This window comes from Streptomyces sp. NPDC038280 (genome assembly GCF_055600045.1).
The window spans coordinates 1-102423 of record NZ_JBVJYZ010000022.1; the positions used below are offsets into that span (position 1 = coordinate 1).

The following is a 102423-nucleotide window of genomic DNA, read 5'->3' on the forward strand; positions in this document are numbered from 1 at the left end:
GGCATTTATCCCGGCCCTACCCTTCACGTCGACGACCCCGTCTTCTCGGGCTTTTCACCCTTCGGGGACTCGGGTTCGACATAGAGGATCTTTGCGTTCATGTACGCGCGTGCCTGTGCGGCGACCCACACGATGGTCACCGCGAGGCAGGTGAAGGCAAAGGCCTTGAAGTCGAACCACGTCGTGTTCTTGAGCAGGGCCATCAAAAGGAAGAGCAGCAGCAGTTGGGCCGTGTAGAGCATCAGCCCCATGGCCTGGAACAGCTGCGGAAGTGACTTCGCGGTCCGCTGGAGCACCACGAGCCCGACCCCCATGAAGAGGATCACCACCAGAGCCCCTACGACCGCGCCGAGCGCTCCCTCGCCACCGGCGACCAGACCACTGACCAGGACGGCGATGGCGCCGACGGCAGCAGCGGGTACGGCGGTGTGCAGCAGGGTGCGGGCGTCGTTGGACGGCATGGCGGTGTCTCCGCTTGCTGGTGGGGGCAGTGGTGTCGTCATGGACGAGCGTAAGCCCGGTCCGAGGTGAGTCTCGGGGCCAACGGACCGTCGCACTACGGTCCTTCGGCTCTGTCGCCGGGTCTCGTGAACGGTATCACAAACTATTTGATGAGGTCTTTACTCACCTGGTGTGCTGACTGTCACACATGAGAGGTACCCCGCGCGTGTGTGCAGGACGCAAGGGTGTTGTGTCTGGTAATGGGCCCCTGTGCCGCTTTCGTCAACTGGGCGTTCCGGCCTTCCGCCGGTCCGTGAAGCGAGAACGGTGACCGATGGCGGTCGCGCCGTTGACCCCCGCCGGAACGGCGACCCGCTCGTGCTCCGCCTCCCGCGCGGCCGTGGGGACCGGTTCGGCGTCGGCCGCGGCCCCGGCCCGTACGGCGCCCCGCCGGCGGTAGCGCGGCGGAACGAACGACTCCGCCCAGCGCGGCGCGCGGGGCTCGAACCGCGGCAGCAGCAGGAGCACCAGACCGATCGCGCTCAGGCCCACGATCATCAGCACGATCCACATCGACGCCGAGTGCACCGAGTAGGCGAGGGTGCCGAAGGCGATCAGCGCCGACCAGAAGTACATGATCAGCACGGCCCGACTGTGCGAATGTCCGATCTCCAGCAGACGGTGGTGGAGATGGCCGCGGTCGGCCGCGAACGGCGACTGGCCGTGCCAGGTGCGGCGGACGATCGCGAGGACCAGGTCCGCGACCGGGATCGCGATGATCGTCAGCGGCAGCAGCAGGGGAATGAAGACGGGCAGCGCCGCGTGGGTGGCCTGGCGGGTCGATCCCTCGAAGATCTTCAGCGCGTCCGGGTCGACCTGACCGGTGATCGAGATGGCGGAGGCGGCGAGGATCAGCCCGATCAGCATCGAGCCCGAGTCGCCCATGAAGATCCGCGCCGGATGCATGTTGTGCGGCAGGAAGCCCAGGCACATGCCCATGAGGATGGCCGCGAACAGCGTCGCCGGAGCGGCGGCCTCGATCGTGTAGCCGAACCAGATCCGGTACGCGTACAGGAAGAAGGCCGCGGCCGCGATGCACGTCATGCCGGCGGCCAGACCGTCGAGGCCGTCGACGAAGTTCACCGCGTTGATGGTGATGACGACCAGGGCGACGGTCAGCAGCGTGCCCTGCCACTGGGTCAGGGCCACCGTGCCGATACCGGGGATGGGTAGCCACAGGATCGTCAGACCCTGCATCACCATCACACCGGCCGCGATCATCTGCGCGCCCAGCTTGATCAGGGCGTCGATCTCGAACTTGTCGTCCAGGACGCCGATCAGCCAGATCAGCGCGGCGCCGGAGAGCAGCGCGCGGGGCTCGTTGGAGAGCTCGAACACGCTGCTGAGGTTCTGCAGATGGGACGCGACGAGCAGGCCCGCGCACAGCCCGAAGAACATGGCGATGCCACCGAGCCGCGGTGTCGGTTCTCGGTGCACGTCTCGGGCGCGGATCTCCGGCATCGCTCCGGTCGCGATGGCGAACTTCCGCACCGGACCGGTCAGCAGGTAGGTCACCGCAGCCGTGACACAGAGCGTCAGCAGGTAATCACGCACGGGCTGCCCCACAGGAATCGCTGGCCATCTCAGCCCCACACACTAGCTGTGCTGTCCATGTGCTGGAGGACATCCGGGGGGCCCGGATGGTTGCGCCGCCGGTTCCGGAGGGTGTCCGGAGGCCTAACGGCGGGGGCCGTACGGAGGAAATCGCCGCGCGAGATCGCGTACTTCCTCGCGTACGCGCGCCGACTCCTCGGCGTCGTCGCGCAGGGCCGCGGTGAACAGCGCGGCCACCCGCGTCATCTCCCGCGCGCCCATCCCCTGGGTGGTCACGGCGGCCGTTCCGAGCCTGATCCCGCGCCCGTCGCCGTAGGGCAGGGCGCAGGTGTCGAGCACGACGCCGGCGGCCGCGAGGCGCATCCGCGCGAGGCGGCCGTCGATGCCGAGGGGGGACGGGTCCGCGGTGATCAGATGGGTGTCGGTACCGCCGGTGGTGACCGCGAATCCCTCGTCGGCCAGCGCCTCCGCGAGCGTGCGGGCGTGATCGACCACCTGATGGGCGTACTTCGCGAAGGCCGGTGTTGCCGCCTCGCCGAACGCGACGGCCTTGGCGGCGATCGAGTGCATCTGCGCGCCGCCCTGGGTGAAGGGGAAGACGGCCCGGTCGATCCGCTCGGCGAACTCCTCGCCGCACAGGATCATCCCGCCGCGCGGACCGCGCAGCACCTTGTGCGTGGTCGCGCAGACCACGTCCGCGTACGGGACGGGGCTGGGCGCGGCTCCTCCGGCGATCAGCCCCATGGGGTGCGCCGCGTCGGCGATCAGATAGGCACCGACCTCGTCGGCGATGTCGCGGAAGAGGGCGTAGTCGATGTGCCGGGGGTATGAAATCGAGCCACAGACGATCGCCTTGGGCTTGTGCGTACGGGCGAGGGTGCGGACCTGGCTGTAGTCGATCAGGCCGCTCCCGGCGTCGACGCCGTACGGGACGAAGTCGAACCAGCGGCCGGAGAAGTTCGCCGGTGAGCCGTGCGTGAGGTGCCCGCCGTACGACAGCCCCATGGCGAGGACGGTGTCGCCGGGGCGCAGCAGCGCCGCGTAGGCGGCGAGGACGGCGGACGAGCCGGAGTGCGGCTGCACGTTGGCGTGCTCGGCGCCGAAGAGGGCGGTGGCGCGGTCGGTCGCGATCCGCTCGGCGGCGTCGACGAGCTCGCAGCCACCGTGGTGGCGGGCGCCGGGATAGCCCTCGGCGTACTTGTTGGACAGCGGCGATCCGAGTGCGGCGAGGACGGCGGGCGAGGTGAAGTTCTCGGCGGCGATGAGCTGCAGGCCGTCGGCCTGCCGCCGTACTTCCGCCAGCATCACGTCGGCGATCTCGGGATCCTGTCGGCGCAGGACGTCGAAATCCGGTCCGTGCGCGGTGGCGCGCACATCGTCGGAGTCGGGAGCGGGAGCAACGGTGACCGGCATCTTGGCTCCAGGCGTGGGCTGGGCTTCAGATCCAATGTAGGCGCGCGGGGGCCGCTGTGCGCGGCTGTCGGGCGATCCGGGTGTACCGATTATTTTCGGCCAGCCGCGCGGAGGCCCGTGACGGGGTACGCGACCGGCCGGCGGTTCAGGTGCGCGTGGGCACACCCGTCAGCGCCGTGACCACGGGGTCGAGCGCCTGGTTGATCTCGTCTCCGATCGAGCGGAAGAACGTGATGGGCGCGCCGTAGGGGTCGTTGACCTCGTCGGCGTCGGCGTTCGGCGCCAGCAGCCAGCCCCGCAGGGCCGCCGCGGCCCGGACCAGGGCGCGGGCCCGTTCGACCATGCCGTCGCTCGACGGGTCCGGCAGCGTCGCCGGGTCTATGGCCCGGACGAGGCGGGTGAACTCCTTCAGGGTGAAGGTGCGCAGGCCCGCCGAGTGGCCCATGGAGATGACCTGCGCCCGGTGGTCGCGCGTGGCCGTCAGCACCAGGTCCGCGCGGATCACGTGCTCGTCGAGCAGTTCGCGGCCCACGAACCCGGTCGCGTCCGCGCCGAAGTCCGCGAGGACGATCTCGGCGTTGGCCTCCATCGGGGCGCCCTCGTGGCCCCAGGTGCCGGCGCTCTCCACGATCAGGCCGCCCGCCAGCGGGTCGCCGCCGAGGCGGTCGCTGAGGGCATGGCGGGTCAGCCGCTCGGTGATCGGCGAGCGGCAGACGTTGCCGGTACTGACGTGGAGGATGCGGAAGGAACTGCCGTACCCCGCTATGCCACGCCCCTCAGGGGCGGTCAATTGGCCACCTCGAGGTCGGGTACCACCTTGCGGAGCTCGTCCGCGTCGAGGGCACCCGCGCGCAGCAGCACCGGGACCTTGCCGGTGACGTCGACGATCGACGACGGGACGATGCCCGGCGTCGGGCCGCCGTCCAGGTAGACGGAGACGGAGTCACCGAGCATCTGCTGCGCGGCGTCGCAGTCCTCGGGAGACGGGTGGCCCGTCAGGTTCGCGGAGGACACCGCCATGGGGCCGACCTCGGTGAGCAGCTCGATCGCGACGGGGTGCAGCGGCATCCGGATCGCGACCGTGCCACGGGTGTCGCCGAGGTCCCACTGGAGCGACGGCTGGTGCTTGGCGACCAGGGTCAGCGCGCCGGGCCAGAAGGCGTCGACGAGCTCCCAGGCCTGCTCGGAGAAGTCCGTGACCAGACCGTGCAGGGTGTTCGGCGAGCCGATGAGGACAGGGGTGGGCATATTGCGGCCGCGCCCCTTCGCGTCGAGCAGATCGGCGACCGCCTCCGAGGAGAAGGCGTCCGCACCGATGCCGTACACGGTGTCGGTGGGCAGCACGACGAGCTCGCCGCGGCGGACGGCCGACGCGGCCTCACGCAGGCCGGTCGTGCGGTCGGTCGCGTCGTTGCAGTCGTATCGCCGAGCCATTAGCGGGCCTCCCTGTACGTCATGGTGTCGCCTTGCGCGCCGTCGCGAAGCGCGGGCGGTTGTTCAGGTCCGGGTGGTCGGCCGCGTCCGTCCAGCCGGCCTCCTCGTTGAAGATCCACGGCACCTGGCCGCCCTGGGTGTCGGCGTGCTCGATGACGACGAGGCCGCCGGGGCGCAGGAGCCGGTGTGCGGTGCGCTCGATGCCGCGGATGGTGTCGAGGCCGTCCTCGCCGGAGAAGAGGGCCATCTCCGGGTCGTGGTCACGGGCCTCGGGAGCGACGTACTCCCACTCGGTGAGCGGGATGTACGGCGGGTTCGAGATGACCAGGTCGACCTGGCCGTCGAACTCGGGCAGTGCGCTCAGGGCGTCGCCCTGGTGGACGGTGACCCGGGAACCGTCGGCGTTCTTCCGGGTCCACCTCAGCGCGTCGTCGGAGAGCTCCACCGCGTGCACGCGCGAGCGCGGGACCTCCTGCGCCATGGCGAGCGCGATCGCGCCGGAGCCCGTACAGAGGTCGACGATGAGCGGCTCGACCACGTCCATGGCGCGTACGGCGTCTATGGCCCAGCCGACGACCGACTCGGTCTCGGGGCGGGGCACGAAGACACCCGGCCCGACCTGGAGCTCCAGATACCGGAAGAAGGCACGGCCGGTGATGTGCTGGAGCGGTTCGCGGGCCTCGCGCCGGGCGATGGTCTCCCAGTAGCGCGCGTCGAAGTCCGCGTCCTTGACGGTGTGCAGCTCCCCGCGCTTGACGCCGTGCACGAACGCGGCGAGCTCCTCCGCGTCATTGCGCGGCGAGGGCACGCCGGCGTCGGCCAGCCGCTGGGTGGCCTGGGCCACTTCCGCGAGCAGCAGGTTCACGCTGGTCCTCCGTACGGGGTGGGCTTACGCGGCGGCGAGCTTCGCCGCGGAGTCGGCGTCGACGCAGGCCTGGATCATGGAGTCCAGGTCACCGTCGAGCACCTGGTCCAAGTTGTACGCCTTGAAACCGACGCGGTGGTCCGAGATGCGGTTTTCGGGGAAGTTGTACGTACGGATCTTCTCGGAGCGGTCGACCGTACGAACCTGGCTGCGACGGGCGTCGGCGGCCTTGCTCTCGGCCTCCTCCTGGGCCGCGGCGAGCAGCCTGGACCGGAGGATACGCATGGCCTGCTCCTTGTTCTGGAGCTGGCTCTTCTCGTTCTGGCAGGAGGCGACGATGCCGGTCGGCAGGTGCGTGATGCGGACCGCGGAGTCGGTGGTGTTGACGGACTGGCCGCCGGGGCCCGACGAGCGGTAGACGTCGATCCGCAGGTCGTTGGCGTGGACCTCGACCTCGATCTCCTCGGCCTCGGGGGTCACGAGGACACCGGCGGCGGAGGTGTGGATGCGGCCCTGCGACTCGGTGGCGGGCACGCGCTGGACGCGGTGCACCCCGCCCTCGTACTTCAGCCGCGCCCAGACGCCCTGGCCGGGCTCGGTGGCACCCTGGCCGCCCTTGGTCTTCACCGCGACCTGGACGTCCTTGTAGCCGCCCAGCTCGGACTCGGTGGCGTCGATGATCTCGGTCTTCCAGCCGACGCGCTCGGCGTAGCGCAGATACATCCGCAGCAGGTCGCCGGCGAACAGCGCCGACTCGTCGCCGCCCGCGCCCGCCTTGATCTCCAGGATGACGTCCTTGTCGTCGCTGGGGTCGCGCGGGACCAGGAGCAGCCGCAGCTTCTCCGTGAGCTCCTCGCGGTGCTTCTCCAGCTCCTTCACCTCGGCGGCGAAGTCGGGGTCGTCGTGCGCCAGTTCGCGGGCGGTCTCGATGTCGTCACCGGCCTGCTTCCAGGAGCGGTACGTGCCGACGATCGGGGTCAGCTCGGCGTAGCGCTTGTTGAGCTTGCGCGCGTTCGCCTGGTCGGCGTGGACCGAAGGGTCGGCGAGCTTCTTCTCGAGATCGGCGTGTTCGCCGATCAGTTCCTCGACCGCCTCGAACATTCGGGGGCTCCTGGTTTTCTACGCGTCCGGTGACGCGGCATGGCTGCGCGGGAAGTGGCTGCGGGACGGCAAACGCCGGTCCCAGCCGCCCCCGCGGGGGCGGCCGAAGACCGGCGCAGTGGCTCGCTACTTCGAGGCGGAGCCGGCAGCCTTGCCGAAGCGGGCCTCGAAGCGGGCCACGCGGCCGCCGGTGTCGAGGATCTTCTGCTTGCCCGTGTAGAACGGGTGGCACTCGGAGCAGACCTCGGCACGGATGGTGCCCTCGGTGAGGGTGCTACGGGTGGTGAACGACGCGCCACAGGTGCAGCTGACCTGGGTCTCGACGTACTCGGGGTGGATCTCGCGCTTCAAGGTGTCTCCTAGTTTCGGGAGGGCGCCGGGTCGTACGCGCGGATTGCTCGTACGTGAACCGGGGCCGACGTACCAGTCTGCCAGGACCGGCCGTATCTCCCAAAACCGGGGGGCGGCCGGATCTATTCCGGCGCTACCGGACCACGCCGTCGGCCTGGCCGGTGGCGGCGTCCTTGGTCGCGGAGGCCGGGATCGGGCGGTCCGTCTTGAGGGCGGTCCACACCTGCTGGGCCTGGGTCTCCATCGGGATCACCCGGTTCGGGTCCCGGACGTCGTAGGCCACCGGCATCGTGATCATGTGGACGTCGTCGGCGCCGAGCCCCTTGAGGCCCTGGGCGAAGCTCATCAGCTCATTGACCGAGTCGAGCTCCGAGTCGGGCTTGATCGCCTTGGTGGCGGAGTCGGCGAGGTCCAGCAGCTTCTTGGGGCTGGTGAAGACGCCGACGTCCTTGACCTGGTTGATGAAGGCCTTCATGAAGGCCTGCTGGAGCTGGATGCGGCCGAGGTCGCTGCCGTCGCCGACGCTCTTGCGGGTGCGGACCAGGCCGAGGGACTGCTCCCCGTCGAGGGTGTGCGTGCCCGGGGCGAGGTCGAAGTGGCTCTTGCCGTCCTTGATCGGCTCGGTGGTGGTGATCTTCACCCCGCCGAGTTCGTCGATCAGCTTCTTGAAGCCGGTGAAGTCGACCTCGATGAAGTGGTCCATGCGGATGCCGGACATCGACTCGACCGTCTTCACCGCGCAGGCCGGCCCGCCGACCTCGTACGCCGTGTTGAACATGGCGCGCCGCTCGGAGGCGACGGCCTTGCCCTCGCCGTCCGTGCACTCCGGGCGGTCGATGAGGGTGTCGCGGGGCACGGAGACGACAGAGGCCTTCTTGTGGCCCTCGTAGACGTGGACGATCATCGCGGTGTCGGAGCGCGCCGCGCCCTCGTCCCGGCCGTAGGCGGAGTTGTCGCCGGAGCGCGAGTCGGAGCCGAGGACCAGGATGTCCATGGAGCCGTTGTCGACATCGGCGGGGCGGTCGTCGCCGAGCTGCGCGTTGATGTCGACGCTCTGGATGTTCCCGTTGAGGGTGAAGTAGACGTATCCGAGCCCCGAGCCGCCGGCCACCACGGCTGCCGCCATCGCCCAGAGGGCGACGGTCGTCGCCTTGCGGCGCTTGGTGGACGGCGCCCGACGGCGCCCGGTGGCGCGTATTCGGCCGCCCTTACTCTGCTCGGTCATCATCATCCTCGGGTCAGCGGTTCACCTTGTGTGACGGAGAAGCGCCCAAAAGGGTTGCATGGCCGCGTGTGGGGTTTCGGTGAGCAAGCGGTGGAAACGCACGGTGCCCACCGTGCGAGGCACGGTGGGCACTGTTGCTTTGCGCAGGTCACGGACGAGATGACGGCCCCGGGGCCGCCCGGCCGCCGTGTGGCGAAGCTCTCCCGAGGAATCAGGCCTAGCCGAAGAGGTTGTAGGACTTCCAGCCGGTACCGACCTTGATCCGCTGCGAGGTGATGAACGGGGTCGTCGCCGAGCCCGTTCCCTTGTACGCCCACATGTAGCCGGACGAGTCGCGGACCATGAAGTCGGCACGGCCGTCACCGGTGAAGTCGCCCGTCGTCGCGTACGCGGTGAAGTTCCAGCCGGAACCCACCTGCACGCGGCTCGAGAACGGCGAGATCCGGTTGCCGGTGCCCTTGTAGACCCACAGGCGTGCCTGCGCGTCCCGGGCCAGCAGGTCCGGCTTGCCGTCGCCGCTGTAGTCGCCCTTGCCGTACACCGCGTAGGTGGCCCAGCCGACGCCGATCTTCACCTTGGCGTTGACGGTGCCGTTGCCACGGCCCGACCACATCCACAGGGTGCCGCTGGAGTCGTTCGCGGTCACGTCGGCGAAGCCGTCGCCCGTCACATCACCGGTGATGGTGATGTTGCGGTAACTGCCCCAGCCCGTACCGATCTTGGTGTCCGCCCAGGTGCCGGCCGTGGTGTCGAAGTGCGTCCACCACAACTCACCGGAGAGCGTCCGCAGGACGTAGTCCTGGTAGTCGTCCCCGTTCAGGTCGGCCTGACGGATCAGGTTGAGACCGCCCCAGTCGCTGGAGATCTGGTCGCGGCCACCGCCCAGCGAGGAACCGGTGGAGTAGTACTGGAACACCGCGTTCGTCGACGCCCGGGCGATCAGGTCGGCCCTGTCGTCGGCGTTGAGGTTGGCGTCGTCCACGCGCGGGTTGACCTGCCCGACGTACGCGCTGGACTTGGTGAAGACGCTGTGCGCGCCCTCCTCGATGCAGTCGCTCACGCCGTAGGAGACGACGCCCGCTATCCGGCCGTTGACCACGAGCGGGCCGCCCGAGTCGCCGTTGCACGCGGTGACCGTCCCCGCGTCCTGGCCGGTGGCCGCGTCACCGACGCACACCATGTGGCCGACGGCGTAGCCCGTCCCGAAGTTGCTCGTGCAGGCCGCGTCGGAGGCGACCGGCACGGTGGCCTTCTGCAGCGTCGGGGAGATCGGCGAGCCGGGCTCGCCGCTGGTGCGGCCCCAGCCGTAGATGGCGCCGCGCGCCGTACCGGGCTGGTACGAGGCGGTGTCGGTCGACGACGTCAGCTGCAGCGTCCTGTACGGCAGCGGCTCGGCGAGCGTCAGCACCGCGATGTCGCCCTTGGAGGTGACCGCACCGGTGTAGGTGGGGCTCTTCCACTGGCGCCAGACCCCAACGGCCTTGCCGCCGTGCAGATCCGGCTCGCCGCCGTTCGGGTCAGCGGTCGGCAGCTGCGCCGATCCGGCCACCACGACGCCGTTGTCCTTCCAGTTCGCCCCGGCCACGCAGTGCGCGGCGGTGACGACCTTGCTGGGGCTGACGAGCGTGCCGCCGCAGAAGAAGGGCTCCTCCGTGGCGGAACCCCGGTAGTGGAGCTGCACCATCCACGGCGCCTCGGTGATCGTGGCGGCCGTACCACCGATGATCTTCGAGTCGGCCGTGCCCGACGGCTGGGGAGTGGCCGAACCGGCCGTCCCCTGGTCCTGCTTCCCCATGGCCTGGATCGACTTCTCGACCCGGGCGAGGAGTTCGGCGTCCGAGGCGGAGTCGCGCTCCACGCTCTTCGCCTCCGGAAGGGTGGGCCCTTCCGCTGCCTGAGCGGGCGCCGCGGCCAGAACCGCGCCTCCCACCAGGATCGCGGCCATCGCCGCAGGGAGGCCGGTACGCGTCCTCCACTGTCCAACGGTCACTCAGATCTCCTGTCGATGTGCCCGCAGGAGAGAGACAACCGCTGTACGACGGCGGCCCGAAGGCCCCGCACATGCACAGCGGGCACGCTGGACGCGTGTTCCCCCCCACCTTGGCATGCTGATCGTACAAACCAAAGGCCGCCCGCGTCACTTGCGTAACGGGGCGGCCTTGGTTATTTCTGAAATGACGTCAGTCGTTGTTGCCCGACGGCGTCGTCTTCGCGATCTGCATCAGGAACTCGGCGTTCGACTTCGTCTGCTTCATCTTGTCGAGAAGCAGCTCGATCGCCTGCTGCGAGTCGAGCGCGTGCAGCACCCGGCGCAGCTTCCACACGATGCTGAGCTCCTCCGCGTTGAGGAGGATCTCCTCCTTGCGCGTGCCCGACGGGTCGACGTCGACCGCCGGGAAGATGCGCTTGTCGGCGAGCTTCCGGTCGAGCTTGAGCTCCATGTTGCCGGTGCCCTTGAACTCCTCGAAGATCACCTCGTCCATGCGCGAGCCGGTGTCGACCAGCGCGGTGGCCAGGATGGTCAGCGAGCCGCCGTCCTCGATGTTGCGCGCCGCACCGAAGAAGCGCTTCGGCGGGTAGAGCGCGGTCGAGTCGACACCACCGGACAGGATGCGACCGGAGGCCGGCGCCGCGAGGTTGTACGCGCGGCCCAGGCGGGTGATCGAGTCCAGCAGGACGACCACGTCGTGACCCAGCTCGACGAGACGCTTGGCGCGCTCGATGGCCAGCTCGGCGACCGTGGTGTGGTCCTCGGCCGGGCGGTCGAAGGTCGAGGAGATGACCTCGCCCTTGACCGACCGCTGCATGTCGGTGACCTCTTCCGGACGCTCGTCGACCAGGACGACCATCAGGTGGCACTCGGGGTTGTTGTGGGTGATCGCGTTGGCGATCGCCTGCATGATCATGGTCTTGCCGGTCTTCGGCGGGGCCACGATCAGGCCTCGCTGGCCCTTACCGATCGGCGACACGAGGTCGATGATGCGGGTGGTCAGCACGCCCGGGTCGGTCTCCAGGCGGAGCCGGTCCTGCGGGTAGAGCGGGGTGAGCTTGTTGAACTCCGGGCGTCCGCGGCCGGATTCGGCCGCCATGCCGTTCGCCGAGTCGAGGCGGACCAGCGCGTTGAACTTCTCGCGGCGCTCGCCCTCCTTCGGCTGACGCACGGCGCCGGTGACGTGGTCACCCTTGCGCAGGCCGTTCTTGCGGACCTGGGCGAGCGAGACGTACACGTCGTTCGGACCGGGCAGGTAGCCCGAGGTCCGGATGAACGCGTAGTTGTCGAGGATGTCGAGGATGCCCGCGACGGGGATCAGGACGTCGTCCTCGTTGACCTGGACCTCGGTGCCGAAGTCGTCACGGCCACGACGGCCGCGGCGGTCGCGGTAGCGGCCACGACGGCCACGACGGCCGCCCTCGTCGTCGAAGTCGTCCTGCGGGCCGCTCGGCGGGCCCTGCTGGCCGCCCTGACGCTGCTGGCGCTGGCCGCCCTGGCCACCACCCTGCTGCTCGTCGCCCTTGCCGCGGTCGCGACGGTCGCGCTGACGCTCACGGCGGTCACCGCCGCGCTCGCCACCGCGGTCACCGCGGTCACCGCGCTCGCCGCGGTCACGACGGCCACGGCCCTCGGCGCCGTCCACGGCGGCCTCGGCCTTGGCGTCGGCCTGCCCGTCGGTCCTGACCTCGGTCTTCGCCTCCGTCTTGGGCTCGACCTTGACGTCTCCGTCGGGGCTGCCGGCCGGGGCGGTCGCCCGGCGTCGGCGGCGCTCGCCCACCGGCTGGTCGTCGCTCGCGGGCTGGCCCGGGATGTCGATCTGCTGCTGGGCGACGGCCTTCTCGGCCTTGTCGGTCTTCTCGACCGGGGCCGCGGCGCTGTCGTCGGCCGTACGGGCCTTGGAGGTGGCGCGGCGCTTCGGCTTGGTCTCGGCCGTGTCGGCGGACTTCGCGGGAGCGGCGGCGCCTCCCCCGGCCTGCGCCTCCTTGATGACCTCGATCAGCTGGCTCTTGCGCATCCGCGCGGTGCCCCTGATGCCGAGGCCGGACGCGACCTGCTGCAGCTCGGCCAGGACCATGCCCTCGAGGCCGGTGCCGGAGCGGCGGCGCCGTGAGGTGGTGCCAGTGGCAGCACCTGCGGCGGGCGCGGCGGTGTCGACGTTGTTGTCGGCAGTCACGCCCATCAGATCGGTGGTGTCGCTCACGAAGGGTCCTTCCCTGGAGCGGACGTCGGCCATCTGGCTCGGCGACCGGTTGTGCTGTCCGACCGCGATCCGTGATCTTGATCATGAATCGAAGTCGGGGCGGTGGTCCCGCCGGGTACGGCGGAAGAGAAAGGTGTGCTGTGGGTCCGGCCCGAGGCCCCCTGCGCTCGGCCCGCTCCTTGGGAAAAGCGAGGGGTGTCGTGCCGGTTCCGGAGCGTGCTCGAAACTGCTCAGGCAGGCTGCTCAGGCAGTTGGGGAGGCTCCCGGAAGAATGGCGGTCCCTGAGAGGGACACTCAGCACCGCGCCACAACGACGTCGAGTGCAGACTTGAGGTTAACACTACCGGCTCCATCAAACATTCCCCCTCTCACTCACCGGCAATCTCGTGTCATGCGCAGCTACGGGGCCAGCGGCAGAACACTCGCGCCCGAGCCGTCGAGAGCCAGCCGGTTGGCCGCCCAGCCCTCGCCCGCCAGTCGCGCGACCTTGTCGGCCGCGCCGCCCTCGACCAGCGCGAGCACGGTCGGGCCCGCGCCGGAGATGACCGCGGGGACGCCGTCCGCGCGCAGCCGGTTCACCAGCGCGATGCTCTGCGGCATCGCGGGTGCCCGGTATTCCTGGTGCAGACGGTCCTCGGTGGCGGCCAGAAGCAGCTCGGGGCGCCTGGTCAGCGCCTCCACGAGCAGGGCCGCGCGGCCGGCGTTGACGGCGGCGTCGACGTGCGGGACGGTGCGCGGCAGCAGGCCGCGCGCGGTCTCGGTGAGCACCGGATTCCCGGGGACGAAAACCACCGGAACGATGGAATCCGCGGGGTCCATCCTGATCGCCCGGGCGGCGCCGGACTCGGTCCAGGCGAGGGTGAAGCCGCCGAGCAGACAGGCGGCGACATTGTCGGGGTGGCCCTCGATCTCGGTCGCGAGCTCCAGGAGCGCCGCGTCGTCGAGCTTGGCGTCGCCGCCTATGGTCACGGCGCGGGCGGCGACGATCCCGGCGCAGATGGCGGCGGAGGAGGAACCGAGACCGCGCCCGTGCGGGATGCGGTTGGCGCAGACGACCTCGAGGCCGCGCGGCTGCCCGCCGAGCAGGTCGAAGGCCGTGCGCAGGGAGCGTACGAGCAGGTGGCTCTCGTCGCGAGGGAGCGTCTCGGCGCCCTCACCGGCGATGTCGATGTGCAGCCCGGAGTCGGCGACCCGGACGACGACGTCGTCGTACAGCCCCAGCGACAGGCCCAGGGCGTCGAAGCCCGGGCCGAGATTGGCGCTGGTGGCGGGAACGCGCACCCGTACGGCGGCGGCGCGGAACGCTGGACCGGCCATCGCTCGATGACTCTCCTTGGCTCTGACTACGGGGTTTGTTGAGGAGGTACGAAAACCCGGGGGCACTGTCGTCCCTAGGTGGCGACGACGGCAACGACACCGCGCATATGCGTCGGGGCGGGTTCAGTACAGCCTATCGAAGGAAGGTTCTGTGGCGACATAGGGCGCACAGGAGGCGCACGATGCGTGTCGCGAGCCGTCCTGTGCGCCTATGTACGATCCTGTTCGGGTTTCGGTGATTCCGGTTCCGCGGGTTTTCGGTTCCCGGTGGTTCCGGTTCCGGTCCTGCCCTGTCCGGGCTGCCGGGCCCGGCTCCCGGTCTCGCTGTTACGCGAGGCCGAGGCGCTCGGCGGCCGTGGCCGCGTCGACCGGGACGGTGACCGGCTGGGGCGCTCCGGCGACCGCCCAGTCCGGGTCCTTGAGGCCGTTGCCGGTGACCGTGCAGACGATCCGCTGGCCCGGGTCGACCTTGCCCTCCTCGGCGGCCTTCAGCAGGCCGGCCACCGAAGCGGCCGAGGCCGGCTCCACGAAGACGCCTTCCTGAGCGGCCAACAGCCGGTAGGCGGACAGGATCTGGCGGTCCGTCACCTCGTCGATGAAGCCGCCCGACTCGTCACGCGCGGCGAGCGCGTAGTCCCACGAAGCCGGGTTGCCGATCCGGATCGCGGTGGCGATGGTCGACGGGTCCTTGACGACCTCACCGCGGACGAGCGGCGCCGAGCCGGAGGCCTGGAAGCCCCACATGCGCGGGGTGTGCGTGGACATGGCGTCCGCCGCGTACTCCTTGTAGCCCTTCCAGTACGCCGTGATGTTGCCGGCGTTGCCGACGGGCAGCACATGGATGTCCGGGGCGTCGCCGAGCGCGTCGACGATCTCGAACGCGGCGGTCTTCTGGCCCTCGATCCGGACCGGGTTGACCGAATTGACCAGCGCCACCGGGTAGTTCTCGGAGAGCGCGCGGGCCAGCGTCAGGCAGTCGTCGAAATTGCCGTCCACCTGGAGGATCTTCGCGCCGTGGACGAGCGCCTGGCCCATCTTGCCCAGCGCGATCTTGCCCTGCGGGACGAGTACGGCGGAGACCATCCCGGCGCGCACGGCGTAGGCCGCCGCCGACGCCGAAGTGTTGCCGGTCGACGCGCAGATGACGGCCTGCGCGCCCTCTTCCTTGGCCCTGGTGATGGCCATGGTCATGCCGCGGTCCTTGAAGGAACCGGTGGGGTTGGCGCCCTCGACCTTGAGGTGCACCTCGCAGCCCGTGCGCTCGGAGAGGACCTGAGCGGGGACGAGCGGCGTACCACCCTCACGAAGGGTGACGACCGGCGTCGTGTCCGTGACCGGAAGACGGTCCCGGTACTCCTCGATGATGCCGCGCCACTGGTGGGTGCCCTTGCTGGTCATGGGTCCTTTACTCCCCTTCAACACGCATGATGCTGGCGACACCGCGCACGGTGTCGAGCTTGCGCAGCGCCTCGACGGTCCCGGAGAGGGCGGCGTCGGGCGCGCGGTGGGTGACGACGACGAGCGATGCCTCGCCGTCCTTTCCCTGCTGACGGACGGTGTCGATCGACACCCCGTGCTCGGCGAAGACCGTCGCCACCTGGGCGAGAACGCCCGGCTTGTCGGCCACGTCGAGGCTGATGTGGTACCGCGTCACCACGTCGCCCATGGGGCTCACGGGCAGCTGGGTGTACGCGGACTCGCCGGGGCCGGTGGCCTCGTTGAGCTTGTTGCGGCACACGGCGACCAGGTCGCCGAGTACGGCCGACGCGGTCGGCGAACCGCCGGCGCCGGGGCCGTAGAACATCAGCTGCCCGGCGGCCTCGGCTTCGACGAAGACCGCGTTGTACGCCTCGCGGACGGAGGCGAGCGGGTGGCTGAGCGGGATCATCGCGGGGTGGACGCGTGCGGTGACGGACCCGCCGTCGGCCGCGCGCTCGCAGATCGCGAGCAGCTTGATGGTGCAGCCCATGCGACGGGCGGAGGCGAAGTCCGCGGCGGTGACCTCGGTCATGCCCTCGCGGTAGACGTCGTCGAGACGTACGCGGGTGTGGAAGGCGATGCCGGCGAGGATGGCGGCCTTGGCGGCGGCGTCGAAGCCCTCGACGTCGGCGGTCGGGTCGGCCTCGGCGTACCCGAGGGCGGTGGCCTCGTCGAGCGCCTCGGAGTACCCGGCGCCGGAGCTGTCCATCTTGTCGAGGATGAAGTTCGTCGTGCCGTTGACGATGCCCATCACGCGGTTGATCTTGTCGCCGGCGAGCGACTCGCGCAGCGGCCTGATCAGCGGGATCGCCCCGGCGACGGCGGCTTCGAAGTAGAGGTCCCGGCCGTGCTCCTCGGCGGCGGCGTACAGCGTCGCGCCGTCCTCGGCGAGAAGCGCCTTGTTGGCCGAGACGACGGAGGCGCCGTGCTCGAAGGCGGTGGTGATGAGGGTGCGGGCGGGCTCGATGCCCCCGATGACCTCGACGACGACGTCGATGTCGCCCCGTTTGACCAGGGCGGTCGCGTCGGTGGTGACCAGCGCGGGGTCGATGCCCTCGCGCACCTTCGAGGGGCGGCGGACGGCGACACCGGCGAGCTCCACCGGAGCGCCGATGCGCGCCGTGAGGTCGTCGGCGTGCGTCGTCATGATGCGCGCCACCTCTGAGCCGACCACTCCACAGCCCAGCAGCGCCACCTTCAGCGGACGCGTACGCATCATCCGACCTCACTTCTCGTACTTCTACGGTATGGACCAGTCTCACTCACCGGACGGAGGTTTCTATCCCCCGTCCGGATCCTGAGACATCTATTTCATCAGCCGACATCGAGACGCAGGAGATCTTCCTCTGTCTCGCGTCGGACGATCACGCGCGCCTCGCCGTCCCGGACGGCGACGACGGGCGGACGCAGTGCGTGGTTGTAGTTGCTGGCCATGGAGCGGCAGTAGGCGCCGGTGGCCGGCACGGCGATCAGGTCGCCGGGTGCCAGATCGGACGGCAGGAAGGCGTCGCGTACGACGATGTCGCCGCTCTCGCAGTGCTTGCCGACGACGCGGCTCAGCATCGGCTCGGCGGTGGAGGTCCGCGAGACGAGGGCGACGCTGTACTCGGCGTCGTACAGCGCGGTGCGGATGTTGTCCGACATGCCGCCGTCGACACTGACGTACGTCCGCAGGCCCTCCAGGGCCTTGACCGTCCCGACCTCGTAGAGCGTGAAGGCGGTCGGGCCGACGATGGCGCGCCCGGGCTCGACGGAGATCCGGGGGGTGGCGAGACCGGCGGCCTCGCACTCCCTGGTGACGATGTCGCTGAGCGCCTTGGCGATCTCGTGCGGCTCGCGCGGGTCGTCGTCGGAGGTGTACGCGATGCCGAGACCGCCACCGAGGTCGATCTCGGGCAGCTCGACGCCGTGCTCGTCGCGGATCTGCTTGAGCAGCCCGATCACCCGGTGCGCGGCGACCTCGAACCCGGAGGTGTCGAAGATCTGCGACCCGATGTGCGAGTGGATCCCGATGAGCTCCAGTCCGTCCAGCTTGAGGGCCCGCCGGACGGCCTCGGCGGCCTGTCCGCCGGCAAGCGCCAGCCCGAACTTCTGGTCCTCGTGCGCGGTCGCGATGAACTCGTGCGTGTGCGCCTCGACGCCGACGGTCACCCGGATCTGGACCCGCTGGCGCCTGCCCAGGGCCTGGGCGATGTGCGCGACCCGGACGATCTCCTGGAAGGAGTCGAGGACGATCCGCCCGACGCCGGCCTCGACCGCGCGGTGGATCTCCTGCTCGCTCTTGTTGTTGCCGTGGAAGGCGATGCGCTCGGCGGGCATCCCGGCGTCGAGGGCGGTGGTGAGCTCGCCGCCGGAGCACACGTCGAGGTTGAGCCCCTCCTCCTTCAGCCAGCGGACGACGGCCCTGGAGAGGAAGGCCTTGCCGGCGTAGAAGACGTCGGCGTCCGGCCCGAAGGCGTCGGCCCAGGCGCGGCAGCGGGCCCGGAAGTCCGTCTCGTCGAGGAAGTACGCAGGGGTCCCGAACTCCTCGGCGAGCCGGGTGGCCGCGATGCCGCCGACGGTCAGGACACCGTCGGCGTTCCGGCTGACGGTGTGTGACCAGACCTTCGGGTCGAGGGAGTTGAGGTCGGCGGGCGGCGCCGAGTAGTGACCCTCGGGAAGGACGTCGGCGTGGCGGGGCCCTGCGGGGTGGGCGGAACGGCTCATGTTTCTCTCACAAGTAGTCAGGGGCGCTGATACCGAGCAGGGACAGGCCGCCGGCGAGCACCGTCCCGGCGGCTTCGGCGAGCGCGAGGCGGGAGCGGTGGGCGGCCGAGGGTTTCTCGTCACCGAGCGGCAGCACGCGGTGCTGGAAGCCGAGCAGGGCGTCGGCGGTGGCTTCGAGGTGCCGTGCGACCCGGTCGGGGGCGCGGAGGCGGGCGGCGGCTTCCAGTACGGCGGGGTGGTCGCCGACCGCGGTGAGGAGCGCGGGCGCGTCGACGCTCTCCTCGTAGACGCTGGGGATGTCCAGCTGGGCGGCGTTGCGCAGCAGGGCGCGTACGCGGGAGTGGGCGTACCGCACCCGGAAGAGCGGGTTGCTCTCGCCCTGCACGAGCAGCTCGTCGCCGAGGCGCGGGTGATCGTGGGCGGCCGGGCGCAGGAGCGCCCATCGGGTCGCGTCGGACCCGAGGCGCCGCAGCAGCTCGGCGGCGTCGGCCCCGGCGGGCACGACCCGTACCTCGTCGAGCGGCACGGGCGGGGTCCCCTCGGCGCCGACCGCGACACCGAGCCGTGCCCAGTACGGGTCGACCTTGTCGCAGCTGGTCCGTACGAGAGCGCCCTGCGCGAGGAGGAGCCGGCGCACGGTGTGGGCGGTGACGGCGGCCCGGACCTCGGGGCGGTGGTGGTACTGGAGGACCTGGCCGGCCATGGACCGGCCGCGCCCGTACTCCGCCCCCTCGGCGAGCACCCGCCGCACCAGCTCCGCGTCGCCGGCCCGGTCGAGGGTGATGTTGAGGAACCCGGGCCCGGTGATCTCCACGGCGGCGATCCCGGGCTCCCGCGCGATCCTCGCGGACAGCACCTCGGCGATCCGGAGCGGCGGCATCCCGGCCTCGCGGGCGAGCCGCAGCGCGGCGTTCGTCGCGTAGTCGCCGCTGCCGCCGGGGCGGGGCCTTTCCACCGCGATCCGCTGGGGCACCTCGGCCCGCAGCGCACCCTCGTCGACCGCGCGGCGCACGGCGTGCAGCACGGTGAGGGAGAGATCAGCGGGGGTCACGGGACAAGCGTATGGGAGGAGGGGGGTCACCATGCGAACCGGTTTCGCGATGCGGTCAGCCCCGCGCGCTCCCCGCGTGTCCGGCCCCGTGCCGCCCGTCGAGGGAGGGGGGCGCGTCCGGCCCGTCGCCGCGCTCTTCCTCCTGAGCACGCTCGCGCACTTCCCGGCGCATCAGCTGCCGGACGAGCCGCACGAGCTCGGAGGGCTCGAAGGGCTTGGCCAGAAACGCGTCGACACCGGCGGCGATCCCGCTCTCCACCTCGTACTGCGTGCAGGCACTGATGATCGCGAGGGGCACATGACTGGTCCGCGGGTCGGCCCGCAGCCGCGCGGCGGTACGGAGCCCGTCGAGACGGGGCATGACGACATCGAGCGTGACGACATCGGGACGCACCTGATGCACGACATCCAGACACTCGACACCATCGGCCGCGGTCACGACCTCGAAGCCCTCCAGCTCGAGATTGACCCTGATCAACTGCCGGATCACCCGGTTGTCATCGACAACGAGCACCCGCCCGGACGCGCCTGACACCCCTCGAGAGTAGGTCGGGGGGAGTGGCTGCGTCCGGGTTTTCCCCACTTCCACCCCGTGCGGGGGACGGGGGAGGGGCCGGGCGGGGGAAGGGGGGTGGCGGAGGGGGTGGGGGAAGGGCGGCGGGGGTGGCGCGGGGGCCCTCCTCGCGCCTCCCTCGCAGAGCAACCCAGCCGGGCAATCCCCACCTGCCGACGAGCGCTCGCGTCGCACGGAACCGCCCCAGAGGGAGGAGCCCCCGACCCGGCGCGGAACCGGCGTAAATACCTGTTCACGGCCACCCGGCGGGAGCTGGTAGGGTTCTACCCGTCGCCGCCGAAAGCGGCGGACGCCCCCGTAGCTCAGGGGATAGAGCAACGGCCTCCGGAGCCGTGTGCGCAGGTTCGAATCCTGCCGGGGGCACAGAAGCCGGACCAGCGTGATCAACCCGCTGACCTGCGGAAGTGCCAGACATTGAGAGCCGGACCCAGTCCCACAGGGTCCGGCTCTCTGTCGTTGTCTCCGGCGGGAGCGCGATCGGCCGAGCCTCCTGCCAGACCCGCCAGTAGCTGGATGTCCCGAGCACGGCGCCACGCTCACGCTCATTGGCGAGGAGTCGACAGAGGCAGCGAGCGATTCTGGAGCCACGTGCAGGCAGCCGCCAGCTCCTCTAGTTGGCAGGAGCCGACGACGGCTTCAGGCCGAGTGCAGGGGCGGCGAATGCCTTCTCCGAGTCGACCTCGTAACAGACGTTGATGGTCGAGTCTCCGAGAGTTTCGTCGGCGAAGCGCTGGACGTCCTCAACGGACTCTGTCTCCCAGAGGCACGTCACGGCGGATCCGTCGACGTGTGGGTAGAACTGCAACACCCGGCTGCCGTCGGGCGCCCCGATACCGTCGATAAGGGCCTGGCCGCGGGGAAAAGCTGTCTCCGGGTTCAAGATCTTGTGCTGGACCACGACGTACATGGTGGTCCTCCTCGTTTGGTGTCGTGCCGTTCAACGATTCGACGCTGGGCGTGGGGAGGTGGATTCCGCGTCGCACTTATTCACCAAATCCATTGTGGCCTGGGAAGGTCATTCCGCTCAATGACGCACTTCCTGATCATGCCTCCGGAGACGTGTGCGCAGGTTCGAATCCTGCCGGGGGCACAGAAGCCGGAACGGCCGAAACAGACAGCGGTTGAGCAAGAAAACGGGCCCTCCGGGCCGGGGCCTGCTCGGCGTGAGAGGGCCGGCGGGCCGTAGTGTCCAGAGGCGGGCAGTGGATGAGAGAGAGAAGCGGTGGGTGGCGTGGTGGGCAAGGGTGGGCGGTTGCTCTATGTGACCGACCTTGGGTACGAGGCCAAGGGGCGGCGCTACTGCGACGAGGACATCTGGCTGAGCGGGCGGTTGCGTGAGGAGTTCGATGTCGCGCTCTGTCATCCGCTCGACGCCGTCGCGCTCATGGAGGCCTTCGACGGGGTGGTCGTGCGCAACAGCGGGCCCGTCATCGCGTACCCGGAGGCGTATCAGGAGTTCAGGCAGGCGGCGCGGGCGGCGGGCGTGGCCGTGTTCAATCCGTTGGACGGAAAGGGGGACATGGCCGGGAAGGGATATCTGCCGGCCCTGTTCCGCCAGGGGTTCCCGGTGATTCCGACCGTGGAGCGGCGGGAGGATCTGGGGCTGCTTCCGGAGGTGGAGGAGTACGTCGTCAAGCCGGTGCTCGGGGCGGATTCCGTGGGGATGGAGTTGGTGGGGCGGGAGCGGATCGAGGCGGTGGAGTGGGAGGGGATGCTGGTGCAGCCGCGCGTGGACTTCGCGTACGAGGTGTCCTTCTACTTCGTCGGGCGGGACTTCCAGTACGCGCTGTACGCGCCGCGGCCCGAGGCGCGGTGGGAGTTGGAGCCGTATCGGGCGAGCGCCGAGGATGTGGCGTTCGCGCGCCGGTTCGTCGACTGGAACTGCCTCGAGTACGGGATCCAGCGGGTCGACGCCTGCCGGGCGCGGAGTGGGGAGTTGCTGCTCGTGGAGCTCGAGGACCTGAATCCGTATCTCTCGCTCGACCTGCTGCCGGAGAAGGAACGGGACGCGTTCGTGGTGGAGCTGAAGCGGTCGCTCCGTGAGTGGGTGGCGGGGTCCCGGGCGCGGTAGGCACCCCGGCCCGCGCCCCCCTTACGCCGAACGCTTTCTCGGCGCGGCCTTCTTCGCCGTCGTCTTCTTGGCCGGCTGCTTCTTCGCAGCCGCCGTGGACTTCGCAGTGGCCGTGGACTTCTTGGCCGCCGTCGTCTTCTTCGCCGCCGTCTTCTTCTCGGTCGTCTTCGCTGTCGACTTGCGGGCCGGCGCCGCCGTCTTCTTCGCGGCCGTCTTCGCCGTCGACTTCTTTCCGCCGCTCTCCTTGGGCACCGCCGCCGCGCTGCGCGAGCGTCCCGCCAGCTCGGTGACCTCCGCGACCCCTCCCGGCTCCTCACCCCTGGCTTCCTTCGCCGCGCGCACGCTGTTCTCGAGGGCCGCCATCAGGTCGATCACCTGGCCGCCGGGCGCCGCCGCCGTGGCGGGTGCCTCGACCTCGCCGCCCTCCGCCTTCGCGGCGATCATCGCCTCGACCGCGGTGCGGTAGTCGTCGTGCAGCGAGTCGATGTCGACCTGACCGAGGGTGTCCATCAGCGCGTCGGCGAGGTCCAGTTCGGCGTCCCGTACGGTCACGGCGGTCTCCGGGGCGACGCCTTCCGTCGACCGGATCTCGTCCGGCCAGAGCAGACCGTGCATGGCGATGACGTCGTCGACGACCCGCAGCATGCCGAGCCGCTCCCGCCCCCGCAGCGCGAACTTCGCGACGGCGACCTTCTCGCTGCGCTTGAGTGCCTCGCGGAGGAGGGTGTACGGCTTGGCAGCGGGCACGCCGTTCGCGGAGAGGTAGTACGCGGCGTCCATCTGGAGCGGGTCGATCTCGTTGGCCTGCACGAAGGCCACGATCTCGATGGTCTTGGCGGTCGGCAGGGGAAGCGACGCGAGGTCCTCGTCCGTGATCGGGATCATCGTCCCGTCGGCCTCCTCGTACGCCTTGCCGATCTCCGCGTTGGCGACCTCGTCGCCGTCCAGCTCGCAGACCTTGCGGTAGCGGATCCGGCCGCCGTCCTCGGTGTGGATCTGACGGAACGAGATGGACCGGTTCTCGGTCGCGTTGACCAGCTTGATCGGGATGCTGACCAGCCCGAACGAGATCGCGCCGTTCCAAATGGATCGCACGGTTCATCCCTTTCATCCGTTATAGGCGAGATGTATGGGATTCTCATCGTATGACGCCGATCACAGAGGTGGAGGGCCGGCGGCTGCCGCTCAGCAACCTGGACAAGGTCCTGCACCCCGCCACCGGCACCACCAAGGGCGAGATCCTGCACTACTACGCCGTCACGGGCGGCGCGATCCTGCCCCATCTGCACAACCGCCCCGTCTCTTTCCTGCGCTATCCGGACGGCCCCGACGGGCAGCTGTTCTTCACCAAGAACCCCCCGCCCGGCACCCCCGCGTGGGTGAAGATCGCGCCCGTTCCCCGGTCGGACGACCCTTCCGCCGCCCAGGTGATGATCCAGGACCTGGCCTCGCTGATGTGGGCGGCGAACCTGGTGGTGGAGTTCCACACGCCGCAGTGGCAGGCCGACGCCCCGGCACAGGCCGACCGACTGGTCTTCGACCTCGACCCGGGGCCGCCCGCGACCGTCGTCCACTGCTGCCGGGTGGCGCTGTGGCTGCGGGAGCGGCTCGCCGCCGACGGGCTCGACGCGTTCGCGAAGACGTCCGGCTCCAAGGGCCTGCATCTGCTCGTACCGCTCAAGCGGACGCCGTCCGAGCGGGTCTCCGCGTACGCGAAGCAGCTCGCCGTGGAGGCGGAGGCGGAGATGCCCGCCCTGGTCGTCCACCGGATGGCCCGCGCCCTGCGCCCCGGGAAGGTCTTCGTGGACCACAGTCAGAACGCGGCGGCGAAGACCACGGCCACTCCGTACACCCTGCGGGCCCGCCGGGAACCGGCCGTGTCGGCGCCGGTGACCTGGACGGAGGTCGAGGCCTGTGCGGATCCGGGACAGCTGGTGTTCCTCATGGGCGACATCGCGCCACGGCTCCAGCGGTTCGGGGATCTGCTCGAGCCGCTGACCGTCCCGGACGGGGGCGGGACCCTGCCATGAGCCCCGGGGACGCCTCGCGCGGGGGCGTACGGCCGCCGGTACGGGTCGCGCTCGCCGAGTCGGTGGGGACTCTGCCGCGCGGGCGGGGACTCGCGTACGAGCCGAAGTTCGACGGCCACCGGGTGGTGATCTTCCGGTACGGCGACGAGGTCGTCCTCCAGGCCCGCTCGGGCCGGATCATCACCGCCGCCTTCCCCGACCTGGTCGAGGCGGCGCGGAGACTGCCGGACGGTACGGTCCTCGACGGCGAGGTCGTCGTCTGGACCGACGGCAGGACCGACTTCGCCGCCGTCCAGGGACGGGCGGCGGCCACCCGGGCGCGCGCCGAGGTGCTGGCCGTGCGGCTGCCCGCTTCGTACGCCGCCTTCGACCTGCTGGCGGAGGAGGGCAAGGACCTGCGGCCCGTGCGGTACGAGCGGCGCCGCGAGCGGCTCGTCGCGGTGCTCGGGCCGCTGGGCCCGCCGCTCCAGCCCGTGCCGATGACGCCCGATCCGGAGCTGGCCGAGGTCTGGTACGAGACGCTGCCCGCGATCGGCGTCGAAGGGTTGGTCATCAAGCGGCTCGACCAGCCGTACCGGGGTGGCACGCGCGCGTGGCGCAAGCTCCGGCACACGGACACCCGGGACGCGCTGGTGGTCGGCCACACCGGCGGTCGTGACCGGCCCACCGCGCTGGCGCTCGTCCTGCCGGACGACGACCTTCCGATCATTTCCAGCCCGCTGGCGCCGGCCCTCCGGGTGCAGGCGGGCGAGGCGTTGGCGGCGCCGGGAGCGGTGGCGGTGGATGCCGGGCCGGGGGTGGGGGGCGCGGGTCCGGGTGCCGGTGCGGGCGCCGCGAGTTCCGAACCCGTTACCGGTCCCGTTTCGGGTTCCAGCGGTCCCTCCCCAGGCCTCCCGACCGCCATGGCCCCCGGCCTGGGCGAGGTCGCCTACCAGCCTGTACGGGCCGGGCTCATGGCGGAGGTCGCCCAGGGCACCACCCGGCACAGCCTGATCACGGTGCTGCGGCTGCGCGAGGACCCTCGCGCCGACGAAAGCGCCGCCGCCGGTGCCACCGGCACCGACCCCGACGACCCCGGCGCCGACGGTGACGACAACAGCGGGGACAGCGGCTCCGACGGCTGAGCCGTGGCGCAAGAGCGCCGCGCAACCGCGTCCGATTGCCGGGTCCTGCTTGTCGGCGCTGTGGTGCACACTTGCCCCCAAGTGCGGTGTTCAACGGGGAGGCGGGGCATGTTGACGGGGATCGAGGAGGTCGACTGGGCCTCGATGAGGCATGCCTACGGGCCCGCCGACGATGTGCCGGTCATGCTGCGCGGGCTGGCGTCCCACGACGCGGCGGAGCGCGAGATCGCGCTCGACGGGATGTACGGCGCGGTGCACCACCAGGGCGACGTCTACGACTGCACGCTCGCCTGCATCCCCTTTCTGCTGGAACTGGTCAGGGATCCGGAGGTCCAGGACCGGGGCGGCATCGTGGAGTTACTCACCAGCATCGGCGGTATCGATCTGAGCGGTGACGACGAGCTTGACGAACTCGACCCGGACGACGAGGAGTTCGAGGACGCGGCGAACTACGCGATGGCGGCGGCCGCCGTCGCCGCGGGCGCCGACGCGTTCCTCGCGCTGCTCGACGACCCGGACCCCGAGGTGCGGCTGGCCGCTCCGTGCGCGCTCGCGTCCCTGCACGGCGACCCCGCGCGCGTACTCGATCTGCTGCGCGAGCGGCTGACCGTGGAGACGGACACCCAGGTGCGTCTCTCCCTGGTGCAGGCCGTGGGCCGGATCGCCCTGCGGCACGAGTCGCTGCGCGAGGAGACGGTCGACTGGCTGGGCTGGCTCGCGGGCGCGGCGCAGGCCCCCGGCCTGCGGCTGGCCGCCCTCGCCCAGCTGGCCCGGTGCGCGCCGGCGCGGCTGCCCGGGGACGTCGTGGCGACGGTGGCCTGGCTGCTCGAGGAGGTACGGAACGAGCCACCGGCCGGCTCGGGCGCGGAGGCCGGTGGGCTCGAGGGTGGCGGCGGGGACGCCGGGCGGCCGGCCACGCCGACGCTCGTGGGCCAGTTGCGGGAGCTGCGCGAGGAGCAGTCGGCCGGTCGGCGCACCCCGTGGACGGACGAGCTGCTGCGTACGCTGCACGCCGCGCTGGGCGACCGTGTCGAGGACCGGATCGCGCTCGTCACCGCCCAGTTGCGCAGCCCCGACTGGGGTCAGCGGGCCGACGCGATCTGGATGTGCGGCGGCCTGGTCCAGGGCTGGCGCGGCGCCTACGAGGAGGTGGTGCGGCTGGTCGGCGAGCAGTTGGCGGATCCCGAGCCCCGGCTGCGGGAGGCCGCCGCGAGCCGGCTCGAGGGCCTCTTCGAACTGGCCGGGCCCGCCGCCGACGCGCTGGCGGCCAGGGTGGCGGCAGAGCCGAGGCCGTGGATCCAGGAGCGGCTCGACGGCCGGATCGCCCTGGGAAGCGCCCTGCTGGCGCTGGCCCGCTGCGGCGACGCCCGCGCGGTCCCGGCGCTCGGCGAGGCCCTGGAGTGCGGCGAGATACGGGACCAACTGACGTACGCGATCGGGCAGCTGGGGGCGGCCGCCGCGCCGCTCGGGCCGGTGCTGCGGCGCCGGCTCGCCGAGGTGGAGCTGGACGACCAGCTGTACGACCGGGCAGCGCCGCTGCTCTCCGGGCTGGCGTCGGCGCGGGCGACGGAGGCCATGCCGGAGGTGCTGCGGGTGCTGCGTGGCGCGCCGGCCTACCGCAGGGACTGGGTGCTCGAAGCGGCGCTGCGGACGCTGACCGCGTTCGGCCCCGCCGCGCGCCCGGCGGTCCCGGATCTGCGCCGGCTCCTCGGCAGCGACGCGGCGGCGGTCGCGACCGCCGCGGCCCGAGCGTTGTGGGAGGTCGAGGGCGACGCGGGGGCCGTGCTTCCCACGCTGGACGCCTGGCTGCGGGCGCGGAACACGAGCGAGCGGCGGTCGGCGGCCAAGGCGCTCGGCGCGATCGGTCCGGCCGCCGCGCAGGCCGCGCCCGCGCTGCGGGCCTGCCTGACCGCCCGGGACCCGTGGCTGCGGGTGGAGGCGGCGGCCGCGCTGTGGCGGGTCACCGGAGAGGCGGAGGAAGCCCTGCCGGTACTCATGGGGGCCTGGCGGGAGAACCGCTACGCGCGCGTGGAGATCGCCGAGTGCCTGGCGGACATGGGTCCGGCGGCCCGGGGCGCCGCTCCGGAGCTCCACGCGGAGCTGGCCCGGCGGTGTCGGCACAACGTGGTGGAGGGCGGTTCGGGCAGCCATGACATCCACCAGGACGAGAAGCTGCTGACACTGTGCCGTAGAGCACTGGAGCGGATGGGGAACCCGTGATCAGGCGCGAAGGGACGCGCTGCGGGCGCGGAGCCCGGGGTCCCACCCGGCGGTACGGACGGGCGGCCGGGCTGGTACACAGGGAGGGTGACGAAACCGACTTCCCTATGAATCTCTTTGATTCCGCACCAATCCCTTTGAAGAGCCATAAGTAGGGCCTATAGGGCGGATGTCGGACTGCCCGACCGACGAGACCCGCCCGACCGAGGAGAACCTTGAGCACCACCAGCCGCATCGTCCGCGCCGCGCTGCTGCTGGCCCTCGCCGTGCCCGTACTCGCCGGCTGCGGCGACCAGGGCGGACTGGAGAGCGCGGGCGCGACGCCCACGGCCACCGGGCCGGTGCGGCTCTGGCCCGATCTGCCGCCCGCCACCGACCCGCCGCTCGACTACGGCGAGAGCGACACCGAGCGCGTCCCCGGCATCAAGGCGCCGGGCGACGACGTCCATCGGGTGAACCCGGTGGCGGTCGTCCGGGCGGAGGTGAACGCGCACCCCGACACGTACACCGGCAGTGACGGCGTCTACGAGGAGACGGTCCAGCAACTGCGTGACTGCGGGAAGAAGCCGAAGGTCTGCCCGGTCCTGAAGCCGTACTACCGCGACCTCACCGGCAACGGCAGTGACGAGCTCATCGTCGGCATCCGCATGCCCGACCAGCAGGTCGGCGTGCGGGTCTATCTGGCCGAGGGCGGGGGCCTGACACGGATCATGTCCACCGTGGACCAGGTCATCAGCGTGGACCTGGCCGGGCGGGACCTGATTCTGCGGGTGAGCTCGGCCGGGATTCCCGGATACGAGTACCGCACGGCCTGGTCCTGGGACGACCAGCAGCGGACGATGCTGCCCACCCGGGACGAGATCGTCCGGGTCAAGCCGTCCCCGCCGTACCCCTCGCGGTCACCCGAGGCGCCGTCCAAAACCCCGAGCGCGGGCTCCCGATGAGACTCCCCCGACGATCCCGACCTGGTTCCGGGCCCCGGCTCCGCACCGACCCGCGCTCCGGAGCGCGCACCGGACCGCGACGACGGCCCGGGCGGCGGCTGCGGCTGCCCGCCTGGACCGCCACGCTCACCTGGAAGGCCGCCGTCTTCATCGCGGTCATGTGCTGTGCGCTCGCGGCGCTGCTCGGCGCCCTCGTCCATGTGTCGGTGACCCAGCAGACCGTCGACGCGGCCCGCGAGAAGGCACTGGGCCGCCTGGTCGAGGTGACCCGCGCCTACGAGTCGGGCGAGCCGTTGCCCCGCTTCGCCGGGGTGGACCCCGAGGGACTGCCTCCGTCGCTGCGCGCGCTCGCCCTGCGCGGGCAGCGCGGCACCCTGGTCGCCGACCACGACGGCCGGCCCACGATGTGGGCGGCGGGCCCCGCCGACGGCCGCGCGATCGCCGTCAGGGTCGACTACTCGCTGAGTGTGGGAACGATCACGGGCCTCGACCGGTCGATCCTCGGCTCCTCCGTGCTCGCGATCGGCGCGACGCTGCTCGTCGGCGCGTTCGCCGTGACCCGGGTGACGCGGCGGCTGCATCTCACCGCGACCGTGGCGCGCCGGATCAGCGCGGGCGATCTGGACGCGCGCGTCAACGATCCACGGACCAAGGACCCTTCACGCCCCGAGGACGAAGTGGCCACGGTCTCGGGGGCCCTGGACACGATGGCGTCGTCGTTGCAGCGCAAGCTGCTGAGCGAGCAGCGTTTCACCGCCGACGTGGCGCACGAGCTGCGCACCCCGCTGACCGGGCTCTCGGCGGCGGCCGAACTGCTTCCGCCCGGCCGCCCCTCGGAGCTCGTACAGGACCGGGTGCGGGCGATGCGGGCGCTCACCGAGGACCTGCTGGAGATCTCCCGTCTCGACGCCCGCAACGAGAAGGTCGATCTGGCCATGCACGCGCTGGGGCCGCTGGTCGAGGGCGTGGTGCGGCACTCCGGTACGCGGACCGAGGTGCGGGTCGTACGGGACGCGACCGTGGAGACCGACAGGCGGCGCCTCGAGCGGGTGCTCGGCAATCTCATCGCCAACGCGCACAAGCACGGCGCGCCTCCGGTGGTCCTGAGCGTGGACGGGCCGGTGGTCGTGGTGCGCGATCACGGCGCGGGCTATCCGCAGTACCTGCTGGACAGCGGGCCGCAGCGGTTCCGTACGGAGAGCGGCAGCAAGGGGCACGGCCTCGGGCTGACGATCGCGGCGGGCCAGACGTCGGTGATCGGCGCGGAGCTGCTCTTCACCAACGCGCCGGAGGGCGGGGCGGAGGCGCGGCTGACGCTGCCGGAGTACGTACGGTTCACGCCGCCCGAGAAGGACGACCCGCCCGCCGCGGAAGACCCCGGCGGCACGGACGGCCCCGACGCCCGCGCGCCGAGCCGCCGTTGAGCACCGGCCGACGGCACACCGTCACATAAAGGGACATAAGGCTAACCGCTTGCTACGTTGCGGTTCATGACCGCAACGACGGCGGAAGCTCCCCCGCCCGGCCTACGCCTCCCCAAGCGGCGGGGCGTGGAACTCTCGCTCCTCGTCTGCGCCGTCCTCATCTCCGTCTTCGGCTACACCACCGTCGGCCTCGCCAGGAACGGAGCCGTCCCCCCGGATGTCGCCCGGTACGGCGCCGGGCTCGGAATGCTCGCCCTCGTCGCGCATCTCGCCGTGCGGTTCCGCGCCGCGTACGCGGATCCGCTGCTCCTGCCGATCGCGGTCCTGCTCAACGGCCTCGGGCTCGTCCTGATCAACCGGCTCGACCTGGAGACCCCGCAGGACCGGGCGGCGTCCGCCCAGCTGATCTGGTCGACGCTCGGCGTGGCCCTGTTCATCGGAGTCGTCGTCGTCCTGCGCGACCACCGGGTGCTCCAGCGGTACGCGTACCTCTCGGTCGCCACCGCCCTGGTCCTGATGCTCGTGCCCATCTTCTTCCCCGCCGTGAACGGCGCCAAGATCTGGATCCGGATCGGCGGACTCTCCTTCCAGCCGGGCGAGTTCGCCAAGATCCTGCTGGCCGTCTTCTTCGCCGCGTACCTCTCGGCCAACCGCAACGCCCTGGCCTACACCGGCCGCAGGATCTGGCGCCTCCAACTCCCCACCGGCCGCGTCCTCGGTCCCATCGTCGCCATCTGGCTGCTCAGCGTCGGCGTCCTGATCCTGGAGCGGGACCTCGGCACCTCGCTGCTCTTCTTCGGACTGTTCGTGATCATGCTGTACGTGGCGACCGGGCGGACCGGATGGATCGCCGTCGGTCTGCTGCTCGCCGGCGTCGGCGCCTTCGCCGTCGGGTCCCTCGAACCTCATGTGCACAGCCGGGTCGAGGACTGGCTGAACCCCTTCGCGTCCATCGAGGCCGGTGAGGGCCCCGGCCAGCTCGCCCAGTCGCTGTTCGCCTTCGCCGCCGGCGGGATGCTCGGGGCGGGCCTCGGCGGCGGCCACTCCATCCTCATCGGCTTCGCCGCCAAGTCGGACTTCATCCTCGCCACCGCCGGGGAGGAGCTCGGACTGGTCGGCATGACCGGCCTGTTCCTGCTGTACGCGCTGCTGGTCGCCCGCGGCTACCGGACGGGCCTGGCCCTGCGCGATCCCTTCGGGCGGCTGCTCGCGATCGGTCTGGCGTCGATCCTGGCGCTCCAGGTCTTCGTGATCGCCGGTGGGGTGACGGGGCTGATCCCGCTGACCGGCATGGCGATGCCGTTCCTCGCCCAGGGGGGTTCCTCGGTCGTCACCAACTGGATCATCGTGGCGCTGCTGATCCGGCTCAGCGACTCGGCACGCGCGCCCCTGCCGGACACGGCGGAGACCGGTGTCATCGCCCAGGCCGAGGAGACCGGGTGATCCCGTACATCCGGCGCGCCGCGGCGCTGTGTCTGCTGCTGCTGGCGGCCCTGCTGGTGAACACCGCCAGGATCCAGGTCTTCGAGGCGGAGTCGCTGGACAAGAACCCGGCCAACCGCCGCCAGGCGATCGTCCGCTACGCACAGCCGCGCGGCGACATCGTCGTCGACGGGAAACCGGTCACCGGGTCGAGGGACAGCGGCCAGCAGCTGCGCTACGAGCGCACCTACACCGACGGCCCGCTGTACGCGCCGGTGACGGGCTACGCCTCCCAGACGTACGGCACGACCCTCCTCGAGAACGCCGAGGACGACGTCCTGTCCGGTACGGATCCGATGCTCGCCCCCCTCCCCTTCTGGAACGACATCACCCGCAGCCGGCAGCCCGGAGGCGATGTCGTCACCACCATCAGGGCGTCGGTGCAGCGCGCCGCGTACCGGGGGCTCGGCGGCAGACGGGGCGCGGTCGCCGCCGTCGAACCGTCGAGCGGCCGGATCCTCGCGCTCGTCAGCAGCCCCTCGTACGACCCCGGGGTGCTCTCCGGCACGGGAAAGCCGGTCACCGACGCCTGGGCGCGCCTGAACTCCGCCGCGGCCAGGCCGATGCTCAACCGGGCGCTCCGGCAGACGTATCCGCCCGGTTCCGCCTTCAAGGTCGTGACGGCGGCGGCCGCGCTGGACGCGGGGGTCGTCGACGACGTCGACGCGCCGACCGACACCCCCGACCCGTTCGTCCTGCCCGGTACGCGCACCGTGCTGCCCGACGCGGCACCGGGCTGCGGTGACGCCTCGCTGTCGTACGCGATCCGCTGGTCGTGCAACACCGTGATGGCGGGGCTCGGGGTGAAGGTCGGTCTGGACGGGATGGTGGACGCGGTGGAGAGGTTCGGCTTCAACGACAGCGGTCTGCGCATTCCGGCGGGGGTGGCGAAGTCGACCTTCGACAGGAGGATGACCGAGGACCAGCTGGCGCTCTCGTCCATCGGGCAGTTCGACACGGCGGCCACCCCGCTGCAGATGGCGATGGTCGCGGCGGCGGTCGCCAACAACGGCGAGATCGCGTATCCGCGGCTGGTGGACCGGACGACGACCTCCGACGGGGACACGGTCCACCAGAGCGGGCGGGAGACCTACCGTCAGGCGATGGAGGCGTCGACGGCCCTGCGGTTGCAGAAGATGATGGTGGACGCGGTGGAGGACGGCACCGGCACCAACGCGGCCATCGCGGGGGCGCGGGTGGGGGGCAAGACCGGCACCGCGCAGCACGGTGTCGGCAACACGGGCACTCCGTACGCCTGGTTCATCGCCTGGGCGCAGGCCGATGGTTCGCCGCAGCCGGCGGTGGCCGTGGCGGTGGTCGTCGAGGACGCGGCGGCGGACCGTACGGACATCAGCGGGGGTGGCAGCGCGGCGCCGATCGCACGGGCGGTCATGGAGGAGGCGCTGAAACCGGGGCGGTGACGAGATCGAGAGAAGCGGGACGGGACGGGCGGACGACCGGGGCCCGCTCGCGGCGGGGTCAGCCGATCGGCTTGCGCATCTCGGCACGGACCTTCGCCGTCGTCTCGGCGAGCTCGGAGAGGTCGACCTTCTCCGGGGCCATGGTGGCGCTCTCCGGGGTGACGACCGCCACGAACGACGCGGTGTTGTCATCACCCCAGGCGCACATCGGCAGCGTGCTCGTCCCGTCCGCGTCCGTGGACCGGGTCACCTGACAGGTGACGGTCACGTCCGAGCCCTCGGGCTTGAAGTCCTTGGGCCGTACGACCACCTTCATGCCCTTCTCGGACGCGGCGCCCTTGAGGATCATGTCGCGGGTGTAGTCGGGGTTCTTGAGCCGGCCGTGGAAGCCGGACACGACCAGGACCGCGCCGGGCTCGCCGGTGTACTGCGCGATGGCGGCCTTCGCGTCGCGGACGCTCGGGTCGTAGGTGTCCTCCACATCCTTGCCCTCGGTCCTGGACGCGTCGTTGAGAAGTTTGTACTCGCCCTCGAGCAGCGTCTTCGGAACCGTCAGCCGGTACTTCGCCTCGGGGAACGCGCGGGTGGCACCCGAGGCGTCGACCAGGGCCTTGGCGGCGTACCCGAGCCCCCCGATCACGACGAGCGAGCCGATGACGATGCCGACGATCAGTCCGGTACGGCTCTTCTTGGGCGGCGGCCCCATCGGAGGACCGCCCCAGGCGGCCGTGCCGGGGTACTGCTGCGGGAAGGGCTGCCCCGCGGGGCCGTACGGTCCGGGGCCGGCGTACGGCCCCCGAGGGCCCGGACCCTGGGGGCCCGGACCCTGGGGGTAGCCCTGCGGCTGCGGGGGACCGTACGGCTGGGGCTGGTGCGAGGGGTCGTGCGGCGGCTGCGGCGGCGTCGTCATCCCCGCACGCTACGACAGCCCCCTCCCCCACCACCCGGCCAGGGTGCGGGAGATCACGCCCGCGTCACGCCCAGGTCGCTCCGATGGGTTCCCGCCGCTGGAGCCAGACGTCCGGTACGTCCCCGACTCCGATGCCGGCCGCGACGATCCCTCCGGTGATCGCACAGGTGGTGTCGACGTCGCCGAACCCCTCGGCCGTGGCCCACAGCGCGGAAACGAGATCGTCCGTGTGCCGGGCGGCGGTCCACACCGCGAACGGGACCGTGTCGTCGGCCCGGATGCGCTGCCCGTTGCCGAGGATGTCGGCCGCCTTCCACGGCTCGGTGGCGAAGGGCAGTTCGGCGGCCCGGAACAGCCCGTCCCGTACGGCCCCTTCGGGAGTACGGGAGGCGACCTCGGCGAGGGAGAGCCCGCCCCGGACCGACAGGGCGGCCGCGACGGCGACGGCCACCGCCCCCGCCACGCCCTGCGGGTGCGCGTGGGTGACACGGGCGGACAGCTCCGCCTGCCGGGCGGCCTCGTCGAGGTCGTCGGCGAACCAGGCGCCGAGCGGCCCGACGCGCATGGCGGCGCCGTTGCCGAGGCTGCCACCGTCGAACAGCCGGGGAGCGAGGGTGCGCCACTCCTCGGGCGCGGTGAGCAGGCGCGGCAGCAGCATGTGCATCCCGTGGCCGTAGCCGCGCCCCTGGTCGGCGTCAAAGGTCAGCGCGAAGCAGGCCGCCAGCCGGTCCTGCTCGACGGTGCCGTGCTCGTCGAGGACGCGCAGCAGCGCGAGGGCCATGGCCGTGTCGTCGGTCCAGTGCCAGTCGGGCTCCTCGGGTATGCGGCGGTCCCTGATCTCCTCGAGCGCCTGGCGTCGCTCGCGGAACAGGGGGAACCAGCGCTCGCCGAAGGCGTCTCCGAGGGAGAGCCCCTGGATGCTGCGTCGGGCGGCTTCGCGGCGGGCGGTCGGCGCGGCGGGCATCGGTGGGTCGGGTATCGGTGCGTCAGGCACGGTCATGGACCCATGCTGCCGTCCACGCCGTAGTGTGACAATCGACAAACGCACCGTAGGGGCGGTGACGGGGGACGGGGAGCACGGCGTGGAACTGCAGGGCCTGCACGGGCACGTGGTCGACAGGATCGGCTGGTCGCTCCTGGCGGACGAGCTCCGCGCGGGCGACGTACTGCGCCTTGAGGACGTCCAGGCGCGCTACGCGGTCTCCCGGACGGTGGCCCGCGAGGCCGTGCGCGTCCTGGAGTCGAAGCGGGTGGTGACCTCGCGGCCGCGGGTCGGCATCACCGTGCGGCCGATGAACGAGTGGAATCTGTACGACCCGCATGTCATCCGCTGGCGCCTCTCCTCGCCGCACCGGCGCGGACAACTGCGCGAACTGGCCGAACTGCGGGCGGCCGTGGAGCCGTCCGCGGCCGCGCTCGCCGCGTCGCGGGCCGACGACGGGACCCGGCGCGCGCTGCGCGTCCACACCGAGGCGATGGCGGCCGCCGTCGGGTCCGGCGACGCGATGGCCTTCGTGGCGGCGGACGTGGCCTTCCACCGCGCCCTGTTGACGGCGTCGGGCAACGGGCTGTTCGCGCAGCTCGCCGATGTGACGGAGGAACTGCTGTACGCGCGGCGTGAGTTCCGCCTCATGCCGGACACCCTCGACATGGCGGCGGTGGACCGCCACCGGGCGGTCGCGACCGCCATCGCCGAGGGCCGCGCGGCGGACGCGTCGCACGCGGTGGCAACGCTGGTCGACGCGGCCCGCGGCGAGGTGGAGGAGCTTCTGACGCAGTGCGGCCCGGAGGAGAATCCGCCGACCTGACGGGCCCCGGCCCGTCCCGCGGCTCCCCGAGCGTCGGCCGGGGCCGTTGAGGGCGCCCGCCGCGCGATCGATGGGAGCCGGGCCAACCCCGGGTCAGCGCGGTCAGCGCGGTCAGCGCGGTCGCTGACGACCCCGCCCCCGCCCCTCAGTTCCCGTCCGCTCCCGCCGCGATCGCGTTCTCGACCTCCGTCACCCGCTCCGCCTCCTCCACCGCGAAGCGCTCCCGGTCCAGCTGTTCCGCGATCTCCTCGTCCTGGGTCATCAGCAGATCAAGGTTCGAGTCGCCCAGCTCGAAGACGCCCATGTCGACGTACGCCTTCTGGAGCCGCTCGCCCCACAGTCCGATGTCCTTCACGCACGGCACGATCCGGCTGAACAGGAGCTTCCGGAAGAGGTGCAGGAACTCCGACTGCTCCGAGAACTCCTCCGCCTCCTTCTTCGGGATGCCGAAGTTCTCCAGCACCTCGATCCCCCGCAGCCGGTCCCGCATCAAGTAGCAGCCCTCGATGACGAATTCCTCGCGCTCGCGCAATTCCGCGTCGCTCAGCTGCTTGTAGTAGTCGCGCAACGCCATCCGCCCGAAGGCCACGTGCCGGGCCTCGTCCTGCATCACATACGCCAGGATCTGCTTCGGCAGCGGTTTGTCGGTCGTGTCGCGGATCATGCCGAACGCGGCGAGCGCCAGGCCCTCGATCAGTACCTGCATGCCCAGGTACGGCATGTCCCAGCGGGAGTCGCGCAGCGTGTCGCCCAGCAGGCCCTGGAGGTTGTCGTTGATCGGATAGAGCATCCCGATCTTCTCGTGCAGGAAGCGGCCGTAGATCTCCGCGTGGCGCGCCTCGTCCATCGTCTGCGTGGCGGAGTAGAACTTGGCATCGAGGTCGGGCACGGACTCGACGATCCGCGCGGCGCAGATCATCGCGCCCTGCTCACCGTGCAGGAACTGGCTGAACTGCCAGGACGCGTAGTGCTTGCGCAGCTCGCCCTTGTCCTTCTCCGTCATCTTCGCCCAGTAGCGGGTTCCGTAGAGCGTGAGGACGTCGTCCGGGGTGCCCAGCGGGTCGTACGGATCGACCTCCAGCTCCCAGTCGATCCGGGTCGCGCCGTCCCACTGCTTGTCCTTGCCCTTCTGGTACAGCGCCAGAAGACGGTCACGGCCGTCGTCGTAATCCCAGCTGAAGCGGGCCGCGCCGGAGGCGGGCACCTGCCAGACCGGTTCTCCGGGGTCCTTCGTGTAGAGGTCGTGCGTCGACACTGACGGCTCCTTCTCCTCACGGACTTCCGCGTACGTTCGGCTCATTGGCAGGCTCACACGTTGGTAGACGACGGGTCAACAAGTCGCGCGCAAGGGATTGACGGCCTTACTGACAGGCAGTCTTATAAGACCTGACCCCCGGTAACTCGACCCGCGAAGGTGGGCGCCGCCAATGACGACCGTGACCAATCCCGACTTCAGCGTCCTGCGGGACGCCCTGGGGCCGCTCCGCGACCGCGAACAGGTCGCCGAGCGGCTTCTCGAGTCCTCCGCGAAGCACTCCTTCGACCCCGACAAGGAACTCGACTGGGAGGCCCCGGTCGAGGAGGGCAAGTGGTTCTGGCCGCCGGAGCTGGTCTCCCTCTACGACACCCCGCTGTGGCGCAAGATGTCCGAGGAACAGCGGATGGACCTCTCCCGCCACGAAGCCGCCTCCCTCGCGTCGCTGGGCATCTGGTTCGAGATCATCCTGATGCAGCTGCTGGTCCGGCACATCTACGACAAGTCCGTGACCAGCAACCACGTCCGGTACGCGCTCACCGAGATCGCCGACGAGTGCCGGCACTCGATGATGTTCGCCAAGATGATCCAGAAGGGTGGCGCGCCGGCGTATCCGGTGCCGCGGCTCTACCACAACCTGGCACGCGTCCTGAAGACGGTCTCCACGACGCCCGGCTCCTTCGCCGCGACGCTCCTCGGCGAGGAGATCCTGGACTGGATGCAGCGGCTGACCTTCCCGGACGAGCGCGTCCAGACGCTGGTGCGTGGCGTGACCCGTATCCACGTGGTCGAGGAGGCCCGCCATGTGCGGTACGCCCGGGAGGAGTTGCGGCGCCAGATGGTGACCGCGCCGCGCTGGGAGCAGGAGTTCACCCGGCTGAGCTGCGGCGAGGCCGCACGCGTCTTCTCCACCTGCTTCGTGAACCCCGCCGTGTACGAGAACGTCGGGCTCGACCGGCGTGAGGCGGTCGCCCAGGTGAAGGCGAGCGGCCACCGCAGGGAGGTCATGCAGTCGGGCGCGAAGCGGCTGACGGACTTCCTGGACGACATAGGCGTACTGCGGGGCGCGGGGCGCAGGCTCTGGAAGTCCTCCGGTCTCCTCGCCTGACGGACGGGCGACGGAGTTACGCTGCGAGGCATGACCACTCCCGCCACGCCCGCGTACCGCCGGCTCAGTGTCGAGGAGCGCCGCGCGCAGCTCCTCGGCGCGGCCCTGACGCTCTTCGCGCACCGGGCGCCGGAGGAGGTCTCCCTCGACGACGTCGCCGAGGTGGCCGGCGTGTCGCGGCCGCTCGTCTACCGCTACTTCCCCGGTGGGAAGCAGCAGCTGTACGAGGCCGCGCTGCGCTCGGCCGCCGACGAGCTGGAACTGTGCTTCGCCGAGCCGACCGACGGACCGCCGACCGAGCGGCTCGCCCGTGTCCTCGACCGCTATCTCCTCTTCGTCGACGGGCACGACGCCGGGTTCAGCGCGCTGCTGCGGGGCGGCAGCGTCGCCGAGACGTCCCGTACGACCGCGATCGTCGACGAGGTGCGGCGCGCCGCGGCCGAGCAGATCCTCGTCCACCTCGGGGCGGACCGGCCCGGGCCGCGCATGCGGATGATGGTGCGGACCTGGATCGCGGCGGTGGAGGCGGCGTCGCTGATCTGGCTGGACGAGGAGAAGCAGCCGCCCGCCCCCGAGCTGCGGGACTGGCTCGTCGACCATCTCGTCGCCCTGCTGACGGCGACGTCGGCGACCGACCCGGAGACGGCCGCCGCGATCAGTGACCTGCTGGCCCTGGAGACGGCGCGGGGCCCGGTGGGGACGCTCGCCCGGCGGGTGATCCCGGTGGTGAGCGAGGCGGCGCACCTGCTGGCGCCGGAGGACTGAGCCCGGGCGCGTCTCGGCCACACTGGTGGCGTGAGAAGCGAGAACACCCCCTTTTACGGCGGCCCGCTGGACGGGCGGGTCCTGCCCGTCCTCGTCGGGCCCACCGGGCATCCGCCCAAGTGGTACGAGGTGCCGGTGCCGGCCGCCGACGGCGGGCCGCCCACCGTGCACGCGTACCGGCGCGAGCCCGCCGGGCACACCAAGCGGCTGGGCCTCCAGCGCGGCTGGAAGTACGCGTACGCCCCCGACGGCCGCGAGCGCCCGGTGCGCAGGTGGCCCTGGTCGAAGCCGAACGGCGCGCCATAGGTTCGATCACCGTGCCGGCCGCCGCGAAGGGCCTGGCGGTCTTCCACTCGTACGACCGGGTCACCGGAAAGATCCAGTGGTCGGGGCCGTACGCGGGGGTGCTGCCGGGCGCGCCGGCCGTGGGGACGCGACGGGACGGCTGTTCGCGTCCGTCGGGAACGACCTCCAGGCGTTCCATCCGAGCAGCCGCGCCCTGCTGTGGCGCCAGCCCGCCCTGGGGCCGGGCGGTTTCGCGACGGGGCTGCCGCACGCCGACACGCTCTACGCGGCGACACGTTCGCAGACCGTGTACGCCTTGGACCCGGCGACGGCAAGCCGCGTTGGCAGCGGCCGACGGAGGCGACGGCGGTCGCCGTCACCGCTCACGCCCCGCAGGTCACGCTCAGCGGCAGCACCCTGCTGGTCGCGGACGGCACCCAGGTCACGGCGTTCGGCACGGTCGACGGCCGGCGGCTGTGGGAATTCCAGACCGCGGGCGCGCAGGACCCGCGGGGGCAAGAGATCACCGCGCCGCACCGCACCCTGGCGGCGGGCCGGACGGTGGTCGTGCGCCGCCACCGGGCCTTCTACGCACTGCCCGTGGCCTGAACTCCCGCAGGCGCGCGGACCGATTGTCGTACTCCGTCCTCACGGGTGACCGCGTTGGGCCGACCTGGCCACCCGTGAGGCGATCCCGCCGTCGGCCACTCATCATCGCCGTGGGCTCGGCCAGGGCCCGTTCCCACAAGCGGAGGTGATGACGTGTCAGGAAGGTTGCTGCGCTCCATCTGTACGGCGGCGATGGCGGCGGCGACGATCGTCGCGGCCGTTCCCGCCTGCCCTGCGGCGGCCTTTACCGTCGATCCCCCACCGGTGTCCGAGCCGTCGGACGGGTCGGCGGAAGCCGTCGCGGAGCCCGACCCGGAGCTCGAAGCCGAGACCGCCTCGGAGCTCGACCCCGGACTCGACCCGGGGCTCGAGGCCGACACCGGGGAAGGGGCCGAGGAACGGCCCGGCGCCCCGGGCGCCCCCGCCGGCTCCGTCCCCCAGCTCCTCGGCCGCCTGCAGAGGCTCTACCAGCAGGCCGAGGCCGCCACCGAGAGCTACAACGCCACCGCCGAGTCGCTCACCCAGCAGCTCGCCCGGACCAAGCAGCTCAACACCGGGCTCGCCGGCGCCCGCAACTCCCTCGCCCGCAGCCGCGACGAGCTCGGGCGGCTCGCCCGCGAGCAGTACCAGGGCCGCAGCGATTTCTCCTCGTACGCCCGGCTCCTCCTCGCCCCCGACCCCGAGCACGCCCTCGACCAGCGCCACCTCATGGCCCGCGCCGCCCGCGCGCGGGCGGCGACCGTCGCGCGGCTGGAGCGCGGCGAGAAGCGGGCGCACGCGCTGACGGTCGCGGCCCGCAAGGCGCTGGACCGGCAGCAGCAGCTGGCCGCGCGCCAGAAGAAGCAGCGCGACACGGTCCGGGCCCGGCTGAGGGAGGTGGAGGAGCTGCTCGCCTCGCTGTCACCCGAGCAGATCGCCGAGCTGACCGAGCGGGAGCGACTCACGACGGCCGGCGCGCAGAGCGAACTGGTCGGCTCGGGGGTGCTGGACGGCACGCGGACGCCGTCCGAGCAGGGCGGTGAGGCGCTGCGCTACGCGATGAGGCAGGTCGGCAAGCCGTACGTGTGGGGCGCCGAGGGCCCGGAGTCGTTCGACTGCTCCGGTCTGACGTCCCAGGCGTGGGCGAGCGCCGGCCGTACGATCCCGCGCACCAGCCAGGAGCAGTGGCGCACCCTGCCGAAGGTGCCCCTGGCCGAGCTGCGTCCCGGCGATCTGGTGATCTACTTCCCCGAGGCCACCCATGTGGCGATCTATCTCGGCGAGGGCATGGTGGTCCAGGCACCGCGCCCCGGCACCCGGGTCAAGGTCTCCCCGATCGCCGCGAACCCCCTGCTGGGGGCGGTCCGTCCGGACCCTGCGGCCGAGCCACTCCCCTCGTACACCCCGCCGACGCTGCCCGAGGGGGCGACGGACGGGGCGGACGAGGGGTTCGACGAGAAGCCCGTCACACAATGAGCGGGGTGAGCGGTCAGGCTCCGGAGACCGAGGCCAGGTACGCGTTCGTCTTCTCCGGGTCGTAGAAGAAGTTCTCGAAGTCGGCCGGGTCGTTGAACCCGTTCGCGAAGCGGTCGGCGACCGGCTGGAGCCCGCCCGCCGCGCCGAGCAGGTTGAGGACATGCTCCGGCGGGACGCCCAGCATGGCGTTGGTCCACTTGGTGACGTGCTGGGCGGTGTCCCAGTAGCGGTCGAACGTGGTCTGCATCCACTCCTCGTCGAAGGGCTTGTCACCGTGCTCGACGATCGAGGAGAGGTACGAAGCGGCGCACTTGGACGCCGAGTTGGAGCCCTGGCCGGTGATGGGGTCGTTGGCGACGACGACATCGGCGACACCGAGGACCAGGCCGCCGCCGGGGAGCCGGCCGATGGGGTTGCGGACCGTCGGCGCGTAGCGGCCCGCCAGGGTGGCGTTGGCGTCGGTGAGTTCGACCTTGGTGGCGCGCGCGTACTCCCAGGGCGTGAACTTCTCCATCAGCTCCAGCGTCAGCGCCAGGTGCTCGGAGGGATCCTTGACGCCCTGGAAGACGTCGAGGGGCCCGCCGGGGATGCCTTCCCAGAAGAGGATGTCGGCGCGGCCGCTGGTGGTCAGGGTCGGCATGACGAAGAGCTCGCCGACGCCCGGGACCACATTGCAGCGGACGGCGTCGTAGTCCGGGTGCTCCGGACGGGGGCCGAGGCCGTGGACATAGGCGACGGCGAGGGCGCGCTGCGGCTCGCTGTACGGGGAGCGGGAGGCGTCCCGGCCGAACATGGAGACCAGTTCGCCCTTGCCGGCGGAGACCATGACGAGGTCGTAGGTGCGGGAGAAGTAGTCCAGGTCCGACACGGCCGCGCCGTGGATGACCAGCTGCCCGCCGCGCTGGGCGAACGTCTCCATCCAGCCGGCCATCTTGACGCGCTGGTCGACGGACTGGGCGTAGCCGTCGAGCCTGCCGACCCAGTCGATGGGCCGGGACGCGTCGGGGGCTGCGACGGAGACGCCGAGGCCCTCGATGCGGGGGGCCTGCGTCTCCCAGAAGTTGATGCCCAGGTCGCGCTCGTGCTGGAGGGCGGTGTGGAACATGCACTGGGTGGACATGACCCGGCCGGACCGGATCTCGTCCGCCGTGCGGTTGGACATCAGGGTGACTTCGTACCCCTGCGACTGCAGCCCGAGGGCGAGCTGGAGACCGGACTGACCGGCTCCGACGATGAGTATCTTCGGCATCGAGGCTTCTCTTTCGGCTATCCGACTGTCCGGTTCTTCGACCGACCGGCTGTTCCGCAGACCGGCTCTTCGACCGACCGGTTTATTCGGGGGTGACTTCGAGGGCGTGGGCGACCATCGCGAGCAGGGACTCGATGACGGAGACCCGGTTGCGCGCGTCCATGATCACCACTGGTACGTGCGCGGGCACCGTCAGGGCCTCGCGGACGTCCTCGGCAGCGAACAGCTCGGTGCCCTCGAAGTGGTTGACGGCCACGATGTACGGCAGCCCGCAGCTCTCGAAGTAGTCGAGCGCCGGGAAGCAGTCGCCGAGCCGCCGGGTGTCGGCGAGCACGATCGCGCCGATCGCGCCGCGCACCAGGTCGTCCCACATGAACCAGAAACGCTGCTGGCCGGGCGTGCCGAAGACGTACAGCACCAGGTCGTCGTCGAGCGTGATCCGGCCGAAGTCCATGGCGACGGTCGTGGTCAGTTTGTCGGGCGTCGCGCTGAGGTCGTCGGTCTCCTCGCTCGCCTGCGTCATCAGCGCCTCGGTCTGCAGAGGCGTGATCTCGGAGACCGATCCGACGAAGGTCGTCTTGCCCACCCCGAAGCCGCCCGCGACGACCACCTTGGTGGCGACGGGGGCACGGGTGTGGTCGAGCTGCCAGGCCTGTTCGTCCTCGTCCTTCTCGACGGTGAGCAGGTCAGAGACGGCGGAGTCCACTCAGCACCCTTTCGAGCAGCGCGCGGTCGGGCTGGCCGATGCCGTGCCCCGTCCCGTACACGCGGATCTTTCCCTGGTCCGCCAGGTCGCTGAGCAGCACCCGGACGACCCCCAGCGGCATCCTCAGCAGCGCCGAGATCTCGGCGACGGTACGCATCCGGCGGCAGAGCTCGACGATGGCCCCCATCTCCGGCATGAGGCGGGAGACGAGACCTCCGTTGGACAGTTCCCTGCGCTCCTCGGACGCCTCCAGCGCGGCGACGAACGTCTCCACGAGCAGTACGTGCCCGAAGCGGGTGCGACCGCCGGTGAGCGAGTAGGGGCGGACCCGGGCGGGGCGTTTGCCCTCGCCCCGCACGGGGAGCCTGCGGAAGGGTTCGGCGGCGGACGTCACTGGGCGCTCTCCATCGATTTGCGCAGCTCGCTGCGGAGTTCGGGGGTGAGTACGTGTCCGGCACGGCCGACGAAGAGCGCCATGTGGTAGGCGACGACGCTCATGTCGCAGTCGGGCGTGGCGTGCACGCCGAGCAGGGAGCCGTCGCTGATCGACATCACGAGGACGCTGCACTGGTCCATCGCGACCATCGTCTGCTTGACTCCGCCGCCGTCCATCAGCTTGGCGGCGCCGAGGGTGAGGCTGCCGATGCCGGAGACGATGGTGGCCAGGTCGGCGCTGGAGCCCTTGGGGCCCTGGGGGCGGCCGGTGGGGGCCCGGCCGGTGTTCTGGGCGGGGTCGGAGGAGAGCAGCAGGAGCCCGTCGGACGAGACGACGGCGACGGAACGGACGCCGGGCACCTCCTCGACGAGGTTGCCCAGAAGCCAGTGAAGATTACGGGCTTCGCTGCTCAGCCCGAATGTGCCGGTCGCAGTCAACTGCGTGCCTCCTCGACTGTGTCCCCCGTCTTCTCGTCTGTGCGTACTGCTTCCATCCGCTGGGTGGACTCGGAGTCCTCCGCCAGGTCGGCGATCTCGGCCTCGACGTCACGGCGGCCGTTCTCGGCTCCCCGGTGGAAGCCACCCAGCCGGCGTCGCAGGGCCTCGGCGTCGACGCCGCTCCTGCGCTGCGGCCCGGGGGCCGACGCCGGGGTGACGATCTTCGGCGTGCGCTTGGGCAGACCCTTGTCGGTCAGGCGCTCGGCCGGGTCCTCGGCACGCTCGTGGGAGTCGGGGCCGATGGCGTACGGGTCGGGCGCCGGGGCGTCGTCGGCGGCCTCCGGCTCCTCGGTCCGCGTCTCGGCCTCCTTCAGCGGTTCGGAGGCGTCGGGGCGCGGCTCATCGGTCCCGGGCTCGCCGATCTCGGGCACGGCGGCGTCGGGCACGGTGGTCTCGTGCGCGACGGTCTCGGGCGCGGTGGCGGTCGCGAGCTCACCGGTGCCGGGCTCCTGGGCCGCCGAAGGATCCCCGGTGGCCTCGGTTCGCGGGTCGGGGATCCGTACCTGAAGCGTCGTCTCGGGGCCGGCTTCTTCGGCGGCGGGCTCCTCGGCGTCGCGGATCGCCTGTTCGGCGGCCGCCACCAGAGGGTCGACCGGCACCGCCGGTTCGGCCGGCTCCGTCCGCCCGGTCTCCCGGGCGCGGCTCGGCAGGGCGTTGGAGTTCGCCTCGGCGACCGAGCCGGGCAGGTTGAGCGTGGGCGCGGTCCCGGCGACCGACACGGCGGGCGGGACGGCGGTCGGCGGGGCCGCCGGCAGCAGCGCCTGCGGCAGGACGACCACGGCCGCGATCCCGCCCTGCTTCTGCTCGCGCAGCTGGACCCGGACGCCGTGACGGGCGGCCAGCAGCGCGGTGACCCGGATGCCGAGGCCCTCGCCTTCCATGTCGGCGGGGTCCGCCTCCAGGTCGCCGCCCGGACCGGCCAGACGCGCGTTGAGTTCGCCGAGACGGTTCTCGGTCATCCCTATGCCCTCGTCCTGGACGGAGAGCATGATCTCGCCGCTCTCCAGGAGCCAGCCGGACAGCTGGACCTGGGCGTCGGGCGGGGAGAACGAGGTGGCGTTCTCGAGCAGCTCGGCGATCAGGTGCGAGAGGTCGTCGGCGGCGAATCCGGCGATGTGGGAGTGCGGCGGCAGGGACTGGATGGTGACCCGCTCGTACCGCTCGATCTCGCTGACGGCGGCGCGCAGGACGTCGACCAGCGGGACGGGGCCGTGGTGGGCGTGGCCGTGCTCGGAGCCGGCGAGGATCAGCAGGTTCTCGCTGTGCCGGCGCATGACCGTGGCCATGTGGTCGAGCTTGAAGAGGGTGGCGAGCCGCTCCGGGTCCTGCTCGCGCTCCTCCAGCTTCTCGATGACGCCGAGCTGACGCTCGACCAGTCCGAGGCTGCGCAGGGCGAGATTGACGAAGGTGTGGTGGACCGTGTGGTTCAGCCGCTCCAGCTGGGCGGTGAGCCGCGCGGTCTGCTCCTGGAGCTCGGCGCGGCGCGCGGCGAGTTCGTCGGTGAGGGCCTCACGGGCGCCCATGAGGTCGGCCCGGTCGCCGTCGAGCTTCTCGACCCGTACGCCCAGGGTGCGCAGCTTGCCGTGCAGGGTGTTGAGGGAGCGGACGACCTGGGCGAACTCGTCGTTGCGCCCGGTGAAGCGGATGGGTTCCTCGGTGTCCGGCGCGGCGGCGAGCCGGGCGGCGCCGATGCGGAGCACGGCGAGCGGGCGGGTCAGCGTGCGGGCGACGGCGGTGGAGATGCCGACGGCGACCAGCAGACAGCCGCCGAGGAGCGCGACGCGCAGTTCGAGGGCGGTGACGTCGTCGTCCCTGACCTGGGCGAGCCGCTCGACCTGGGCGGCGGCGAGCGCGGACTCGACCCCGCGCATCTGCTCGATCCGGGCGGAGAGCGCGGACTCCAGGGCCTCGCGGTCGGTCTTGCGCTCGGTCTTGGAGAGTTCGGGCCGGTCGGTGAGGCGCGCGAGCTGGTTCTCGGCGCTCTTGACGTCGGGGCCGGTGACGGTGGCGGCGAGCGAGTCGCGGGCGGAGGAACCGGCCGCCTGGTCGAAGTCGGCGAGGGCGGCCAGTTCGCGGACGCGGGACTGCTGGGCGGCGGCGCTGAGCGCGTTGCGGGAGCGCGCGGCCTCTTCGGCGGGGTCGGCGCCCTCGGTGTTCCCCGTGTCCCTGGGGGTGGGGACGGAGAGAGCGGCGAGGAGCAGGGCCCGGGTGGCCGAGGCCTGTTCGACGGCGAGGCCGAGGGCGGCGGGGGCGCGGGTGGCCTCGGCGGCGCGGGCCGGGGTGCGCTCGGCGAGCTGGTCGGCGAGGGCCTGCAGCTTGGTGATGATGTCGGTGTACGCCTTGTACGCGTCCAGGGCGGTGCCCTTGCCCGTGAGGGCCGTACGCCGTACGGAGGGGACCCCGGCGAGGTCGCGCCGCAGTTCGGTGGGGGCGGCCTCGCGGATCTCGTCTATCTGGCGGTCGACCCTGGCGCTGCGGGTGGCGGAGATCTGCCGTTTGCCGCGGCCCTTGTCGCCCTCCGCGCCGGCCTGCTCGTCGCGTCCGGCGGCGACGTAGGCGGTGACCTCGTCGCGTTCGTCGGCGAGGGAGTGGGCGAGGGTGACGGCCTGCCGGTTGAGTTCGGCGAGGGTGACCAGTCGCTGGGAGTCGGTCAGTTCGCCGGAGGCGCTGAGGACGGCGGGGGCACCCGCCGCGACGACGGTGAGGCCGACGAGGGCGACACCGGCGACGAGCCGGCTGCGGACCCGTACGGGTCGGCGGCGCCCGGACTCGGGGGTCTCCGGAGACTCGAGGACCTGTGGGCTCTGCGCGGGCTGCGGGGACTCCGGGGTCTGCGGGCCACCGAGGGTCTCCTTGCGCGTGCCGCTGTTGCTCCGAGGCCGCTTCTTCTGCACCGGTGCTCGCATCCTTGACTCGTCCACCCATGAAGCAGAGGTGACAACCGGTCACACAAGAGAGCGCCCCCACCCCTGGTACGGCTTTCGACCATTCCAGCGCTTTTGGGAAGGGGACGCGCATCGGCCGCTCCGCCACCCGAACGAGTGAACAACACTCCTGAGTTGACAAACAAGCTGCCCGGACGGGCGCGGCGGAGGCCTCCGTACCGTCGGCTGGAACTTCCGCGCGGGCTTTGGCAGGATGCGCGCCCGCAGCTTCTCGGAGTCACCGATTCCGCCTCTGGTGCATGCCCTGACCTGCTGGTACAGGCCAATTCCGGCCATTCGGCGGCGATGTGAAGGAGTCATGCAGACTGGGCCCCATGCGCACCGCACTCACCACTGTCCCCGGCAGCCCCGAACGCCCCAACGAGGACTGGGCCGCCGTTGCCCTTCCCGCGTCGGGCCAGGGCGGAGTGCTGGTCCTGCTGGACGGGGTGACCCCACCCCGGGGAGATGACGGTTGTGTGCACACCGTCCCCTGGTTCACGGCCCGACTCGGTGGCGCGCTGACCGAACTGTCCGGTTCGAGGCGGGAGGTGCCCCTGGCCGAGATCCTGTCGTTGGCAATCCGGCGCACCGCGGACGCCCATCGCGACACCTGTGACCTTTCTCACGTACGCACGCCGCAGGCGACCGTGGTGATGGCCCGCTGGGACGACGCCTCCGTCGAACATCTGGTCCTGTCCGACTCGGCTCTGCTGCTCGCGTCACCCACCGGGGCGGTCCATGCGGTCCTCGACGACCGGCTCGACCGGATCCCGCCGGAGATCCTGCGCTCGCTGGAGGCCACGGACGCGCTGCGCAACGCCGAGGGCGGCTTCCACACCGCGGCGGCCGACCCGGCGGTGGCGGCACTCGCCGTGACCGGGGTGACGCCGCGCGCGGAGGTACGGGCACTGGCGGCGCTCACGGACGGCGCGTCGCGCTGGGTGGAGCTGTTCGAGGAGGGCAGCTGGACGGACTGCTTCCTGCTCATCGAGAAGGAGGGGCCGGACGGCCTGATCGACCGGGTGCGGACGAGGGAATCCCAGGACGCGCGGGCGGGTGGCTTCCGCCGCTGGAAGACGCACGACGACGCCACGGCCGTCCACGTGGAACTCTGAATCCCCACCTCCCCTGGTGCAATTGAGTGTGTTTGTCAGACTTCGGCGAACTTCACACGGAAACCGGGGAGGGAGGGAACATGACCCAAGCCGTGCCGCCCACCGCTCCGCCCTCGCCCGAGGTGCACTTCTGGGCCGTCCCCGATCTGACCGGTCTGAACTTCGACCCGCTGCTCGCCCGGCTGCTGCACGACGAGCCGGTGACCCGCATCCGTCTGCCGCACGGTGAGGGCCATGCCTGGCTCGTCACGCGGTACGAGGACGTCAAGTTCGTGACCGTGGATCCGCGGTTCAGCCGGCAGGCCGTGTTCGGGCGCTCCGTCACCCGGCTCGCCCCTCACTTCATCCCGACGGACGACGCGGTCGGGTTCGCCGATCCGCCCGACCACACCCGGATGCGGCGCGTGGTGGCGAAGGCGTTCAGCGCCCGCGCGCTCAAGGCCCTGCGGGAGCACGCCCAGGAGGCGATGGACGGTCTGCTGGACGCGCTGGAGGAGCACGGTCCGCCGGCCGACCTCATGGAGATGGTCAACCGTCCCTTCCCGCTGATCATGGCCACCGAGCTGATGGGCGTACCGGCCGAGGACCGGCATCTGATGGCCCACTGGTCCGACACCATCATCTCCGCCGCGGCCGGCCGGGAGGTCAGCGAGCGGGCCAAGGACGAGATGTCCGAGTACTTCCGTACGCTCATCGGCCGCAGCCACGGCTCCGAGAGCGACGTGCTGACGGCAGTGCTGGCCGAGGCCGTCGGCGAGGGGGTCCTCACCGAGACCGAGGCGATCGGTCTCGCCGTCCTGATCCAGATCGGCGGCGCCCACGCCATCCGCAACAACAGCGCCAACATGGTCTACGCGCTGCTCACGCACCCGCAGCAGCTCGCCAGGCTGCGCGCCGAACCGCAGCTGCTGCCGCAGGCCGTCGAGGAGCTGCTGCGCTACATCCCGCACCGCAACGCCGTGGGACTGTCCCGGATCGCGATGGAGGACGTCGAGGTCGCCGGGGTGGTGATTCCCGAGGGCGAGGCGATCTACGTCTCGTACCTGGCGGCGAACCGCGACCCGTCGGTGTTCGCCGACCCCGACGCGCTGGACTTCGACCGCGCCTACAACCCCCACGTCGCCTTCGGCCACGGACCGCACTACTGCCCCGGCGCCGCGCTCGCCCGGATGGAGTCGGAGATCCTGCTGGCCACCCTGTGGGACCGCTTCCCCGGTCTGCGGCTCGCCGTTCCCGAGGAGGAGGTCCAGTGGCAGCGCGGTGCGCTGATCCGCGGCCCCGAGTCCCTGCCGGTGGCCTGGTGACCGCGCACCATGCCAAGGAGCGGCGGCGATGACGGCGGTCCGGACGGGCAGCGGACTGATCGTGCCACCGGGCGCGGGCAAGACCCTGACGAGCGCGGCGCAGCAGGTGACCTTCAAGGTGGCCGGCGGGCAGTCCGCGATCGCCTCGACGTTCGAGGTGGTGGTGCCGCCGGGGTTCGACGTCGGCGCCCACGCCCACAGGAACAGCGAGGAGTTGTTCTATGTGCTGGAGGGCGAGCTGGACGTCCTCGCCTTCGAGCCGAGGGTCCGCACGCCCGACTCCTGGCGCGAGTGGGAGTCCCCGTCCGGGGAGCGGACCGTCCGGGCGAGGGCGGGCACGCTGATGCTCGTACCCCCGGGGTGTCCGCACGCGTTCGCCAATCCGACGGGCGAGCCCGCGCGGGTCCTCTTCCAGGCCGCGCCTCCGCCGGACCACGAGAGGTACTTCGAGGAGCTGTTGGAGATCCTCGGCTCGGGCGGCCCGGTCGACCACCCGGCCGTCGCCGAGCTGCGGACCCGCTACGACATCGAGCAGCTGACGCCGCTGCGGCACGGGCCTCCGCCCGGGGGTGCGGCTTCATGAGGGCCACCGCGAGAGGCGTGGTGGGAGCGCGTGCGCTAGGGGCTCTCGGCGCGGGTGTTGAGCTGGTGCAGCAGCCGTGCCAGTTCGGCGATCTCGCCCCGGTCCCAGCCGGCCAGCTTGCGTACGTAGCGCTCCCGGCGGGCGTCGCGGACGTGCCGGAACCGGTCGCGGCCCTCGTCGGTGATCCGGACGAGGGAGGCGCGGCCGTCGGCGGGGTCGGGGGTACGGGTGACGAGCCCGAGGTCCTCCAGGGCGCGGAGCTGACGGCTCATGGTCGCCTTGCCGACGCCGAAGTAGCCGGAGAGGTCCGTGGCGCGCTGACTTCCGGCTTCGTCAAGACGGACGAGGAGTCCATAGGCAGCGGGCTCCAGGTCCGGATGGACCTCGCGGGCCATTTCGCCGGAGGAGGCACGGGCGCGGCGCAGAAAGACAGCCAATTCGCGTTCCAGGGCCAGGAATTCGTGGTCCACACCACTTGTCCCCTTGGAGTCCGCTTCGCTCCCCGTACCGCTTCCCTGCACGTCAGCACCCCTCGCGCGCTTTCCGGAATCTGAAAGTTTCCGCCACCGGCAGCCGTTGCCGCAGCTCCGCCAGTATTTCGCAGGCGTAGACCAACGGCAGCATCCTGTCCCCCTTCCGCGCGGGCGGTCTACGTGCGTAGCGTCATCAATGACATGTTCACACCATGGACTTGTCAACATCGGATCCCCCCCACCACCGAGGCTCTTTCGGAGGCCCGTAATGCCCGTGCACAGATCCGGCACGCCCCGCTTCTCCCTCGCCGCCGCGCTTCTCGCGGTCCTGGCTCTCCTCCTCACTCTCCCCGGCGCGGCCACCGCCGCCGACAAGCCGGTCCGCGGCGAGGCCCACATGGGCATGGGCGTCGCCACCCACGACGGCGTGGGCGGTCTCCCGCGCGACTCCCGCAACGTCCAGACCGAGGGCGTGGACGTCTCCAGCCACCAGGGCAACGTCGCCTGGTCCACGCTCTGGAAGAGCGGTGTGAAGTGGGCCTACGTGAAGGCCACCGAGGGGACGTACTACAAGAACCCCTACTTCGGGCAGCAGTACAGCGGCTCCTACAACGTCGGGATGATCCACGGGGCGTACCACTTCGCCACCCCCGACACCACGAGCGGCGCGACCCAGGCCGACTACTTCGTCAACAACGGCGGCGGCTGGTCCCGCGACGGCAGGACCCTGCCGGGCGCCCTGGACATCGAGTGGAATCCGTACGGCTCGGCCTGCTACGGCAAGACGGCGTCCGGCATGGTCACCTGGATCCGTGACTTCGTGAACCGCTACAAGGCCCGCACCGGCCGCGACCCCCTCATCTACACGGCCACCTCCTGGTGGAAGCAGTGCACCGGCAACTACTCGGGCTTCGGCGCGGTCAATCCGCTGTGGATCGCCCGCTACGACACGACGGCGGGCGAACTCCCGGCCGGCTGGGTGTACTACACCATGTGGCAGTACACCTCGACGGGCCCGACGGTCGGCGACCACAGCAGGTTCAACGGCGCCTACGACCGCCTCCAGGCGCTGGCCTACGGCTGACGGCCGGCGTCACCGCCCCTCGTGAGAAAACCCCCGGCGCCGTCGCGCCGGGGGTTTCCCTCTGCCCCGCGGCCCGGGGTGGGTAAGGATGGGGCGTATGTACGTGCACGGGAAGAGGCTGTTGCTGTGGTGCGTCGCCGCCGTCCTGACCGGATCCACCGCGTGCGCCGCGCCCGCCCGCTCGGCGGCGCCGGCGCGGGCCCCCGCGCCCACCCCCGGGACATCGGCGGCGCCCGGTGCGGGCCTGCCGTCGGTGGGCGTACTGACCGGCGAGGACGGCCACTGGTGCACGGCGAGCGTGGTGGACAGTCCGAAGGGCGACGTCGTCGCGACGGCGGCGCACTGCGTGTTCACGGACGGGGAGTACTTGGAGGACTTCTCGTTCGCCCCCGGCTTCCGCGGCCCGGGCGAGGGCACGGCCCCGTACGGCACCTGGAAGGTCCGGTCGGTGCAGGTCGACGACGGCTGGCGCGAGGCCGGTGACGAAGCCGTCGACTACGCCTTCCTCACCCTCGAGCCGGACGCGAAGGGGCGCAGCGTGCAGCAGGTGGTGGGCGGCGCGGCACCCGACTGGTCGTCACGGCCGGACCGCCGGGTGACCGTCGTCGGCTATCCGAACGCCGACCACAATCCGGGGAACACCCCGATCGCCTGCACGACGGACGCCACCGCTGATCCGGACCTGAAGGGCTCCATGGTGATGGAGTGCGCGGGCTTCTGGGACGGCACGAGCGGCAGCCCCTGGCTCGCCGACTACCGGGACGCACGCCGTCCGGGCCACCTGATCGGCGTTCTGAGCGGCGGCGACACGGACACCGAGTCGACGGCGGTGCTCTTCGGCGCACGGGCGCGGACGCTCTACGAGCGGGCGGCCCGCGCGTAGACGTTCCGCTCACACGCCGGGCCGGTCCCTCCCACCCGTCCAGGGGCAGGAGGAACCGGCCTCGCGCCGGGAGCTACGCCGCCGCCGTCACCAGCACCTCCGCCGGGGCGAGGGCGATCTCCAGGACCTGGCGGACGTCGGTCACCGGGTGGACCTCCAGCTTCTCCAGGATCTCGGCCGGGACGTCGTCCAGGTCGGCCTCGTTCCTCTTCGGGATCACGACGGTCGTGATGCCCGCCCGGTGCGCGGCCAGCAGCTTCTGCTTCAGACCGCCGATCGGCAGCACCCGCCCGGTCAGCGACACCTCACCGGTCATCGCCACGTCCGTACGGACCAGGCGCCCGGAGAGCAGCGACGCCAGCGCGGTCGTCATGGTGATGCCCGCGCTCGGGCCGTCCTTGGGGACCGCGCCCGCCGGGAAGTGGATGTGCACGCCCCGGTCCTTCAGGCCGGTCACCGGCAGCTCCAGCTCCGCGCCGTGCGACCGCAGGAAGGAGAGCGCGATCCGCGCGGACTCCTTCATCACGTCACCGAGCTGTCCGGTGAGCGTGAGTCCCGCCGCGCCCGTCTCCGGGTCGGCCAGCGACGCCTCCACGAAGAGGACGTCACCGCCGGCGCCGGTGACCGCCAGGCCGGTGGCCACACCGGGCACCGAGGTGCGCCGCTCGGCCGGGTCCTGCGCGGACTCGGGGACGTGGTGCGGCCGTCCGATGAGCGCCCGCAGATCGTCCGGGGAGATCGTGAACGGCAGCTTACGGTCGCCCAGTTCGTGCTGCGCCGCCACCTTCCGCAGCAGGCGTGCGATCGAGCGCTCCAGGGTGCGGACACCCGCCTCACGGGTGTACTCGCCGGCCAGCTTGCGCAGCGACGCCTCCTCCAGGACGACCTCGCCCGGCTCCAGTCCCGCGCGCTCCAGCTGACGGGGCAGCAGGTGGTCGCGGGCGATGACGACCTTCTCGTCCTCGGTGTAGCCGTCGAGCCTGACCAGTTCCATACGGTCGAGCAGGGCCTCCGGGATGGCTTCCAGGACGTTGGCCGTGGCGAGGAAGACGACATCGCTCAGGTCGAGTTCGACCTCCAGGTAGTGGTCCCGGAAGGTGTGGTTCTGCGCCGGGTCGAGGACTTCGAGCAGCGCGGCGGCGGGGTCGCCGCGGAAGTCGGAGCCGACCTTGTCGATCTCGTCGAGCAGGACCACCGGGTTCATGGACCCGGCCTCCTTGATGGCGCGCACGATACGGCCGGGCAGCGCGCCGACGTAGGTACGCCGGTGGCCGCGGATCTCCGCCTCGTCCCGGACGCCGCCGAGCGCGACGCGGACGAACTTGCGGCCCATCGCGTGTGCGACGGACTCGCCCAGCGAGGTCTTGCCGACGCCGGGCGGGCCGACGAGCGCGAGCACGGCGCCGCCCCGGCGGCCGCCGACCACACCGAGACCGCGTTCCGCGCGCCGCTTGCGCACGGCCAGGTACTCGGTGATGCGTTCCTTCACATCCTCCAGGCCCGCGTGCTCGGCGTCGAGGACGGCCTTGGCGCCCTGGATGTCGTACGCGGAAGCACTGTCATCGGTTCGCTCGTTCCACGGCAGTTCGAGGACGGTGTCGAGCCAGGTGCGGATCCAGGAGCCCTCGGGGGACTGGTCGCTGGACCGCTCCAGCTTCTCGACCTCCTTGAGGGCGGCCTCCCGGACCTTCTCGGGAAGGTCGGCGGCCTCGACCCGGGCGCGGTAGTCGTCCGGCTCGTCCTCGGTGCCGCTCTCTCCGTTGAGCTCGCGCAGCTCCTTGCGGACGGCTTCCAGCTGACGCCGCAGCAGGAATTCGCGCTGCTGCTTGTCGACGCCCTCCTGGACGTCCTTGGCGATGGACTCGGCGACCTCCTGCTCGGCGAGGTGGCCGCGCAGCTGCTCGGTGGCGAGCCTGAGCCGGGCGACCGGGTCCTCGGTCTCGAGCAGTTCGACCTTCTGGCCGGCCGTCAGGAAGGGCGAGTAGCCGGAGTTGTCGGCGAGGGCCGAGACGTCGTCGATCTGCTGGACGCGGTCGACGACCTGCCAGGCGCCGCGCTTCTTCAGCCAGCTGGTGGCGAGCGCCTTGTACTCGGTGACCAGCTCGTTCACCGAGCCGGGCAGCGGGTCGGGGACCGTCTCCTCGACGGTGGTGCCCTCGACCCACAGGGCCGCGCCCGGCCCTGTCGTACCGGCGCCGATCCGCACGCGGCCGCGGCCGCGGATGAGGGCACCGGGGTCGCCGTCGGAGAGCCGCCCCACCTGCTCCACGGTGCCGAGCACGCCGGTACCGGCGTACGTCCCGTCGATCCGGGGCACCAGCAGCACCTTGGGCTTGCTGCCCGCCGCGGCCGCCTGCGCGGCCTCGACCGCGGCACGCACGTCGTTGTCGGACAGATCGAGCGGCACCACCATTCCGGGCAGCACGACCTCGTCGTCGAGCGGCAGCACAGGCAGAGTGAGCGTCGAGTACTCCGTGGACTCAGCAGCCATGATCTCCCCTTCAGCAGTCAAGTTGAGCTATGCCGACTCAATGCTCGTGAGCCGTGGATTGTTCCCCTGCGGCTGTTCGCTCTGAGCGATCGCTCTCGAGCTGAGGGTCCCGCCGGGTGCGGCGGAGGGGTGGTCCTCTCCCGCCCGACCCGGCATGCTCGGGGCCATGACCATGCGCGGGCACGGACGAAACACGTGGTGCGCGGGGCTGTTGCTGGCCGTCGCGCTCGGAGTGACCGGCTGCGGGACCACGGCACCGCCGCCCCCGGACCGGTCGGCGCCGACCGGCGGCAGCGGGATGCCGTCACCGCCCGCCGAGGGACCCTCGGGCACTCCGGCGCCGGCGAAGCACACCCCCGACCCGGACGAGGTACTCGTCCATGTGAACGTCAGCGGCGGCTTCGCGGGCGTCAGCAACGACCTGACCGTCCGTTACGACGGGCGCTACACCTCCCGGTCGGGGACGAAGCCGGAGCGCACCGGCCGGATGTCCCCGGCCGAGGTCGGGACGCTGCGGGAGGCCCTGGAAGACCCCGCCTACGCCAAGGTGCCCGCCCGGCCCGCCGGGACGCCCGTCTTCGACGGCTTCCAGTATGTGATCGCGCATCAGCACCGGGTCGTCGTCACCGGGGACGGGGAGCGCCCGCCCGCTCTGGACCGGGTGCTCGCGGCGCTGCCCGACGACGCACGACTGACCAGCAAGTGACCCCTGCCAACAGCGCGAGCGGATGGCCCCAGTCGCTGAGCGGATCCTCGAACGCCAGCAGGTCACTGACCAGTACGAGCGAGGTCCCGCCGAGGAGGGCCGTCCGGGCCGGCGCGCGGAGCAGGCCGGCGAGTGCGCCGACGCAGGCGAGCAGCCCGAAGCTGATGCCGTAGTCGAGCCGGTGGAGCGACGACTCGGGCAGCCGCCCGGCCAGGACGGAGAGCCCGACCGGCACCTCGGTGGCGAGGGTCGCCACGACATGCCCGGCCAGGAAGACACCCGCCGTGCGCACCCCGCCGACGCGGCGCTCCAGGGCGGTGAGGACGAGGACGAAGCCGAGGGCGTACGGAGAGGCGAGGCCGCCCGCGATCCACAAGGCGCTGGCGACGAGGACGAGCAGCGGCGTGCGGGCGAGGTGGGCGGCGTCCGTGCTCGAACCCCGGAGCAGCGCGGCGACCGTGTCCGGGTCGCCGAACCGCGCGTACAGGGAGGTCGCGACGAGGACGAGGGCGTAGCAGAAGGTGAAGGGGGTGCCCGTGGGTGTGGGCAGGAGAGCGGCGGCCCGGGGAAGCGGGCGGCAGGCTCGGGACGGGGTGGCGGTCCGCTGGGACGGGAGAACGTTCAGCAGTGGAGCGCCTTCCTCGGGCGCCCCGGTCGCACGCCCCTCGGACACGCCGGACGCCGTGGCCCTTTCGGCCGTTCCGGGCGGGGGAAGCCGGTGCACCGCGCCAGATCCCTTCGTCCGCTGCCTGTCGACACGTCCCCCGGGTCCACCCTGCCCCACCCGCGGCGATCACCACTCCCCGCCTCCCGTGACCTCCGTCACGCCCCGAGTGGCCAATGCGCTTGTCCCGACCCGTGCCGTACGGGGAGGATGGGCCGACGGCGTCCGGGTACGCGAGACGTGTCCGGAACCGTCCGACACCTACCCGCACACGGCAGGAGGCTCCCCGCCATGTCCGCCCCCGTCACCCTCGACCGGCGCGAAGGACCGTACGGGGAGGTGGTACTGCGACGGGACGGGTCCCTCCTCCAGATCATCGCCAACGGCACGTTCCTGATGGACACGTCCGACGGCCGCTCCGAACGTCTGCTGATCGACGCGGCGGCCCAGGTTCTCGGCGGCGCCCCGGGCCACTCCGTCCTGATCGGTGGACTCGGCGTCGGATTCTCCCTGGCGCACGCGGCGGCCGACCCGGGCTGGTCGCGAATCGCGGTCGTCGAGCGCGAACAGGCGATCATCGACTGGCACCGCGAGGGGCCGCTCGCGGCGATTTCGGGACAGGCGCTCGGCGACCCGCGCACCGTGATCCTGCACACGGACCTCGTGGAGTACCTCCACACCACCCCGGACACCTACGACGCCCTCTGCCTGGACGTCGACAACGGCCCGGACTGGACCGTCACGGAGGACAACGAGAACCTGTACTCCCCCGCCGGGCTGGCGTCCTGTCGGGACCGGCTGACACCGGGCGGCGTGCTCGCCGTGTGGTCGGCCCGGCCGTCGGAGAAATTCGAAGAGTCGTTGCGGAATGCCGGATTCAGCGGGGTAAGAACCGAAGAGATCCACGTTGCCCGAGGCGTTCCCGATGTGGTGCACCTCGGCGTCCGGGCTGCGTAGCCGGGACGGCGCGACTGCCTTTACGCTGCTGACTCACACACGGATCACGGCCGGACGGAAAACGGCCACACAGAACTACGTGCGGTGCGCGACAGCGCGACAGGGGCGGGGCGATGGAGCAGACACACACCAGCCACAACGGTGCGGCGTCGTACCCGACGACCAGCGCCCAGCGACGGGTCCTGGTCGTCGAGGACGACACCACGATCGTGGACGCCATCGCCGCCCGGCTACGGGCCGAGGGTTTCCTGGTCCAGACGGCGACCGACGGCCCTGCGGCCGTCGACGCGGCGGAGGCCTGGCAGCCGGACCTGATGGTCCTCGACGTGATGCTGCCGGGCTTCGACGGGCTGGAGGTCTGCCGCCGTGTCCAGGCCCAGCGCCCGGTCCCGGTCCTGATGCTCACAGCGCGTGACGACGAGACCGACATGCTCGTGGGTCTGGGAGTCGGCGCGGACGACTACATGACCAAGCCGTTCTCGATGCGCGAGCTGGCGGCACGGGTGCACGTCCTGCTGCGCAGAGTGGAGCGGGCGGCGCTCGCCGCCGTGACGCCGCGCAGCGGCATCCTGCGCCTGGGCGAGCTGGAGATCGACCACGCCCAGCGCCGGGTCCGGGTGCGCACCGAGGACGTGCACCTGACGCCGACCGAGTTCGACCTGCTCGTCTGCCTGGCGAACACGCCGCGCGCGGTGCTCTCCCGGGAGCAGCTGCTGGCCGAGGTGTGGGACTGGGCGGACGCCTCGGGCACCCGGACGGTCGACAGCCACATCAAGGCGCTGCGCCGCAAGATCGGGGCGGAGCGGATCCGTACGGTCCATGGCGTGGGATACGCGCTGGAGACCCCGGCGCCATGAGCACGCTCCGGCCCCGGGTGCGGGAGGCGCACACCGGACGACGGGCACGCAGGGTTCTGATCTCGATCAAGACCAAGCTCGGCGCGCTGGTCGTCGGATCGGTGTTCATCACCTCGGGGCTGGCCCTGGTGGCCATAAGGACGGCCACCGAATTCCGCTACATCACGGTCTTCGCGATGATCGCGACGCTGTTGATCACCCAGTTCGTGGCGCACGGCCTGACCGCGCCGCTGGATGAGATGAACACGGTCGCCACCTCCATCTCGGACGGCGACTACACCCGGCGCGTCCGGGGCGCGGACCGCCGCGACGAGCTCGGGAACCTCGCCTCCACGATCAACCGGATGGCGGACGACCTGGAGGCCGTGGACCGGCACCGCAAGGAGCTGGTCGCCAATGTCTCGCACGAGCTGCGCACCCCGATCGCCGCGCTGCGGGCGGTCCTGGAGAACGTCGTGGACGGCGTCTCGGCCGCCGATCCGGAGACGATGCGTACGGCCCTGAAGCAGACCGAGCGCCTCGGCCGGCTGGTGGAGACCCTGCTCGATCTGTCACGACTCGACAACGGTGTCGTCACGCTGAAGGCTCGGCGTTTTGAGGTGTGGCCCTACTTGTCGGGAGTGCTGCGGGAGGCGAATCTGGCCGCCTCCCAGCGTGGCCTGTCCTCCGGATCGGGCCATCACACCCGCACCGACGTCCATCTGCACCTCGATGTGTCGCCGCCGGAGCTGACCGCCCACGCGGACGCGGAGCGGCTGCACCAGGTGATGGCGAATCTGATCGACAACGCCGTGAAGCACTCCCCGCCGCACGGCCGTGTGACGGTACGGGCCCGGCGCGGCCCGCAACCGGGCTCGCTGGAGCTGGAGGTCGAGGACGAGGGCCCCGGCATTCCGGAGTCGGAGCGGCGCAAGGTCTTCGAGCGGTTCAACCGGGGCAGCGTGGCCGCGCCGCACGGGCCGGGAAGCGACGGCGGTACGGGTCTCGGCCTGGCGATCGCCCGCTGGGCGGTGGATCTGCACGGTGGCCGTATCGGTGTGGCCGAATCCGCACGTGGATGCCGTATCCAGGTCACTCTTCCGGGCAGCCTCCAGGCGACCGGTTGACGTAGGGTTCGAACCGGAAGCCCGCGTTCTGCGTCCAAGTGAACGGGACGTTGCCAGGGATGCGCGCCGAAGGGCGCGCAGCCGCGCTGTCGCGTACCCGTAACACAGGGGAACCACGCTTGTTTCCCGCCATTGTGTACGCCGAAACACTTCGTCAAGTGTGACTTGCGCGACGTTGGCACGCCCGGTCTGCACCTCTCGGCCGGGGAGGCGTAGCCTTTATTTCCGCTGTCCATCACCTTGTGAAGCGGAAGAGGGCGGTTGCCGCCGTGTCGTCTCAGTCCCCCAGTAACTCGAGCATCTCGACCGACCAAGACGAGCAGGGTAAGAACCCTGCCGCCGCCTTCGGTCCCAATGAGTGGCTCGTCGACGAGATCTACCAGCAGTACCTCCAGGACCCGAATTCGGTCGACCGTGCCTGGTGGGACTTCTTCGCCGACTACAAGCCCGGTACGCCCGGCACGGCCGAAGCTCCCCCGACCGGTACCGCAGCCGCGGGGGCTGCGGTGACCCCGGCGCCGGCCGCTCCGGCCGCCCAGGCGCCCGCCGCGCCGGCCCGGGCCCCCCAGGCCCCGGCCACGCCCGCGGACCGGACCCCGGCCCCCGCGGCCGCGCCGGCCGCTCCGGCGAAGCCCGCGGCCGCCGCCCCGGCTCCGGCCAAGCCCGCCACGCCCGCAGCAGCCGCCGCACAGCCGGCTGCCGCGAAGGCGCCGGCCAAGGCCGAGCCCGCGGAGGCGCCCGCCGGGCCCGAGCTCGTGACGCTGCGCGGCCCGTCCGCCGCCGTCGCGAAGAACATGTACGCCTCGCTGGAGGTGCCGACGGCCACGTCCGTCCGCGCCGTCCCGGTGAAGCTGCTGTTCGACAACCGGATCGTCATCAACAACCACCTCAAGCGCGCCCGTGGCGGGAAGATCTCCTTCACGCACCTCATCGGGTACGCGATGGTGCAGGCCCTCAAGGCCATGCCGTCGATGAACTACTCCTTCGCGGAGAAGGACGGCAAGCCGACCCTGGTGAAGCCGCCGCACGTCAACTTCGGCCTCGCCATCGACCTGGTCAAGGGCAACGGCGAGCGCCAGCTGGTCGTCGCGGCCATCAAGAAGGCCGAGACGCTCAACTTCTTCGAGTTCTGGCAGGCGTACGAGGACATCGTCCGCCGCGCACGGAACAACAAGCTGACGATGGACGACTTCACCGGCGTCACCGTCTCGCTGACGAACCCCGGCGGCCTCGGCACCGTGCACTCCGTGCCGCGGCTGATGCCCGGGCAGTCCGTCATCATGGGCGTCGGCTCGATGGACTACCCCGCCGAGTTCCAGGGCACCTCCCAGGACACCCTGAACAAGCTGGGCATCTCCAAGGTCATGACGCTGACCTCGACGTACGACCACCGGGTCATCCAGGGCGCCGCCTCCGGCGAGTTCCTGCGGATCGTCGCCAACTTCCTCCTGGGCGAGGAGGGCTTCTACGACGAGATCTTCAAGGCCCTGCGGATCCCCTACGAGCCGGTCCGCTGGTTCAAGGACATCGACGCCTCGCACGACGACGACGTCACCAAGGCGGCCCGCGTCTTCGAGCTGATCCACTCCTACCGGGTCCGCGGCCACGTCATGGCCGATACCGACCCGCTCGAGTACCGCCAGCGCAAGCACCCCGACCTGGACATCACCGAGCACGGCCTCACCCTGTGGGACCTGGAGCGGGAGTTCGCGGTCGGTGGCTTCGCCGGCAAGTCGATGATGAAGCTCCGCGACATCCTCGGCGTGCTGCGCGACTCGTACTGCCGCACCACCGGCGTCGAGTTCATGCACATCCAGGACCCGAAGCAGCGCAAGTGGATCCAGGACCGTGTCGAGCGCTCGCACTCCAAGCCGGAGCGCGAGGAGCAGCTGCGCATCCTGCGCCGGCTGAACGCCGCCGAGGCGTTCGAGACCTTCCTGCAGACCAAGTACGTCGGCCAGAAGCGGTTCTCGCTGGAGGGCGGCGAGTCCGTCATCCCGCTGCTCGACGCGGTCATCGACTCGGCGGCCGAGTCGCGTCTGGACGAGGTCGTCATCGGCATGGCCCACCGTGGCCGGCTGAACGTCCTGGCGAACATCGTCGGCAAGTCGTACGCGCAGATCTTCCGCGAGTTCGAGGGCAACCTCGACCCGAAGTCGATGCACGGCTCCGGCGACGTGAAGTACCACCTGGGTGCCGAGGGCACCTTCACCGGCCTGGACGGTGAGCAGATCAAGGTCTCGCTCACCGCCAACCCCTCCCACCTGGAGGCGGTCGACCCGGTCCTGGAGGGTGTCGTCCGCGCCAAGCAGGACGTCATCAACAAGGGCGGCACGGACTTCACGGTCCTGCCGGTCGCCCTGCACGGTGACGCGGCCTTCGCGGGCCAGGGTGTCGTGGCCGAGACGCTGAACATGTCGCAGCTGCGCGGTTACCGCACGGGCGGCACGGTCCACATCGTCATCAACAACCAGGTCGGCTTCACCGCCGCCCCGGAGTCGTCGCGTTCGTCCATGTACGCGACCGATGTGGCCCGCATGATCGAGGCTCCGATCTTCCATGTGAACGGCGACGACCCGGAGGCCGTGGTCCGCGTCGCGCGGCTCGCCTTCGAGTTCCGCCAGACGTTCAACAAGGACGTCGTGATCGACCTCATCTGCTACCGCCGCCGCGGTCACAACGAGGGCGACAACCCGCAGTTCACCAACCCGCAGATGTACAACCTGATCGACAAGAAGCGTTCGGTGCGCAAGCTGTACACCGAGTCGCTGATCGGCCGCGGGGACATCACCCTCGAAGAGGCGGAGCAGGCGCTCCAGGACTTCCAGGGCCAGCTGGAGAAGGTCTTCGCGGAGGTCCGCGAGGCGACCAGCCAGCAGCCGGCCGAGGCGCACGTGCCCGAGCCGCAGCCCGACTTCCCGGTCCCGGTCACCACCGCGGTCTCCCAGGAGGTCGTGAAGCGGATCGCCGAGTCGCAGGTGACGATCCCCGAGCGGATCAAGGTGCACCCGCGTCTGATGCCGCAGATGCAGCGCCGCGCGGCGTCCATCGACGACGGCACCATCGACTGGGGCATGGGCGAGACGCTGGCCATCGGCTCCCTGCTCATGGAGGGCACCCCGGTCCGGCTGTCCGGCCAGGACTCGCGTCGTGGCACGTTCGGTCAGCGCCACGCGGTGCTGGTGGACCAGGAGACCGGCGAGGACTACACGCCGCTGCTCTACGTCGCCGAGGACCAGGCCCGCTACAACGTCTATGACTCGCTGCTCAGCGAGTACGCGGCGATGGGCTTCGAGTACGGCTACTCGCTGGCCCGCCCGGACGCGCTGGTCGTCTGGGAGGCCCAGTTCGGTGACTTCGTCAACGGCGCGCAGACCGTCGTCGACGAGTTCATCTCCTCGGCCGAGCAGAAGTGGGGCCAGACCTCCGGCGTCACCCTGCTGCTGCCGCACGGATACGAGGGCCAGGGCCCGGACCACTCGTCCGCCCGCCCGGAGCGCTTCCTCCAGATGTGCGCGCAGGACAACATGACGGTCGCGATGCCGACGCTGCCGTCGAACTACTTCCACCTCCTGCGGTGGCAGGTGCACAACCCGCACCACAAGCCGCTGATCGTCTTCACCCCGAAGTCGATGCTCCGCCTCAAGGCGGCCGCGTCGAAGGCGGAGGAGTTCACCACCGGCGGCTTCCGCCCGGTGATCGGCGACGAGTCGGTCAACGCCGCGGACGTCCGCAAGGTCGTCTTCTGCTCCGGCAAGGTCTACTACGACCTCGACGCCGAGCGTAAGAAGCGTGGCGTGACGGACACGGCGATCATCCGCCTGGAGCGCCTGTACCCGCTGCCGGGTGCCGAGCTGCAGGCCGAGATCGCCAAGTACCCGAACGCCGAGAAGTACCTGTGGGCCCAGGAGGAGCCGGCGAACCAGGGTGCCTGGCCGTTCATCGCGCTCAACCTGATCGACCACCTCGACCTGGCCGTCGGCGCGGACATCCCGGGCGCCGAGCGACTGCGCCGCATCTCGCGGCCGCACAGCTCGTCCCCGGCGGTCGGCTCGAAGAAGCGCCACGAGATCGAGCAGGCCCAGCTGGTGGCCGAGGTCTTCGACGCCTGACCGGGCGCGATCGACAGGTCGCCGTACCCGCCGGAGGGCCCGGCATCCCGAGGGGGATGCCGGGCCCTCCGGCGTGTTCCGGCCGTGTCAGACGGGCTGCGGCTCGAAGTCCCAGTACGGGCGCTGGCGGCGGCGCGCGCTGAGCGTGTGCGGATGCTGGTCACCGAGGGTGTCCGCGAGCGCCCGGATGACCTCCTGCTCCTTGTCGGCCGCGTCCTTGACCCGGCGCAGGGCGCGCAGGTCCGCGGCGTGGGCCGCCCAGGCGGACAGCGTCAGCGGATGGGTCTCGCCCAGGACGGCCTGGGCGCGCCGCGCGGTGTCGCCGCTGAGTTCGAGCGCGCGGTCCTCGTCGCCGGACAGGGCGCGGGCCCCCGAGGTGTTGAGGCCGCAACCGAGGGTCCAGGGGTGCTCGTCGCCGACGGCCGCCCGCATCCGGGACAGGGCCCGCTCGGACATGTGCAGGGACTCGTCGCGGTCGCCGGCCTCGGCGCGGACCAGGGAGAGATTGCCGAGGACCCCGGCGGTGAAGGGGTGCCCGTCGCCCAGGAGGGCGCTGTACTCGTCGGCGGCGCGCTCGGCCAGCTCACGGGCGCGACCGGTGTCGCCGTGTTCGCGCAGCAGGGTGGCGTAGTCGGCGAGCACGGCGAGGGTGTCGGGGTGACGCGGGCCGTGGACCTGTTCGGAGCGGGTGAGGACGGTCCGCATCAGTGCTTCGGCGCTCTGGTACTCGCCGCTGCGGCGCAGACAGAGCGCCAGGTTCTGTTCCGCCCGCAGCGTCTGCGGATGGTGGCGGTCCATGATCTGCCGGTGCATCCGGACGTTCTGTTCCTGGCGTGAGGTCGCCTCGGGGTAGCGGCCGAGGCGGCGCAGCAGCGTCGCGCAGTCGATGCCGCTGGCGAGCGTGCTCGGATGGCGGAGCTTGAGGACCCGCTCGCGGGCCTGGAGCACCTCCATGTGCATCAGCAGAGCCGCTTCGTACTGTCCGAGCTGGGCGAGGACGGAGGCGAGGTTGTGCCGTGCGGAGAGGGCGCGGGGGGCCGTGTCCCCGAGGAGCCTGCTGTAGGCCTCCCAGACCTCCGCGAACAGGACGCGGGCCTCCTCGTACGCCGCCAGGGCCATGAGGCTGCCACCGAGGCCGGTCTTGGCGCGGAGCAGTTCATTGCTGTCGGTGGCGTGCCGCTGGAGCTGGTCGACCGAGTTGCGGCCCATCGCCTCGGCCTCGCGGTAGCGGCCGACCCTGCGCAGCATGATCGAGTGCAGATACTCAAGGAGCAGCAGGTTCCGGTTGATCGGGGCGAGCCGCTGCTGCCAGCGGGGCAGCGCCTTCTCGCACAGCTGGAGCCCGGCCGAGTGCTCTCCGCGTACGCGCAGGTAGTCGATGCAGTCCAGGACCAGCTCCTGGACGTCGGGGTCGGTGCTGTCGAAGGCTCCGGCGTAGTCGAGATGCGGGATGAGCTGGGCGTAACGGGCCCATAGGCGGGTGTCGTTGGGGTTGCGCGGTGAACCGCTGACGAGGACCCGGCAGGCGGTCTGCGAGGCCGCCTCGCGCTCCTGTTCCGGCATCCCGTCGCGGAGGTAGCCGTGGTACAGGTGGTGCATCTGGACCGACTCGACACCGGGGTCGAGGTTGGTGTCGGCGGGGTAGTCCATCCGCATCACGGCCGTCGCCTCGTGCAGCCGGCGCAGATTGGTGTGCCAGCCGATGGGGTCGGCGGCGAGCGCGGCGAGGTGCGCCGGCAGGTCCCCGGGGCGGGCCGTCTGGATGAGGCCCACGGGGATCGCGTCGGGCGAGAAGAAGCCGAAGACCTTCAGGAGTTCGGCGGCGTCCGGGTGCTTCTCGCGGAGCATGTTCTGAGTGAGGGACCAGCTGGTCCAGACGCTCTTCTTGTAGTCGTCGTCGGCGATGCTGATGCCGAACTGGTTGGGCTTTCCGCTGCGGATGCGCTCGATGTACGTCTCGACCGGCATGGTCTCGTTGATGTCCAGCCAGGCGGCCGTCTGGTTGAGAAGCAGTGGAAGGTCCTGTACGGCGTCGGCCAGGGAGTCCGCCTGCTGGGGGCTCAGCCGGGCCGCGCGGCGGCGGGCGAAGGCGATGCTCTCCCGCCGGGTGAAGGGCTGGACCTCGATCTCCACCGTCCGCCCGAGCGCCGCCCAGTCCCTGGTCAGGGTGGTGATCAGGACGTGTCCCGGGCCGTCGGGGAGCAGCCCCTCGATGCCGTCGATGCTGTCGGCGCCGTCGAAGACGAGCAGCCAGTTGCGGTGGGGCCGGCCGCTGCGCAGGGTGTCCTGGACGGCGCGGATCCGGTCGCCCGTCTCGCGCCCGGCGGGTAGTTCGAGACGGGTCGCGAGCTCGGCCAGCTGCTCGCGGGCGGTGCCGGGATAGCCGGAGTTGACCTGCCAGACGATGTCGTACTCGTTGCGGAAGCGGTAGGCGTACTCGCGGGCGATCTGGGTCTTGCCCACCCCCGAGATCCCCCGCAGGACACAGCGCTCGCCCTCGCCGGAGCCCCGGGTGAAGACGTCGTGGATCTCGTCGAGGATCGCGTCGCGGCCGGTGAAGCGCTCGTTGCGGGGCGGTACGTTCCACTGCGCCTGGTCGTCGTTGGGGAAGCGCGGGGCGTCCTCGTCGCCCGCGGCCTGCTCCCCGTCGCCGAACGGCCGGGGGCGCTCGACGCCGAGCCTGCGCAACAGCCGGCGCCGCGCCTCGCGGGCGTCGAGGCCCAGGAGGTTGACCGGGCCCAGGGCGGCGGCCGTGGTGGGCAGTGTGCCGGTGGCGACGTTGACGGCGGCGAACCGGTCGGCGTTCGGCGGAACGACCTCGCGCAGCGCCTCGGCCCACTCGGAGGCGGGCCGGGGGCCGAGGCCGAAGTACCAGTCGTCCAGCACCAGGAGCACCCGGCCGGGCGCGTCCAGAAGGTCCATGAGCGCCTCGACGAGCGTGGTCTCCACGGCGGGGTCCCAGCGCAGCATGGACGTGCTCAGCCCCTGCTGTTCCAACTGGTGCGAGATCCAGGCCGCCCACGGGCGGCTGGAGCCCGCGTGACTGATGGTGATGTGCTCGGCCATGCGACCGTCTCCCTGTCCTACGAGCAGTGTGCATTCGATGTGGAGCGTGGGTCTTCCGGCACCGTAGTTCATCGGCGCCCGGGAGAACTGACGAAGTGTCGGACGCGCGGGCTCGGCCGGGAGGTCTACGGCGAGGCCGCGGTCCCGGCGCCTATCTCGGCGCGCATCCGGCCGGCTATGTGCCGTATGAGCCGGGCCATGTCCGCGCAGTACACGGTCGGATGGTGGAAGCCGCTGTGCGCGACATAGCGGTGGGCGTAGTTGCCGGCGCCGCAGACGGCGACCAGCGGGCAGTCCAGGCAGTCGGCCGCGAGGGCGTCGCGGCCGAGCTGGCGGGCGACGATGCCCGGATGTTCGAGGGCGTCGTCGAAGCTGTCGTGGTGGACGTCGAGCCCTGTGGCGGGGGCGTGCTCATAGGCGGTCTTCAGCGAGTCGACCTGCTCGATGGCCCCGTCGGTGTCGACGACGACGGTGGCGGCCGGGGAGAGCCCGACGGACTCGGTGGTACTGGGCCGGCCGAGGAGCAGCGCGATGATCTCGGCGAAGAGCCGGACCCGGACGGCGGGCCCCTCCCGCCGGCCCCACCACAGGTCGAAGACCTCACCCAGCCAGTCGCCGTAGGGGGTCGGTCTGCCGTGCGGCAGGGACAGCAGACGCGGGTCGGCGGCGGCGACCCCGGGCGGCGGCGAGGACCAGTTGGCGTGCGGCAGCAGCAGATCCAGGGCGGGGGGCGCCAGCGCGGTCAGCGAGTGGAACACCTCGGCGGGATCGCGGGCGAGGTCGATGACGCACAGGATTCCGGCGTACGTCCCGGGGTGCCCCCGCAGCAGCCCGGCGGCCCGCGACGCGGCGGGCCAGCTCGCGCGCCCCGCGTGGTCGACCCGGCGGCCGTTGTGCGCGGCCGTCCCCCCGTCGAGGCTGAGCCCGACGCGGATGCCGGCACCGGCGAGCTCGGCGAGGACACCCGGGGTCAGAAGGGTTCCGTTGGTCTGTACGACGAAGCCGATGGCGCAGTCGTCCGGCACGGCCCGCCGCACGTACGAGGTGTAGGCGAGCAGCGGCCCGGCGCCGCCGAGCAGGGGCTCACCGCCGTGCAGGTCGACGCGTACGGACGTCAGGGCGTGCGCGCGGACGTGCTCGCCGATCCGGGCCGCGGTGCGCCGCATGGTGTCGTCGGAGACCCGGGGCGGGCGATGACGCCATGTGCGGTCGGGGCTCTCGTAGATGTAGCAGTAGGTGCAGGCGAGGTTGCAGCGGCTGTGCACCTTGAGGACGAACTGGCGGAACGGGAGGCGACGGGGCCATGCCCGGCGGGCCTCGGCCACGTCCAGATCGTGCAGCGGCCAAGGGGCTAAGACCTCTTGAGAACTCGGTTCTCCTCCGGGGCGCCCGCTCCTCACGGTCACGGCGTGTCGTCGAACGCCGCGAAGGTGTCGTGCTCCGAACGCGGCTGGATCACCAGGTCCTCCAGCACCGCGCAGAGTGCCGGACGGTCGACGCGGTCGAGCAGCGCGGCCAGATCGACGCCGGAGAAGTCGGGCAGCGACTCACGGGGCGCGCTCACGGCCGGGGTCCGCACATCGTCTCCTCATGGTGATCGTCTCAGCCCTGGGCAGGTCTAACCGGGCATGCCCTCTGCCCCGCGTCCGGAAACACGTGCGAGTCACCGCGTGCCGTCCAGCCGCTGGATCCGGTCATCGGTGCGCCGTGCTTCGGCCGGATCCGCTTCGGTGGTCTGTGCCCATTGGTCCCGGGCCGCCCGGTACATCTCCAGGGCCCTGGCGGGCCCGGCGAGGAACTCCAGCACCTCACCGCGTCCGTGCAGGGCGCGGGCGGCGATGGCCGGGTCCCCGGCCTCCGCCGCCGTGTCCGCCGCGCGGCGGTAGGCGTTGTCGGAGTGGTCCCACTGCTCCCGCTCACCGGTGCGCTCGGCCAGCAGCCGGTGCAGCGCGCCCAGTTCGAGCAGGGCGAGGGCCCGGGGGGCGGCCGCGTCGGTGTCCCTGAGTGCCTGCTCCGCCGTCCAGCACGCCTCGTACAGGTCCGCGATCATCGACTCGAGGCGGTACCGCTCGCGCAGCGCCTCGGCGAGGAGCAGCCTGCGCTCGGTCGCGGACGGGTGGCTGGGGGCCGTGTCGGCGACGGCCTCCCGAAGGCTGTGCACGGCCTCGGAGACCGTGGACCTCCGGTCCGGTTCCTGGAGGATCTCCAGGAGCATGCGGCCGTAGGAGACGAGGAGCTCTACGCGCTGTGGGTCGCCCGGTCGTAACAGACTCAATGCCCGTTTCATCTCCGCCTCGGCCAGCTCGATGTCCTGTGTGTCGCCGGTCGCCCGGTGCCGCCCCCACCGCAGTACGGCGAGCCGGCCACGCGCGACAGCCTCCAACTCCGTCTCCCCCTCTCTACGGGCGGCGTCGGCGGCCCGGTTCAAGGTTTCCCCCTCCTCGGGGCGTGTGAACGGTTCCCCACTGAGCGCGTATGCCTCGGCGAGATCGAACAGCGCGCGCGCCGGTGCCATCGCCTCACCGTCCGCGCCCCCTGTGTCCTCTACCCCTGAATCCAGCGCGGAAGCGGCCCTTCCGGCCAGTTCCCGTTGCTCGTGGCCGCCCGGCCGCGCGAGTGTCGCGCGCTGGAGCAGGACCCGGCCGAGCGCGAACCACAGGGCGGCGGGGGGACGTCCGCCGGGCCATGTCTCGCTGAGCCGGCCCAGCAGCCTGCTGGAGCGGCGCAGCGACTCGGCGGCGGCGGTCGGCGAGAGCCTGAAGCGCCGTTCCACGATGCGGGTGTGCAGGAGCGCGCACTCCAGCATCGTCGCCGGATCCAGACCCCGCTCCCCCAACGCCCGTTCGAGCTGGGCCGCAGCGTCGTCGAGGTCCCGCACGCCCTCTTCCGCGCCTGCGGCGGCCTCGCCCCGGGCTCGCAGGACGCGGGCGAGCGCGAGCCGGTCCCCCGCCCGTACGGGCGTGTCCCGCGTGGCGGTGTCGTCGGTGCGGGAGCGGGCGATGCGCTCGGCGAGCCGGAGCGTCTCCGGATCGCCCCACTCGGTCCAGGCGTGCAGCAGCGCCTCGGTGTGGAGCCGGTCCCGGTCCTGATGGCCGGCGGCCTCGGGGGTCCGCAGCAGCCGCAGCGCCTCCAGCAGGTCATCGGTGGCGTGGTCGCTCTCGTACCGGCGCAGGAGCGCGGTGGCGGCGGCGACCGGGCCCTCGGCCGCGGCCGGAGTGGTGGAGCGGTAGCCGACCTCGCGCTCGAACCGGCGCATCACCTGTTCGGAGACGTACACGAACGGCTCCGGCACGCTGTCGTGCCCGCTCACCACCCGCCGGCCGGTGCCCTCCAGATGGGCGACGACGATGGCGGGGAAGTTGCGGGCGCCGCGGCCGAAGGTGCGCTCGATGTAGAAGGAGCAGTGCTTGAGGACGAGCGCGGCCTCTCCCGCGCTCAGCTGCTCGAGCAGCAACTGCCGGACGTGAGGCTTGAATTCGAACCAGGGGCCGTGGCGGCGGTCGGCGTCCTCCAGGTCGGTCACCAGGCCGCCGAGCAGGACCTCCGCGAGCTCGCCGGGGCCGCTCTGCGGAAGCATGGCCCGCTGGATCAGCTGCATCACCGGTACGGAGAGCGGGGCGGCGGAGAGCTGGACGGCGAGCTGGCGGGCGGCGGGTGAGGCGGTCTCCCCGAAGTCGGCGAGCAGCCGGACGGCCTCGGCCCGCCGGTCGGCGTCGTGCCCCTCCGGGCTCTGCTCGGTACCGATTGTCTCGTGGTTGGAGTCGTTGGCGTCGTTGGCGTCGTTCTCGTCGTTGTCGGCCGGAGCGTACGGCTCCGCCTCGACGGGGGGCGGCTCCAGCAGCGCGGCGGCGCAGCGCAGTTCGAGGCCGCCCCGGGCGGACACCAGCCGCGCCCAGGTCCGCAGCGCCGCCGGCGTCGCGGTGAGCACCGGCACATGCAGGCCGGAGACGGGCGCGCCGCCGCTGTGTCCGCCGGTGCGGGACCCGGAGCGGGCCGCGGAGTCGAGCCTGCGGAACTCCAGCGAACGGTACGGTCCCGGTCTCCGCGTCAGCAGTCCGACGGCGGCGGGCAGCCCGGTGCGCTGCCAGAACCGGTGCGGCAGCGGCTGCAGCACGGCGAGGGGCGCGCTGCCCGCCCACCGGTGCAGCAGCCGCTGGAAGGAGCCGTCTCGCCACAGCGGCCCCGCACAGTCGCTGAGCAGCAGGTGCACGCGCTGGCCCGAGACGTCGGTCAGCTCCTCGGCCGGGCGCAGCACGTGCCCGGGGCCGGGGCGGGCGGTGACCCCGATGCCGCTGCGGTCCGCCTGGCCCGGACCCCGGCGGGCGGTGCCCCCGATGCCGTGGGGCAGCGGGTGCAGGTACTGGACGCTGACGTCCCGGAAGGCACCGAGCTGTTCGCAGGCGCGACGCAGTTCCTGCAGGAGGCCCTCCCACACGGCCATGGAGGGGGCGCCGTCCATGAGGATCTGCAGGTCGGCCGTGCGCCGGCCCACCGGGCGGCGCACCGGCATCACCAGGCCCGTGGTGGCGGTGAGTTCGGCGGTGGCGTTCTCGTCGAGCTCGGCGCGGGTGGCGGGTCCCGAGGGCCGGTAGGAGCGCAGTGCCCGCAGGGCGCGTTGCAGAGGGGGCAGGGACGGCAGGGTGGGGGCGGAGGAGAGCCGGACCCGCCGGCCCGGGGAGGCGGCCGGCCTCACGGGGGCGGAGGAGCGTGCGGAGCCGGTCGCGGAGGCGGAATCGGTGGCGGAGTCGGTGGAGTCGGTGCGGCTCTCGGCGAAGGCCTGGCCGGGGCCTCCGGTGAGGGGATCGGTGAGGTGGAGGGCCGGGTTCCGGCCGGCCTCGCCCGGGTACGGCCGAGGACCCCCCTCCCCGGCACGCACATTGGCCGGATCCTTGCGGGTCCCTGGGGGCGCTTCCCCCGTGCCGGCGGCGGCGCCGGGCGCGTGCGGGGCGTCCGCGGGCGCCGTCCACCGGGACAGCCAGAGGGCGTCCGCGATCTGTCCGCTGTCCAGCGGGGCGCCCGCGGCGGCAAGGGTCTCGACGAGCTGGTTGAAAGGGTCCGGGCCGGGGCCTGGCACCCCGCTCACCCTGTCCGGTCCAGCGGCGCCATCAGTACCTCCGCGAGCCGGTCACGTACCGCGGTCCCCTCCCGGTCGCTCATGTTGCGCACGAGGTGGATGGCGTTGAGGAGCTGGTCGACGGCGAGGACGTCGCCGGGGTCCCGGTCGAGGAAGCGCCGGATGAGCTCGCCGTACTCCGCCTCGGCCGCCTCGCCGAAGTGCGCCCGGACCATCCCGGCGAGCCGGCTCTCGTCGGGCGCGGCCATCTGGAGGTGGATGCAGCGCCGTCGCAGGGGCGCGGGGAAGTCCCGCTCGCCATTGCTCGTCATCACGATGAAGGGGAACTGGCGGCAGCGGACCCGGCCGTTGCGGATGGGGACCTTGACCCCGTCGTCGGTCATCACCTCCACCTCGGGGGCGATGTCCGCGATGCGCTCCAGCTCCGGAATGGCGAACTCGCCCTCCTCCAGGACGTTGAGGAGGTCGTTGGGCAGATCGATGTCGCTCTTGTCGAGTTCGTCGACGAGCAGCACCCGTGGCCGCGCGTACGGCAGCAGGGCCGTGCCGAGGGGTCCGAGCCGGATGTACCGCCCGATGTCGGCGATCCCCTGCGGTCCGCTGCCCGGCCGCCCGTCGTCGGGTCGTGCCTCGTCGGGTCGTCCGTGGCCGGGTGCGCTCTCGCCGAGGGTCGTACGGATCTGGAGGTCCTGGAGCCGGCCGATGGCGTCGTACTGGTAGAGGCCGTGGACCAGGGCGCTGCGGCTGACGATCGGCCAGCTGAGGACGCGGCCCAGTCCCAGTTCGTACGCGACCGAGTGGGCGATCGTGCTCTTGCCGCTGCCGGGGTGGCCGGTCACCAGGAGCGGGCGGCGCAGGTAGAGCGCGGCGTTGATCAGCTCGCGCTCCTCCGTGCCCGGCCGGTGCAACTGGGCCTGGCGGGTGCGCACTCCGAGTCGGCGGCGGGAGGCGCTGTCGAGCTCGCGCGGGCACTGCAGGGGCCCGTCACCGTCGAAATCCCGCCAGGGCGGCGGCGGGGGCAGCATGTCGATCCCGTCGTGCGGGGCTCCGGCACCCCGGTAGATCAGCCATTCGCTCATGTCGACCCCCTCCTCGACAGGCTGCCATGACAGTACCGGGGACGGCCCCGGCTCACGATGCATTCCGGTCTCGTCGCCCCGGATGTTCCAGGGGCTTCGCGGCCGCACGGGGCAAAGGGTGGTTCGGGTCGTCGTAGAACAGGACAAGTCCCCGCACCCAGCGCGCCTCCGGGTCCATGCCCCGGGCGCGCAGCCGCCACACCTGGCCGGGAAGCGACTGCAGGGCGTGCGCCGGGCGGTCCGTGGCCAGCAGATCGGCGATCCCGGTGTGGAAGTCGTCGCAGGAGTCGCCGCAGTCGGCCTCGTACGGGTGCCCGTGTCCGTCGGAGCGCCACAGGGCGACGGGGAAGCCAAGCCCGACGGCCCGCTGGGCGGCGACCCCGCCGGGACCGGTCGTGACGTCCCGGCAGAGCACCGGGATCCGGCCGTCCGGTACGGCACCGAGCTCATGACGGCCGAGCGGCGCCCGCGGGTCGGCGAGCCGCAGGGATTCGAGCCGGGGCGCGCTCAGCAGTCCGCTCCAGCGGTTCGCCCAGAGGGTCTCCCCGTCCGCGGCCACCGGCGCGAGACGGCGTTCGATGTCCCGCAGGACCACGGGCCGGTCGGCGCCGACGACCACCCGCGGCGAGCTGGGGCGGGGGTCCTCCCTCATCTCCCAGTCGGCGACGGCCGCGCCGAACCGCGAGCCGGGCAGGGCCACTTCCAGCGGTACGGGGTCTCCGGGCGGCCGGGCCGCGTCGGCGCCGGACAGGACGCCGGAGAGGGCGGCGAGGGCCTGGTGGCGGGCCTGTTCGAAGGGCGTACCGTCCGGCTGGGGCGCCACGGCGAGCTCCCAGCGGCCGTCCCCGTACCCCTTGAGGACCGACCAGGTGAACAGCGGCTCCTGGACGTCCGCCGCGCCGTAGAGGTCGTCGTCCGTCTCCTCCTGGTAGAGGGAGGGGGCCTCCTCGAATTCCAGGAGGACCGCGCGGGGGGCCGGCCGCAGGCCTCGCAGGCTCCTGCGGGCCTGCGGGCGCAGGGCCTGCCCGCGCTCCATCACCCAGCGGTGCAGGGCCTGCGCCTCGAGGGCCGCGGCGCCGTCGGCGCCGGCCGCGGCGGCGCTGCGGTGCACCTCGACGGCGACCCGCGCGAGGTACTGGAGGTGGACGGCGAGGTCGTCTCTGCCGCCGAAGCCGCGGAGCATGCCGTGGCCGTCGCGCCAGGTCAGCGCACGGGTGGCGCGGTTGGCGTGCTGACCGGTGGCCTCCTGCACGAGCTGCTGGACGACCAGGGGGCTGCGGGGTCCGGGGATGCTGCCCAGCCGGTGGAGGGCGGTGAGCCGGTCGGTCAGCGCCCAGGTGCTCAGCCGGCCGGGGAGTTCGCGCTGTCCGTCGATCCAGGTGTCCTGGCCGTCGCTCTGTTCCGGGTCCTGGCGGCGCCAGTGCCATTCGTCGTGCAGCCGCATCAGCTCCCGGTACGGCTCGTCCCCGAGGTCGGGCGCGCCGGGCTGGTGCGCGTCGGGGCCGAGGGCACGCAGGGCGCTGATGGCGACCGCGAGACCGGAGCGGCCGTCCTTGGCGCGCGCCTTGACGACGCCGATCACCTCCCCGCGGTCGAGGTCGATGAGCGGCCCCCCGGAGACGCCGTGGCGCATGTCGACCTTGAGCGTGACCTTGATCCGGCTGCCCTTGTTGCCGCCGTGGCCGCAGACGAGCTGTTCGGTGACGAACGGGCCTTCCTCGCCGTTGGCGTCGTAGAAGCGGCCGATGATTCCGCCGCCGTCGTCGTCCTGCCCGAACTCGCCCGGCGGCCGGTCGGTCAGCCAGACGCAGCGTTCGCGCTTCACCGGTTCCAGGAGCGCGATCAGGGCGAGGTCGGGGGTGATGCCGTCGACGGCGTCGGCGTACGGCTCGCGCCCGGCTTCCTCGGCGCCGCGCTGCGGCACGGACTGGCGGGGCGAGGGCATGCAGTACGCGAGCCGGCCCGGCAGGACCTCCCCGTCGACCACGACCCCCACATCGGGCTCCCCGGGGGCGACCGGGTCCTGGGGGCGGCGCAGCCCGAGGCCGTCCACGAGGACATGGGCGCAGGTCAGCACCCATCCGGGCGCGACCAGGCAGCCGCTGCCCCAGAGGACGGGCCGGCGCCGGGCGGGCGCGTAGGGGCCGTCGGCGGCGGCGGCCGGTCGGGGCGGTGGGCAGATCCCGACGGTGGCGTCCTGCGCAAGACGCCAGAGGATCTCGCGTCCGGACATCAGCTCGCGGCCCGGTCCCGGCCTCCTTCGGGCGTTCCGTTCCGATGGGCCGCGCGGCGGTCGGCGTGCCGCCAGGTCAGCGTGATGGAGAGGTTCGCCTTCGCCTCGCCGTCGGCGAGGACCGCGAACGCCTTGCCGGGCTTGGCTGAGACCTCGATGCCGAAGGTGACGGCGGTCTCGTCGGGCGCGACGTCGGCGGTGGCGTCCCGCACGGAGCGGGCGACGCCCTCGACGGTCTCCTTGAGCCCCTCGATCCTGGTGGTCACCCGGTCCCAGACGCCGACGTCGTCGTAAAGATCGTCGTACTCGCCGCCGCCCCCGTCGAGCCGGGACGCCCGGACCCAGACCTCGGTGCCGTCGGGCAGCTGTATCGGCCGTATCCCGTCCCCCATGACGCACCCCCGTCCCCGTGGCGCACCAGTTCCCGTACGCCCCAGTCACACTGATGGAGGATCAGGCTAGCTCGCCGGGGCCGCGGGGGCGAGGGGCTCCCGAGCTCTCCTATCCTGGCTGGGAGAACGCATTTTCCGAGTCCCACCGGAGCACCCCTTGTACTTCACCGACCGTGGCATCGAGGAACTGGAGAAGCGGCGCGGCGAGGAGGAGATCACCTTCGAGTGGCTCGCCGAGCAGCTGCGCACCTTCGTCGACCTGAACCCGGACTTCGAGGTCCCGGTGGAACGCCTGGCAACGTGGCTGGCCCGCCTGGACGACGAGGAGGACGAGGAGTAGGTCCTGGTCCTCGGGGGCGTGCGCCCCGAACGCCCCCGCTCCCCGGGCGCAGCCCGGCCCGCCCCCGGTCTGGCCGGGTGCGGTCGCGCCCCTGCAACGGCTCCCGCCCCTCGGGCGCGCGGCGGCAGCACGGCGCACCGCCAGGACCGTCCCGAGCGCGGTGGGGCCGGGCACGCCCGTGACGCGGTAAGCGGCTCGCAGCGCCGGACGGGCGTCGACGGCGCGAATTCCGGGCGGGAGCCCTACCGAAACCCGGTCGGTCGGCCGGACCGGAGGCCGGCGGGCGGGTGGCGCGGCGCCGAGATGATGCGCGTTTCAGCACACCTGTCCCCGGCGGAGGCGGCCGAGCCGGCCCGCAAGTCCGCGCAGGCCGGCCCCGGGCTCGACCGGACCGGCTGACCGCGCGCGGGCGGCGACGGCGGGTGGCGCGGCCGAGCCGGCCCGCAAGCCCGCGCAGGCCGACCCCGGGCTCGACCGGACGGGCTGACCGCGCGCGGGCGGCCGACGGCGGGTGGCGCGGCGCGACCCTCTCGCGGGGGCCGCCGGCTGCCGGTGGGCCGCCGAGCACCCCCGCCACACCCACCCGACGCTTGCCCGGTTCACTGCCCGGCAGCGTGCCCGCCAGGAGCGAGCAGCCCCGGGGGACGGGGGCGGACGACGACTCCGACCGTTCACCGACTCGTCGGCGCCCCCTCCAGGAACCGCTCACCCCGGGACCCGAGGCCGCCCAGCGTCCCGACCGCACAACGGACTCGTCGGCACGCTCCACCACAGTGCCGCGACCGGCTCAGCGGCCCGGTGGGCGCCACATCGCGTCCGGCGCGCACCCCGCGGTGCCCCTGCCCGCGAGGGTCCAGGGTCATCGGCAGGGACTGTCGCGGGTCCGCAGCCGGACGCGGCACGGGATCGGCGCTTGCGGTGTGGACCGCGCGATCACGTGGTCGCGAGGGGGTGGCCGCGACGGTGGGCTCGAACCGGGGCGGCAGCGGCAGGAAGAGCCGCCCGCGTCGCCGGGTCGCCGGCCCGCCCCGTCCCAGGGGGCTGGGGCCGCCCCGGGTGGCCGCACCGCCGTACTGGCCGGAGGGCCGGCGGTTCGCCACCGCCTCGTCGACCGGGCCGACGCCCGCGCCGCTCCCGCGCGAAGGCACCGGCCCAGCCCCCCGCCGCGCCCCCGCTCACCGCCGTCGTCGACGCTGCCCCTTGACTTCCCCAGACCGCGATATATCGTGTCTATCGAGATACGCGATATGTTGCGTCGCCGATCCGGGAGGTCCGCACCATGACAGAGTGGTCCGTCGCCGAGCCCCAGAAGCTCACCTTCGACGACCCCGTGACAACGCTCAAGGTGCGCGTCGTCAACGGAACGGTCAACGTCGTCGGGACCGACGAGGGTTCCGCGCGGCTGGAAGTGGCGGAGATCGAGGGGCCGCCGCTGACCGTGACGCGGCAGGGGTCGAGCCTCACCGTCGCCTACGAGGATCTGACCTGGAAGGGCTTTCGCGACTGGCTCGACCGCAAGCTCGACCGCAGGAGCTGGCAGCGCAGCGTCGTCGTGACCCTGGCCGTGCCGGCCGGGGCCGACGTCGAGGTCGGGGCAGTCGGTGCCGCCGTGATGGTGTCCGGCGTGCGGGGGCGTACGGACGTCCGTGGTGTCACCGGTGACACCACGCTCGTCGGGCTCTCGGGCCCGGTCCGCGCGGAGAGCGTCTCCGGCAGCCTGGAGACCCAGTCCGTCACCGGCGACCTCCACCACAAGTCCGTCTCCGGCAGCCTCACGGTGGTCGATGGCGCCGGCCCTTCCGTCCGGGCCGAATCGGTCAGCGGCGACATGGTCGTCGACCTCGAGCCCGCCGGCCCGACGGACGTCCGACTGACGAGCGTCTCCGGCGAGATCGCGATCCGGCTCCCGAACCCGGCCGACGCCCAGGTCGAGGCGAACACCGCGAGCGGCGCGGTCTCCAACGCTTTCGAGGATCTCCGGGTCAGCGGCCAGTGGGGCGCCAAGAAGATCACCGGGACGCTGGGCGCGGGCACGGGCACGCTCCGCGCGACGACCGTGTCCGGCTCGATCGCGCTGCTGCGCCGCCCGGCCGCCGAGTCCGACCCGGGCCCCGGTGCCCGTCACGACGCCGGCCCCGACTCCCCCGTCGACTTCGGAAAGGTGCTCTGACATGCCCCCGGTCTTCGCCCACGGCCGTCTGCGGCTCTACCTCCTCAAGCTCCTCGACGAGGCCCCCCGCCACGGCTACGAGGTGATCCGTCTCCTGGAGGAGCGGTTCCAGGGCCTGTACGCGCCCTCGGCCGGCACGGTCTATCCCCGCCTGGCCAAGCTGGAGGCCGAGGGCCTGGTCACGCACGCCACCGAAGGCGGCCGCAAGGTCTACTCGATCACCGACGCGGGCCGCGAGGAACTGGCCGGGCGCGGCGGCGAGCTCGCCGACCTGGAGCTGGAGATCCGCGAGTCCGTCTCGGAGCTCGCCGCCGAGATCCGCGACGACGTCCGCGGCGCCGCGGGCAAGCTCCGCAGCGAGATGCGGGCGGCGGCGAGCGAGACGCGCCGTACGGAGCCCGGCTTCGGCGACACCTTCGGTACGGCGTTCGGGGACACCTTCGGCGACGCCAAGGAGGAGCTGCGCCGCGCCAAGCAGGAGTGGAAGGAGCAGACCCGCCGGGCCAAGGACGAGTCGCGCCGGGCCCGCGAGGACGCCAAGGCGGCCCGACGGCAGGCGAAGGAGGCCCAGGAAAAGGCCAATCAGGAGGTCCAGCGGATCGCCCGCCAGGTCCAGGAACAGGTCCAGGACCACTTCAGGCGGGGCGACTGGCCGACGGGCGTACGGGAAGGGCTGTCCGAGCTGACCGCCCAGCTGGGCGGCATGGCCCGGGGAGCGGCCTGGCCGCCGTACGTCACGCCGGAGCCCGCCGACGCGGATCCGCAGTGGCCGAAGGACACCGAGTCGACCGGCGACCCGGCCCGTGACCTGGACCGGCTCCTGGACCGTTTCCGCGACGACATCCGCGACGCGGCGCGGGACCACGGAGTCTCGGAGGCCCAGCTCGGCGAGGCCAGGCGCCACCTGTCCACGGCGGCGGCCCATATCGCGGCGCTGCTACGCAGCGACCCGCAGGAGGGTTCCGACCGGGCCTGAGACCGCACGCGGTCCCGATCGACGGCCCTGCCCCGGTCGCTGGCACGACCGGCGACCCCGCCACGCCGTACGCGGAGTCCAGAAGCCCGGCGGGCCGGTTCTCCGGCGGCACGCTGCTGACGTACGAGGGCTTCGGGCACACCGCGTACGGGCGACCCTCCCGTGTCACCGCCGCCGTCGACGGCTTTCTCTTGGATCCAGCCTGCCGACGGCCCCTGGCGTCCTCATCCGGCGGCGGACGCCTCGGCCGCGAACAGGAGCCGCTCCAGGGCGCCGTAGGTCGCGCCCTGCTCGGCCAGGACCTCCGACACGAGACCCGGGCGGGCGGCGAGTGCCAGCAGGAGGTGCTCGGCGCCGATGGTGCGGTCGCGGCGGCCGAGGGCGACGCGCAGCGACTTCTCCAGGACGTCCTTGGCCTCGCGGGTGAAGGGACGGCGGCCGGACCACCAGCTCCGCTCTGCCCGGTCGCCGCCCAGCACGCCCACGCCGTGGGTCTCCTCCACCCGGGCGACGATCTCCTCGACGGAGATGCCGATCCCGGCGAGGGCGTCGGCGTCCGCCCTGGACATTCCGCCGCGCCTGCGCGCCTCGGCGAAGGACTCCTCCAGCGCGGCCCGTCGCTCCGTGACGCCAAGGGCGCGCAGGGCGAAGGCCGTCCGCCCTCCCTCCACGTCGAGCAGGGAGAGCAGCAGATGCTCGTCGGTGACGGAGTCGGAGTGGGCCCGTTCGGCGTGGGCGGCCGCGCCGGTCACCACGGAACGGGCGTCCTTCGTGAACCGTTCGAACATCACTGCCTCCCGTACTTCTTGTGGACGGCCTGCCGGCTGACCCCCAGCTCGGCGGCGATCTCCTGCCACGACCAGCCCTGGTTGCGGGCGCTGCGGACCTGGACGGCTTCGAGTTGCTCGAGGAGTCGCCGCAGCGCGGAGACGGCTCGCAGTCCGACCCGTGGGTCGCGGTCGCCCGCCCTCGCGGCGAGATCGGTTGCGTCGGTCATGACTGTCAACCTACGTTGACACCCGACGGCTGTCAACCTTGGTTGACGATGAGGCTCACCCGGGCTCCGGGCGCGGCCACCACCCGCACACGCGCCTGCTCCCCGGGGGCCACGCGCCGCGTGTCCGCCCACGCCCGCCCGACGACCTCGATCCGCCAGCCCCGCTCGCCCGGCGGCAGCGACAGTTCGGTGACCCGGGAGCCGCGCCGGGCCGCCTCGTACTCCAGCCGGAAGACACCGGAGTCGTACGACGAGGAGCGCACCGCGCCCGCGACCGCCGCGGCGTACGGCGAGGCGGTCTGCTCCTTGTTCACACGGAAGGTCCCGGCGGCGTCCACCGCGCAGTACCCGCCTCCGTAGCACCACACATAACCCGCCCAGCCGGAGCTGTAGCGGTTCAGCGAGGCGAGCGCGTCACGGTAGAAACGGCCCATGTTCGGCAGGTCGTTGTTGAGCGGCCCCCACTCCCCGACGACGACCGGGACGCCGTACTCCTTCGGATAGACGGTGACCGCGGCCTCGTACGACTCGATCCAGCCCGCCGCCGGGTCGTAGTCGGCGCCTGCCTCCATCGCGGTGTTGTAGAAGTGCGGGGCGTACACCACCTTCGGGTCCTTGATCCTCCCCAGGCCCGTCGGGACGCCCTCGCCGACGATCGGTGTCGGCTCGACGAACACCCAGGTGTCCTCGTCCACCGAACGGACCGCGTCCGCGAGCCGGTTGTACATCGGGGTGAGCTGGTCCCGCTCGATCCGGCGGGCGGCGGCGGGCAGGTCCTCCCCCTCCCGCAGCTCCCCCATCGGCTCGTTGATCAGGTCGTAGCCGAGCACGGCGGGATGGTCCTCGAACCGGTCGGCGAGCACCCGCCACATCCGGGCCTGCGCGCGCCGCAGGTCCTCGTCCCCGTAGAGATGGGTGAAGGCCCGCTGCACGGCCGGCTCGAAGTACTCCGAGAACCAGTCGCCGGGGTGCGGCGTGAACGGCAGGCCGTCGGTACGGGTGGCCCACTCCGGGACACCGCGATGCCCGAAGGCGGGTCCGAAGACGTCCTGGTGGGCGTCGATCAGGATCTGGATGTCGTACTTCTCGGCCCAGTCCAGGATCCGCTCGATCTTCCGCAGATACGCCTGGCTGAACTGGCCCCGCCGTGGCTCCAGGTCGTCCCAGAAGACCAGCAGGCGGGCGAAGTTGAAGCCTCGGCCCCGCATGTCGCGCAGATGCTTCTCGGTGACGGCGCTCAGCGCCTCGTCACCGCGGTGGGCCTTGTCCTCGATGTTCCAGCCGCGCAGGGTGAGGGCGCGGCCGTGCTCGTCCGTCAGGGCGGGTATGCCCCCGGCGCCCCCGGGAGCGGTACGGGCGGCCGCGGGGGCGGCCGCCGGGGCGAGGAGCGCGGCGGCGAGCGCCACGGCTGCGGTGAGGGTGCTGGTCGTTCGCATCACGGGAAACCTCCGGCACGGCGGTGTGGTCGCGTGCCGGAGATCCCATCAGTACATCTGACGGACCATCAAGACGTCGTGAGGACGATCTTTCCGAAGAGATCGCCCGCGGCCATCTTCTCGAAGCCCTCGCGCGCCCGGTCCAGCGGCAGGACGTCGTCGATCACCGGCCGGACACCGGTCGCCGCGCAGAACGAGAGCAGGTCCTCCAGCTCGTCCTTGGAGCCCATCGTCGAACCGATGACCTTCAGCTCCAGGAAGAAGATCCGGGTCAGCTCGGCGTGCGAGGGGCGGTCGCCGCTGGTCGCGCCGGTGATCACCAGGGTGCCGCCGGGCCGCAGCGACTTGACGGAGTGGGACCAGGTGGCGGCGCCGACCGTCTCGATGACGGCGTCCACCCGCCGCGGCAGCCGCGCGCCCGGCTCGAACGCCTCGACGGCGCCCAGCTCGACCGCACGCTTGCGCTTGGCCTCGTCGCGGCTCGTGGCGTACACCCGCAGGCCCGCCGCCTTGCCGAGGACGATCGCGGCGGTCGCGACACCACCGCCGGCGCCCTGGACGAGGATCGAGTCGCCGGGGCGTACGCCGGCGTTGGTGAAGAGCATCCGGTAGGCGGTGAGCCAGGCCGTGGGGAGGCAGGCGGCCTGCTCGAAGGAGAGCTCCTTCGGCTTGGGCAGCACGTTCCACGCGGGGACGGCGACCTTCTCGGCGAAGGTGCCCTGGTAGCGCTCGGTGAGGATCGACCGGGGCTCACGCGGCCCGACGCCGTGACCCGTCTGGCCGATGACCGAGTGGATCACCACCTCGTTGCCGTCCTCGTCGATGCCGGCGGCGTCGCAGCCGAGGATCATCGGCAGCTTGTCCTCGGCGAGGCCCACTCCGCGCAGCGACCAGAGGTCGTGGTGGTTGAGCGAGGCGGCCTTGACGGTGACGGTCGTCCAGCCGGGACGTACCTCGGGAGCGGGCCGTTCACCCAGCTCGAGGCCGTTCAGCGGCTGGTCGCGGTCGATTCGGGCGGCGTAGGCAGCGAACATGACCTTGAGCGTAGGACTCGGGACCGTACGGGGGAACCGTGTGCCGGTGTGACACGCGCCCCAGGCGGCGGGCTCGCGACGCGAAGGGGTTCGGCCGCGCCGAAGGGCACGGCAACGCGAAGGGGCCCCGCCGATCGGCGGGGCCCCACGTGCGCGTGACGGGGTCAGCGGCGCGCCACGCCCTCGGCGCGGGCCGCGGCGGCGACCGCCGCGGTGACCGCGGGGGCGACCCGCTCGTCGAACGGCGAGGGGATCACGTAGTCGGCCGCGAGGTCGTCACCGACCACGTCCGCGAGCGCGTTCGCCGCGGCGATCTTCATGCCCTCGGTGATCCGCGAGGCCCGCACCTGCAGCGCACCGGCGAAGATGCCCGGGAAGGCGAGGACGTTGTTGATCTGGTTCGGGTAGTCCGAGCGGCCGGTGGCCACGACCGCCGCGTACTTGTGCGCGACGTCGGGGTGGACCTCCGGGTTCGGGTTGGCCATGGCGAAGACGAACGCGTTCGGCGCCATCGACGCCACCGCGGCCTCCGGGACCGTACCGCCGGAGACACCGATGAACACGTCCGCGCCGGCCAGCGCGCTCTCCAGCGAACCGCTCAGGCCCGCCTTGTTCGTGATCTCCGCCAGCTCGCGCTTGACCGGGGTGAGGTCCTCACGGTCCAGGCTCACGATGCCCTTGCGGTCGGCGACCGCCACATCGCCCAGCCCCGCCTCGAGGAGGAACTTCGCGATGGCGACACCGGCCGCGCCGGCGCCGGAGATGACACCGCGCAGCTCGCCCAGGCCCCGCCCGGTCAGCTTCGCGGCGTTGCGCAGAGCGGCCAGGGTGACCACGGCCGTGCCGTGCTGGTCGTCGTGAAAGACGGGGATGTCGAGGCGCTCCTGGAGCTTGCGCTCGATCTCGAAGCACCGCGGCGCCGAGATGTCCTCGAGGTTCACTCCGCCGAAGGAGGGAGCGAGCCGGACGACGGTCTCCACGATCTCGTCCGCGTCGGTCGTGGCGAGCGCGATCGGCACCGCGTCCACGCCACCGAACTGCTTGAAGAGGATGGCTTTCCCCTCCATGACCGGAAGGGAGGCTTCCGGGCCGATGTCGCCGAGTCCGAGCACGGCCGTTCCATCGGTGACCACGGCGACGACCTGGGACTTCCAGGTGTAGTCGTGGACCAGGTCCGGCTGCTCGGCGATAGCGGTGCACACCTTGGCGACGCCGGGCGTGTACGCGAGGGACAAATCGTCCTTGTTGCGGACGGGCACAGTGGCCTGGATGGCCATCTTGCCGCCGCGGTGCAGCGCGAAGGCCGGATCGAAGGGCTCGTCGGGCCCGCCTTCCGTACCGCTGTCGCTGCGAGGATTGACGATCTCCGCTGCCATTTGGTTGACCCCTTAAGTCTTCATCATTTGAGGGTGGCCACTCCTGGTTGAGGAGGGGTGGGCGGACCCGCGTCCGTGCCCTGCGCCTGGCGGTTGGCCCGCCTCGGCAGGGGGGAGGTACGAACGCGCGGGCGCGCCGCACACGCGCCCTGAGCCCCGGATGAGGGGTGTAAGGATCCTTCTTACCGGACGGACGGCGTCGGCGACGAGTCCATATCCGGTGATCTGTCACTCGCGACGGCGCGCCCGATGACATGATTCGTCACAGCATGTCGGTCAGCGCTCACAGAACGCCCGGTTCGCGGACTTCGCGGAGTCCGTATGACGAGATCAACCGAAGATTTTCCGGTCTGAAGGTAGTGCTCCCGGAGATGGTCCGGCCTTGCGGTACCGGCCTTCCGGAGATCGGGGGTGACCCGTTACCCGATTTTGACATGCGCGGCCCCCTGATTCGTGTGGTCCGAATGGCAAGATGCCGTAATCACACGAGGTCGCGACACCCGAAGGTGCGTGCCCGACCTGGCAACTCCCTCACCAGCCGGAGGAACCCGACCATGACCGCAAGCTCCACCCGCTGCACGACCGCCGCCAAGACCCGGACGTCCCGGATTGCCGCGGTCGCCGCGATCGCGGTCGCCGGCTCCATGCTGCTGACCGCCTGTGGCGACCAGACCGACAGCGGCACGAAGAAGGAGGGCACCTCCTCGAGCTCGGCCCCGCTCTTCTCCAAGCTCCCCGCGAAGATCCAGAAGGCCGGCGTGATCAAGGTCGGCACGGACGCCACCTACGCGCCGATGGAGTTCAAGGAGGGCGAGAAGATCGTCGGTGTCGACCCCGACGTCGCCGCCGCCCTGAGCAAGCAGCTCGGTGTGAAGTTCGAGTTCACCAGCGGCACCTTCGACACCCTGCTCGGCGCGCTGCCGACCGGCCGCACCGACGTCGTGATGTCCTCGATGACGGACACCAAGGCCCGCCAGGAGGGTCTGGACGACAAGGGCAAGAAGACCGGTACCGGTGTCGACTTCGTCGACTACTTCTCCGCCTCCACCGGCATCCTGGTCAAGAAGGGCAACCCGGAGAACATCAAGTCCCTCGACGACCTGTGCGGCAAGAAGATCGCCGTCCAGCGCGGTACGACCTACGAGCAGTCCGCCAAGGACCAGGCCGCCAAGTGCGAGAAGGACGGCAAGCCGAAGCTCACCTTCGAGTCCTTCCCGACCGACGCCGAGGCCCAGACCCGTGTGAAGGCCGGCGGCGCCGTCGCCGACCTGAACGACTCGCCGGTCGCGGCGTACATCGCCAAGACCGCCGGAAGCGGCAACGACTTCGAGGCCGTCGCCAACAAGTCGGACGCCGGCCTCTTCGGCATCGCGATCGACAAGAAGAACACCGAGCTGCGCGACGCCCTCAAGGCGGCCCTCGACGCGGCCATCAAGGACGGCAGCTACAAGGCCGCGCTCGACAAGTGGGGCGCCGCCGACGGCGCCGTGACCGAGGCCAAGATCAACGGCGGCTCCTGACCCGCGCACCACTGAAGGGCAGTCGTTGTGAGCGACAAGATTGACAAGATTCCCGCCGGGGCCACACCCGCCCCGGCGGGGGTCCCCCCCGAGGCGATCAAGGCCATTCCCGTACGCCACTACGGACGCTGGATCAGCGCCGTCGTGGTGATCGCGCTCCTCGGGGCGCTCGGCTACGCGTTCTCCCAGGGCAATGTGCGCTGGGCGACCGTGCCCGAGAAGCTGTTCGACTCCAGCATCCTCTCCGGCCTGTGGCACACCATCCTCATCAGCGTCGTCTCGATGCTGCTGGGTCTGGTCCTCGGTGTGCTGTTCGCCGTGATGCGGTTGTCGAAGAACCCGGTGACCAGCGCGGTCGCCTGGCTGTACATCTGGGTCTTCCGCGGCACCCCGGTCTATGTGCAGCTGCTGATCTGGTTCAACCTCGCCCTGATCTTCCCGCTGTTCAACATCGGGTTCTACAAGGACGAGATGACCGATGTCATGACCCCCTTCCTGGCCGCCCTTCTGGGTCTCGGCCTCAATGAGGGCGCGTACATGGCGGAGATCGTCCGGGCCGGCATCCAGTCGGTCGACGAGGGTCAGACGGAGGCCTCGCACGCCCTGGGCATGACCCAGGCGAAGACCATGTGGCGCGTGGTGCTCCCCCAGTCGATGCGGGTCATCATCCCGCCGACCGGGAACGAATTCATCAATATGCTGAAGACGTCGTCCCTGGTCATCGCCGTTCAGTACCCGGACCTGCTGCGCAGTGCGCAGGACATCGCCTCCACCTCGTTCGCGGTGATGGAGATGTTCTTCGTGGCGTCGATCTGGTACCTGGCACTGACGTCGGTGTTCAGCGTCGGCCAGTTCTACCTGGAGCGGCGGTTCGCGCGCGGTTCGCTGCGCCAGCTGCCCGCCACCCCGTGGCAGAAGGTCAAGGCGAACATGCTCTCCCTCTCCAACTGGCGGCGGTGATCCAATGTCCACGCAACCCATGGTGAAGGCCGAGGGCGTTCACAAGTCCTACGGCGCAGCCCACATCCTCAAGGGCATCGACCTGGAGGTCGCGCCCCGCGAGGTGTTCTGTCTGGTCGGCCCGTCCGGCTCCGGCAAGTCGACCTTCCTGCGGTGCATCAACCACCTGGAGAAGATCAACTCCGGTCGGCTCTACGTCGACGGTGACCTCGTGGGCTACCGCCAGAAGGGCGACAAGCTCTACGAGCTCAAGGACAGCGAGGTCGCGGCGCAGCGCCGGGACATCGGCATGGTCTTCCAGCGCTTCAACCTGTTCCCGCACATGACGGCGCTCGAGAACGTCATGGAGGCGCCGGTCCAGGTGAAGGGCGAGTCCAAGGCCGTCGCCCGGGAGCGGGCTGCGAAGCTGCTCGACCGCGTCGGCCTGGCCGACAAGGCCGGGAACTACCCCTCGCAGCTCTCCGGCGGTCAGCAGCAGCGCGTCGCGATCGCCCGTGCGCTCGCGATGGAGCCGAAGCTGATGCTCTTCGACGAGCCGACCTCGGCGCTCGACCCGGAGCTGGTCGGTGACGTCCTGGACGTCATGCGCGACCTCGCCGAATCCGGCATGACGATGATCGTGGTCACCCACGAGATGGGCTTCGCCCGCGAGGTGGGCGACTCCCTGGTCTTCATGGACGGCGGTGTGGTGGTCGAGTCGGGCCACCCGCGCGACGTGCTGGGCAACCCGCAGCACGACCGCACGAAGGCGTTCCTCTCGAAGGTGCTGTGACGCCGTCGAGGCTGTGGCCGTAGGGAAAGGGGCGGTACGGAGTCTCCGTACCGCCCCTTTCGCGTTACTTGACGGCCAGGACGAGCGAGTCGGACGGGGACGCCCAGACGGCCCGCGCCTCTGCGAACCCCGCCGCGCGCAGGGTCTCGGCATGCCACCGCGCGGAGGGCGTCTCACCGTCGGCGTGCTCGCCGTAGATGGCGAACCGCTCGGCGGTCGGCCCGGCGAGGACGGGATCGGAGGCGGCGAGCTTCCACCAGTCGGTCCAGTCGAGGACCCCGGCGGCCCTGGCGCGGTCCATCGCGGCGTGCCGGTGGGCGCGCTCGGCCGCGTTGATCCGGGGGGTGCTCTCGTCCCTCATGTGGTCCGCGTTCATGAAGACCCCGCCGTCGCGGACGAGCGGCGCCAGCTGTCCGTACAGCGTGGCCAGCGGCCCGAGGTGCAGCCAGTGCAGTGCGGTGGCGGTCAGGACGGCGTCGTACGAGTCGTACGGCAGCGCGTCCGTCCACCGGGGGTCCTTGAGGTCCGCGCGGACGAAGGTCACCCGGTCGTCACCGGCGAAGTACCCCTCGGCGATGGCGAGGAGCGCCGGGTCGAGGTCCACGCCGGTACTGACGGCCGTCGGGAACCGCTGGAGCAGCCGGTCCGTAATACTTCCCGTACCGCACGCCAGATCCAGGACGCGGGGCTCCGGACCGACCACGGCCTCGACCATGTCGAGCATGACCCGGAACCGCTCCTCCCGGTCGGGCATGTACCACTCCTGCTGACGGTCCCAGCTCTCCTGCCAGGCCCGCCAGTCCGTGGCACTCGCTGTCGTATCCGTCATCCCCGGCCTCCCGCTCCGTAATACCCTCGAAGTAATACCCTGGATGGGCAAGCGTCACTTACCCCCCGATGCCCTGACCCTAGACCGCCGCCGTAAGGACTACAAGTGGAACTGGCCTATTACTCGGATTACGCCGTGCGTCTGGTCAACACCGAGGAGCCGGCTCGCAACAAGGACGCCCTCACGTCGGTCGAGGTGGTCCGCGACCTCTTCGGCGCGGCCTCCCAGATGGCGCGGCGCGTCACGGACGCGGACGTGACGCGCTTCCGGTCGGTACGGGCCCGGCTGCGCGCAGTCTTCACCGCCGCGGACGCGGGCGACCAGACCGGGGCCGTGGACCTGCTGAACTCGCTGCTGCTCGAGTTCCCCGTCAGCCCGCAGATCTCCGGCCACGACTACCTGGACGACGAGGGCCGGCCCCGCTGGCACATGCACCTGGCCGACCACCCGTCCAACGCGACCGCCGGCTACGCCGCGATCGCCGCCATGGGCCTCGCCTTCCACCTGACCGAGTTCGGGGCCGACCGCTTCGGTCTGTGCCAGGCGGCGCCGTGCCGCAACGCCTACCTGGACACCTCCACCAACCGCTCGCGCCGCTACTGCTCCGACCGCTGCGCGACCCGCGCCAACGTGGCCGCCTACCGGGCGCGCAAGCGCCTGGAGACCGAGCGGGCGGAGAACACCGGCCTCACACAGGACAGCAGCCAGGACAGCACGACCCCGACGGACCGCTGACGCCCGGGCGTCATTGGCCGGTAGCGCGCCCGCACGCGGCCGAGCACCAGCTCCGGCGGCACACTGCCGAACACCCGGCTGTCGCCCTCGGCGTCCGGATTGTCACTCAGTACCCACCAGCCGCCGTCGCGCCGGTCGACCAGCCGCTTCACGATGAGCAGGTCCTGCTGAAGAGGGTGACGCAGCACGACCACGTCACCCGGCCGGGTCACCGCCCGGTAGTGCACGAGCAGTTGGTCGCCGTGCAGGAGCGTGGGAACCATCGACAGCCCCGTGACCTCGGCGATCCCGAACGGCACTGCCGGTTCCCGCCCCTGATTCGCCATCCGGCACCTCCCGGTTCGATCGTCCACGAGTCTCATGGTGACCCTGGACTTTTGTCCTAAGCCCAAGGGGGCGCTCGCGAAATCGCGCTTCTCACGGAGTAATGTCCCACCTGAGAAGACGATCACGAGGAAGGACAGCTCAATGCTCTCCCGCCTGTTTGCCCCCAAGGTGAAGGTCAGCGCCCACTGCGACCTCCCCTGCGGTGTGTACGACCCGGCCCAGGCCCGCATCGAGGCCGAATCGGTCAAGGCCGTCCAGGAGAAGTACCTGGCCAACGAGGACCCGCACTTCCGGGCCCGCGCCACGGTCATCAAGGAGCAGCGCGCGGAGCTCGCCAAGCACCATGTCTCGGTGCTGTGGAGCGACTACTTCAAGCCCCCGCACTTCGAGAAGTACCCGGAGCTGCACCAGCTCGTCAACGACGCCCTGAAGGCGCTGTCGACGGCGAAGGCATCGACGGACCCGAAGACGGGCGAGAAGGCGCTGGAGCTCATCGCTGAGATCGACCGCATCTTCTGGGAGACGAAGAAGGCCTGATCCGCGTTCTTTTTCGCGTATCGCCATGCTTCACCCGACCGCACCCGGTCCGCAGGCCGCCTCTCCTGGCGTCCACCGCGGTCCGGGTGCGGTCTTTCCGGTCTTCTCGGTGCGGGTGGCGCGGGGCCGGGAGCGGCCCCTCACCCCACGCGCAGCGTGTACCGCAGCTTCTCCTTGGAGGCCGCGCCCAGGCGGTCGTAGAAGCGGATCGCCCCCTCGTTCCACGCCGGTGTCTGCCACTGGATCTCGGTCAGGCCCAGGGACCGGGCCTCCTCCTCGATCGCCGTCATCATGAGCGCGCCGAGACCCAGGCCCCGCCTGCTGTCCGCGAGGTAGAGGCAGTCCATGTGGAGGTAGGGGCCGTCCCAAGTGGAGAGTTCCGGGGCGCAGGTGGCGTACCCGGCCAGGTGGCCGTCCGGGAGTTCGGCGACCAGGCAGCGCAGACGCCGGGGGTCCTCGCCGAAGAGCATCGCCGCCAAGCGGTCGGCGAGACCGGGCGCCGGGGGCTCGGCCTTCTCGTACGCGGCGTGCTCGGCGGCCAGTTCCGCGACGCGCGGCAGGTCGGCCGGGAGGGCGTGGCGGACCCGGGGGGCGGGCGCCGTCATCGCACGACCCCCTCGATCACATCGGTGCCCCACGCGTCGAGCCGGCCGCCCCAGGGCCCCTCACCGTCCAGAACGTGCCGGACGAAGGACTCCCGCTCGTGGGCGAGCACCGCGGCCTCCCAGACGCAGGGCGCGAGACCGACCCGGCCGGGGCGCAGTTCGTCGGGGCGTCCCGCCGGGCCCGTGTGGACCGAAAGGTCGGACATGTGGCCCTCGATCCAGGTGTGGACGAGGACGTAGTCGCCGTCGCCGCCCGCGTGCACCAGTAGGGCGGCCAGCCCCAGTGAGCCGTACCGGCGGCCGGCCGCCAGCCGGTCCTCGGCGATCCGCAGCGCCGGAGCCAGGTCCGCCTCGGTGACCGTGCGGCCCGGGGCCTCGATCCCGTACACCTTGACCAGGTGCCCGGCCGTCTCCCGGACGCCGAAGGACCGCACCGCGCGCGGGTGGTGACCCTCGGCCAGCCCCGTGAGCGCCTCCAGGTCCACCGCCGTCGCGCTGTGGGCGTCGTGCGCCCAGGTCCGCAGGGTGTAGGCGCGGCCCTTGTCCTCGACCGGTATCGGCTCCTCGTCGGTCAGCCGGTAGCCCGCCGCCCGCGCGACCGCCTCGCTCGCCGCGTTGCCCGGTTCGATCTGGAGCAGGAGCCGGGGCAGACCAAGGGTCTCGTGCGCGTAGGCGGTGAGCAGCCGAGCGGCCCGGGGGGCGAGGCCCTGGCCGCGGTGGGCGGCACCGACCGCGTAGCCGAGGGAGCGGGCGGGGACGCTGATCATGACCTCGCCGAGCGGCTCCCCGCCGTCCTTGGTGATCGCCAGATGCAGCCGGGTGCCCTCGGCACGGGCGCCGCGGATCTTCGTCAGGAGCCCGGCCGCGGTCGCCGCGTCGAAGGGCGAGGGCAGCGGGGTCCAGCGGGCCACCACCGGGTCGTCGAAGAGCTCCGACATCACCGGCAGATCGTCCTCGGTCCACTCCCGGAGGACGATCCCCTCCCCCTCGATCCGTACGGTCACAGTGACGCACTCCCCTTCGTCGACGGCCGGAGAGCGGCCCCTACGCCGCTCTCAGCAGCGGACTCCCGTTCCGCAGCAGCCATTGACGGTACGCCGCCGCGCGAAGCGCCGCCTCCCGGTACGCCGCCGAGAGGTCCTCGTACATGCCGCCCGTCCCCTCCGGCGGGGCCTCCGGGCGCGCGTACAACAGCAGCCGCACGGCCAGCGGGTCGCCCCGCAGGGGTCTGATCGCCATGTCGTCGCGTGGTCCCGAGGTCGGCTGGCAGGGCGCCACCGCCTCGCCGAGCACGATCAGGGAGGCCGCCGTGTGGTAGTCGGTGTGCAGGACGGGAGGGTTGATGCCGGCGGCGGCCAGGACGCGGCGCAGCCCGTCCCACTCGCCGTCGACCGTCGGGTCGACCAACCACCGGTCCCCCGCCAGGGCGGCCAGTTCCACGACGGGCTCGGCGGCCGCGGGGTGGTCGTTGGCCATGGAGACGAACTGCGGCTCACGGTCGATCAGTACGCGCCGCTCCAGCCCGTCCGGCACCCTCAGCGGGCAGCCCTCCACCTCGTGCACGAAGGCCACGTCGAGCTGACCGGCCGCGACCATCCGCAGCAGCGCGTTGGCGGAGACGTCCATGTGGAGGGCGATGTCGGTGCCCGGCAGCCGCTGGCGCAACCGGCGCAGCCAGCCGGGCAGGGCGCGGCTCGCGGTGGAGCCGACGCGCAGCCGGGGGCCGTCGGCGCGGGCGGCCGCCGCCCTGGTCTCGGTGATCAGGGAGGCCATCTGCGTCACCAGGGGCCGGGCACGGCTCAGTACCGACCGGCCGAGCGGCGTCGGCCGGCAGCCGGTGCGCTCGCGCGAGAACAGCTCCGCGCCCAGCGAGTTCTCGATGCGCCGCAGCTGGGTCGTCAGCGACGGCTGGCTCATCCCCAGCTGGCGCGCGGCCTTGTGCAGGCTGCCCGTGTCCGCGATGGCGCAGAGCACGCGCAGATGCCTCACCTCCAGCTCCATGCCCCGAGCGTAGGGCGGCGCCCTGGGTCGCACCAGACAACCATTCCGTCTCAATTGCCGCCGAATTAAAGGTCTGTTGGGGCGGGTGATGCGTTTGCGCTATCGGGGTTTGCCATCATCCGTACGGGCCCGGGGCTCCTCGACACTCTGACCGACCCACCCAACCGAACGCGCCCACCCAGCGCGTACCGGACGAGTAGGAGCCCCCCATGAGACATCGCATCTCCGTCGCGGCCGCGGCCCTCGGCCTGGCCGTCGCCGCCCTCGGCGCCGTCCCCGCGAGCGCGAGCCCCACCACCGCCCCCTCCTCGACCACCGCCTCCGGCTTCACCGCGTACGCCGGTTCGGCGGCGGAGGCCAAGGCCAACAAGGCCTTCTACGAAGCCGTGATGAAGTCCGTCGCCGAGAAGCGAGCCGCCAACCCCGGGGCCCTCGCCGTCACCGTGATCTACAGCACCGCCAACGCCCCCAGCTTCCGTACGCAGATATCCCGGAGCACCCAGATCTGGAACAGCTCCGTGAACAACGTGAAGCTCCAGGAGGGCAGCAACCCGGACTTCCGGTACTACGAGGGCAACGACTCCCGCGGCTCCTACGCCAGCACCGACGGGCACGGCCGGGGCTACATCTTCCTCGACTACCGACAGAACCAGCAGTACAACTCCACGCGCGTGACGGCCCACGAGACCGGCCATGTCCTCGGTCTGCCCGACCACTACTCGGGCCCGTGCAGCGAGTTGATGTCCGGAGGCGGTCCCGGAACCTCCTGCCAGAACGCCCAGCCGAACTCGCAGGAGCGCTCCCGCGTCGACTACCTGTGGCGCAACGGCCTGGCGGCGGCCACGGTCTCCTGACCCCCGCCTCCTGAACGAGGGGGAGGGGCGCCCCGCCCTCAGCAGTGGCGGGGCGCGCCTCCCCCTCTCCGGAGACCCTCGCGTGAACTCCCTTTCCGCAGACGGTCGTTGCGTCAGCCGGGCGTTGTACCGACCGCCTTTGCGCCGACAGCGGAACCCCTTCGGCGGTACGACCGCCGGGCAAGAGTGGGCATTCTCAGATGCCGACCCGGGAGGATTCCGTGACCAGCGAGCGATCAAAGACGCTCTACGAGGCGGTGGGCGGCGCCGACGCGCTGCGCCGTCTCTCCGACACCTTCTACGAAGCCGTGCTCGCCGACCCGCTCCTCGCGCCGGTCTTCGCCGACTTCACCCCGACACATGTCGAACACGTCGCCGTATGGCTGGCCGAGATCTTCTCGGGCCCCGACCGCTTCACCGCCGAACTGGGCGGCCACCACGCCCTGTTGCGTGCTCACGTCGGCCTTTCCATCACCGAGGAGCAGCGGTCGCGCTGGATGGAGCTGATGACCACGGCGGTCGAGAAGGAGCTGCCCGACGACGAGCTGCTGCGCCGCCGGGTGCTGGAGTACTTCGAGTGGGGGACCAAGATCGCCCGGGATGTGTCCGCCGCACCGCCGGGTACGGACCTCGGCGAGCCGGGGCCGACGCCGAGGTGGGGCTGGAACGGCCTCGCCTGAGCGGCGGTCACCCGGCGCGGGAGTCAGGCGTGCTCCGGGAGCCTGCGTCCGAACGCGGTTCCCGGAGGCAGCTGGCGCGCGATCCGGTCGAGCGCCTCCTCGAAATCGCCGCCGGCGATGCCCGACTCGTAGGCCGTTCCGGCGCAGTGCAGGGTGAGGCTCAGATCGGCACGCTCACCGAGTGTCAGAAGGCAGCTCAGCGTGGCCTGTTCGGTGCTCCCGTCGGTGATGACGGGCAGCGGCAGGTCCCATTCGAGGACGCATCCGGTGAGCGCTTCACCGTCGGCCGACCTCAGGGTGGCGAGGCCCGCCCCCTCGTACGCGATCCCCCTGATGCGGGTGGCCACCCGCTTGCCGTCCGCCGCGATGACGATCGCTTCCGCGCCCCGGCGGTCCCGGTACCAGCCGGTCCAGACTTCCCTCGACTCCGATGACATGCGCGGACTGTAGCGGTATGACTGGCTCCGCCGCGCGGCCGGTCACCCCGGAGTCTGACTTCTGCCGATCTCGTCGTCCTTGCCCGGCCTCTCCCCCGCGACCTCAGGGGTTTCCGTCCGTCCGGTTTCGTCCTGCGCGGCCTTCGCGGACTCCGCGTCGCCGGTCTCCCCGGATTCCGCTGCGGCGGCCGCGGCGGTCGACGGCTTCCGGCCGAAGAGTGCGCAGTCGGGGTTGGCGCAGGGCTGGGGCTCCCAGACGGGCACCCATGCCCCGAGGACCTTGTGGCGCTTGATGGTCGTGCCGACGGCCTGTCCGCAGGCCGGACACACCGGGTCGGCCTGCGGATCACGGACGGTCGGTCCTTCGCTGCTGCCCATGCTTCCAGCGTAGGCAGTCGGACGCGTCACCGCTTCCTGGTGTACGTACGGACGAGGACGCCGTTGTCGAACGAGCGCACCGCGCCGAGCTCGAATTCACGAACGGCGAAGTCGGCTCCGAACATCGGCATACCCGCGCCGTAGACCTGCGGATAGGTCTTGATGACCAGCTCGTCGATCTCGTCGATCAGCTGGCCGGCGACGGTGGATCCGCCACAGAGCCAGATGCCGAGCGGGCCGTCCTCGGCCTTGAGCTGCCTCACGCGGCCGACGAGGTCGTCGGCGATCAGCTCGACCTTCACATCGGGGGACTTCTCCAGCGAGCGCGTCGCGACGAACTCGCGCAGATGGGAGTAGGGACTGGTGATCCCGACGTCCAGGCCCACCTTGTAGGAGTTCAACCCCTGGATCACGGTGTCGAAGTGCCGGCTCCCGGCGTCGGGGTCGATACCGAGCACGGGCCGGCCCTGGGTCGGGATGGTCTCCGGGTACTCCGTCTTCAAGTACTCCACGAACTCCCCGGCCACGTACTGGTACGTGGACGTGGCATCGCCGCCCGGGTCGCCGATGAAGCCGTCGATGGTGCAGGCGATGAAGTAGGTGAGCTTGCGCAAACCGGTCCTCTTTGTCTCGGGGTGATGGGGACGAGTCCCGGCGCTCTTGCCCGCAGCGCCGCAACCACGACGGTCATAGTGCTTCACCTGTAGTGGTAAGCGCAAGCACTATTTTCCCGGCAAGCCCGCCGGTCCCCTCCCCGTGCCCGACCTACCTGGTCCGGCGGGTGACGAACTCCGCCAGTGCCAGCAGGTCCCCCGCAGCCGAGAGGTCCGGCACCGCCCGGGACAGATGCTGCAGCGCCCGGCCCATCCGGTCCGCCGCCTGGGTCTGAGCCCAGTCACGGCCGCCGGCCCGCTCCACGGCGTCGGCCGCCCGGCGCACCGCCTCCTCGTCCAGCACCGGCAGCCGGTACAGCTCCGCCAGCTCCGCACCGGCCTTCAGCCCGGAGCCGAGGGCCGCCACCACCGGCAGCGACTTCTTGTGCGCGGCCAGATCCGCACCGGCCGGTTTGCCCGTGCGTCCGGGATCACCCCAGATCCCGATGAGATCGTCGATCAACTGGAAGGCGAGACCCGCCTCCCGGCCGAACGCGTCCATCGCCGCGACCTCCTCCTCCCCCGCACCCGCGTACAGCGCCCCGAGAGCGCAGGCGCAGCCGAGTAGCGCACCCGTCTTGGCGGTCGCCATCGCCAGGCATTCGTCCAGTGAGACCTCGTGCGGCCCCCGGTGCTCGAAGGCGCAGTCCGCCTGCTGTCCCGCGCAGAGCTCGATCACACAGGCCCCGAGCCGGGCCGAGGCCGCGGCGGACGCCGGATGCCCGTCCTCCGCCAGGAGCCTCAGTGCGAGCGCGAGCATCGCGTCGCCCGCGATGAGGGCGTCCGGAATGCCGAACACGGTCCAGGCGGTGGGCCGGTGCCTGCGCGTCGGGTCCTCGTCGACGATGTCGTCGTGGAGCAGGGTGAAGTTGTGCGCGAGCTCCACGGCGGCCGCCGCCCGTACGGCCTGGCCGGGGTCGCCGGCCAGCGCGCCCGCCGCCGCGAGCACCAGGGCCGGCCGGATCGCCTTGCCCGCCTGGCCCGCGGCCGGGGTGCCGTCGGCGTGCTCCCAGCCGAAGTGATACATCGCCACGCGCCGCAGGGAGCCCGGCAAGGACGCGACGGCGTCACGGAGTTGGGGAGTGACGACGGTGCGGGTGTGGTCGAGGAGTGCCACGGCCCCCTGGCCGTCGGTCGTGGCATCCGTGCGGGTCATGGTCACGGTCACTTCCTTCACAGCATGTCCGTCACTGCGGAACCGGTGGGCCGGCCGGGGCGGCCGCCCGCGCGGAGGCGGCCGCCCCGAGCACACGTCAGCGCCAGCGGCCGACCTCCACGTTCTCCAGGACACCGAGCGCGTCGGGGACCAGGATCGCGGCCGAGTAGTACGCCGTGACCAGGTACGAGATGATCGCCTGCTCGTCGATGCCCATGAAGCGGACCGACATGCTGGGTTCGATCTCGTCCGGGATGCCGGTCTGGTGGAGCCCGATCACACCCTGGTCGGCCTCGCCGGTACGCATGCAGATGATCGAGGTGGTGCGGGCGTCGGAGATGGGGATCTTGTTGGACGGGAAGATCGGCACCCCGCGCCAGGCGGGCACGTGGTGCCCGCCGATCTCGACGCTCTCCGGGACCAGTCCGCGCTTGTTGCATTCGCGGCCGAAGGCGGCGATGGCCTTGGGATGGGCGAGGAACAGCTTGGAGCCCCGCCGGCGGGACAGCAGTTCGTCCATGTCGTCCGGGCTCGGCACGCCGTCGTGGGGCTGGAGCCGCTGTCCGTAGTCACAGTTGGAGAGGAGGCCGAACTCCCGGTTGTTGATGAGCTCGTGCTCCTGGCGCTCGCGCAGCGCCTCGACCGTGAGCCGCAACTGCTGCTCGGTCTGGTTCATCGGCTGGTTGTAGAGGTCGGCGACGCGGCTGTGGACCTTCAGCACGGTCTGGGCGACGCTCAGTTCGTACTCGCGCGGCGCGGCGTCGTAGTCCACATAGGTGTGGGGCACGACGGCTTCGCCGACATGGCCGGCCGACAGGTCGATGGCCGCCTCGCCGTACTTGTTGGTGCGCTGGTGGGGCAGCGCGGCGACCGAGGCGAGGTGCTCGGCGAGTGACGTGGCCCGCTCCGCCAGGTTCTGGACGTCGGCGCGGGTGAGTTCGAGGATCGTGCAGGCGGTCGCCGCACGCGCGGTGTACTTCCAGGTCGCCTGCCCGTCGAGGAGGCCCGCGTCGCCGAAGTACATCCCGTCGGCGAGGACGTCGATGACCGCCTCGCCGCCGTAGGGCCCCTCCCCGAGCTGCTCGACGCGCCCGTGCGCCAGCAGGTACACCCGGTCCGTGCCGTCGCCGCGGTTGGCGATCACCTCGCCCTCCGCGAAGTTCCGCTGAGTGCAGCGCTGCGCCAGTTCGGCGAGGGCCGCCTCGTCCGCGAAGCCACGCAGGGCGGGGAGCTCACCGAGCTCGGCGGGGATGACGGCGACCCGGTCGCCGGTCTGGACGAACGTCACCCGCCCGTCACCGACGGAATAGCTGAGCCTCCGGTTCACCCGGTAGGTGCCGCCCTGCACCTGCACCCACGGCAGCATCCGCAGCAGCCACCGGGAGGTGATCTCCTGCATCTGCGGCGCGGACTTGGTGGTGGTCGCCAGGTTCCGCGCGGCGGCCGTACCAAGACTCTGCTGCGGTGGTGCCTGATCCGCGCGGGTCCCGTCGCCAACCGTGCCTACCGAACCAACCGACATGGATCTCCCTCTCGATCATGAGCCGACCTGCAGGAGAAGCCTTTCAGCACGGAGCGTGCGCGCGCCATTACACAAATGAGTGGGACTGGATCACGCACGGGCGGGCATGACACGCGCTTTTCCACTCCTGCGGCGGAACGCCCGGAAGGCCCGGTATCCGCGCCGCTGTCCGGATCGGCTCGCACGCCGTCCGAACGCATGGCCCCGGACGTCCGTATTCCGGTACAAGCGGTACCAGCGAAAGGAGGCGGTCATGGCCTCACCCATGTCCGCGAGCAGGTTCATCGACGCGCTGCGCGACGAGGGCCTCTCGGTCGTCGAGGTCGGCGACTGGCGACACCACAACCGCAACCACAAGGGCCCCTGGGGCCCCGTTCACGGCGTGATGATCCACCACACCGTCACTCATGGCACCGACAGCACCGTCCAGATCTGCCGGGACGGCCACTCGGCCCTGCCGGGGCCGCTGTGCCACGGTGTCATCGCCAAGGACGGCAGGGTCCATCTGGTCGGCTACGGCCGGGCCAACCACGCCGGGCTCGGTGACGACGAGGTCCTGCGTGCCGTCATCGCGGAGAAGGGGCTTCCGCCGGACAACGAGGCCAACACGGACGGGAACCGGCACTTCTACGGCTTCGAGTGCGAGAACCTCGGCGACGGCAAGGACCCCTGGCCGGACGTCCAGCTGGAGGCGATCGAGAAGGCCGCCGCCGCGGTCTGCCGGGTCCACGGCTGGACGGCCCGTTCGGTCATCGGTCACCGAGAGTGGCAACCGGGCAAGGTCGATCCGCGCGGCTTCACCATGGAGTCGATGCGGGCACGGATCGGGGCGCGCCTGAAGTGACGCGCCCCTGACCCGGCACCGGACGTGACAATGGCCGGGTGAACGCGTTCGACCTCGCCTCCCTGAACCCCCGGCTCCCGTCCCCACTGGAGCCGGTCGAGGACGAGCGCTTCACCCGGTACGGCGTGCGGCTGCTGCTCAAGCGGGACGATCTGATCCATCCCGCCCTGCCCGGCAACAAGTGGCGCAAGCTCTCCCCGAATCTGCTGGCCGCCGCCGGGCGCCCGGTCGTGACCTTCGGCGGCGCCTACTCCAACCATCTGCGCGCGACCGCCGCCGCCGGCCGGCTTCTCGGCTTCCCCACCGTCGGAGTCGTACGGGGCGACGAATTGGCCGGCCGGCCCCTCAATCCGTCGCTGGCACGCTGCGTGGCGGACGGGATGGAGCTGCTGTTCGTGGACCGGGCGACCTATCGCGCCAAGACCGATCCGGAGGTGCTGGCGGCCGTCCTGCGGGATGCTCCGCCCGGCAGTTTCGTCGTCCCCGAGGGCGGCAGCAACGCCCTCGCGGCCCAGGGATGCGCCGAGCTCGGCCGGGAGCTGGCCGGGGCCGCCGACGTCGTCGCGGTGGCGTGCGGGACCGGTGGCACCCTTGCCGGGCTCGCCGCAGGGCTGGGCACCGGGCAGCGGGCGCTCGGGATACCCGTCCTCAGGGGCGGCTTCCTCGGCGGCGAGATACGCGCCCTCCAGGAGCGGGCCTTCGGCGGGGCGTCCGGCGACTGGAGCCTCGACGAACGCTTCCACTGCGGCGGCTACGCCCGCACGACCCCGGAGCTCGACGCCTTCGCAGAGGAGTTCGAAGACCGCCATGGACTGCCCGTAGAACGTCACTATGTCGCCAAATTGCTCTACGGACTCACTGTGCTGGCGGCCGAGGGCGCCTTCTCCCCCGGAACCACCGTCGCCGCCGTGGTCACGGGTCAGCCGGACGACTCCTCGCGGTAGGCGGCCGCCTCCTCCAGGTCCAGCCTGCGCAGCAGCGTGCGCATCATCTCGTCGTCGATCCGCCGGGCGTCCCGCAGCTGGACGAACACCTCCCGCTCGGCGTCGATCATCCGGCGCGCCAGGCGCCGGTAGGTGTCGTCCGCGCTCTCGCCGGTGAACTCGTTGACCGCCCCGAGCCGCTCCCAGACCGCGTTGCGCCGACGCTCCATGACGGTCCGCAGCCGGTCGGCGAGCGGCGGTGGGAGCGCGTTGCGCTCGTCGGCGAGCAGCTCCTCCAGGCGCCGCTCGGCCGCGGTCGACGCCTCGCTCTGGGCCTGCGCCTCGGCGAGCGTCTCGGCCTGTGCGTCCCGGCGGGGCAGCTTCAGGAGCCGGATCAGCGGCGGCAGGGTGAGGCCCTGCACCACCAGCGTCCCGATCACGGTCGTGAAGGTGAGGAAGAGGACCAGGTTGCGGGACGGGAAGGGTTCGCCGTCCGCCACCATCGGGATCGAGAAGGCGATCGCCAGGGACACCACTCCGCGCATTCCGGCCCAGCCGACGATCAGCGGGGCCTTCCAGTCCACCCCGGGCTCCCGCTCCCGTATCCGCCGCGACATGAGGCGGGGCAGGAAGGTCGCCGGGTAGACCCAGACGAACCGGACCACGACGACGGCGACGAAGACTCCGACCGCGTACCAGATCGCCTCCGCGATGCCGTACCGGCCGAGCCCCTCGACCACGTACGGCAGCTGGAGGCCGATCAGGGCGAAGACGGCGGACTCCAGCAGGAAGGCGACCATCTTCCACACCGCCTCCTCCTGGAGGCGGGTGGCGAAGTCCACCTGCCAGTTGTGGTGCCCGAGGTAGAGGGCGACCGTGACGACCGCGAGCACGCCGGACGCCCCGACCTCCTCGGCCGCCGCGTAGGCGATGAAGGGGATGAGCAGGGAGAGGGTGTTCTGCAGCAGCGCTTCGCGCAGGTGCCGGCGCAGCCAGTGGATGGGCACCATCAGGACCAGCCCGACGCCGATGCCGCCCAGCGAGGCGAGGGCGAACTCGCCGATACCCCCGGCCCAGCTCACGCCCTCGCCGACGGCCGCCGCCAGCGCGACTTTGTACGCCGTGATCGCGGTGGCGTCGTTCACCAGGGACTCGCCCTGCAGGATCGTGGTGATCCGGGGCGGCAGCCCCAGCCGGCGGGCGATGGCGGTGGCCGCGACCGCGTCCGGCGGCGCCACCACCGCCCCCAGGACCAGGGCGGCGGTCAGCGGCAGATCGGGAACGAGGCTGTAGGCGAGCCAGCCGACGGCGAGCGTCGCGAAGAGGACGTAGCCCACCGAGAGGAGGGCCACGGGTCTGATGTTCGCGCGCAGATCGAGATACGACGACTCCACCGCCGCGGTGTGCAGCAGGGGCGGCAGGATCAACGGAAGCACGATGTGCGGGTCGAGCGTGTAGTCGGGGACCCCGGGCACATAGGAGGCGGCGAGCCCCGCGGTCACCAGCAGCAGGGGCGCGGGCACGGGCGTCCTGCGGGCCGCCCCCGCGATCGCGGCACTCGCCGCGACCAGCGCCACCAGTGGCAAAGCTTCCATCTCGGTCCCCGTCTCTCGCAACGTAACCTGGCAATCATGAGCGAGTGTCCCCACGTTGCCGAACTGCCGCGCCCCGAGCCCGAACCGCTGAGCGCCGCGTGCCCGGAGTGCCTGGCCGCCGGTACGCACCCCGTCCAACTGCGGCTCTGCCTGGAATGCGGGCATGTGGGCTGCTGCGACTCCTCGGTGGGCCGGCACGCCACGGGGCACTTCCAGCGGACCGGCCACGCGGTGATGCGGAGCTTCGAGCGCGGTGAGAGCTGGCGCTGGTGCTTCGCCGACGGTTCGATCGTCTGACAGCTGGGTACGTCAAAGCTCCGCCGGTTCCTCTCAATTGGGCGGCGCAGACCCCTAGCCACTGTCCGTACTCATGGCCTTACCATGAGTGACAAGCGTCGAGGCCCAGCCACTGTGGGGCCCCCGGCGACACGGCACCATGGATCGCGATAGCGTCACGGCGGACTACGTACCACTGCGTATCGCCCGGCCTGGGGGACCTTTTTCTCCTCCGGGCCCCGAAAGAGCTTGTGCCACCTTGGAGGTGAGGGTGTCCCAGATCGCAGGCGAGCCCGGGACCCAGGACTTCGTGGAAGTCCGGCTGCCCGCTGCGGGTGCCTACCTGTCCGTGCTGCGTACGGCCACGGCCGGCTTGGCGGCGCGTTTGGACTTCACCCTCGACGAGATCGAGGACCTGCGCATCGCGGTCGACGAGGCCTGCGCGATCCTGCTCCAGCAGGCCGTACCGGGCTCCGTTCTCAGCTGCGTCTTCCGGCTGGTGGACGACTCGCTCGATGTGACGGTCTCGGCCCCGACGACGGACGGCCGGGCCCCTGAGCGGGACACGTTCGCGTGGACGGTGCTCTCGGCGCTGGCCGGAAAGGTCGAGTCGTCCGTCGCCGACGACCGTACGGTCTCGATCAGCCTGTACAAACAGCGCGGCGCGGGACCAGGTCCGGCGTGAGGAACGGGGAGGGTCCCGTGCGAAACGAGCTACGCTCCGCGGCCGGAGCCCCGGACCCGACGGGCATCCCGGAGCAGCAGGCGCGACCGCACCCCGCGGACGCACCCGGTGGACCGGACGGGCTTACCGGCCTTTCGGCCACGACGGAGCAGGCGCAGGCGCAGGCTGGGGGTACCTCCCAGGCGGAGCTTTGGGGGAGGGCGGCCCATATGAGCGAGCAGGCACACGACCACCACCATCACCACGATCCGCATGACCGGAGCGGAGCGCGGGCGATGTTCATCGAGCTGCGCAAGCTGCCCGACGGATCGCCGGAGAAGGCGGAGCTGCGCAATCAGCTGGTGCGGATGCACCTGCCGCTCGTGGAGCACCTGGCGCGGCGCTTCCGCAACCGTGGCGAGCCGCTGGACGACCTGACCCAGGTGGCCACGATCGGCCTGATCAAGTCGGTGGACCGCTTCGACCCAGAGCGCGGTGTCGAGTTCTCGACCTACGCCACCCCGACGGTGGTCGGCGAGATCAAGCGGCACTTCCGCGACAAGGGCTGGGCGGTCCGGGTCCCGCGCCGCCTCCAGGAACTGCGCCTCTCCCTGACGACCGCCACGGCCGAGCTCTCCCAGCAGCACGGGCGCTCCCCGACGGTGCACGAGCTCGCGGAGCGTCTGGGCATCTCGGAGGAGGAGGTCCTGGAAGGCCTGGAGTCGGCCAACGCCTACTCCACTCTCTCCCTGGACGTCCCCGACACGGACGACGAGTCGCCGGCGGTCGCGGACACGCTGGGCGCGGAGGACGAGGCCCTGGAGGGCGTCGAGTACCGGGAGTCGCTGAAGCCGCTGCTGGAGGATCTGCCGCCGCGGGAGAAGCGCATCCTGCTGCTGCGGTTCTTCGGCAACATGACCCAGTCGCAGATCGCACAGGAGGTCGGCATCTCGCAGATGCACGTGTCGCGCCTGCTGGCCAGGACGCTGGCGCAGCTGCGGGAGAAGCTGCTGGTGGAGGAGTAGGAGCCGGCGGGGCGGCGCCCCAGGGAGTGTCCGGAAGGTATGGCCGTCCGCCCGAAGGGCGGGGCGCGCGGCGTCCGGTGCGTGCGATCGCAAGGCGCCGGGATGCCCTCGTAGCGGAGCTACTCGGGCATG

General features: G+C 71.5%; 92 protein-coding genes, 1 tRNA gene and 1 pseudogene. 41 read left to right on the top strand and 53 right to left on the bottom strand.

From position 1 onward, the window contains the following. Positions 1 to 23: 23 nt before the first annotated feature. The 17 genes from ACZ7J0_RS30220 to ACZ7J0_RS30300 all read right to left on the bottom strand — a co-directional run bounded on the left by ACZ7J0_RS30220 (position 24) and on the right by ACZ7J0_RS30300 (position 19773). On the bottom strand, positions 24 to 461 hold the full coding sequence (locus tag ACZ7J0_RS30220) for a hypothetical protein (protein ID WP_470892688.1): 438 nt from the start codon (positions 459 to 461) through the stop codon (positions 24 to 26). A gap of 262 nt (positions 462 to 723) precedes the next feature. Continuing rightward, positions 724 to 2055, bottom strand: a complete 1332-nt coding sequence (locus ACZ7J0_RS30225; RefSeq protein ID WP_470892690.1) for an MraY family glycosyltransferase — start codon at positions 2053 to 2055, stop codon at positions 724 to 726. A 123-nt stretch (positions 2056 to 2178) separates the two neighbouring features. After that, on the bottom strand, positions 2179 to 3468 hold the full coding sequence (locus ACZ7J0_RS30230; protein WP_470892691.1) for a serine hydroxymethyltransferase: 1290 nt from the start codon (positions 3466 to 3468) through the stop codon (positions 2179 to 2181). 145 nt (positions 3469 to 3613) lie between these two features. Continuing rightward, positions 3614 to 4258 carry an arsenate reductase/protein-tyrosine-phosphatase family protein gene (locus tag ACZ7J0_RS30235; protein WP_470892692.1) on the bottom strand — a complete coding sequence of 215 codons (645 nt, stop codon included), beginning with the start codon at positions 4256 to 4258 and terminating at the stop codon, positions 3614 to 3616. Then, positions 4255 to 4902 carry an L-threonylcarbamoyladenylate synthase gene (locus tag ACZ7J0_RS30240; RefSeq protein WP_470892694.1) on the bottom strand — a complete coding sequence of 216 codons (648 nt, stop codon included), beginning with the start codon at positions 4900 to 4902 and terminating at the stop codon, positions 4255 to 4257. The genes ACZ7J0_RS30235 and ACZ7J0_RS30240 overlap by 4 nt, the downstream gene beginning before the upstream one ends. Before the next feature lie 19 nt (positions 4903 to 4921). After that, a complete protein-coding gene (gene prmC / locus ACZ7J0_RS30245) occupies positions 4922 to 5767 on the bottom strand; it encodes a peptide chain release factor N(5)-glutamine methyltransferase (RefSeq protein WP_470892695.1) in 846 nt (281 codons plus the stop codon). Positions 5768 to 5791: 24 nt separating this feature from the next. Next, a complete protein-coding gene (gene prfA, locus ACZ7J0_RS30250; protein ID WP_470892697.1) occupies positions 5792 to 6868 on the bottom strand; it encodes a peptide chain release factor 1 in 1077 nt (358 codons plus the stop codon). Positions 6869 to 6994: 126 nt separating this feature from the next. Continuing rightward, complete coding sequence (gene rpmE, locus ACZ7J0_RS30255) at positions 6995 to 7219, bottom strand: 50S ribosomal protein L31 (protein WP_351781967.1); 225 nt, start codon at positions 7217 to 7219, stop codon at positions 6995 to 6997. Between the two features lie 133 nt (positions 7220 to 7352). Further along, a complete protein-coding gene (locus ACZ7J0_RS30260; RefSeq protein WP_470892699.1) occupies positions 7353 to 8444 on the bottom strand; it encodes an LCP family protein in 1092 nt (363 codons plus the stop codon). Between the two features lie 217 nt (positions 8445 to 8661). Next, positions 8662 to 10434: a trypsin-like serine protease gene (locus ACZ7J0_RS30265; RefSeq protein WP_470892701.1), complete on the bottom strand. Its 1773-nt coding sequence runs from the start codon at positions 10432 to 10434 to the stop codon at positions 8662 to 8664. Between the two features lie 190 nt (positions 10435 to 10624). Continuing rightward, complete coding sequence (rho, locus tag ACZ7J0_RS30270) at positions 10625 to 12637, bottom strand: transcription termination factor Rho (RefSeq protein WP_470892703.1); 2013 nt, start codon at positions 12635 to 12637, stop codon at positions 10625 to 10627. 399 nt (positions 12638 to 13036) lie between these two features. Continuing rightward, a complete protein-coding gene (gene thrB / locus ACZ7J0_RS30275; RefSeq protein WP_468707033.1) occupies positions 13037 to 13954 on the bottom strand; it encodes a homoserine kinase in 918 nt (305 codons plus the stop codon). 327 nt (positions 13955 to 14281) lie between these two features. Further along, positions 14282 to 15352, bottom strand: coding sequence for a threonine synthase (gene thrC / locus ACZ7J0_RS30280; RefSeq protein ID WP_468707036.1), 1071 nt, complete (start codon positions 15350 to 15352; stop codon positions 14282 to 14284). 7 nt (positions 15353 to 15359) lie between these two features. Next, positions 15360 to 16649 carry a homoserine dehydrogenase gene (locus ACZ7J0_RS30285; protein WP_470892837.1) on the bottom strand — a complete coding sequence of 430 codons (1290 nt, stop codon included), beginning with the start codon at positions 16647 to 16649 and terminating at the stop codon, positions 15360 to 15362. 98 nt (positions 16650 to 16747) lie between these two features. Continuing rightward, the gene (lysA, locus tag ACZ7J0_RS30290; protein WP_470892705.1) at positions 16748 to 18139 is read right to left on the bottom strand and encodes a diaminopimelate decarboxylase; all 1392 of its coding nucleotides are present in this window, start codon (positions 18137 to 18139) and stop codon (positions 16748 to 16750) included. Positions 18140 to 18146: 7 nt separating this feature from the next. Further along, complete coding sequence (gene nrtL, locus ACZ7J0_RS30295) at positions 18147 to 19190, bottom strand: ArgS-related anticodon-binding protein NrtL (protein ID WP_470892707.1); 1044 nt, start codon at positions 19188 to 19190, stop codon at positions 18147 to 18149. 55 nt (positions 19191 to 19245) lie between these two features. Next, positions 19246 to 19773 (bottom strand): response regulator, encoded by a 528-nt coding sequence (locus ACZ7J0_RS30300; protein ID WP_470892709.1) that lies wholly within the window; start codon positions 19771 to 19773, stop codon positions 19246 to 19248. Positions 19774 to 20055: 282 nt separating this feature from the next. Between ACZ7J0_RS30300 and ACZ7J0_RS30305 the strand changes: the two genes are divergently transcribed. Continuing rightward, positions 20056 to 20127: transfer RNA gene (locus ACZ7J0_RS30305), tRNA-Arg, on the top strand. 247 nt (positions 20128 to 20374) lie between these two features. Here the strand turns inward: ACZ7J0_RS30305 and ACZ7J0_RS30310 are convergent. Further along, the gene (locus tag ACZ7J0_RS30310; RefSeq protein WP_470892711.1) at positions 20375 to 20671 is read right to left on the bottom strand and encodes a hypothetical protein; all 297 of its coding nucleotides are present in this window, start codon (positions 20669 to 20671) and stop codon (positions 20375 to 20377) included. A gap of 324 nt (positions 20672 to 20995) precedes the next feature. Between ACZ7J0_RS30310 and ACZ7J0_RS30315 the strand changes: the two genes are divergently transcribed. After that, positions 20996 to 21835 carry an ATP-grasp domain-containing protein gene (locus tag ACZ7J0_RS30315; protein ID WP_470892713.1) on the top strand — a complete coding sequence of 280 codons (840 nt, stop codon included), beginning with the start codon at positions 20996 to 20998 and terminating at the stop codon, positions 21833 to 21835. Positions 21836 to 21856: 21 nt separating this feature from the next. On the opposite strand, the gene ku is transcribed toward ACZ7J0_RS30315, so the two are convergent. Then, positions 21857 to 22930 (bottom strand): non-homologous end joining protein Ku, encoded by a 1074-nt coding sequence (ku, locus tag ACZ7J0_RS30320; RefSeq protein ID WP_470892715.1) that lies wholly within the window; start codon positions 22928 to 22930, stop codon positions 21857 to 21859. Between the two features lie 50 nt (positions 22931 to 22980). Here ku and ligD point away from each other — a divergent pair, with 50 nt between their 5' ends. From ligD to ACZ7J0_RS30355, 7 genes are all read left to right on the top strand, one after another. Beyond that, positions 22981 to 23865 (top strand): non-homologous end-joining DNA ligase, encoded by an 885-nt coding sequence (ligD, locus tag ACZ7J0_RS30325; RefSeq protein WP_470892717.1) that lies wholly within the window; start codon positions 22981 to 22983, stop codon positions 23863 to 23865. After that, a complete protein-coding gene (locus tag ACZ7J0_RS30330) occupies positions 23862 to 24989 on the top strand; it encodes an ATP-dependent DNA ligase (RefSeq protein WP_470892719.1) in 1128 nt (375 codons plus the stop codon). The genes ligD and ACZ7J0_RS30330 overlap by 4 nt, the downstream gene beginning before the upstream one ends. 108 nt (positions 24990 to 25097) lie before the next feature. Next, positions 25098 to 27209 carry a HEAT repeat domain-containing protein gene (locus ACZ7J0_RS30335; protein WP_470892721.1) on the top strand — a complete coding sequence of 704 codons (2112 nt, stop codon included), beginning with the start codon at positions 25098 to 25100 and terminating at the stop codon, positions 27207 to 27209. A gap of 215 nt (positions 27210 to 27424) precedes the next feature. Beyond that, positions 27425 to 28153, top strand: a complete 729-nt coding sequence (locus tag ACZ7J0_RS30340; protein WP_470892723.1) for a hypothetical protein — start codon at positions 27425 to 27427, stop codon at positions 28151 to 28153. Continuing rightward, a complete protein-coding gene (locus tag ACZ7J0_RS30345) occupies positions 28150 to 29577 on the top strand; it encodes an ATP-binding protein (RefSeq protein ID WP_470892725.1) in 1428 nt (475 codons plus the stop codon). The genes ACZ7J0_RS30340 and ACZ7J0_RS30345 overlap by 4 nt, the downstream gene beginning before the upstream one ends. 66 nt (positions 29578 to 29643) lie before the next feature. Continuing rightward, on the top strand, positions 29644 to 31020 hold the full coding sequence (locus ACZ7J0_RS30350) for an FtsW/RodA/SpoVE family cell cycle protein (protein WP_470892727.1): 1377 nt from the start codon (positions 29644 to 29646) through the stop codon (positions 31018 to 31020). Beyond that, a complete protein-coding gene (locus ACZ7J0_RS30355; RefSeq protein ID WP_470892729.1) occupies positions 31017 to 32480 on the top strand; it encodes a penicillin-binding transpeptidase domain-containing protein in 1464 nt (487 codons plus the stop codon). Before ACZ7J0_RS30350 ends, ACZ7J0_RS30355 begins: the two co-directional genes overlap by 4 nt. A 58-nt stretch (positions 32481 to 32538) precedes the next feature. Here ACZ7J0_RS30355 and ACZ7J0_RS30360 read toward each other — a convergent pair whose 3' ends face one another. Together ACZ7J0_RS30360 and ACZ7J0_RS30365 are read right to left on the bottom strand one after the other, a co-directional pair. Continuing rightward, positions 32539 to 33390 (bottom strand): hypothetical protein, encoded by an 852-nt coding sequence (locus ACZ7J0_RS30360; RefSeq protein WP_470892731.1) that lies wholly within the window; start codon positions 33388 to 33390, stop codon positions 32539 to 32541. Positions 33391 to 33454: 64 nt separating this feature from the next. After that, positions 33455 to 34390: an ADP-ribosylglycohydrolase family protein gene (locus ACZ7J0_RS30365; protein ID WP_470892733.1), complete on the bottom strand. Its 936-nt coding sequence runs from the start codon at positions 34388 to 34390 to the stop codon at positions 33455 to 33457. A 58-nt stretch (positions 34391 to 34448) separates the two neighbouring features. On the opposite strand from ACZ7J0_RS30365, the gene ACZ7J0_RS30370 reads away from it, so the two are divergent. Continuing rightward, positions 34449 to 35198, top strand: coding sequence for a FadR/GntR family transcriptional regulator (locus tag ACZ7J0_RS30370; RefSeq protein ID WP_470892735.1), 750 nt, complete (start codon positions 34449 to 34451; stop codon positions 35196 to 35198). Between the two features lie 145 nt (positions 35199 to 35343). Here ACZ7J0_RS30370 and ACZ7J0_RS30375 read toward each other — a convergent pair whose 3' ends face one another. Then, entirely contained in the window at positions 35344 to 36453 is a 1110-nt protein-coding gene (locus ACZ7J0_RS30375) for a ferritin-like domain-containing protein (protein ID WP_470892737.1), read from the bottom strand. Between the two features lie 172 nt (positions 36454 to 36625). Here ACZ7J0_RS30375 and ACZ7J0_RS30380 point away from each other — a divergent pair, with 172 nt between their 5' ends. The 5 genes from ACZ7J0_RS30380 (at position 36626) to ACZ7J0_RS30400 (ending at position 40675) form a co-directional block, all read left to right on the top strand. Beyond that, complete coding sequence (locus ACZ7J0_RS30380) at positions 36626 to 37561, top strand: AurF N-oxygenase family protein (protein ID WP_470892739.1); 936 nt, start codon at positions 36626 to 36628, stop codon at positions 37559 to 37561. Positions 37562 to 37591: 30 nt separating this feature from the next. After that, positions 37592 to 38326 (top strand): TetR/AcrR family transcriptional regulator, encoded by a 735-nt coding sequence (locus tag ACZ7J0_RS30385; RefSeq protein ID WP_470892741.1) that lies wholly within the window; start codon positions 37592 to 37594, stop codon positions 38324 to 38326. A gap of 30 nt (positions 38327 to 38356) precedes the next feature. Beyond that, the gene (locus ACZ7J0_RS30390; protein ID WP_469119261.1) at positions 38357 to 38632 is read left to right on the top strand and encodes a hypothetical protein; all 276 of its coding nucleotides are present in this window, start codon (positions 38357 to 38359) and stop codon (positions 38630 to 38632) included. Positions 38633 to 38830: 198 nt separating this feature from the next. Continuing rightward, the gene (locus tag ACZ7J0_RS30395; RefSeq protein WP_470892743.1) at positions 38831 to 39220 is read left to right on the top strand and encodes an outer membrane protein assembly factor BamB family protein; all 390 of its coding nucleotides are present in this window, start codon (positions 38831 to 38833) and stop codon (positions 39218 to 39220) included. 153 nt (positions 39221 to 39373) lie between these two features. Then, positions 39374 to 40675: a C40 family peptidase gene (locus ACZ7J0_RS30400; RefSeq protein WP_470892745.1), complete on the top strand. Its 1302-nt coding sequence runs from the start codon at positions 39374 to 39376 to the stop codon at positions 40673 to 40675. Positions 40676 to 40688: 13 nt separating this feature from the next. On the opposite strand, the gene ACZ7J0_RS30405 is transcribed toward ACZ7J0_RS30400, so the two are convergent. The 5 genes from ACZ7J0_RS30405 to ACZ7J0_RS30425 form a co-directional block, all read right to left on the bottom strand. Then, positions 40689 to 41924: a styrene monooxygenase/indole monooxygenase family protein gene (locus ACZ7J0_RS30405; RefSeq protein WP_470892747.1), complete on the bottom strand. Its 1236-nt coding sequence runs from the start codon at positions 41922 to 41924 to the stop codon at positions 40689 to 40691. An 82-nt stretch (positions 41925 to 42006) separates the two neighbouring features. Next, on the bottom strand, positions 42007 to 42630 hold the full coding sequence (locus ACZ7J0_RS30410) for a GTP-binding protein (RefSeq protein ID WP_470892749.1): 624 nt from the start codon (positions 42628 to 42630) through the stop codon (positions 42007 to 42009). Then, on the bottom strand, positions 42611 to 43024 hold the full coding sequence (locus ACZ7J0_RS30415; RefSeq protein ID WP_468707113.1) for a DUF742 domain-containing protein: 414 nt from the start codon (positions 43022 to 43024) through the stop codon (positions 42611 to 42613). The genes ACZ7J0_RS30410 and ACZ7J0_RS30415 overlap by 20 nt, the downstream gene beginning before the upstream one ends. Then, positions 43021 to 43503 carry a roadblock/LC7 domain-containing protein gene (locus ACZ7J0_RS30420; RefSeq protein WP_469119255.1) on the bottom strand — a complete coding sequence of 161 codons (483 nt, stop codon included), beginning with the start codon at positions 43501 to 43503 and terminating at the stop codon, positions 43021 to 43023. Before ACZ7J0_RS30420 ends, ACZ7J0_RS30415 begins: the two co-directional genes overlap by 4 nt. Continuing rightward, a complete protein-coding gene (locus ACZ7J0_RS30425; protein ID WP_470892752.1) occupies positions 43500 to 46457 on the bottom strand; it encodes a sensor histidine kinase in 2958 nt (985 codons plus the stop codon). The genes ACZ7J0_RS30420 and ACZ7J0_RS30425 overlap by 4 nt, the downstream gene beginning before the upstream one ends. 365 nt (positions 46458 to 46822) lie before the next feature. On the opposite strand from ACZ7J0_RS30425, the gene ACZ7J0_RS30430 reads away from it, so the two are divergent. From ACZ7J0_RS30430 to ACZ7J0_RS30440, 3 genes are all read left to right on the top strand, one after another. Then, on the top strand, positions 46823 to 47605 hold the full coding sequence (locus ACZ7J0_RS30430; protein WP_470892754.1) for a hypothetical protein: 783 nt from the start codon (positions 46823 to 46825) through the stop codon (positions 47603 to 47605). An 80-nt stretch (positions 47606 to 47685) separates the two neighbouring features. Continuing rightward, complete coding sequence (locus tag ACZ7J0_RS30435) at positions 47686 to 48909, top strand: cytochrome P450 (RefSeq protein ID WP_470892756.1); 1224 nt, start codon at positions 47686 to 47688, stop codon at positions 48907 to 48909. 28 nt (positions 48910 to 48937) lie between these two features. Continuing rightward, on the top strand, positions 48938 to 49492 hold the full coding sequence (locus tag ACZ7J0_RS30440) for a cupin domain-containing protein (RefSeq protein ID WP_470892757.1): 555 nt from the start codon (positions 48938 to 48940) through the stop codon (positions 49490 to 49492). 35 nt (positions 49493 to 49527) lie between these two features. Here ACZ7J0_RS30440 and ACZ7J0_RS30445 read toward each other — a convergent pair whose 3' ends face one another. After that, positions 49528 to 50013: a MarR family winged helix-turn-helix transcriptional regulator gene (locus ACZ7J0_RS30445; RefSeq protein WP_470892759.1), complete on the bottom strand. Its 486-nt coding sequence runs from the start codon at positions 50011 to 50013 to the stop codon at positions 49528 to 49530. Between the two features lie 220 nt (positions 50014 to 50233). On the opposite strand from ACZ7J0_RS30445, the gene ACZ7J0_RS30450 reads away from it, so the two are divergent. After that, positions 50234 to 51049 (top strand): lysozyme, encoded by an 816-nt coding sequence (locus ACZ7J0_RS30450; protein WP_470892761.1) that lies wholly within the window; start codon positions 50234 to 50236, stop codon positions 51047 to 51049. A 97-nt stretch (positions 51050 to 51146) separates the two neighbouring features. Continuing rightward, the gene (locus tag ACZ7J0_RS30455; protein ID WP_470892763.1) at positions 51147 to 51932 is read left to right on the top strand and encodes a trypsin-like serine peptidase; all 786 of its coding nucleotides are present in this window, start codon (positions 51147 to 51149) and stop codon (positions 51930 to 51932) included. A gap of 73 nt (positions 51933 to 52005) precedes the next feature. Here ACZ7J0_RS30455 and lon read toward each other — a convergent pair whose 3' ends face one another. After that, positions 52006 to 54423 carry an endopeptidase La gene (gene lon / locus ACZ7J0_RS30460; protein WP_470892765.1) on the bottom strand — a complete coding sequence of 806 codons (2418 nt, stop codon included), beginning with the start codon at positions 54421 to 54423 and terminating at the stop codon, positions 52006 to 52008. Positions 54424 to 54589: 166 nt separating this feature from the next. Between lon and ACZ7J0_RS30465 the strand changes: the two genes are divergently transcribed. Further along, positions 54590 to 55129, top strand: a complete 540-nt coding sequence (locus tag ACZ7J0_RS30465; protein WP_470892767.1) for a hypothetical protein — start codon at positions 54590 to 54592, stop codon at positions 55127 to 55129. Here ACZ7J0_RS30465 and ACZ7J0_RS30470 read toward each other — a convergent pair. Continuing rightward, positions 55047 to 55802 (bottom strand): rhomboid-like protein, encoded by a 756-nt coding sequence (locus tag ACZ7J0_RS30470; RefSeq protein WP_470892768.1) that lies wholly within the window; start codon positions 55800 to 55802, stop codon positions 55047 to 55049. The genes ACZ7J0_RS30465 and ACZ7J0_RS30470 overlap by 83 nt on opposite strands. A gap of 282 nt (positions 55803 to 56084) precedes the next feature. On the opposite strand from ACZ7J0_RS30470, the gene ACZ7J0_RS30475 reads away from it, so the two are divergent. The 4 genes from ACZ7J0_RS30475 (at position 56085) to ACZ7J0_RS30490 (ending at position 62825) form a co-directional block, all read left to right on the top strand. After that, positions 56085 to 56750: a spermidine synthase family protein gene (locus ACZ7J0_RS30475; protein ID WP_470892770.1), complete on the top strand. Its 666-nt coding sequence runs from the start codon at positions 56085 to 56087 to the stop codon at positions 56748 to 56750. A gap of 113 nt (positions 56751 to 56863) precedes the next feature. Then, positions 56864 to 57607 (top strand): response regulator transcription factor, encoded by a 744-nt coding sequence (locus ACZ7J0_RS30480; protein WP_468707138.1) that lies wholly within the window; start codon positions 56864 to 56866, stop codon positions 57605 to 57607. Beyond that, entirely contained in the window at positions 57604 to 58713 is a 1110-nt protein-coding gene (locus ACZ7J0_RS30485; protein WP_470892772.1) for a HAMP domain-containing sensor histidine kinase, read from the top strand. The genes ACZ7J0_RS30480 and ACZ7J0_RS30485 overlap by 4 nt, the downstream gene beginning before the upstream one ends. A 269-nt stretch (positions 58714 to 58982) precedes the next feature. Continuing rightward, on the top strand, positions 58983 to 62825 hold the full coding sequence (locus tag ACZ7J0_RS30490) for a multifunctional oxoglutarate decarboxylase/oxoglutarate dehydrogenase thiamine pyrophosphate-binding subunit/dihydrolipoyllysine-residue succinyltransferase subunit (protein WP_470892774.1): 3843 nt from the start codon (positions 58983 to 58985) through the stop codon (positions 62823 to 62825). Between the two features lie 87 nt (positions 62826 to 62912). On the opposite strand, the gene fxsT is transcribed toward ACZ7J0_RS30490, so the two are convergent. From fxsT to ACZ7J0_RS30525, 7 genes are all read right to left on the bottom strand, one after another. After that, a complete protein-coding gene (gene fxsT / locus ACZ7J0_RS30495) occupies positions 62913 to 65891 on the bottom strand; it encodes an FxSxx-COOH system tetratricopeptide repeat protein (protein ID WP_470892776.1) in 2979 nt (992 codons plus the stop codon). A 125-nt stretch (positions 65892 to 66016) separates the two neighbouring features. Further along, positions 66017 to 67216, bottom strand: coding sequence for an FxsB family cyclophane-forming radical SAM/SPASM peptide maturase (locus ACZ7J0_RS30500; protein ID WP_470892778.1), 1200 nt, complete (start codon positions 67214 to 67216; stop codon positions 66017 to 66019). Positions 67217 to 67293: 77 nt separating this feature from the next. Further along, positions 67294 to 67455, bottom strand: coding sequence for a hypothetical protein (locus tag ACZ7J0_RS30505; protein ID WP_470892779.1), 162 nt, complete (start codon positions 67453 to 67455; stop codon positions 67294 to 67296). Between the two features lie 99 nt (positions 67456 to 67554). Then, positions 67555 to 70965, bottom strand: coding sequence for an SAV_2336 N-terminal domain-related protein (locus ACZ7J0_RS30510; protein WP_470892781.1), 3411 nt, complete (start codon positions 70963 to 70965; stop codon positions 67555 to 67557). A 5-nt stretch (positions 70966 to 70970) separates the two neighbouring features. Beyond that, on the bottom strand, positions 70971 to 72044 hold the full coding sequence (locus ACZ7J0_RS30515) for an AAA family ATPase (protein ID WP_470892783.1): 1074 nt from the start codon (positions 72042 to 72044) through the stop codon (positions 70971 to 70973). A gap of 52 nt (positions 72045 to 72096) precedes the next feature. Next, positions 72097 to 74277, bottom strand: a complete 2181-nt coding sequence (locus tag ACZ7J0_RS30520) for a VMAP-C domain-containing protein (RefSeq protein ID WP_470892785.1) — start codon at positions 74275 to 74277, stop codon at positions 72097 to 72099. Then, a complete protein-coding gene (locus tag ACZ7J0_RS30525) occupies positions 74277 to 74669 on the bottom strand; it encodes a CU044_2847 family protein (protein WP_470892787.1) in 393 nt (130 codons plus the stop codon). Before ACZ7J0_RS30525 ends, ACZ7J0_RS30520 begins: the two co-directional genes overlap by 1 nt. A 157-nt stretch (positions 74670 to 74826) precedes the next feature. Between ACZ7J0_RS30525 and ACZ7J0_RS30530 the strand changes: the two genes are divergently transcribed. The 4 genes and pseudogenes from ACZ7J0_RS30530 to ACZ7J0_RS30545 form a co-directional block, all read left to right on the top strand. Then, complete coding sequence (locus tag ACZ7J0_RS30530; protein WP_469119236.1) at positions 74827 to 75009, top strand: DUF6104 family protein; 183 nt, start codon at positions 74827 to 74829, stop codon at positions 75007 to 75009. A gap of 1279 nt (positions 75010 to 76288) precedes the next feature. Next, on the top strand, positions 76289 to 77179 hold the full coding sequence (locus ACZ7J0_RS30535; RefSeq protein WP_470892789.1) for a DUF4097 family beta strand repeat-containing protein: 891 nt from the start codon (positions 76289 to 76291) through the stop codon (positions 77177 to 77179). A 1-nt stretch (position 77180) separates the two neighbouring features. Further along, entirely contained in the window at positions 77181 to 78155 is a 975-nt protein-coding gene (locus tag ACZ7J0_RS30540) for a helix-turn-helix transcriptional regulator (protein WP_470892791.1), read from the top strand. Between the two features lie 17 nt (positions 78156 to 78172). Then, positions 78173 to 78298, top strand: a pseudogene (locus ACZ7J0_RS30545) (alpha/beta hydrolase); the annotation flags it as partial. An 81-nt stretch (positions 78299 to 78379) separates the two neighbouring features. On the opposite strand, the gene ACZ7J0_RS30550 reads toward ACZ7J0_RS30545, so the two are convergent. From ACZ7J0_RS30550 to ACZ7J0_RS30570, 5 genes are all read right to left on the bottom strand, one after another. After that, entirely contained in the window at positions 78380 to 78943 is a 564-nt protein-coding gene (locus tag ACZ7J0_RS30550) for a Clp protease N-terminal domain-containing protein (protein WP_470892793.1), read from the bottom strand. Further along, positions 78943 to 79152 (bottom strand): helix-turn-helix domain-containing protein, encoded by a 210-nt coding sequence (locus ACZ7J0_RS30555; RefSeq protein ID WP_026058749.1) that lies wholly within the window; start codon positions 79150 to 79152, stop codon positions 78943 to 78945. Before ACZ7J0_RS30555 ends, ACZ7J0_RS30550 begins: the two co-directional genes overlap by 1 nt. A 32-nt stretch (positions 79153 to 79184) precedes the next feature. Next, complete coding sequence (locus ACZ7J0_RS30560; protein ID WP_470892795.1) at positions 79185 to 80588, bottom strand: cellulase family glycosylhydrolase; 1404 nt, start codon at positions 80586 to 80588, stop codon at positions 79185 to 79187. A gap of 68 nt (positions 80589 to 80656) precedes the next feature. Beyond that, on the bottom strand, positions 80657 to 81622 hold the full coding sequence (locus ACZ7J0_RS30565; RefSeq protein ID WP_470892797.1) for a zinc-binding dehydrogenase: 966 nt from the start codon (positions 81620 to 81622) through the stop codon (positions 80657 to 80659). Between the two features lie 164 nt (positions 81623 to 81786). Then, positions 81787 to 82998: an NAD(P)-dependent malic enzyme gene (locus ACZ7J0_RS30570; RefSeq protein ID WP_468707176.1), complete on the bottom strand. Its 1212-nt coding sequence runs from the start codon at positions 82996 to 82998 to the stop codon at positions 81787 to 81789. Between the two features lie 554 nt (positions 82999 to 83552). Between ACZ7J0_RS30570 and ACZ7J0_RS30575 the strand changes: the two genes are divergently transcribed. From ACZ7J0_RS30575 to ACZ7J0_RS30585, 3 genes are read left to right on the top strand one after another with little or no spacing between them, the layout of a single operon-like run. Further along, positions 83553 to 84518, top strand: a complete 966-nt coding sequence (locus ACZ7J0_RS30575; RefSeq protein ID WP_470892799.1) for an ABC transporter substrate-binding protein — start codon at positions 83553 to 83555, stop codon at positions 84516 to 84518. A 27-nt stretch (positions 84519 to 84545) separates the two neighbouring features. Next, a complete protein-coding gene (locus ACZ7J0_RS30580) occupies positions 84546 to 85478 on the top strand; it encodes an amino acid ABC transporter permease (RefSeq protein ID WP_470892801.1) in 933 nt (310 codons plus the stop codon). 4 nt (positions 85479 to 85482) lie between these two features. Continuing rightward, positions 85483 to 86250, top strand: a complete 768-nt coding sequence (locus tag ACZ7J0_RS30585) for an amino acid ABC transporter ATP-binding protein (protein WP_469119227.1) — start codon at positions 85483 to 85485, stop codon at positions 86248 to 86250. A gap of 64 nt (positions 86251 to 86314) precedes the next feature. On the opposite strand, the gene ACZ7J0_RS30590 is transcribed toward ACZ7J0_RS30585, so the two are convergent. Next, positions 86315 to 87079, bottom strand: a complete 765-nt coding sequence (locus ACZ7J0_RS30590) for a class I SAM-dependent methyltransferase (protein ID WP_470892803.1) — start codon at positions 87077 to 87079, stop codon at positions 86315 to 86317. Between the two features lie 105 nt (positions 87080 to 87184). On the opposite strand from ACZ7J0_RS30590, the gene ACZ7J0_RS30595 reads away from it, so the two are divergent. Continuing rightward, the gene (locus tag ACZ7J0_RS30595; RefSeq protein WP_469119225.1) at positions 87185 to 87814 is read left to right on the top strand and encodes a CGNR zinc finger domain-containing protein; all 630 of its coding nucleotides are present in this window, start codon (positions 87185 to 87187) and stop codon (positions 87812 to 87814) included. Here the strand turns inward: ACZ7J0_RS30595 and sodX are convergent. Further along, positions 87718 to 88140 (bottom strand): nickel-type superoxide dismutase maturation protease, encoded by a 423-nt coding sequence (sodX, locus tag ACZ7J0_RS30600; RefSeq protein ID WP_470892805.1) that lies wholly within the window; start codon positions 88138 to 88140, stop codon positions 87718 to 87720. The two genes, ACZ7J0_RS30595 and sodX, sit on opposite strands and share 97 nt — an antisense overlap. A gap of 142 nt (positions 88141 to 88282) precedes the next feature. Here sodX and sodN point away from each other — a divergent pair, with 142 nt between their 5' ends. Continuing rightward, positions 88283 to 88678: a superoxide dismutase, Ni gene (gene sodN / locus ACZ7J0_RS30605; RefSeq protein WP_468707194.1), complete on the top strand. Its 396-nt coding sequence runs from the start codon at positions 88283 to 88285 to the stop codon at positions 88676 to 88678. Between the two features lie 140 nt (positions 88679 to 88818). Here sodN and ACZ7J0_RS30610 read toward each other — a convergent pair whose 3' ends face one another. Genes ACZ7J0_RS30610 through ACZ7J0_RS30620 form a run of 3 tightly spaced genes read right to left on the bottom strand, consistent with a single transcriptional unit; the run spans position 88819 to position 91284 of the window. Next, a complete protein-coding gene (locus tag ACZ7J0_RS30610) occupies positions 88819 to 89283 on the bottom strand; it encodes a GNAT family N-acetyltransferase (RefSeq protein WP_470892807.1) in 465 nt (154 codons plus the stop codon). After that, positions 89280 to 90287, bottom strand: coding sequence for a GNAT family N-acetyltransferase (locus ACZ7J0_RS30615; protein WP_470892809.1), 1008 nt, complete (start codon positions 90285 to 90287; stop codon positions 89280 to 89282). Before ACZ7J0_RS30615 ends, ACZ7J0_RS30610 begins: the two co-directional genes overlap by 4 nt. A gap of 40 nt (positions 90288 to 90327) precedes the next feature. Then, positions 90328 to 91284, bottom strand: coding sequence for a LysR family transcriptional regulator (locus tag ACZ7J0_RS30620; protein ID WP_470892811.1), 957 nt, complete (start codon positions 91282 to 91284; stop codon positions 90328 to 90330). Between the two features lie 209 nt (positions 91285 to 91493). Here ACZ7J0_RS30620 and snpA point away from each other — a divergent pair, with 209 nt between their 5' ends. Further along, entirely contained in the window at positions 91494 to 92138 is a 645-nt protein-coding gene (gene snpA, locus ACZ7J0_RS30625; protein ID WP_470892813.1) for a snapalysin, read from the top strand. Positions 92139 to 92359: 221 nt separating this feature from the next. Beyond that, complete coding sequence (locus ACZ7J0_RS30630) at positions 92360 to 92818, top strand: group II truncated hemoglobin (RefSeq protein ID WP_470892815.1); 459 nt, start codon at positions 92360 to 92362, stop codon at positions 92816 to 92818. Between the two features lie 23 nt (positions 92819 to 92841). Here the strand turns inward: ACZ7J0_RS30630 and ACZ7J0_RS30635 are convergent, their stop codons facing one another. The 5 genes from ACZ7J0_RS30635 to ACZ7J0_RS30655 form a co-directional block, all read right to left on the bottom strand. Continuing rightward, on the bottom strand, positions 92842 to 93255 hold the full coding sequence (locus ACZ7J0_RS30635; RefSeq protein WP_470892817.1) for a DUF6304 family protein: 414 nt from the start codon (positions 93253 to 93255) through the stop codon (positions 92842 to 92844). Positions 93256 to 93297: 42 nt separating this feature from the next. Then, the gene (locus ACZ7J0_RS30640) at positions 93298 to 93633 is read right to left on the bottom strand and encodes a hypothetical protein (RefSeq protein ID WP_470892819.1); all 336 of its coding nucleotides are present in this window, start codon (positions 93631 to 93633) and stop codon (positions 93298 to 93300) included. 26 nt (positions 93634 to 93659) lie between these two features. Further along, the gene (locus tag ACZ7J0_RS30645; RefSeq protein ID WP_470892821.1) at positions 93660 to 94247 is read right to left on the bottom strand and encodes a dihydrofolate reductase family protein; all 588 of its coding nucleotides are present in this window, start codon (positions 94245 to 94247) and stop codon (positions 93660 to 93662) included. A gap of 151 nt (positions 94248 to 94398) precedes the next feature. Further along, a complete protein-coding gene (locus ACZ7J0_RS30650; RefSeq protein WP_470892823.1) occupies positions 94399 to 95442 on the bottom strand; it encodes a family 2 encapsulin nanocompartment cargo protein polyprenyl transferase in 1044 nt (347 codons plus the stop codon). Positions 95443 to 95539: 97 nt separating this feature from the next. Beyond that, the gene (locus ACZ7J0_RS30655) at positions 95540 to 96964 is read right to left on the bottom strand and encodes a family 2B encapsulin nanocompartment shell protein (protein ID WP_470892825.1); all 1425 of its coding nucleotides are present in this window, start codon (positions 96962 to 96964) and stop codon (positions 95540 to 95542) included. Between the two features lie 253 nt (positions 96965 to 97217). Between ACZ7J0_RS30655 and ACZ7J0_RS30660 the strand changes: the two genes are divergently transcribed. Beyond that, positions 97218 to 97808 (top strand): N-acetylmuramoyl-L-alanine amidase, encoded by a 591-nt coding sequence (locus tag ACZ7J0_RS30660; protein WP_470892827.1) that lies wholly within the window; start codon positions 97218 to 97220, stop codon positions 97806 to 97808. A gap of 38 nt (positions 97809 to 97846) precedes the next feature. Continuing rightward, the gene (locus tag ACZ7J0_RS30665) at positions 97847 to 98752 is read left to right on the top strand and encodes a 1-aminocyclopropane-1-carboxylate deaminase/D-cysteine desulfhydrase (RefSeq protein WP_470892829.1); all 906 of its coding nucleotides are present in this window, start codon (positions 97847 to 97849) and stop codon (positions 98750 to 98752) included. Here the strand turns inward: ACZ7J0_RS30665 and ACZ7J0_RS30670 are convergent. Then, positions 98728 to 100326, bottom strand: coding sequence for a Na+/H+ antiporter (locus ACZ7J0_RS30670; RefSeq protein WP_470892831.1), 1599 nt, complete (start codon positions 100324 to 100326; stop codon positions 98728 to 98730). The two genes, ACZ7J0_RS30665 and ACZ7J0_RS30670, sit on opposite strands and share 25 nt — an antisense overlap. 36 nt (positions 100327 to 100362) lie before the next feature. Between ACZ7J0_RS30670 and ACZ7J0_RS30675 the strand changes: the two genes are divergently transcribed. From ACZ7J0_RS30675 to ACZ7J0_RS30685, 3 genes are all read left to right on the top strand, one after another. Continuing rightward, positions 100363 to 100623 carry a UBP-type zinc finger domain-containing protein gene (locus ACZ7J0_RS30675; protein WP_470892833.1) on the top strand — a complete coding sequence of 87 codons (261 nt, stop codon included), beginning with the start codon at positions 100363 to 100365 and terminating at the stop codon, positions 100621 to 100623. A gap of 250 nt (positions 100624 to 100873) precedes the next feature. After that, positions 100874 to 101287, top strand: coding sequence for an ATP-binding protein (locus ACZ7J0_RS30680; RefSeq protein WP_019889334.1), 414 nt, complete (start codon positions 100874 to 100876; stop codon positions 101285 to 101287). 17 nt (positions 101288 to 101304) lie between these two features. Next, complete coding sequence (locus tag ACZ7J0_RS30685) at positions 101305 to 102291, top strand: RNA polymerase sigma factor SigF (protein WP_470892835.1); 987 nt, start codon at positions 101305 to 101307, stop codon at positions 102289 to 102291. Positions 102292 to 102423: the final 132 nt, after the last annotated feature.

Coding starts and splice junctions, on each gene's coding strand:
- thrB (WP_468707033.1), bottom strand. CDS start 13,954: ATGGCCGGTCCAGCGTTCCGCGCCGCCGCCGTACGGGTGCGCGTTCCC.
- prfA (WP_470892697.1), bottom strand. CDS start 6,868: ATGTTCGAGGCGGTCGAGGAACTGATCGGCGAACACGCCGATCTCGAG.
- ACZ7J0_RS30565 (WP_470892797.1), bottom strand. CDS start 81,622: ATGTTCGCTGCCTACGCCGCCCGAATCGACCGCGACCAGCCGCTGAAC.
- ACZ7J0_RS30450 (WP_470892761.1), top strand. CDS start 50,234: ATGCCCGTGCACAGATCCGGCACGCCCCGCTTCTCCCTCGCCGCCGCG.
- ACZ7J0_RS30475 (WP_470892770.1), top strand. CDS start 56,085: ATGTCCGCCCCCGTCACCCTCGACCGGCGCGAAGGACCGTACGGGGAG.
- ACZ7J0_RS30330 (WP_470892719.1), top strand. CDS start 23,862: ATGAGCCCCGGGGACGCCTCGCGCGGGGGCGTACGGCCGCCGGTACGG.
- ACZ7J0_RS30640 (WP_470892819.1), bottom strand. CDS start 93,633: ATGGGCAGCAGCGAAGGACCGACCGTCCGTGATCCGCAGGCCGACCCG.
- ACZ7J0_RS30675 (WP_470892833.1), top strand. CDS start 100,363: ATGAGCGAGTGTCCCCACGTTGCCGAACTGCCGCGCCCCGAGCCCGAA.
- sodN (WP_468707194.1), top strand. CDS start 88,283: ATGCTCTCCCGCCTGTTTGCCCCCAAGGTGAAGGTCAGCGCCCACTGC.
- ACZ7J0_RS30440 (WP_470892757.1), top strand. CDS start 48,938: ATGACGGCGGTCCGGACGGGCAGCGGACTGATCGTGCCACCGGGCGCG.
- ACZ7J0_RS30670 (WP_470892831.1), bottom strand. CDS start 100,326: ATGGAAGCTTTGCCACTGGTGGCGCTGGTCGCGGCGAGTGCCGCGATC.
- ACZ7J0_RS30590 (WP_470892803.1), bottom strand. CDS start 87,079: ATGACGGATACGACAGCGAGTGCCACGGACTGGCGGGCCTGGCAGGAG.
- ACZ7J0_RS30575 (WP_470892799.1), top strand. CDS start 83,553: ATGACCGCAAGCTCCACCCGCTGCACGACCGCCGCCAAGACCCGGACG.
- ACZ7J0_RS30535 (WP_470892789.1), top strand. CDS start 76,289: ATGACAGAGTGGTCCGTCGCCGAGCCCCAGAAGCTCACCTTCGACGAC.
- fxsT (WP_470892776.1), bottom strand. CDS start 65,891: ATGGCCGAGCACATCACCATCAGTCACGCGGGCTCCAGCCGCCCGTGG.
- snpA (WP_470892813.1), top strand. CDS start 91,494: ATGAGACATCGCATCTCCGTCGCGGCCGCGGCCCTCGGCCTGGCCGTC.
- ACZ7J0_RS30345 (WP_470892725.1), top strand. CDS start 28,150: ATGAGACTCCCCCGACGATCCCGACCTGGTTCCGGGCCCCGGCTCCGC.
- ACZ7J0_RS30365 (WP_470892733.1), bottom strand. CDS start 34,390: ATGACCGTGCCTGACGCACCGATACCCGACCCACCGATGCCCGCCGCG.
- ACZ7J0_RS30310 (WP_470892711.1), bottom strand. CDS start 20,671: ATGTACGTCGTGGTCCAGCACAAGATCTTGAACCCGGAGACAGCTTTT.
- ACZ7J0_RS30655 (WP_470892825.1), bottom strand. CDS start 96,964: ATGTCGGTTGGTTCGGTAGGCACGGTTGGCGACGGGACCCGCGCGGAT.
- ACZ7J0_RS30620 (WP_470892811.1), bottom strand. CDS start 91,284: ATGGAGCTGGAGGTGAGGCATCTGCGCGTGCTCTGCGCCATCGCGGAC.
- ACZ7J0_RS30610 (WP_470892807.1), bottom strand. CDS start 89,283: ATGACGGCGCCCGCCCCCCGGGTCCGCCACGCCCTCCCGGCCGACCTG.
- ACZ7J0_RS30220 (WP_470892688.1), bottom strand. CDS start 461: ATGCCGTCCAACGACGCCCGCACCCTGCTGCACACCGCCGTACCCGCT.
- ACZ7J0_RS30335 (WP_470892721.1), top strand. CDS start 25,098: ATGTTGACGGGGATCGAGGAGGTCGACTGGGCCTCGATGAGGCATGCC.
- ACZ7J0_RS30455 (WP_470892763.1), top strand. CDS start 51,147: ATGTACGTGCACGGGAAGAGGCTGTTGCTGTGGTGCGTCGCCGCCGTC.
- ACZ7J0_RS30435 (WP_470892756.1), top strand. CDS start 47,686: ATGACCCAAGCCGTGCCGCCCACCGCTCCGCCCTCGCCCGAGGTGCAC.
- ACZ7J0_RS30285 (WP_470892837.1), bottom strand. CDS start 16,649: ATGCGTACGCGTCCGCTGAAGGTGGCGCTGCTGGGCTGTGGAGTGGTC.
- lysA (WP_470892705.1), bottom strand. CDS start 18,139: ATGAGCCGTTCCGCCCACCCCGCAGGGCCCCGCCACGCCGACGTCCTT.
- ACZ7J0_RS30230 (WP_470892691.1), bottom strand. CDS start 3,468: ATGCCGGTCACCGTTGCTCCCGCTCCCGACTCCGACGATGTGCGCGCC.
- ACZ7J0_RS30380 (WP_470892739.1), top strand. CDS start 36,626: ATGACGACCGTGACCAATCCCGACTTCAGCGTCCTGCGGGACGCCCTG.
- ligD (WP_470892717.1), top strand. CDS start 22,981: ATGACGCCGATCACAGAGGTGGAGGGCCGGCGGCTGCCGCTCAGCAAC.
- ACZ7J0_RS30660 (WP_470892827.1), top strand. CDS start 97,218: ATGGCCTCACCCATGTCCGCGAGCAGGTTCATCGACGCGCTGCGCGAC.
- ACZ7J0_RS30240 (WP_470892694.1), bottom strand. CDS start 4,902: ATGGCTCGGCGATACGACTGCAACGACGCGACCGACCGCACGACCGGC.
- ACZ7J0_RS30525 (WP_470892787.1), bottom strand. CDS start 74,669: ATGGGGGACGGGATACGGCCGATACAGCTGCCCGACGGCACCGAGGTC.
- ACZ7J0_RS30560 (WP_470892795.1), bottom strand. CDS start 80,588: ATGCGAACGACCAGCACCCTCACCGCAGCCGTGGCGCTCGCCGCCGCG.
- ACZ7J0_RS30385 (WP_470892741.1), top strand. CDS start 37,592: ATGACCACTCCCGCCACGCCCGCGTACCGCCGGCTCAGTGTCGAGGAG.
- ACZ7J0_RS30260 (WP_470892699.1), bottom strand. CDS start 8,444: ATGACCGAGCAGAGTAAGGGCGGCCGAATACGCGCCACCGGGCGCCGT.
- ACZ7J0_RS30515 (WP_470892783.1), bottom strand. CDS start 72,044: ATGAGCGAATGGCTGATCTACCGGGGTGCCGGAGCCCCGCACGACGGG.
- thrC (WP_468707036.1), bottom strand. CDS start 15,352: ATGACCAGCAAGGGCACCCACCAGTGGCGCGGCATCATCGAGGAGTAC.
- ACZ7J0_RS30550 (WP_470892793.1), bottom strand. CDS start 78,943: ATGTTCGAACGGTTCACGAAGGACGCCCGTTCCGTGGTGACCGGCGCG.
- ACZ7J0_RS30480 (WP_468707138.1), top strand. CDS start 56,864: ATGGAGCAGACACACACCAGCCACAACGGTGCGGCGTCGTACCCGACG.
- ACZ7J0_RS30360 (WP_470892731.1), bottom strand. CDS start 33,390: ATGACGACGCCGCCGCAGCCGCCGCACGACCCCTCGCACCAGCCCCAG.
- ACZ7J0_RS30350 (WP_470892727.1), top strand. CDS start 29,644: ATGACCGCAACGACGGCGGAAGCTCCCCCGCCCGGCCTACGCCTCCCC.
- ACZ7J0_RS30650 (WP_470892823.1), bottom strand. CDS start 95,442: ATGACCCGCACGGATGCCACGACCGACGGCCAGGGGGCCGTGGCACTC.
- ACZ7J0_RS30555 (WP_026058749.1), bottom strand. CDS start 79,152: ATGACCGACGCAACCGATCTCGCCGCGAGGGCGGGCGACCGCGACCCA.
- ACZ7J0_RS30465 (WP_470892767.1), top strand. CDS start 54,590: ATGACCATGCGCGGGCACGGACGAAACACGTGGTGCGCGGGGCTGTTG.
- ACZ7J0_RS30430 (WP_470892754.1), top strand. CDS start 46,823: ATGCGCACCGCACTCACCACTGTCCCCGGCAGCCCCGAACGCCCCAAC.
- ACZ7J0_RS30485 (WP_470892772.1), top strand. CDS start 57,604: ATGAGCACGCTCCGGCCCCGGGTGCGGGAGGCGCACACCGGACGACGG.
- ACZ7J0_RS30520 (WP_470892785.1), bottom strand. CDS start 74,277: ATGTCCGGACGCGAGATCCTCTGGCGTCTTGCGCAGGACGCCACCGTC.
- ACZ7J0_RS30570 (WP_468707176.1), bottom strand. CDS start 82,998: ATGGCAGCGGAGATCGTCAATCCTCGCAGCGACAGCGGTACGGAAGGC.
- sodX (WP_470892805.1), bottom strand. CDS start 88,140: ATGGCGAATCAGGGGCGGGAACCGGCAGTGCCGTTCGGGATCGCCGAG.
- ACZ7J0_RS30585 (WP_469119227.1), top strand. CDS start 85,483: ATGTCCACGCAACCCATGGTGAAGGCCGAGGGCGTTCACAAGTCCTAC.
- ACZ7J0_RS30405 (WP_470892747.1), bottom strand. CDS start 41,924: ATGCCGAAGATACTCATCGTCGGAGCCGGTCAGTCCGGTCTCCAGCTC.
- lon (WP_470892765.1), bottom strand. CDS start 54,423: ATGGCTGCTGAGTCCACGGAGTACTCGACGCTCACTCTGCCTGTGCTG.
- ACZ7J0_RS30540 (WP_470892791.1), top strand. CDS start 77,181: ATGCCCCCGGTCTTCGCCCACGGCCGTCTGCGGCTCTACCTCCTCAAG.
- ACZ7J0_RS30635 (WP_470892817.1), bottom strand. CDS start 93,255: ATGTCATCGGAGTCGAGGGAAGTCTGGACCGGCTGGTACCGGGACCGC.